At 64.6% G+C, this 115,343-nt stretch carries 95 protein-coding genes (1 of these 95 running past the window's edge); 58 read left to right on the top strand and 37 right to left on the bottom strand.

All coding sequences use genetic code 11. From position 1 onward, the window contains the following. Positions 1-203: 203 nt before the first annotated feature. Together Q0030_RS29745 and Q0030_RS29750 are read right to left on the bottom strand one after the other, a co-directional pair. Positions 204-2,132 carry a long-chain fatty acid--CoA ligase gene (locus Q0030_RS29745; RefSeq protein ID WP_298375327.1) on the bottom strand — a complete coding sequence of 643 codons (1,929 nt, stop codon included), beginning with the start codon at positions 2,130-2,132 and terminating at the stop codon, positions 204-206. Beyond that, positions 2,129-2,950 carry an ABC transporter ATP-binding protein gene (locus Q0030_RS29750; RefSeq protein ID WP_106328397.1) on the bottom strand — a complete coding sequence of 274 codons (822 nt, stop codon included), beginning with the start codon at positions 2,948-2,950 and terminating at the stop codon, positions 2,129-2,131. The genes Q0030_RS29745 and Q0030_RS29750 overlap by 4 nt, the downstream gene beginning before the upstream one ends. Before the next feature lie 409 nt (positions 2,951-3,359). Between Q0030_RS29750 and Q0030_RS29755 the strand changes: the two genes are divergently transcribed. The 3 genes from Q0030_RS29755 (at position 3,360) to Q0030_RS29765 (ending at position 6,198) form a co-directional block, all read left to right on the top strand. Beyond that, entirely contained in the window at positions 3,360-4,034 is a 675-nt protein-coding gene (locus Q0030_RS29755) for a Crp/Fnr family transcriptional regulator (protein WP_092115508.1), read from the top strand. A 141-nt stretch (positions 4,035-4,175) separates the two neighbouring features. Continuing rightward, positions 4,176-5,261, top strand: coding sequence for a GDP-mannose 4,6-dehydratase (gmd, locus tag Q0030_RS29760; protein WP_298375335.1), 1,086 nt, complete (start codon positions 4,176-4,178; stop codon positions 5,259-5,261). Next, positions 5,242-6,198 carry a GDP-L-fucose synthase gene (locus tag Q0030_RS29765; RefSeq protein ID WP_298375337.1) on the top strand — a complete coding sequence of 319 codons (957 nt, stop codon included), beginning with the start codon at positions 5,242-5,244 and terminating at the stop codon, positions 6,196-6,198. The genes gmd and Q0030_RS29765 overlap by 20 nt, the downstream gene beginning before the upstream one ends. 9 nt (positions 6,199-6,207) lie before the next feature. Here the strand turns inward: Q0030_RS29765 and Q0030_RS29770 are convergent, their stop codons facing one another. Continuing rightward, positions 6,208-7,050 carry a uroporphyrinogen-III synthase gene (locus Q0030_RS29770; RefSeq protein ID WP_298375340.1) on the bottom strand — a complete coding sequence of 281 codons (843 nt, stop codon included), beginning with the start codon at positions 7,048-7,050 and terminating at the stop codon, positions 6,208-6,210. Between the two features lie 135 nt (positions 7,051-7,185). On the opposite strand from Q0030_RS29770, the gene purU reads away from it, so the two are divergent. After that, a complete protein-coding gene (gene purU / locus Q0030_RS29775) occupies positions 7,186-8,049 on the top strand; it encodes a formyltetrahydrofolate deformylase (protein ID WP_298375343.1) in 864 nt (287 codons plus the stop codon). A 54-nt stretch (positions 8,050-8,103) separates the two neighbouring features. On the opposite strand, the gene Q0030_RS29780 is transcribed toward purU, so the two are convergent. Next, positions 8,104-8,382, bottom strand: a complete 279-nt coding sequence (locus Q0030_RS29780) for a hypothetical protein (protein ID WP_298375590.1) — start codon at positions 8,380-8,382, stop codon at positions 8,104-8,106. A gap of 369 nt (positions 8,383-8,751) precedes the next feature. Here Q0030_RS29780 and Q0030_RS29785 point away from each other — a divergent pair, with 369 nt between their 5' ends. The 6 genes from Q0030_RS29785 (at position 8,752) to Q0030_RS29810 (ending at position 14,541) form a co-directional block, all read left to right on the top strand. Then, a complete protein-coding gene (locus tag Q0030_RS29785) occupies positions 8,752-9,933 on the top strand; it encodes an ABC transporter substrate-binding protein (RefSeq protein WP_298375346.1) in 1,182 nt (393 codons plus the stop codon). A 103-nt stretch (positions 9,934-10,036) separates the two neighbouring features. Further along, positions 10,037-10,906: a branched-chain amino acid ABC transporter permease gene (locus Q0030_RS29790; RefSeq protein ID WP_298375349.1), complete on the top strand. Its 870-nt coding sequence runs from the start codon at positions 10,037-10,039 to the stop codon at positions 10,904-10,906. Positions 10,907-10,913: 7 nt separating this feature from the next. Then, positions 10,914-11,945, top strand: a complete 1,032-nt coding sequence (locus Q0030_RS29795; RefSeq protein ID WP_298375352.1) for a branched-chain amino acid ABC transporter permease — start codon at positions 10,914-10,916, stop codon at positions 11,943-11,945. After that, positions 11,942-12,694: an ABC transporter ATP-binding protein gene (locus Q0030_RS29800; RefSeq protein ID WP_298375354.1), complete on the top strand. Its 753-nt coding sequence runs from the start codon at positions 11,942-11,944 to the stop codon at positions 12,692-12,694. The genes Q0030_RS29795 and Q0030_RS29800 overlap by 4 nt, the downstream gene beginning before the upstream one ends. Beyond that, the gene (locus Q0030_RS29805) at positions 12,687-13,403 is read left to right on the top strand and encodes an ABC transporter ATP-binding protein (protein ID WP_298375357.1); all 717 of its coding nucleotides are present in this window, start codon (positions 12,687-12,689) and stop codon (positions 13,401-13,403) included. Before Q0030_RS29800 ends, Q0030_RS29805 begins: the two co-directional genes overlap by 8 nt. A gap of 19 nt (positions 13,404-13,422) precedes the next feature. After that, on the top strand, positions 13,423-14,541 hold the full coding sequence (locus Q0030_RS29810) for a cobalamin-independent methionine synthase II family protein (RefSeq protein ID WP_298375360.1): 1,119 nt from the start codon (positions 13,423-13,425) through the stop codon (positions 14,539-14,541). Positions 14,542-14,651: 110 nt separating this feature from the next. Here the strand turns inward: Q0030_RS29810 and Q0030_RS29815 are convergent, their stop codons facing one another. Continuing rightward, complete coding sequence (locus tag Q0030_RS29815; RefSeq protein ID WP_298375363.1) at positions 14,652-16,379, bottom strand: caspase family protein; 1,728 nt, start codon at positions 16,377-16,379, stop codon at positions 14,652-14,654. A gap of 182 nt (positions 16,380-16,561) precedes the next feature. On the opposite strand from Q0030_RS29815, the gene Q0030_RS29820 reads away from it, so the two are divergent. From Q0030_RS29820 to ahcY, 3 genes are all read left to right on the top strand, one after another. Continuing rightward, a complete protein-coding gene (locus Q0030_RS29820; protein ID WP_298375366.1) occupies positions 16,562-17,917 on the top strand; it encodes a hypothetical protein in 1,356 nt (451 codons plus the stop codon). 60 nt (positions 17,918-17,977) lie between these two features. Further along, positions 17,978-19,174, top strand: coding sequence for a methionine adenosyltransferase (gene metK, locus Q0030_RS29825; RefSeq protein ID WP_298375368.1), 1,197 nt, complete (start codon positions 17,978-17,980; stop codon positions 19,172-19,174). A 126-nt stretch (positions 19,175-19,300) separates the two neighbouring features. Then, positions 19,301-20,728 (top strand): adenosylhomocysteinase, encoded by a 1,428-nt coding sequence (gene ahcY / locus Q0030_RS29830; RefSeq protein ID WP_092115494.1) that lies wholly within the window; start codon positions 19,301-19,303, stop codon positions 20,726-20,728. A gap of 472 nt (positions 20,729-21,200) precedes the next feature. Here ahcY and Q0030_RS29835 read toward each other — a convergent pair whose 3' ends face one another. The 4 genes from Q0030_RS29835 to Q0030_RS29850 are packed head-to-tail and all read right to left on the bottom strand — an operon-like array spanning position 21,201 to position 25,714. Further along, positions 21,201-21,995, bottom strand: a complete 795-nt coding sequence (locus tag Q0030_RS29835; protein WP_298375375.1) for an IclR family transcriptional regulator — start codon at positions 21,993-21,995, stop codon at positions 21,201-21,203. Positions 21,996-22,024: 29 nt separating this feature from the next. Then, positions 22,025-22,789 (bottom strand): glucose 1-dehydrogenase, encoded by a 765-nt coding sequence (locus Q0030_RS29840; protein WP_298375377.1) that lies wholly within the window; start codon positions 22,787-22,789, stop codon positions 22,025-22,027. After that, a complete protein-coding gene (locus tag Q0030_RS29845; RefSeq protein WP_298375380.1) occupies positions 22,786-24,504 on the bottom strand; it encodes an FAD-dependent oxidoreductase in 1,719 nt (572 codons plus the stop codon). The genes Q0030_RS29840 and Q0030_RS29845 overlap by 4 nt, the downstream gene beginning before the upstream one ends. A gap of 10 nt (positions 24,505-24,514) precedes the next feature. Continuing rightward, complete coding sequence (locus Q0030_RS29850) at positions 24,515-25,714, bottom strand: ABC transporter substrate-binding protein (RefSeq protein ID WP_298375382.1); 1,200 nt, start codon at positions 25,712-25,714, stop codon at positions 24,515-24,517. A 361-nt stretch (positions 25,715-26,075) separates the two neighbouring features. Between Q0030_RS29850 and Q0030_RS29855 the strand changes: the two genes are divergently transcribed. Then, entirely contained in the window at positions 26,076-27,005 is a 930-nt protein-coding gene (locus Q0030_RS29855; protein WP_298375384.1) for an aspartyl/asparaginyl beta-hydroxylase domain-containing protein, read from the top strand. Positions 27,006-27,098: 93 nt separating this feature from the next. Here Q0030_RS29855 and Q0030_RS29860 read toward each other — a convergent pair whose 3' ends face one another. Beyond that, positions 27,099-27,254: a hypothetical protein gene (locus Q0030_RS29860; protein ID WP_165124580.1), complete on the bottom strand. Its 156-nt coding sequence runs from the start codon at positions 27,252-27,254 to the stop codon at positions 27,099-27,101. 381 nt (positions 27,255-27,635) lie between these two features. On the opposite strand from Q0030_RS29860, the gene Q0030_RS29865 reads away from it, so the two are divergent. The 3 genes from Q0030_RS29865 (at position 27,636) to Q0030_RS29875 (ending at position 31,244) form a co-directional block, all read left to right on the top strand. Continuing rightward, a complete protein-coding gene (locus tag Q0030_RS29865) occupies positions 27,636-29,324 on the top strand; it encodes an NAD-dependent malic enzyme (protein WP_298375391.1) in 1,689 nt (562 codons plus the stop codon). 182 nt (positions 29,325-29,506) lie between these two features. Next, the gene (locus Q0030_RS29870; RefSeq protein ID WP_298375394.1) at positions 29,507-30,841 is read left to right on the top strand and encodes an MFS transporter; all 1,335 of its coding nucleotides are present in this window, start codon (positions 29,507-29,509) and stop codon (positions 30,839-30,841) included. Positions 30,842-30,866: 25 nt separating this feature from the next. Beyond that, entirely contained in the window at positions 30,867-31,244 is a 378-nt protein-coding gene (locus tag Q0030_RS29875) for an SPW repeat protein (RefSeq protein ID WP_298375397.1), read from the top strand. 3 nt (positions 31,245-31,247) lie between these two features. Here Q0030_RS29875 and Q0030_RS29880 read toward each other — a convergent pair whose 3' ends face one another. Further along, positions 31,248-31,682 (bottom strand): hypothetical protein, encoded by a 435-nt coding sequence (locus Q0030_RS29880; RefSeq protein WP_298375398.1) that lies wholly within the window; start codon positions 31,680-31,682, stop codon positions 31,248-31,250. 57 nt (positions 31,683-31,739) lie between these two features. On the opposite strand from Q0030_RS29880, the gene Q0030_RS29885 reads away from it, so the two are divergent. Then, entirely contained in the window at positions 31,740-31,973 is a 234-nt protein-coding gene (locus tag Q0030_RS29885) for a hypothetical protein (protein WP_298375399.1), read from the top strand. A 182-nt stretch (positions 31,974-32,155) separates the two neighbouring features. Further along, a complete protein-coding gene (locus tag Q0030_RS29890; protein WP_298375402.1) occupies positions 32,156-32,422 on the top strand; it encodes a hypothetical protein in 267 nt (88 codons plus the stop codon). A 60-nt stretch (positions 32,423-32,482) separates the two neighbouring features. Here the strand turns inward: Q0030_RS29890 and Q0030_RS29895 are convergent, their stop codons facing one another. Then, positions 32,483-33,184: a fumarylacetoacetate hydrolase family protein gene (locus Q0030_RS29895; RefSeq protein WP_298375404.1), complete on the bottom strand. Its 702-nt coding sequence runs from the start codon at positions 33,182-33,184 to the stop codon at positions 32,483-32,485. A 147-nt stretch (positions 33,185-33,331) separates the two neighbouring features. Between Q0030_RS29895 and Q0030_RS29900 the strand changes: the two genes are divergently transcribed. Beyond that, entirely contained in the window at positions 33,332-34,525 is a 1,194-nt protein-coding gene (locus Q0030_RS29900) for a dipeptidase (protein WP_298375407.1), read from the top strand. A 3-nt stretch (positions 34,526-34,528) separates the two neighbouring features. Here Q0030_RS29900 and Q0030_RS29905 read toward each other — a convergent pair whose 3' ends face one another. Both Q0030_RS29905 and galE read right to left on the bottom strand, forming a co-directional pair. After that, positions 34,529-36,340, bottom strand: coding sequence for an ABC transporter ATP-binding protein (locus tag Q0030_RS29905; protein ID WP_298375410.1), 1,812 nt, complete (start codon positions 36,338-36,340; stop codon positions 34,529-34,531). A 108-nt stretch (positions 36,341-36,448) separates the two neighbouring features. Further along, on the bottom strand, positions 36,449-37,462 hold the full coding sequence (galE, locus tag Q0030_RS29910) for a UDP-glucose 4-epimerase GalE (protein WP_298375413.1): 1,014 nt from the start codon (positions 37,460-37,462) through the stop codon (positions 36,449-36,451). A 137-nt stretch (positions 37,463-37,599) separates the two neighbouring features. Between galE and Q0030_RS29915 the strand changes: the two genes are divergently transcribed. After that, positions 37,600-38,640, top strand: coding sequence for a glycosyltransferase family 4 protein (locus Q0030_RS29915; RefSeq protein ID WP_298375593.1), 1,041 nt, complete (start codon positions 37,600-37,602; stop codon positions 38,638-38,640). Here Q0030_RS29915 and waaF read toward each other — a convergent pair. Beyond that, positions 38,622-39,686, bottom strand: a complete 1,065-nt coding sequence (gene waaF, locus Q0030_RS29920) for a lipopolysaccharide heptosyltransferase II (protein WP_298375416.1) — start codon at positions 39,684-39,686, stop codon at positions 38,622-38,624. The two genes, Q0030_RS29915 and waaF, sit on opposite strands and share 19 nt — an antisense overlap. A 135-nt stretch (positions 39,687-39,821) precedes the next feature. Here waaF and rfaD point away from each other — a divergent pair, with 135 nt between their 5' ends. The 6 genes from rfaD (at position 39,822) to Q0030_RS29950 (ending at position 47,780) form a co-directional block, all read left to right on the top strand. Then, positions 39,822-40,802: an ADP-glyceromanno-heptose 6-epimerase gene (gene rfaD, locus Q0030_RS29925; protein WP_298375419.1), complete on the top strand. Its 981-nt coding sequence runs from the start codon at positions 39,822-39,824 to the stop codon at positions 40,800-40,802. 18 nt (positions 40,803-40,820) lie between these two features. Next, positions 40,821-42,293 carry a D-glycero-beta-D-manno-heptose-7-phosphate kinase gene (rfaE1, locus tag Q0030_RS29930; RefSeq protein ID WP_298375421.1) on the top strand — a complete coding sequence of 491 codons (1,473 nt, stop codon included), beginning with the start codon at positions 40,821-40,823 and terminating at the stop codon, positions 42,291-42,293. After that, positions 42,290-43,582, top strand: coding sequence for an O-antigen ligase family protein (locus tag Q0030_RS29935; RefSeq protein WP_298375425.1), 1,293 nt, complete (start codon positions 42,290-42,292; stop codon positions 43,580-43,582). Before rfaE1 ends, Q0030_RS29935 begins: the two co-directional genes overlap by 4 nt. Positions 43,583-43,665: 83 nt before the next feature. Next, complete coding sequence (locus Q0030_RS29940) at positions 43,666-45,579, top strand: nucleoside-diphosphate sugar epimerase/dehydratase (protein WP_298375428.1); 1,914 nt, start codon at positions 43,666-43,668, stop codon at positions 45,577-45,579. Between the two features lie 48 nt (positions 45,580-45,627). Beyond that, a complete protein-coding gene (locus Q0030_RS29945) occupies positions 45,628-46,842 on the top strand; it encodes a glycosyltransferase family 4 protein (RefSeq protein ID WP_298375431.1) in 1,215 nt (404 codons plus the stop codon). After that, the gene (locus Q0030_RS29950) at positions 46,839-47,780 is read left to right on the top strand and encodes an NAD-dependent epimerase/dehydratase family protein (protein WP_298375433.1); all 942 of its coding nucleotides are present in this window, start codon (positions 46,839-46,841) and stop codon (positions 47,778-47,780) included. The genes Q0030_RS29945 and Q0030_RS29950 overlap by 4 nt, the downstream gene beginning before the upstream one ends. A gap of 67 nt (positions 47,781-47,847) precedes the next feature. Here the strand turns inward: Q0030_RS29950 and Q0030_RS29955 are convergent, their stop codons facing one another. Both Q0030_RS29955 and Q0030_RS29960 read right to left on the bottom strand, forming a co-directional pair. Then, positions 47,848-48,858 carry a glycosyl transferase gene (locus tag Q0030_RS29955; RefSeq protein WP_298375436.1) on the bottom strand — a complete coding sequence of 337 codons (1,011 nt, stop codon included), beginning with the start codon at positions 48,856-48,858 and terminating at the stop codon, positions 47,848-47,850. A 10-nt stretch (positions 48,859-48,868) separates the two neighbouring features. Beyond that, positions 48,869-49,855, bottom strand: a complete 987-nt coding sequence (locus Q0030_RS29960; RefSeq protein ID WP_298375438.1) for a lysylphosphatidylglycerol synthase transmembrane domain-containing protein — start codon at positions 49,853-49,855, stop codon at positions 48,869-48,871. Positions 49,856-50,207: 352 nt separating this feature from the next. Between Q0030_RS29960 and Q0030_RS29965 the strand changes: the two genes are divergently transcribed. The 6 genes from Q0030_RS29965 (at position 50,208) to Q0030_RS29990 (ending at position 58,692) form a co-directional block, all read left to right on the top strand. Next, the gene (locus Q0030_RS29965) at positions 50,208-51,620 is read left to right on the top strand and encodes a mannose-1-phosphate guanylyltransferase/mannose-6-phosphate isomerase (protein WP_298375440.1); all 1,413 of its coding nucleotides are present in this window, start codon (positions 50,208-50,210) and stop codon (positions 51,618-51,620) included. 249 nt (positions 51,621-51,869) lie between these two features. Next, positions 51,870-52,886 (top strand): Gfo/Idh/MocA family oxidoreductase, encoded by a 1,017-nt coding sequence (locus Q0030_RS29970; protein WP_298375443.1) that lies wholly within the window; start codon positions 51,870-51,872, stop codon positions 52,884-52,886. Positions 52,887-52,919: 33 nt separating this feature from the next. Next, on the top strand, positions 52,920-54,071 hold the full coding sequence (locus Q0030_RS29975) for a DegT/DnrJ/EryC1/StrS family aminotransferase (RefSeq protein ID WP_298375445.1): 1,152 nt from the start codon (positions 52,920-52,922) through the stop codon (positions 54,069-54,071). Positions 54,072-54,174: 103 nt separating this feature from the next. Beyond that, positions 54,175-55,704 (top strand): murein biosynthesis integral membrane protein MurJ, encoded by a 1,530-nt coding sequence (murJ, locus tag Q0030_RS29980; protein WP_298375448.1) that lies wholly within the window; start codon positions 54,175-54,177, stop codon positions 55,702-55,704. A gap of 128 nt (positions 55,705-55,832) precedes the next feature. Then, positions 55,833-58,142: a xanthine dehydrogenase family protein molybdopterin-binding subunit gene (locus tag Q0030_RS29985; RefSeq protein WP_298375451.1), complete on the top strand. Its 2,310-nt coding sequence runs from the start codon at positions 55,833-55,835 to the stop codon at positions 58,140-58,142. A gap of 103 nt (positions 58,143-58,245) precedes the next feature. Further along, positions 58,246-58,692, top strand: coding sequence for a cytochrome c (locus Q0030_RS29990; RefSeq protein ID WP_298375454.1), 447 nt, complete (start codon positions 58,246-58,248; stop codon positions 58,690-58,692). Positions 58,693-58,773: 81 nt separating this feature from the next. Here Q0030_RS29990 and Q0030_RS29995 read toward each other — a convergent pair whose 3' ends face one another. Next, complete coding sequence (locus tag Q0030_RS29995; RefSeq protein WP_298375456.1) at positions 58,774-59,196, bottom strand: CHRD domain-containing protein; 423 nt, start codon at positions 59,194-59,196, stop codon at positions 58,774-58,776. Between the two features lie 167 nt (positions 59,197-59,363). Between Q0030_RS29995 and Q0030_RS30000 the strand changes: the two genes are divergently transcribed. Next, positions 59,364-60,293 carry a cytochrome c gene (locus Q0030_RS30000; RefSeq protein ID WP_298375458.1) on the top strand — a complete coding sequence of 310 codons (930 nt, stop codon included), beginning with the start codon at positions 59,364-59,366 and terminating at the stop codon, positions 60,291-60,293. A 58-nt stretch (positions 60,294-60,351) separates the two neighbouring features. On the opposite strand, the gene Q0030_RS30005 is transcribed toward Q0030_RS30000, so the two are convergent. Further along, entirely contained in the window at positions 60,352-60,597 is a 246-nt protein-coding gene (locus tag Q0030_RS30005; RefSeq protein ID WP_016845986.1) for an Lrp/AsnC ligand binding domain-containing protein, read from the bottom strand. 195 nt (positions 60,598-60,792) lie between these two features. Between Q0030_RS30005 and thiD the strand changes: the two genes are divergently transcribed. The 4 genes from thiD to Q0030_RS30025 all read left to right on the top strand — a co-directional run bounded on the left by thiD (position 60,793) and on the right by Q0030_RS30025 (position 64,890). Then, positions 60,793-61,590 carry a bifunctional hydroxymethylpyrimidine kinase/phosphomethylpyrimidine kinase gene (thiD, locus tag Q0030_RS30010; protein WP_298375461.1) on the top strand — a complete coding sequence of 266 codons (798 nt, stop codon included), beginning with the start codon at positions 60,793-60,795 and terminating at the stop codon, positions 61,588-61,590. A gap of 353 nt (positions 61,591-61,943) precedes the next feature. Beyond that, a complete protein-coding gene (locus Q0030_RS30015) occupies positions 61,944-62,756 on the top strand; it encodes a UDP-2,3-diacylglucosamine diphosphatase (protein ID WP_050403538.1) in 813 nt (270 codons plus the stop codon). Next, on the top strand, positions 62,753-63,844 hold the full coding sequence (locus Q0030_RS30020) for a glycosyltransferase family 1 protein (RefSeq protein WP_298375469.1): 1,092 nt from the start codon (positions 62,753-62,755) through the stop codon (positions 63,842-63,844). The genes Q0030_RS30015 and Q0030_RS30020 overlap by 4 nt, the downstream gene beginning before the upstream one ends. A gap of 56 nt (positions 63,845-63,900) precedes the next feature. Continuing rightward, the gene (locus Q0030_RS30025) at positions 63,901-64,890 is read left to right on the top strand and encodes a threonine/serine dehydratase (protein ID WP_298375471.1); all 990 of its coding nucleotides are present in this window, start codon (positions 63,901-63,903) and stop codon (positions 64,888-64,890) included. A gap of 73 nt (positions 64,891-64,963) precedes the next feature. On the opposite strand, the gene Q0030_RS30030 is transcribed toward Q0030_RS30025, so the two are convergent. After that, entirely contained in the window at positions 64,964-66,523 is a 1,560-nt protein-coding gene (locus tag Q0030_RS30030) for a caspase family protein (protein WP_298375474.1), read from the bottom strand. Between the two features lie 138 nt (positions 66,524-66,661). Beyond that, a complete protein-coding gene (locus Q0030_RS30035) occupies positions 66,662-67,945 on the bottom strand; it encodes a hypothetical protein (protein ID WP_298375477.1) in 1,284 nt (427 codons plus the stop codon). Positions 67,946-68,020: 75 nt separating this feature from the next. Between Q0030_RS30035 and Q0030_RS30040 the strand changes: the two genes are divergently transcribed. Further along, complete coding sequence (locus Q0030_RS30040; protein ID WP_298375479.1) at positions 68,021-69,193, top strand: MFS transporter; 1,173 nt, start codon at positions 68,021-68,023, stop codon at positions 69,191-69,193. Here Q0030_RS30040 and dgcA read toward each other — a convergent pair. Beyond that, a complete protein-coding gene (gene dgcA, locus Q0030_RS30045) occupies positions 69,190-70,191 on the bottom strand; it encodes an N-acetyl-D-Glu racemase DgcA (RefSeq protein WP_298375481.1) in 1,002 nt (333 codons plus the stop codon). The two genes, Q0030_RS30040 and dgcA, sit on opposite strands and share 4 nt — an antisense overlap. Positions 70,192-70,332: 141 nt before the next feature. On the opposite strand from dgcA, the gene Q0030_RS30050 reads away from it, so the two are divergent. The 3 genes from Q0030_RS30050 to Q0030_RS30060 all read left to right on the top strand — a co-directional run bounded on the left by Q0030_RS30050 (position 70,333) and on the right by Q0030_RS30060 (position 73,234). Further along, complete coding sequence (locus Q0030_RS30050; RefSeq protein WP_298375483.1) at positions 70,333-71,466, top strand: ABC transporter permease; 1,134 nt, start codon at positions 70,333-70,335, stop codon at positions 71,464-71,466. 2 nt (positions 71,467-71,468) lie between these two features. Continuing rightward, the gene (locus Q0030_RS30055) at positions 71,469-72,239 is read left to right on the top strand and encodes an ABC transporter ATP-binding protein (protein ID WP_298375485.1); all 771 of its coding nucleotides are present in this window, start codon (positions 71,469-71,471) and stop codon (positions 72,237-72,239) included. 119 nt (positions 72,240-72,358) lie between these two features. Continuing rightward, on the top strand, positions 72,359-73,234 hold the full coding sequence (locus Q0030_RS30060) for an MlaD family protein (protein WP_298375488.1): 876 nt from the start codon (positions 72,359-72,361) through the stop codon (positions 73,232-73,234). Between the two features lie 39 nt (positions 73,235-73,273). Here Q0030_RS30060 and Q0030_RS30065 read toward each other — a convergent pair whose 3' ends face one another. Together Q0030_RS30065 and Q0030_RS30070 are read right to left on the bottom strand one after the other, a co-directional pair. After that, complete coding sequence (locus Q0030_RS30065) at positions 73,274-73,636, bottom strand: hypothetical protein (RefSeq protein WP_298375490.1); 363 nt, start codon at positions 73,634-73,636, stop codon at positions 73,274-73,276. A gap of 107 nt (positions 73,637-73,743) precedes the next feature. Beyond that, positions 73,744-79,674: a negative regulator of septation ring formation gene (locus Q0030_RS30070; protein WP_298375493.1), complete on the bottom strand. Its 5,931-nt coding sequence runs from the start codon at positions 79,672-79,674 to the stop codon at positions 73,744-73,746. A 379-nt stretch (positions 79,675-80,053) separates the two neighbouring features. Between Q0030_RS30070 and Q0030_RS30075 the strand changes: the two genes are divergently transcribed. Together Q0030_RS30075 and Q0030_RS30080 are read left to right on the top strand one after the other, a co-directional pair. Then, on the top strand, positions 80,054-80,431 hold the full coding sequence (locus tag Q0030_RS30075; RefSeq protein ID WP_092115455.1) for an Hpt domain-containing protein: 378 nt from the start codon (positions 80,054-80,056) through the stop codon (positions 80,429-80,431). A gap of 164 nt (positions 80,432-80,595) precedes the next feature. Then, positions 80,596-80,916, top strand: coding sequence for a 2Fe-2S iron-sulfur cluster-binding protein (locus tag Q0030_RS30080; protein ID WP_092115454.1), 321 nt, complete (start codon positions 80,596-80,598; stop codon positions 80,914-80,916). Between the two features lie 105 nt (positions 80,917-81,021). Here the strand turns inward: Q0030_RS30080 and Q0030_RS30085 are convergent, their stop codons facing one another. Further along, a complete protein-coding gene (locus tag Q0030_RS30085; RefSeq protein WP_298375500.1) occupies positions 81,022-81,483 on the bottom strand; it encodes a thioesterase family protein in 462 nt (153 codons plus the stop codon). A 163-nt stretch (positions 81,484-81,646) separates the two neighbouring features. Between Q0030_RS30085 and Q0030_RS30090 the strand changes: the two genes are divergently transcribed. Then, positions 81,647-82,675, top strand: coding sequence for an NAD(P)/FAD-dependent oxidoreductase (locus tag Q0030_RS30090; protein ID WP_173637601.1), 1,029 nt, complete (start codon positions 81,647-81,649; stop codon positions 82,673-82,675). A gap of 127 nt (positions 82,676-82,802) precedes the next feature. Further along, positions 82,803-83,378, top strand: a complete 576-nt coding sequence (locus Q0030_RS30095; protein WP_298375503.1) for a DUF2147 domain-containing protein — start codon at positions 82,803-82,805, stop codon at positions 83,376-83,378. Positions 83,379-83,443: 65 nt separating this feature from the next. Here the strand turns inward: Q0030_RS30095 and Q0030_RS30100 are convergent, their stop codons facing one another. Beyond that, positions 83,444-85,402, bottom strand: coding sequence for a hypothetical protein (locus tag Q0030_RS30100; protein ID WP_298375504.1), 1,959 nt, complete (start codon positions 85,400-85,402; stop codon positions 83,444-83,446). A 115-nt stretch (positions 85,403-85,517) separates the two neighbouring features. After that, positions 85,518-86,594, bottom strand: a complete 1,077-nt coding sequence (locus Q0030_RS30105; RefSeq protein ID WP_298375507.1) for a YbhN family protein — start codon at positions 86,592-86,594, stop codon at positions 85,518-85,520. A 616-nt stretch (positions 86,595-87,210) separates the two neighbouring features. On the opposite strand from Q0030_RS30105, the gene Q0030_RS30110 reads away from it, so the two are divergent. Next, positions 87,211-88,626: an MFS transporter gene (locus tag Q0030_RS30110; protein ID WP_298375509.1), complete on the top strand. Its 1,416-nt coding sequence runs from the start codon at positions 87,211-87,213 to the stop codon at positions 88,624-88,626. A 186-nt stretch (positions 88,627-88,812) separates the two neighbouring features. Next, entirely contained in the window at positions 88,813-91,215 is a 2,403-nt protein-coding gene (locus tag Q0030_RS30115; protein WP_298375512.1) for an EAL domain-containing protein, read from the top strand. A 21-nt stretch (positions 91,216-91,236) separates the two neighbouring features. Here Q0030_RS30115 and Q0030_RS30120 read toward each other — a convergent pair whose 3' ends face one another. Then, on the bottom strand, positions 91,237-91,671 hold the full coding sequence (locus Q0030_RS30120; RefSeq protein WP_298375515.1) for a hypothetical protein: 435 nt from the start codon (positions 91,669-91,671) through the stop codon (positions 91,237-91,239). A 71-nt stretch (positions 91,672-91,742) separates the two neighbouring features. Here Q0030_RS30120 and Q0030_RS30125 point away from each other — a divergent pair, with 71 nt between their 5' ends. The 3 genes from Q0030_RS30125 to Q0030_RS30135 all read left to right on the top strand — a co-directional run bounded on the left by Q0030_RS30125 (position 91,743) and on the right by Q0030_RS30135 (position 93,554). Further along, complete coding sequence (locus Q0030_RS30125; RefSeq protein WP_298375517.1) at positions 91,743-92,369, top strand: hypothetical protein; 627 nt, start codon at positions 91,743-91,745, stop codon at positions 92,367-92,369. 72 nt (positions 92,370-92,441) lie between these two features. Continuing rightward, a complete protein-coding gene (locus Q0030_RS30130) occupies positions 92,442-93,035 on the top strand; it encodes a YdcF family protein (RefSeq protein WP_298375520.1) in 594 nt (197 codons plus the stop codon). A gap of 162 nt (positions 93,036-93,197) precedes the next feature. Continuing rightward, entirely contained in the window at positions 93,198-93,554 is a 357-nt protein-coding gene (locus Q0030_RS30135; protein ID WP_298375522.1) for a hypothetical protein, read from the top strand. A 110-nt stretch (positions 93,555-93,664) separates the two neighbouring features. Here Q0030_RS30135 and Q0030_RS30140 read toward each other — a convergent pair whose 3' ends face one another. After that, complete coding sequence (locus tag Q0030_RS30140) at positions 93,665-95,008, bottom strand: PLP-dependent aminotransferase family protein (protein ID WP_298375524.1); 1,344 nt, start codon at positions 95,006-95,008, stop codon at positions 93,665-93,667. 181 nt (positions 95,009-95,189) lie between these two features. Here Q0030_RS30140 and Q0030_RS30145 point away from each other — a divergent pair, with 181 nt between their 5' ends. Beyond that, positions 95,190-95,426 (top strand): DUF1127 domain-containing protein, encoded by a 237-nt coding sequence (locus Q0030_RS30145; protein ID WP_298375527.1) that lies wholly within the window; start codon positions 95,190-95,192, stop codon positions 95,424-95,426. 270 nt (positions 95,427-95,696) lie between these two features. Then, entirely contained in the window at positions 95,697-98,240 is a 2,544-nt protein-coding gene (locus Q0030_RS30150) for an EAL domain-containing protein (protein WP_298375529.1), read from the top strand. A gap of 163 nt (positions 98,241-98,403) precedes the next feature. On the opposite strand, the gene Q0030_RS30155 is transcribed toward Q0030_RS30150, so the two are convergent. Next, positions 98,404-99,969 (bottom strand): winged helix-turn-helix domain-containing tetratricopeptide repeat protein, encoded by a 1,566-nt coding sequence (locus Q0030_RS30155; RefSeq protein WP_298375531.1) that lies wholly within the window; start codon positions 99,967-99,969, stop codon positions 98,404-98,406. Positions 99,970-100,286: 317 nt separating this feature from the next. Here Q0030_RS30155 and Q0030_RS30160 point away from each other — a divergent pair, with 317 nt between their 5' ends. Continuing rightward, positions 100,287-100,586: a hypothetical protein gene (locus Q0030_RS30160; RefSeq protein WP_298375532.1), complete on the top strand. Its 300-nt coding sequence runs from the start codon at positions 100,287-100,289 to the stop codon at positions 100,584-100,586. A 347-nt stretch (positions 100,587-100,933) separates the two neighbouring features. Here the strand turns inward: Q0030_RS30160 and Q0030_RS30165 are convergent, their stop codons facing one another. Beyond that, on the bottom strand, positions 100,934-102,484 hold the full coding sequence (locus Q0030_RS30165; RefSeq protein ID WP_298375533.1) for a winged helix-turn-helix domain-containing tetratricopeptide repeat protein: 1,551 nt from the start codon (positions 102,482-102,484) through the stop codon (positions 100,934-100,936). 169 nt (positions 102,485-102,653) lie between these two features. On the opposite strand from Q0030_RS30165, the gene Q0030_RS30170 reads away from it, so the two are divergent. Further along, positions 102,654-102,950: a DUF1127 domain-containing protein gene (locus Q0030_RS30170; protein ID WP_298375537.1), complete on the top strand. Its 297-nt coding sequence runs from the start codon at positions 102,654-102,656 to the stop codon at positions 102,948-102,950. A gap of 106 nt (positions 102,951-103,056) precedes the next feature. Here the strand turns inward: Q0030_RS30170 and Q0030_RS30175 are convergent, their stop codons facing one another. From Q0030_RS30175 to Q0030_RS30185, 3 genes are all read right to left on the bottom strand, one after another. Next, positions 103,057-103,851, bottom strand: coding sequence for a methyltransferase domain-containing protein (locus tag Q0030_RS30175; RefSeq protein ID WP_298375539.1), 795 nt, complete (start codon positions 103,849-103,851; stop codon positions 103,057-103,059). Positions 103,852-104,156: 305 nt separating this feature from the next. After that, the gene (locus tag Q0030_RS30180; protein ID WP_298375542.1) at positions 104,157-104,969 is read right to left on the bottom strand and encodes a class I SAM-dependent methyltransferase; all 813 of its coding nucleotides are present in this window, start codon (positions 104,967-104,969) and stop codon (positions 104,157-104,159) included. 419 nt (positions 104,970-105,388) lie between these two features. Continuing rightward, positions 105,389-105,982 carry a hypothetical protein gene (locus Q0030_RS30185; RefSeq protein WP_298375545.1) on the bottom strand — a complete coding sequence of 198 codons (594 nt, stop codon included), beginning with the start codon at positions 105,980-105,982 and terminating at the stop codon, positions 105,389-105,391. A 454-nt stretch (positions 105,983-106,436) separates the two neighbouring features. Between Q0030_RS30185 and Q0030_RS30190 the strand changes: the two genes are divergently transcribed. Further along, positions 106,437-107,249 carry an aminoglycoside phosphotransferase family protein gene (locus Q0030_RS30190; protein WP_298375548.1) on the top strand — a complete coding sequence of 271 codons (813 nt, stop codon included), beginning with the start codon at positions 106,437-106,439 and terminating at the stop codon, positions 107,247-107,249. A 208-nt stretch (positions 107,250-107,457) separates the two neighbouring features. On the opposite strand, the gene Q0030_RS30195 is transcribed toward Q0030_RS30190, so the two are convergent. Further along, positions 107,458-109,230 (bottom strand): adenylate/guanylate cyclase domain-containing protein, encoded by a 1,773-nt coding sequence (locus tag Q0030_RS30195; protein WP_298375549.1) that lies wholly within the window; start codon positions 109,228-109,230, stop codon positions 107,458-107,460. A gap of 205 nt (positions 109,231-109,435) precedes the next feature. Then, the gene (locus tag Q0030_RS30200; RefSeq protein WP_298375551.1) at positions 109,436-110,359 is read right to left on the bottom strand and encodes a dienelactone hydrolase family protein; all 924 of its coding nucleotides are present in this window, start codon (positions 110,357-110,359) and stop codon (positions 109,436-109,438) included. A 411-nt stretch (positions 110,360-110,770) separates the two neighbouring features. Here Q0030_RS30200 and Q0030_RS30205 point away from each other — a divergent pair, with 411 nt between their 5' ends. After that, positions 110,771-112,354, top strand: a complete 1,584-nt coding sequence (locus tag Q0030_RS30205) for a winged helix-turn-helix domain-containing protein (protein ID WP_298375553.1) — start codon at positions 110,771-110,773, stop codon at positions 112,352-112,354. 505 nt (positions 112,355-112,859) lie between these two features. Here Q0030_RS30205 and Q0030_RS30210 read toward each other — a convergent pair. After that, positions 112,860-113,717, bottom strand: a complete 858-nt coding sequence (locus Q0030_RS30210; protein ID WP_298375555.1) for an ABC transporter substrate-binding protein — start codon at positions 113,715-113,717, stop codon at positions 112,860-112,862. A gap of 785 nt (positions 113,718-114,502) precedes the next feature. On the opposite strand from Q0030_RS30210, the gene Q0030_RS30215 reads away from it, so the two are divergent. Beyond that, positions 114,503-115,343: the 5' portion of an alpha/beta fold hydrolase gene (locus Q0030_RS30215; RefSeq protein WP_298375556.1), read on the top strand. Its footprint extends 515 nt past the window's final position; 841 of the gene's 1,356 nt are visible here — the first part of the coding sequence; it begins with the start codon at positions 114,503-114,505; its stop codon lies beyond the right edge, outside the window.

Raw genomic sequence — 115,343 nt, forward strand, 5'->3', positions numbered from 1 at the left:
GCTCCGAACAGCGGCGCCAGCACCCTCTCCCCTTGTGGGAGAGGGTGGCTTCGCGAAGCGAAGCCGGGTGAGGGGTTGTCTCCGCATCGGGATCGTGGAGAGGGTACCCCTCACCCAAGCGAGTTGCTGTCGACTAGCGGTGTAGCCCTCTCCCACAAGGGGAGAGGGCACATTAACTTCCATCGCGTTGCCCTGAGCGCGTCTCATTCCGCGGCCTCCGCGATCGCGGCGCGGCCGAGATCGACGACCTCGAGCGTGGTGCGGACGCGCTGCGTCGTGCCGTCCTGGAAGCGGATCACGGTGTCGACCGGGATGTCGGCCTTGCCGCGGTAGATCGCATCGATGATGTCGGCGTATTTCTCGTTGATCACGCTGCGGCGGACCTTTCGGGTCCGCGTCAGTTCTCCGTCATCGGCATCGAGCTCCTTGTAGAGCAGCAGGAAGCGTGAGATGCGTTGCGCGGGCGGCAAGGTGCCGTTGACCGTCTCGACCTCTTTCTTCAACAGCGCGTAAACCTCGGGCCGTGAGGACAGGTCGGTATAGGTCGTGAACGAGATCCGGTTCCTCTCCGCCCATTTCGAGATGATCGAGTAGCGGATGCAGATCATCGCGGCGAGCGCGTCGCGGCCGGCGCCGAGCACGACAGCCTCGGCGACATAGGGCGAGAATTTCAGCTTGTTCTCGATATATTGCGGCGAGAAGCGCTCGCCGCGCGATGTCTCGGCGAGGTCCTTGATGCGGTCGATCACCACGAGCTGCCGGTTGTCGTTGTAGTAGCCGGCATCGCCCGAGTGCATCCAGCCGTCCTTGATCTCGGCGACCGATGCTTCGGGGTTCTTGTAATAGCCGTGGAACATGTTCGGGTGCCGCACCACGATCTCGCCGACGCCGTTGACGTCGGCATTGTCGATGCGGATCTCGATGTTGTCGGCCATCGGAATGCCCGTGGTATCGGGATCGACCTTGCCTTCGGGATGCAGCGTGTAGGCGCCGAGTAGCTCGGTCTGGCCGTACAGCGTGCGCAGCGGCACGCCCATCGCCTGGAAGAACTTGAAGGTATCCGGCCCGAGCGCCGCGCCGCCGGTTGCCGCGGAGCGCAGCCGCGTGAAGCCGAGCCGGTCGCGCAGCGCACGGAACAAGACCTTGTCGGCGAACATCGAGTGCTTGCCTTCGGCGAGCGCCGCAAGCCCGGTCTTCATGCCGAGATCGTAGAGCCGCTGCTTGAACGGAGAGGCATCCATCACCCCGGCGCGGACGTCGGCCGCGATCGATTCCCAGACCCGCGGCGCGAACAGCACGAAGGTCGGCGCGATCTCGCGGAAGTCGTTCATCATCGTGTCGGGCTCTTCGACGAAGTTGACCTTCATCCGGGAGAGCAGCGCTTTGCCCAGCGCGTAGATCTGTTCCATGATCCAGGGCAGCGGCAGCACCGAGACATATTCGTCGTCCGGCCCCTTCGGATCGAAGGCGAGATAGGTCGCGCAGTGCCGCAGCACGCGCCCGGCCGAGAGCATCGCAAGCTTCGGATTGGCTGTCGTGCCCGAGGTCGTGCAGAGGATCGCGACGTCCTCGCCCTTCGTGGCGTCGACCAGCCGGTCGTACAGCCCTGGCTCGCGCGCGGCGCGGTCGCGGCCCAGCGCGACGAGCTTGCTCGCCTCCATCAGCCGCGGATCGTCGTATTTGCGCATGCCGCGCGGATCGGAATAGACGATGTGCTTGAGATTGGGCACGCGGTCGGCAAGGCCGAGCAGCTTGTCGACCTGCTCCTCGTCCTCGGCGAAGACCAGCTTGGCCTCGCCATAGGTCAGGAGATAGGAAGCTTCCTCGTCCAGCACGTCGCGGTAGAGGCCGAGGCTCATCGCGCCGATCGCGTGGCTCGCGATCTCGGCCGCGACCCAGTCTGGCCGGTTGTCGCCGATGATGCCGATCACGTCGCCGCGGCCGAGCCCGAGCTCGACCATGCCGAGCGCGAAATCATGGGTGCGGGTCTGGTAGTCGTTCCAGGTGAATTCGCGCCACAGCCCGAAATCCTTCTCGCGCAGCGCGATCTCGCTGCCGTGCTCCCTGGCGTTGAGGCGCAGCATCTTGGGAAAGGTGTCGGCCTGCGCGGCGCGACCGGCATAGTCCATCATGCCGCGCTCTCCCGCACCGCCGGCTTGTCGTCGGGGTCGACCAGCACCTCGTCCTCTTCGCCGAGATAGGCGCGCTTGACGTGGGGATCGGCGAGCACGGCGGCCGGATCGCCCTCGGCGATCTTGCGGCCGAAATCGAGCACCATGACGCGGTGGGAGATGTCCATCACGACGCCCATGTCGTGCTCGATCATCATCACCGTCATGCCGAACTCTTCGTTGAGATCGACGATGTAGCGCGCCATGTCCTCTTTCTCTTCGAAGTTCATGCCGGCCATCGGCTCGTCGAGCAGGATCAGCTGCGGCTCGAGCGCCATCGCACGCGCGAGTTCGACGCGCTTGCGCAGGCCGTAGGGCAGGGTGCCGGCGGTCGCCTTGCGCACCGATTGCAGATCGAGGAAGTCGATGATCTCCTCGACCTTGCGGCGGTGCTCCAGCTCCTCGCGGCGCGCACCGGTCAGCCAGTACAGCGATCCCGTGATGAAGTTGTTCTTCAAGAGGTGATGGCGCCCGACCATGATGTTGTCGAGCACGCTCATATGGTGGAACAGCGCGAGATTCTGGAAGGTTCGTCCGATGCCGAGACGGGGCCGTGCGTTCGGGGTGAGGCCGGTGATGTCCTGGCCGCGATAGAACAGCTGGCCTTCGGTCGGCCGGTAGCGGCCGGAAATGCAGTTGACGATCGAGGTCTTGCCGGCGCCGTTCGGGCCGATGATGGAGAACAGCTCGCCCTCGTTGACGCCGAAGCTGACTTCGGTCAGCGCGCGGACGCCGCCAAAGCGCAATGAGACTCCGCGCACCTCGAGACTGTTGGCCACCCTGTTCCCTCCAGATAGGGGCGCTTTGGCGCGCTCTTTATCTTCGCTTCGATCCTGCTTCGATCTTACATGGGCCACCGGAGGGAGACCATCCGACTAATGAAGCCGGCGTTCGGGAGCGTCGCTCGCTCCGATCGCCTGCGTCATGCGCGGTAACGCCGCACCCCGCCTGCAAGTCCGGTCTCGCGTCGTCCGCGGTCAGCGATCCATCAAGGAGCCGCACGCGTTACGCGAGGTGGCTCTGAATACGAGAAAGCGATAGGTTGAATTGTCATGTGCCCGACAATTGGTCAGGAATTTTCGTTGGCATTCCAGGAAGCGGGTTCCTGGCTTCGCGCACGGCGTTGCTGCGGTGCAATATCGTGTCAGTATCTTGGTCAGTATCTTGGGGTGGGATGCCGTCGCTAGAATGATTGCTGCTGATTACCTGAAGCGCATCGCGGCCTGGTCGCGCGAACTGAGCGAGCAAGAGATCGAAATCGCGCGCGCCGGCATTTCCGAGAAGTCCTACCGCGCCAACGAATTCATCTTCATGCGCGGCGACAATTTCCAGTACTGGACCGGCATCGTCACGGGGCTGGCGCGGATGGGCATCGTCTCCCGCGGCGGCAAGGCCGCGAGCTTCGCAGGCCTCACCGCCGGCGCCTGGTTCGGCGAGGGCACCGTGCTCAAGAACGAGCTGCGACGCTACGACGTGGTCGCGCTGCGCGATACGCGCCTCGCGATGATGGATCGCCGGACCTTCGTCTGGCTGTTCGAGAACAGCGTCGGCTTCAACCGCTTCCTGGTCGGACAGCTCAACGAGCGGCTCGGCCAGTTCATCGCGCTGCTCGAATATGGCCGCACGCTGGACGCGACCGCGCGGCTGGCGCGCTCGATCGCCTCGCTGTTCAATCCAATTCTGTACCCCGAGCTCACCTTGCACCTGGAGATCACCCAGGAGGAGATCGGGGCGCTGTCGGGTATCTCCCGGCAGAACGCCAACCAGTGCCTGAAGCGGCTCGAGCGCGAGGGCCTGCTGCGGCTCGAATATGGCGGGGTGACGATCATCGAGCTCGACCGGCTGCGCCACTACGGGGAGTGACCGGCTCCGTGCCGAACGACGCCACTTTTCGAGGCCCTAAAGTCCTGATTTCAAACGATTATGCCATTAGACTTGGAGGTGGCCGGGTGCTACAGACCGGCCTCGTCGGGATCGCGCGGCATCGCGCTCTCTGGAGATGATATGACGGCTCAGGACTCAAAGCGGCGCGTTGCGCTGATCACCGGCGTCACCGGGCAGGACGGCGCGTACCTCGCCGAATATCTGCTTGGCCTCGGCTATACCGTGCACGGCATCAAGCGCCGCTCGTCCTCGTTCAACACCGCGCGGGTCGACCATCTCTACCAGGATCCACACGCCGGTAACGTGCCGTTCCTGATGCACTATGGCGACATGACCGATTCGACCAATCTGATCCGGCTGGTACAGCAGATCCGGCCGACCGAGATCTACAACCTCGCCGCCCAGAGCCACGTCCAGGTCAGTTTCGAGAGCCCGGAATACACCGCCAACGCCGACGCCATCGGCGTGCTGCGCCTGCTGGAGGCGATCCGCATCCTCGGCATGGAAAAGGAGACCCGGTTCTACCAGGCCTCGACCTCGGAGCTGTACGGGCTCGTGCAGGAGGTGCCGCAGAAGGAGACCACGCCGTTCTATCCGCGTTCGCCCTATGGCGTCGCCAAGCTCTACGGCTACTGGATCACGGTCAACTACCGTGAGGCCTACGGCATGTTCGCCAGCAACGGCATCCTGTTCAACCACGAAAGCCCGATCCGCGGCGAGACCTTCGTGACGCGCAAGATCACCCGCGCCGTTGCCCGCATCGAGGTCGGCCTGGAGAGCAAGCTCTATCTCGGCAACCTCGATGCCAAGCGCGACTGGGGCCACGCCCGCGACTATGTCGAGGGCATGCACAGAATCCTGCAAGCGGACGAGCCCGACGACTTCGTGCTCGCGACCGGCGAGACGCGCTCGGTCCGCGAATTCGTCGAGCTGGCATTCGCCGAGGTCGGCCGCAGCATCGAATGGCGCGGCAAGGGCGTCGAGGAGATCGGCGTCGACAAGGCGACCGGCAACACCCTGGTGCAGATCGACCCGGTCTATTTCCGTCCGACCGAGGTCGATCTTCTGATCGGCGACGCCAGCAAGGCGCGCGCCAAGCTCGGCTGGGCGCCGAAGACGCCGTTCGCACAACTGGTGAAGGAAATGGTCGCCAGCGATCTCGTCGAGGCCAGGCAGGATGCGGCCAATGGCAAGCACGGCGTTTGAACTGAAGGGCAAGACGGTTTTCGTCGCCGGCCATCGCGGCATGGTCGGCTCGGCGCTGATGCGCCGGCTGGCGCGCGAACAGGCCGAGCTGCTGACGGTGTCGCGCGGCGAGGTCGATCTGCGCGATCAGGCCGCGGTCAGCGCCTGGTTTGCCGCGAAGCGGCCCCAGGCCGTTTTCCTCGCCGCCGCCAAGGTCGGCGGCATCGTCGCCAACAACACGCTGCGCGCGGAATTCCTCTACGACAATCTGGCGATCTCGACCAACGTGATCCAGGCGGCCCATGCCAATGGATGCGAGAAGCTGATGTTCTTCGGCTCGTCCTGCATCTATCCGCGCCTGGCGCCGCAGCCGCTGCGCGAGGATTCGATGCTGACAGGCCCGCTGGAGCCGACCAACGAGCCCTATGCCATCGCCAAGATCGCCGGCATCAAGATGGCCGAGGCCTATCGCAGCCAGTATGGCGCTGATTTCATCAGCGTGATGCCGACCAACCTCTACGGTCCCGGCGACAATTATCATCCCGAATACAGCCACGTCGTCGCCGCGCTGATCCGCCGTTTCCACGAGGCCAAGGTCTCCGGTGCAGGCAGTGTCGTGGTGTGGGGCACCGGGACGCCGCGCCGCGAATTCCTCTATGTCGACGATCTCGCCGACGCCTGCATCCATCTGATGAAGACCTATTCCTCGCCGGAGCTGGTCAATATCGGCACCGGTGAAGACATCACCATCGCCGAATTCGCCCGCGTGGTCGCCGCCACCGTCGGCTATCGCGGCGAGATCAGTTTTGACACTTCGCGCCCCGACGGCACGCCGCGCAAGCTGCTCGACGTTAGCCGGCTGGCCAAGCTGGGCTGGCGCGCCGCGACCTCGCTTGAGGATGGCATCAAGCTCGCCTATCAGGCCTATCTGAACGAGACCAAGCAGGCGGCGGAGTAGCGCCGAGCGCTACTTCGCCGTCGCGCGCGGCGGAGCCTTCGACAGCGCCGTTGCCATCGCCGAGATCAGCGGCTTCATGAAGAACGCATCGTTCGCCGGGTAGATGTCGGTGGATAGTCCGTAGGCCTTCAATTCGTCCGACACCACGGGCCCGACGGAGGCGATCGGCGTCTGCTGCAAGCCCTCGCGCAGTTGCGACTCGCATTTGTGCGCCTGCGCCACCTCGATCAGGCGGCGAACCTGCCCGGAGCTTGTCAGCGCGATCGCGTCGATGCGGCCCTGCGCCATCTCGTCGATCGCGGTCACGATGTTGGCGTCGGCGGCTTGCGCGTCATAGACATAGGGCAGCACCGTATCGACTTCGGCCCCCTGCGCCTTGATCGCGCCGATCAGCGTGGCGTGATCCTTGTCCGGATAGAGCTGCAGGCCGAGCCGATGGCCGCTCAGGTCGAGCTTCGACAACATCTCGGCGACGCCTTCCGAGGTCGGCTTCTCGGTCGTCATTTGCGGCTCCAGGGCGATCTCGCGCAGTGCCCGGCCGGGCTTTGGGCCGCGGGCGAATTTGCGCGCCTCGCCGAGGCTCGCGACAAACTCCGCCTCGACCCCGATCCGGCGCACGACCTTCATCAGCCGGCGCAGGCCTTCGCCGGTCATCAGCACGAGGTCGTCGAGCGGCCGCTCGATGGCGCGGCGAATCCAGGCCTCGATCGGCGCCGGATCCGGCGCGTCGTGGATGGTGAACATCGGGCACTGCACTACGTCGGCGCCCTGCTCGGCGAGCAGGCGTGAAAACTGCGCCTCCTCGCGCGTCTCGAGGATCAGGATGCGGTAGCCGTTCAGCCGTTCAGCCATGATGGTCCCTAACAAACATTGTCGTCATTTGTTCGATTTGACCCCCGTGCCGGGATTGGCGCAAGGCCGCCTGCGGTGTAGACGAGGGCCGAAAATGAACGTTCCACGCATCTGCTCAAGCTTTGGTCAATTGGCATGCCCGACCATCAATTCGTTCTGACCCTGTCCTGTCCGGATCGACCGGGGATCGTCTCCGCGGTCTCGACGTTTCTGGCGCATAATGGGCAGAACATCCTGGACGCCCAGCAATTCGACGACATCGAGACCGGCAAGTTCTTCATGCGCGTGGTGTTCACCGCGGCCGATCTCGCGGTCGGGCTGCCGGCGCTGCAGACCGGCTTCGCCGCGATCGCGGAGCGCTTCGGCATGGAATGGCAGATGCGCGATCGCGCCAGCCGCCGTCGGGTGATGCTGCTGGTGTCCAAGTCCGATCACTGCCTGGTCGACATCCTCTATCGCTGGCGCACCGGCGAGCTCGAGATGATCCCGACCGCTATTGTCTCCAACCATCCGCGCGAGAGCTACGGTTCGCTCGATTTCGGCGATATCCCGTTCCATCATCTGCCGGTGAGCAAAGAGACCAAGCGGCAGCAGGAAGACGTGGTCTGGAAGCTCGCCCAGGACACCAATACCGACCTCGTGGTGCTCGCCCGCTACATGCAGATCCTGTCCGACGAGATGTCGGCGCGGCTGTCGGGCCGCTGCATCAACATCCATCATTCCTTCCTGCCTGGCTTCAAGGGCGCCAAGCCCTACCACCAGGCGCATGAGCGCGGCGTCAAGTTGATCGGCGCCACCGCGCATTATGTCACCAGCGATCTCGACGAGGGGCCGATCATCGATCAGGACGTCGAGCGCATCAGCCATCGCGACACGCCCGAGGATCTTGTGCGCAAGGGCCGCGACATCGAGCGGCGCGTGCTGGCGCGGGCGATCCGCTACCATCTCGCCGACCGCGTCATCCTCAACGGGCGCAAGACCGTGGTGTTCGTGGACTGATCCGCAAGTTCACGCGTCCCGCACAACGCGATGCAGACCCTACGGGCCCGATGCTCAATGGGTCGCGTTCTGCGCCGGCGCCGCCGGCTTGGCGTCGTCGCCACGCTCCGCCGCCGGCATCAGGCGCTTGCGTTCCCGCTCCTGCATGAACTTGTCGTATTCGGGGGTGCCCGGCCGCGGCGGCGCGTCTGCCGGCAGACCGCCGGCCCAGGCCGGAATGTAGTCGGCCATGCCGGCCGAGACCTTTTGGTTCACCGTGCCGCATCCCCCGAGCGCGCAGGCCGCGAGCGCGAGGGCGGTCAGGACAGGGATGTGGCGTGCGAGGATCGGCATTGGCGGCAGCATACAGCCCTGGTCTTTATGGATGATGATCTTGGGCGCGACCGTTCGGCTGCAATTGTGCTTGTTTGTTGACATTGGCGCTTGATTTGTACGTTCGTACAAATGAATCGAGCCGCCGGAGCGGGCGAGAGCGGTTCTTATGGGGGCGTTGAGTTTCGGGGAATGATTCTGGTATCCTGATACTTGTTTCTGCGGCTTTGCCAAATCGCGGCGCGCGACACACGTCCATCGTCCGATTGACAGAGGGCGCGGGGAAACGCCTTGTCGCGTTGCGGCTCGGCTGTGACATGCTTGGGTTAAGGTAAGGCAAGGGCCGGGCACTCGGCTCGACGCAGAACAATGGAAGGGGGAGGGACGTCGATGTTTAATCGTCGCAAGATATTGCTGTGGGGCGCCGCTTCGGCCGTGCTTCCGGGTTTGTGCGCCAGCACGCCGGCGCGGGCGGACGACGCCGTCAAGATTGGCTTGATCCTGCCGATGACCGGCGGTCAGGCTTCGACCGGCAAGCAGATCGATAACGCCATCAAGCTCTACATGCAGCAGAAGGGCGACACCGTCGCCGGCAAGAAGATCGAGATCATCCTGAAGGATGACGCCGCGGTGCCCGACAACACCAAGCGGCTCGCGCAGGAACTGATCGTCAACGACAAGGTCAACTTCATCGCCGGCTTCGGCGTGACGCCCGCGGCGCTGGCCGCGGCGCCGCTGGCGACGCAGGCCAAGATCCCGGAAGTCGTGATGGCCGCCGGCACCTCGATCATCACCGAGCGTTCGCCCTATATCGTGCGCACCAGCTTCACGCTGGCGCAGTCCTCCACCATCATCGGCGACTGGGCGGTCAAGAACGGTATCAAGAAGGTCGCAACGCTGACCTCCGACTACGCGCCGGGCAATGACGCGCTGACCTTCTTCAAGCAGCACTTCACCGCCGGCGGCGGCGAGATCGTGGAAGAGGTCAAGGTCCCGCTCGCCAATCCCGACTTCGCGCCATTCCTGCAACGTATGAAGGATGCCAAGCCCGACGCGATGTTCGTGTTCGTGCCGGCCGGGCAGGGCGGCAACTTCATGAAGCAATATGCCGAGCGCGGGCTCGACAAGAGCGGCATCAAGGTGATCGGCCCCGGCGACGTGATGGACGACGACCTGCTCAACAACATGGGCGATGCCGCGCTCGGCGCGGTGACCGCGCATCTCTATTCGGCGGCGCATCCGTCCGCGATGAACAAGGATTTCGTCGCCGCCTACAAGAAGGCGTTCGGCAACCGTCCGGGCTTCATGGCGGTCAGCGGCTATGACGGCATCCACCTGATCTACGAGGCGCTGAAGAAGACCAATGGTGCGACCGATGGCGACAAGCTGATCGAGGCGATGAAGGGCATGAAGTGGGAGAGCCCGCGCGGCCTGATATCGATCGATCCGGAAACCCGCGACATCGTGCAGAACATCTATATCCGCAAGGTCGAGAAGGTCGACGGCGAGCTCTACAATGTCGAGTTCGCGACCTTCGAGGCCGTCAAGGATTCCGGCAAGACCAGGAAGTGACGCGCGAAAGCTCCGCTCGCTGCACGTCATGGCCGGGACGAGCCCGGCCATGACGATCCTGTTGACGTGGTGTCGTTTGCGCCCTCTCGCTTAAGCTGACTTCATGGCCTCAATCCTCACCAATTTGTTCGACGGCGTCGCCTACGGCATGCTGCTGTTCGTGCTGGCCTGCGGGCTTGCGGTGACGCTCGGGCTGATGAACTTCGTCAACCTCGCGCATGGCGCCTTCGCGATGGCCGGCGGCTATATCTGCGCCGTGCTGGTGAACAACTCCGGCTGGCCGTTCTTCGCCGCGCTGCCGCTCGCCTTTGTCGGGAGTGCTGCGATCGGCATTGCGCTGGAGCGCACGCTGTACCGCCATCTCTATAGCCGCAGTCATCTCGACCAGGTGCTGTTCTCGATCGGCTTGGTGTTCATGTCGGTCGCGGCGGTCGACTACATCATGGGATCGTCGCGGGTCTTCATCAAATTGCCGGCGGCGCTGGAGGGGCAGATCGACCTGTTCGGCGTCGGAATCGGGCGGTACCGGCTGATGATCGTCGTGATCTGCGGCCTGCTCACGTTGGCGCTGCAGCTGATCCTGGCGAAGACGCGGTTCGGCAGCCGCCTGCGCGCCGCGGTCGACGATCCGCGCGCCGCGATCGGGCTCGGCATCAACGTGCCGCAGGTGTTCGCCTTCACCTTTGCCTTCGGCTGCGGCCTCGCCGGCCTCGGCGGCGCGCTGAGCGCGGAGATCCTCGGGCTCGATCCGTACTTCCCGCTGAAATTCATGATCTACTTCCTGATCGTGGTGACTGTCGGCGGTTCTTCCTCGATCACCGGGCCGTTCCTGGCATCGCTGCTGCTCGGTATCGCCGACGTCGCCGGCAAATATTACGTGCCCAAGGTCGGCCCCTTCGTGATCTATACTGTCATGATCGTGATCCTGCTCTGGCGCCCGAACGGCCTGTTCGGCCGCACCGCGGCGCGGTGAGGCGGGCATGACCGCGCTGTCCGACGTCTCCACTCACGCGATGGCCAGCGCGCGCTGGCGCATCAGCGAGGTCGCCTTCTGGGTCCTGGCGCTCGCCTGCGCCTTCCTGTTCCCGTCGCGCTATCTGATCATGACCGACATCGTGCGGCTCGGCCTGTTCGCGCTCTCGCTCGACCTGATCCTCGGCTATGCCGGCATCGTCTCGCTCGGCCATGCGGCGTTCTTTGGCGTCGGCGCCTATTCGGCCGGCTTGCTGGCGCTGCACGGCATCATCAACGAGCCTGTCATTGCGCTGGTCGCCGCCGGCCTCGTTGCGGCGGTGCTCGGCTTCCTGACCAGCTTCCTCGTCATCCGCGGCGTCGACCTGACGCGGCTGATGGTGACGCTCGGCATCGCGTTGCTGCTGGAAGCGCTCGCCGAACGCTTCTCTGACGTCACCGGCGGTACCGACGGCCTGCAGGGTATCGAAATGCAGCCGATCCTCGGGCTGTTTGGCTTCGACATGTTCGGCAAGACCGGGCTCTTCTACTCGCTGATCGTGCTGTTCATCCTGTTCCTGCTTGCCCGTCGCGTGGTGCATTCGCCATTCGGCCTCTCGCTGCGCGCGATCAGGAACAATCCGCTGCGTGCGGCCGCGATCGGCATACCGGTCAACCGCCGCCTGATCGCGGTCTATACGCTCGCCGCCTTCTATGCCGGGATCGCCGGCGCGCTGTTTACCCAGACCACGGCGCTGGCCTCGCTCGACGTGTTTTCCTTCGAGCGCTCCGCCGACCTGATGCTGGTACTGGTGATCGGCGGCACCGGTTATCTCTATGGCGGCCTGATCGGCGCGGTCGTGTTCAAGATGCTGCAGGAGCTGTTTCAGAGCATCACCCCGCAATACTGGCTGTTCTGGATCGGCCTCGTGCTGGTCGTGATCGTGATGGTCGGCCGCGCGCGGATCCACCGCTGGGTGTTGTTCGTGCCGAACCTGATCATCCGCCAGTTCGCCGGCCGCAAGGCCACAGCCGCCGTGCCTGAGGGCGACGCGCCATGACGATCGCGCTCGAAACCCGCGGCCTCGAAAAGTCCTTCGGCGGCCTTCGCGTCACCCGCGACCTCTCGCTGAAGGTGATGCAGGGCGCCCGCCACGCACTGATCGGACCGAACGGCGCCGGCAAGACCACGGTCATCAACCAGCTGACCGGCGTGCTGACGCCGAACGGCGGGCGCATCCTGCTCGAAGGCAGCGACATCACTGGCCTCTCCGTGCACAAGCGGGTGCTGCGCGGGCTGTCGCGCACCTTCCAGATCAATCAGCTCTATGCCGATTTGACCCCGCTCGAAACCATCGGGCTTGCGGTCTCCGAACGGATGGGCCGCGGCGGCGACTGGTGGCGGCGGATGGGAACGCGAGGCGATGTCAATGCCGAGATCGCGGAGATCCTGTCGCGCTTCCATCTGCTCGACGTGATGACCGAGCTCACCGCGACATTGCCCTACGGCAAGCAGCGCCTGCTCGAGATCGCGGTCGCGATCGCCGCCAAGCCGCGGGTGCTGCTGCTCGACGAGCCAGCGGCCGGCGTGCCCGAAAGCGAGCGCCACGATATCCTGGCGGCGGTCGCGGCATTGCCGCGCGACGTCACGGTGCTGCTGATCGAGCACGACATGGACCTCGTGTTCTCCTTCGCCGATCGCATCTCGGTGCTGGTCAATGGTGGCTTGCTCACCGAGGGCGCACCCGACGAGGTCGCGCGCGATCCGCAGGTGAGGGCGGTCTATCTCGGCGAGGCGGCCGATGTCTGACCTGCTCTCCATCAATGGTTTGCGCGCCGGATATGGCGAGGCGGTGGTGCTGCCCGACATGTCGCTGGCGCTTGCCGAGGGCCAGGTGCTCGCGCTGCTCGGTCGCAACGGCACCGGCAAGACCACGCTGATCAATTCGATCGTCGGCATCGTCAGGCGCCTCAGTGGCACCGTCGAGCTTGCGGGCGAGGACATCACGGCACTGCGGCCCGACCAGCGCGCCCGCGCCGGGATCGGCTGGGTGCCGCAGGAGCGCAACATCTTCCGCTCGCTGACGGTGGAAGAGAACATGACCGCGGTGGCGCAGCCCGGGCCATGGACGGTCGAGCGGGTGTACCGGATGTTTCCGCGGCTGAAGGAGCGGCGCGGCAATTTCGGCAACCAGCTGTCGGGCGGCGAGCAGCAGATGCTGGCGATCGGCCGCGCGCTGACGTTGAACCCGAAAGTGCTGCTGCTCGACGAGCCGACCGAAGGCCTCGCGCCGATCATCGTTGAGGAATTGTTAAAGGCGATCGGAACCATCACGCGCTCGGGTGGCATCTGCTCGATCATCGTCGAGCAGAATGCACAAAAGATTCTCGGGCTCGCCGACCGCGTTGTGATATTGGAACGCGGGACGATCGTGCACGATGCCGCAAGCAGCGCGCTGAAGGCCGATCCCTCCGTCCTCGAGCGCCATCTCGGCGTCGCCGGGACCAAAAAACACTGACGCCCTCAGGGAGTTGACCATGCAGCGAACCAAGCCACCGTTCCGCGCCGACGAGGTCGGCAGCCTGTTGCGTCCGCCGAAGATCAAGGAGGCGCGCGCCAGGCTGGAGAAGGGCGAGATCTCGGCCGATGAGCTGCGCAAGATCGAGGACATGGAGATCGAGAAGGTCGTGCACAAGCAGGCCTCGGTCGGCCTGAAGCTTGCGACCGACGGCGAGTTCCGCCGCTCTTGGTGGCACTTCGATTTCCTTAGTCACCTGACCGGCTGCGAGCTGTTCCACCCCGACATGGGCATCCAGTTCGCGGGCGTGCAGACCCGGCACGACGCCATCCGGGTGATCGGCAAACTGGATTTTTCCGATCATCACCCGATGCTTGATCACTTCAGGTTCCTGAAGAAGTACGCGGACCAGGCGCATGTCACCCCGAAGATGACGATCCCGTCGCCGGCGGTGCTGCACTTCCGCGGCGGCCGCAAGCTGATCTCGAAGGAGGTCTATCCGGACCTTGAGGAGTTCTACCAGGACCTCGGCAAGACCTATCGCAAGGCGGTGAAGGCATTCTACGACGCCGGTTGCCGCTACCTGCAATTCGACGACACGGTGTGGGCCTATCTGTGCTCGCAGGAGGAATTGCAGAAGTCGCGCGACCGCGGCGACAATCCGGACGGCCTGCAGGAGATCTATGCCCGCGTCATCAATTACGCGATTGCCGATCGTCCGTCCGACATGGTGATCACGACGCATGTCTGCCGCGGCAATTTCCGTTCGACCTGGATTTCCTCCGGTGGCTACGAGCCGGTCGCCGAGGCCATGCTGGCCGGCACCAATTACGACGGCTATTTCCTCGAATATGATTCCGATCGTGCCGGAGGCTTCGAGCCGCTGCGCTTTCTGCCGAAGGGCAACAAGGTCGTGGTGGTCGGCGTCATCACCTCGAAGTTCGGCGAGCTCGAGAAGAAGGACGACATCAAGCGGCGGCTGGAAGAGGCATCGAAGTTCGCCCCGATCGAGCAGCTCGCGGTGTCTCCCCAATGCGGCTTTGCCTCGACCGAGGAGGGCAACATCCTCTCCGAGGAAGAGCAGTGGGCCAAGCTGCGGCTCGCGGTCGAGGTCGCGAACGAGGTGTGGGGGAAGTAGGCTTAGCTGTTTCGTCATTGCGAGCGAAGCGAAGCAATCCACGTCCCCGCGAGGACAGGATGGATTGCTTCGTCGCTTCGCTCCTCGCAATGACGGGTGAGGGGGCCTCTTCACTGCTCCGCCAGATAGACCTCGCCGAGCAGCGAGGAGTTCGACCACGGCACCTGCTTGCCCTTGGTCGCGGCGACGACCTCGGCGCGAACCCGCGTCAGCATCTGCTGCACCTCGAGGCCGGGTGTGCCGACATGGCGCGACAACGCCGCCGAGAACGGGCTGTTGGCGCCTTCGCCGTCGAGTGCGACCTGGCCCGGCGCGGTCGCGAACGCGATCAGCGTGCCGGCGCCGAGCGTCGAGCCCGATCCGAGCGAAGCGGGTGCGGCGAGGCCGGTGCCTGCCTCGATGCCGCGGCTCGGGCCTGCGGATGCTACCTGCGGCGCCATCGGATTGTTGCGGCAGGCATCGAGGATCAGGATGTTAGTGCGGATCTGGTCGTCGAGGCCGGCCATGATGGTGTCCATGTCGACCATCGCGTCGGTCATGCGGGCTCCCGCCTTGAACTCGATATCGACCGGCACGAGGTAGTTGCGGCCGTCGACCTGCACGCCGTGACCGGCGTAATAGACCACGGCGATCTGCGACCGCGCCGCCTCGCGCAGGAAGTCATGGATCGTCCGCTGCATCGTGTCGCGACCGAGATCGAGACCTTCCGAGACGGTGAAGCCGATGTCGCGCAGGCTCCTGGCGATGGCACGGGCATCGTTCGGTGGATTGGGCAGAGCCTTCACATGCGCATAGGCGCCGTTGCCGATCACCAGCGCGACGCGCCGGCCGGTTGCTGCGGCCTGCACACGTGCCGCAGGTGCGGCCGATGCCGCCGCAGGCGCCGGCGGTGCGGGCGCAGGGCTGCTCTCGGCGGCAGGCGCCGCCGCGGTCTTGCGCGGCGCTGCGTCGGCTTCCCTCAGCAGCGCGAGCCGCACTTTTGCGGTGGCCTGGTTGGCCTTGCTGCCGGCATCGGAGGCAACGCCCTCGAGTACCGAGGCGAAATCTTCCTTGGCGTGCGCCGCATCGCCCTTCGCCTCATAGGCGAGGCCGCGCTGGGTGTAGGCCGAGATCAAGACGCTGCCGGGCGGCGTCATGATGTTGGCGGGCGCCTTCGCCTTCGCCAGCCGGATCGCTTCCGTCGTATCCGCAATCGCGCGCGCGATGTCGCCCTTGGCGCGCCAGATCACGGCGCGGCTGATCAGCGGCTGCGGCAGCGACGGATCGATCCTGACGGCCTCGTTGATGTCGGTGAGCGCGCCGTCGAGATCGCCGAGCGCCTGCTTCGAGGCGCCGCGGTTCTGATAGGAGAAGGCCGACTTCGGACCGGCCTTGATCGCGGCGTCATAGTCGGCGATCGCCTTGGCGTAGTCGCCCTTGCCACGATAGGCATTGCCGCGGTTGTGATAGATGATGCCGCTCGGCGGCCCCATGCGCAGCGCGTCGTTGAAGTCGGCAATCGCGATGTCGTACTCGCCCTTGTCGTAATAGGCCGAGCCGCGCAGGTTGTAGACGGCAGTGCTGGGCTTGAGACGCAGCGCCTCGGTGGCGTCAGCGATCACCTGCGCGTAGTTGCCTTTCTTGTTCCAGCCCACCGCGCGCCAGAAATAGATCGTCGCGAGCTTCTCGCCGGAAAACACCTTCAACGCGATGATCTTGGTGCAGGCGTCGATCATCTGGTCGGCCGGTGTGGTGTCGGTCGTGCAGAGTGGGCCGAGCTGGGCGCGCGCCTGGGCGAAGCAGGGCGCCGACCACAGCATGGTCGCGAGCAGGCAGGGGATCAGGAGCAGGCGGTGCATCGGTCATCCAGCGGTAAGGCCGTCACGGTGGTCGGCGGCGGGGCGGTCCAGGAGGCTATCCATGACTGTTTGGTGATCGGCTGTGGAGGGGGGTTCAACTGGTGGGAAAATGGTGATAAGACCTCGCAACACACTATCTCTGCCCACTGTTGTCCCACTGGCCGCTGCCCACTCCAGGCACCATGAAGAACGACGAAATCCTCAGTCAGATCACGGATTTCTGCCGTCACTCCGACATGGCGGAGACGACGTTCGGCCGCCGTGCCGTCAACGACGGCAAGCTGGTGCACCGGCTGCGCGAGGGCAAGCGCATCACCATCGATACGCTCGACCGCATCAATGCGTTCATCGCGACCTCGACGCCGGGCGGCGTGGCGCCGCCGCGCGGGCTCGTGGTGCCCCCGGAAAAGCGCGATCCGAGAGGCAATTTCCGCTTCTTCGAGAACCGGCAGCGCTATCTGCTGTTCGTGCACACCTGCAGCGAGAAGCGGGTGATCGCCGATCGGGTCGCGCTGGAACTGGCCGCAATCCACCCGCGGCCGCCGGCGCTGCGGGTGTTCGATGCCGGCATGGGCGACGGCACCGTGCTGGCGCGGGTCCTGCGTGCCATGCATGGCCGCTTCCCACATATGCCGTTCTATGTTGCCGGCAAGGAACTGAGCCTGGAGGACGTCCGCCTCACCCTCGACAAGGTGCCCGACCGCCTGTTCGAGCACCCGGCGAGCGTCTTCGTGTTCACCAACATGTATTACGCCGAGGCGCCCTGGCTGACGCCCAAGAACTCCGCGGCGGCCGCCAGCATGATCTGGCACGAGGTGGCCCTGCGGGGCGCTTCCTCCGGCGAATTCGAGACCCAGATCGCGGAACTCGGTCCATTCCTAGAGCAGAACTGGCGCGCCAACCTCAGCCCCGGCAATGCGATGCCGATCTATGAGCGGCCGGTGGCGCTGGTGCTGTACCGGGACGATCACCGGTTCCTGCTCGATTCCATCATTCCCCGCGCCGGCCGGACCGAGGCCAATTTCGACCTGGTGATCGCCTCGCAGCCCTATCGCGCCAAATCCTCGGTGAATTTCCGCGCCAAGCGGATCATCGCGCCGCTGGCCCGCGCGCTGCGCGGCGGTGGACGACTGATAGGAATCCACTCCCACGGAAGCGATCCCGCGCTTGAAATCATTCAAGCCGTCTGGCCCGGAGAAAATCCTTTCGCCGTCAGCCGTCATGAGATACTGCGCGCGGTGAAATACGAGTTGGGGTCGGCCGGCCGCGAGCTGAATTTCAACGCCTATGCCGATAACCGTTCGATCTTCCGATATGATATGGAAGCGCTGCCTAATGAGGTGACCGGCTCGATCGGAACCTCGACCGCCTTCGCCGCGTGGAACGCAGCAGTGTATGTCGCGCAGATCGAAGACGAGCGGTTGACTGAAACGACCGAAAACGGACGAGCTCTCGAGGCCACACGCGAGGTCCTCCGTAAACACAACGGGCTGTGGTTTTACGACGAATCCTACGTCATCTCGCGGCGACGAGACTGACATTCCGGGGACATATTCACCAACCAACGTCGGACTTCGACGAAACAAGGGGTTTGCTTGATGCGCGCGTCTTATCTCTTCACCAGCGAGTCGGTCTCGGAAGGCCATCCGGACAAGGTCTGCGATCGCATCTCGGATGAGATCGTCGATCTGTTCTATCGCGAGGGGCCGAAGGCGGGCATCGACCCGTGGCAGATCCGCGCGGCGTGCGAAACGCTCGCGACCACCAACAAGGTAGTGATCGCCGGCGAAACCCGCGGACCGGCCTCGGTCACCAACGAGCAGATCGAGGGCGTGGTTCGCTCTGCGATCAAGGACATCGGCTACGAGCAGGACGGCTTCCACTGGAACACCTGCGACATCGAGATCCTGCTGCATCCGCAGTCGGCCGATATCGCGCAGGGCGTCGATGCGCTGCAGCCGGGCGAGGTCAAGGAAGAGGGTGCCGGCGACCAGGGCATCATGTTCGGTTACGCCACCAACGAGACGCCGGATCTGATGCCGGCGCCGATCTTCTACGCCCACAAGATCCTGCGGCTGATCTCCGAAGCGCGCCACTCCGGCAAGGAGAAGGTGCTCGGTCCGGACTCCAAGAGCCAGGTCACCGTGCAGTACGAGAACGGCAAGCCGGTCAGCGTCCGCGAGATCGTGGTGTCGCATCAGCATCTGGTCGAGGACCTCACGTCCAGCCAGATCCGCGACATCGTCGAGCCGTATGTGCGCGAGGCACTGCCGAAGGAGTGGATCAACGGCAAGACGATCTGGCACATCAATCCGACCGGCAAGTTCTTCATCGGCGGTCCCGATGGCGACTCCGGCCTGACCGGCCGCAAGATCATCGTCGACACCTATGGCGGCGCGGCCCCGCATGGCGGCGGCGCGTTCTCCGGCAAGGATCCGACCAAGGTCGACCGCTCGGCCGCCTACGCCGCGCGCTATGTCGCCAAGAACATCGTCGCGGCCGGTCTCGCCGATCGCTGCACGTTGCAGCTCGCCTACGCGATCGGCGTGGCGCGTCCGCTGTCGATCTACATCGACACCCACGGCACCGGTAAGGTGTCGGAGGACGAGCTCGAGAAGGCGGCAGCCAAGGCGATGGATCTGACGCCGCGCGGCATCCGCACCCATCTTGACCTCAACCGCCCGATCTACGCGCGCACCTCGGCCTACGGCCATTTCGGCCGCACGCCGGACAATGAGGGCGGCTTCTCCTGGGAGAAGACCGATCTCGTCGAGCCGCTGAAGCGCGCGCTCTGACGCTTGCGACATTCCGGGACGCTCGCGACTGCGAGCGAACCGGAGACCTTCCTTCATCCCATCGAGATTCCGGGTTCGCCGCTGCGCGGCGCCCCGGAATGACCAGTTCAACAACAGGACGCTCAAATGAACGCCCCCACGAAGCCCGGCTTCACCGACTACATCGTCAAGGACATTGCGCTCGCCGATTTCGGCCGCAAGGAAATCTCGCTGGCCGAGACCGAGATGCCCGGCCTGATGGCCACCCGCGAGGAGTTCGGCCCCAAGCAGCCGCTGAAGGGCGCGCGCATCGCCGGCTCGCTGCACATGACGATCCAGACCGCCGTGCTGATCGAGACGCTGGCTGCGCTCGGCGCCGACATCCGCTGGGTCTCCTGCAACATCTACTCGACCCAGGATCACGCCGCCGCCGCGATCGCCGCGGCCGGCATTCCGGTGTTCGCCGTGAAGGGCGAGACGCTGACCGAGTACTGGGACTACACCGCAAAACTGTTCGACTGGCATGGCGGCGGCACGCCGAACATGATCCTCGATGACGGCGGCGACGCCACCATGCTGGTGCATGCCGGCTACCGCGCCGAGCAGGGCGACACCGCCTTCCTCGACAAGCCGACCTCCGAGGAAGAAGAGATCTTCTACGCGCTGGTCAAGCGCCTCTTGAAGGAGAAGCCGAAGGGCTACTTCGCCGAGATCGCCAAGAACATCCAGGGCGTCTCGGAGGAGACCACCACGGGCGTGCATCGCCTGTACGAGATGGCCAACAAGGGCACCCTGCTGTTCCCGGCGATCAACGTCAACGACAGCGTCACCAAGTCGAAGTTCGACAACCTCTATGGCTGCCGCGAGTCGCTGGTCGACGGCATCCGCCGCGGCACCGACGTGATGTTGTCGGGCAAGGTGGCGATGGTCGCGGGCTTCGGCGACGTCGGCAAGGGCTCGGCCGCTTCGCTGCGCCAGGCCGGCTGCCGCGTCATGGTCTCCGAGGTCGATCCGATCTGCGCGCTGCAGGCGGCGATGGAAGGCTATGAGGTCGTGACCATGGAAGACGCGGCGCCGCGCGCCGACATCTTCGTCACCGCCACCGGCAACAAGGACATCATCACCATCGAGCACATGCGCGCGATGAAGGATCGCGCCATCGTCTGCAACATCGGTCACTTCGACAACGAGATCCAGATCGCGAGCTTGCGCAATCTGAAGTGGACCAACATCAAGCCGCAGGTCGACGAGATCGAATTCCCCGACAAGCACCGCATCATCATGCTGTCGGAAGGTCGCCTCGTGAACCTCGGCAATGCGATGGGCCACCCGTCCTTCGTGATGTCGGCGTCGTTCACCAACCAGACGCTGGCGCAGATCGAGCTGTTCGCCAACAACAAGGACGGCAAGTACGCCAAGAAGGTCTACGTGCTGCCGAAGACGCTCGACGAGAAGGTCGCGCGCCTGCACCTCGCCAAGATCGGCGTCAAGTTGACCGAGCTGCGCAAGGACCAGGCCGACTACATCGGCGTCAAGCAGGAAGGTCCGTACAAGTCGGATCACTACCGCTACTGATCTGCGCTCGCAGCCATCGATCACGTGAAGAGCCCCGGCATCGTCCGGGGCTTTTTGCTGAGGTGGTGTGGGTGACAGATTGGCTGTCGTCCTCGCGGAATACGGTGACCTCGCCAAGCCCACTGTCGTCGTCCCTGCGAAAGCAGGGACCCATAACCACAGGGTTGTGTTGTTGAAGAGGGCGGCGGCCCCAGCGTCGCGCAACAACTGCCACTTGTGGTTATGGGTCCCGGCCTTCGCCGGGACGACGATGAAGATGGTTCTCGCGCGATGCGATGCACGGTCATTGCGTACTTCATCTCGGTGTCATCGCCCGGCTTGACCGGGTGATCCAGTATTCCAGAGACGCCAGTGTTCGAGCCGAGAGGCCGCAGCGTACTGGATCGCCCGGTCAAGCCGGGCGATGACAGATGTGGGGCTGGGACGCAGCTTCGCATTCGCACCGGGGAATGACGGCGGAAAAGCTGGAGCATCACCCCGACGCCCGCACCGTGCCATGCCCGAGCTGCCGCGAGATGTCGTTCGCACAGCTGCGCAGCGCGGCTGCGATCGCGCTGTCCCAGTTGGCGTCGAAGGTGCCCTCCGGTCCCATCGCGGTGATGACCAGCGCGACATGGCCGGCGTGATCGAACACCGGGGCGGCGAAGGCGTTGACGCCGGGGAGGGGATCGCCGATCGCGCGCGCGAGACCGCGGCTCTGAACCTCGGCAAGCATCTCCGTGGTCTTCGCGGTGATGGTTTCGCGTTTCGGATTGTAGCCGACGCCGAGGCGATCGAGGCCACTCTCGAGCGCCGTCTTGACGGCGTTCGGCGGCATGAAGGCAGCGAAGGCGCGGCCGGTCGCGGTCTCGAGCAAGGCCACCACCGATCCGACGCGCATCGCGATATGCACGGGATGGCTCGGCTCCTCGAGCCGCACCACGGTCGCGCCGTGGGTGCCCCAGACCGACAGCGACACCGCATGATTGATGCTTTCGGCGAGCGCGGCGATCCGCGGCGTCGCGATCCTCACCGCGGATTGCCGGCGTAGGCTGATCAGGCCGAGCTCGAGCGCCAGCGCTCCGATCTCATAGCGGCCGGTGGTCTCGTCCTGCTCGATCAGGCCGATGCGGGAGAAACTGACGAGGTAGGGATGCGCCTTGGCCGGCGGCATGCCGGCTTCGCGGGCGAGATCGCGCAGCATCATCGGCTCACCGCTGCGGGCGAGCGCGCGGAGCAATTCTCCGCCGACCTCGATCGACTGTATGCCGCGGCTTTCTCTCGTCATGTCGCCCTGTCAGTTCTTTGACAACGTGCTTATACGGCGAGAAACCCTCCGTCGACCGGCAGGGTCACGCCGTTCACATAAGATGCCAGCTCCGACGCCAGGAACACCACCGGGCCGACCAGCTCCTCCGGCTGCCCGACGCGGCCGAGCGGCGTGCGGCCCAGAAAGCCGGCGAGCCGGCCAGGGTCGTTGCGGGTCGCTTCGGTCATCGCTGTTTCGATCACGCCGGGCGCGATCGCATTGACGCGAATGCCGTCGGCGGCAAGCTCGCGGGCGAGCGCCTGGGTGAGGAGCTTCACGCCGCCCTTGGACGGCGCGTAGCCCAGCGTATCGGCAACGCCGAGGAAGGAAGCGATCGAGCCGAGATTGATGATCGTGCCCCGTGTCTCGCGCAGCGCCGACAGGAACGCATGGGTGACGTTGAACGTGCCGGTCAGGTTGACGTCGAGCACCCGCCGCCAATTCTCCTGCGCGCGGGGCGAAGAGATGCCCTCACGGATGATAATGCCGGCATTGTTGACCAGGATCGCGATCGGCCCGACCTCGCGCGCCACGCTCTGCGCTAGGGCGGCGCAGGCCTCGGCATCGGTCACGTCGAGTTCGAGCGGCCACGCCGCGCGGCCGCGCTGGCGAATATCGGCCGCGGTTTGCTCGGCGCCGTCGCGATCGATGTCGGTCACAACAACGTCGGCGCCATGCGCTGCGAGGCCAAGCGCGATGGCGCGTCCGTTACCGTGCGCGGCGCCGGTTACCAGCGCACGCTTGCCAGCGAGCAGGGTCGCCATCGCGGTCATGCCGCGCTTCTTTCTGCGGCTGCACCGGCGATGTGCTTGCCCGCGATGTAGCCGAAGGTCAGCGCAGGCCCGAGCGTGATGCCGGCGCCGGGATAGTTGCCGCCCATGATGCTCGCCATGTCGTTACCGGCGGCATAGAGGCCGGCAATCGGCTGCCCGTCGGCGTCGAGCGCGCGGGCATTGGCATCAGTCCGGATGCCGGCATAGGTGCCGAGATCGCCGACCACCATCTTGATGGCGTAGAACGGCCCGTGCTGGATCGGCGCGATGCACGGATTGGGTCCGTGCAGCGCATCGCCCTGGTAGCGGTTATAGGCGCGCGAGCCCTTGCCGAAGGCGGGATCGCGGCCCTCTGCGGCGGTTGCGTTGAACGCCGCGACGGTCGCTTCGAGCGCTTTCGCGTCAATGCCGGCCTGCGCGGCAAGCTCCGACAGCGTCGCGCCACGCTTGAGATAGCCGGTCTTCAGATGATGGCCGAGCGGCATCGGGCGCGGCGGCACGCAGCCGAGGCCATATTTGCGCAACGTCTCGTGATCGCAAAGCAGAAAGGCCGCGATCTCCTCGCCGGGCTTCGCCGCCTTGATCATCTCCTGCACGAAGTCGTGGTAGGAATTGCCTTCATTGGCAAAGCGCTTGCCATCGCGCATCACCGCGATCACGCCGGGCTTGGCGCGGTCGATGAAATGCGGCATCACGCCCTTCGAGCCGTCCTTGCGCGTGGTGACCGAGACCGGCACCCAGGCCGCGGCATTCGGCAGCGAGTCCTCGACGCGGCCGCCGGCCGATTCCGCGAGCCGCAAGCCGTCGCCGGTGTTGCCGACAGGTCCCGGCGAGTAATGCTCCTTCCCGGTCGGCGCATGCGGAAACATCTTCTGCCGCCGCGCGACGTCATGCGGGAAGCCACCGCAGGCGAGCACGACGCCGCGCTTCGCGTTGACGCGGATGGTGCGGCCTTCGCGCTCGATCACCGCGCCGCGCACCACGCCGTTCTCGACGATCAACTCGCGCACCGGCGAGTTGAGCCAGAGCGGGATCTTCAGGTCGAAAGCGGATTTCGCCAGCCGGCCGGCCAGCGCATTGCCGTTGGTCAGCGTCATGCCGCGGCCGTTGCGCATCACGTCTATCGCATGCTTCGACAGCCGCTTGGCGACATAAGCCGCCGAAGTCAGCGACCGCGTCGCGCGCATGAAGTGGACGATCTCCTTGCCGGAGCCGAGCATCATGCCGAACACGGTGAGCTCGGGCAGGGGGCTACCGAGGTCCTTGATGGCATCGCCCAATTCGTGGCCGTCGAACGGCCGCGTCACCATCGAGCGGCCGCCCTGCGCGCCGCCGGGCGCTTCCGCATGATAGTCGGGGAAAGTCAGCGGCATGTCGAAACGAACGGCGGTCTTCGTCGTGAAGAAGTCGACCGCCTTCGGCCCCTCGGTCAGGAACGCATCGACGCGCGCGGCGTCAAAGCTGTTGCCGGCCTCATGGCGCAGATAGGTTTTGGCCTGATCGGGGCTCTCCTCGATGCCCCAGGCCTTCGCCAGCGAGGTGCCGGGAATCCACAGCCAGCCGCCGGAGCGCGCGGTGGTGCCGCCGAAGCGCGGCTCCTTCTCGACCACCAGGACCTTGAGGCCGTGATGGCCGGCGGTGATCGCCGCCGACAGCCCGGCGCAGCCGGAGCCGACGACGAGCGCGTCGCATTGATAAGTTTCTTCGTTGGCCACGCGATCGATCCTATTTCTTGAGCAGCGGGCACTTGGACTCGGACACCGGGCGGAAGGCGTCCTCGCCCTTCACCGTCTTGATGATGTCGAGATAATCCCACGGCTCCTTGGATTCCGAGGGCTTCTTCACCTTCGCCAGATACATGTCGCGGATGACGCGGCCGTCCTCGCGCAGTTTGCCGCCATGCACGAAGGTGTCCTCGATCGGCAGCTCGCGCATCTTGGCCATCACCTTCTGCGGATCGTCGGTGCCGGCGGCCTGGATCGCCTTGAGATAATGCAGCACCGAGCCGTAGACGCCGGTCTGGATCATGGTCGGCATCACGTTGGTGCGGGCGTAGAATTTCTTCGACCAGGCGCGGGTCTTCTCGTCCATGTTCCAGTACGACGCCGTCGTCATGTAGGTGCCTTGCGCGGCGTTGAGCCCGATCGCATGCACGTCGGTATCGAACATCAACAGGCCGACCAGCTTCTGGCCGCCCTGCACGAGGCCGAACTCGCCGGACTGCTTGATCGAATTGTCGGTGTCCTGGCCGGCATTGGCGAACGCCACCACATCCGCCTTGGAGCTCTGCGCCTGCAGCGCAAACGAGGAGAAGTCGGCGGTGTTGGTCGGATGGCGCACGCTGCCGAGCACCTTGCCGCCCATCTCGTTGATGAAGCGCGTGGCGTCCTTCTCGAGCTGCTGGCCGAAGGCGTAGTCCGCGGTGATGAAGTACCAGGACTTGCCGCCCTCCGCGATCACCGCCGAGGCCGTCACCTTCGACAGCGCGTAGGTGTCGTAGGTGAAGTGCACGGTGTTGGGGCTGCACAGCTCATCGGTCAGCGAGCTCGCGCCGGGGCCGGACAGCAGCGCGATCTTGTTGCGCTCGCGCACCATGTTGTGCACGGCGATCGCAATGCCGGAGTTGGGGATGTCGACGACGGCATCGACCTTGCCGTTGTCGAACCAGCCGCGCACGATCTGGACGCCGACATCGGTCTTCATCTGGTGGTCGGCGGAGATGATCTCGATCGGCTTGCCGAGCACGGTGGGGCCGAATTCCTCGACCGCCATCTTGGCCGCCTCGACCGAGCCTGGGCCGGAATTGTCGCGTCCCCAGCTCGATAGGTCGGTCAGCACCCCGATGCGCACGACGTCATCGGAAATCTGGGCGTGCGCGGCCGTGGTCATTGCCGCGAGAATGGCTGCCGCCAAAAAATGTCTCATCATTCCTCCCTCTGGATGTCCGCGTTTCTTGGGCGGAGCGTCCTGCGATTAGGAATTATCTAATTCATTTGTCAATGGCGAATTAGGTGTGTGGGAATGCTGCCACACAATTGCCCCACCGAATGTGGCGGTGCTTCACATTCGGTGAGTAAGCGCTTACATGGCTCATCCGGGATGGCACCGCGGTTGGGCTTCGGGCTCGCGCCAGAATTCAGCAGCAGTGCCAAGTCACTATGAAACAGGGGAATTTTCGCGGACGGCGTTGCGTTTCGCCGCCCGGGGCTAAGCCGCCCATCGAGGGTCTAGGCTGCTACGGGGCGGTGCATGGAGAGCATCGGCGAGCCGCGATCATAGACGGATCATGTTGAGACAACTCTTCGCGCCGCAGCTCGTCATTCTCTACGTGCTGGCGGCCTCCACGCTCTACGTTCACTTCCGCGGCAAGCACCGCCTGCGGTTCGCCCGCCAGCTCGGCGATCACTCGACCTACCTCGCGCCCTACAATGTGCTGATGTATGCGGGCTCCGCGGTGCCCAACACGCCGGTGATCCCGGTCGAGCAGTTTCCCGAGCTCAAGAAGCTCTCCGACAATTGGGAGACGATCCGCGACGAGGCGACGCGCCTGTTCGACGAGGGCTTCATCCGCGCCGCCGCCAAGAACAACGATTGGGGCTTCCATTCGTTCTTCAAGAGCGGCTGGAAGCGCTTCTATCTGAAATGGTACGACGACTTCCTGCCGTCGGCGCGCACGCTGTGCCCGCAGACGGTGGAGCTGCTCAACTCGATTCCGAACGTGCACGGCGCGATGTTCGCGATGCTGCCACCCGGCGGCAAGCTCGGGGCGCATCGCGATCCCTTCGCGGGCTCCTTGCGCTATCACCTTGGCCTGGTGACGCCGAACTCGAATGAATGCCGCATCCTGGTCGACGGCGTCGAATGCGTCTGGCGTGACGGCGAAGCCTTCATGTTCGACGAGACCTTCATCCACAGCGCCGAGAACAAGACCGACGTCAACCGCATCATACTGTTCTGCGACGTCGAGCGCCCGATGAAGTACGGCTTCATGACCAGGATGAATCGCTGGGTCAGCCACAACATCGTCAAGGCGTCTGCCACCCAGAACGTTGACGGCGAGCATGTCGGCGCGCTGAACAAGGTGTTCGGCAAGCTCTACGAGATCCATCTCGCCAGCCGCAAGGTCAAGGAGTGGAACCGGAACGTGTACTACACGCTGAAGTATTCCGTGACCGCGCTGATCCTCGGCCTGATCGTGGTGTCGGCGCTGCGGTGAAGGCAGCGGCATTGCCCACGCTGAAAGCAAAAAAACTCCGGAGCATGCTCCCGGGCTTTTTGTCTGCGGCTTGAACTGTGAGGTGCAACAGTATCAGTCGCGTTCGAAGACCTTGGCGCCGGGGTAGACGCGCCTGGCGTAGGCGACGACCGACTCCCGGTCCTGGGTCTCCAGGAACGGAGTTCGGATCTTGCACGACCCGACGATGAGGTGCCACAGGCCGTTCAGCTTCTGAATGTTGACGATCATCTGAGTGTTCCTCGAGAATCCGCGTTCCAGTCGGCACTTGCCTCGCATGATGGTCTTGCGCTTCACTCCTCGGAGCCGTGATCCCGATCACAGATTTTGGAACGCACTCGCGCCCGCCGAGAATTGCTGTCGTTGCTCGCGCCAGTGGAGAGACGTTGTGAGCCGTGCATCCGTTGGCGTAGCCGCGAGCATAAGAATCGCTCGCCATCGCTCAACTGTACGAGCGTAAGCAGAGGGCATCACAAGGAATCGGGGAGGCTATACCAAGGTATGTTGATGGACACCGTTCAACTTTTGCGCGGCGCGGTGCCTTCGCGCTCCGATCCGTTACATGGGCGTGATAGGGTTCCATCAGGCATTTCGCATTGAGGGGACCTTGTCATGTCGGAGACTTTCGCCACCACCGCGCTGAGCGGCTATGAGCTGTTGGCCGATCCGCAGTTCAACAAGGGCACCGCGTTCTCCGAGGCCGAGCGCGAGGCGTTCGACCTGCACGGCCTGCTGCCGCCCAATATCCTGACACTGGACGAGCAGGTCTCGCGCCGCCTCGAGGCGTTGCGCGGCTACGAGACCGACATCGAGCGCTATGCCTTTCTGCGCGAATTGCAGGACACCAACGAGACGCTGTTCTACGCGCTCCTGGTCGGCAACCTGGAAGAGCTGTTGCCGATCGTTTACACGCCGACGGTCGGCGAGGGCTGCCAAAAATTCAGTCGGCTGTTTCGCAAGCCGCGCGGGCTGTTCCTCAGCATTCCGCACCAGCACCGGATCGACCGCATTTTCGCTCATCCGCGCTTCGATCACGTCGAGGCCATTGTGGTGACTGACGGCGAGCGCATCCTCGGCCTCGGCGACCAGGGCGCCGGCGGCATGGGCATCCCGATCGGCAAGCTCGCGCTCTACACCGGCTGCGGCGGCCTGCACCCGGCGACGACCCTGCCGATCCTGCTCGATGTCGGCACCGACAATCCCGATTGCCTGGCCGATCCGCTCTATGTCGGCTGGCGCAACGAGCGCGTCCGCGGTCAGGCCTATGACGACTTCATCGAGGCGTTCGTCGCGGCGGTGGTGAAGCGCTGGCCGCGCGTGCTGCTGCAATGGGAGGACTTCGCCAAGAACAACGCGACGCGCATGCTCGAGCGCTATCGCGACCGGCTGCTGACCTTCAACGACGACATCCAGGGCACTGCGGCGGTCGCGACCGGCGCCTTGCTCTCGGCGATCAACGTCACCGGCGTGCCGCTGACCGAGCAGCGCGTCGCTGTATTCGGCGCGGGCTCTGCGGGCTGCGGCATCGCCAGCCTGATCCGCGCTGCAATGATCGATGCCGGCCTGTCCGAGAGCGAGGCGGCGAAGCGATTCTTCATGGTCGACCGCGACGGGCTGCTGCTCGATGGCATGAGCGGGCTCGCCTCGTTCCAGCTGCCTTTCGTCCAGAGCAGGCAGGCGATCGCGGGCTGGCAGCTCAGCCATCCCGACAAGATCGCGCTGCTCGACGTGGTGCGCAACGCCAGGCCGACCGTGCTGATCGGCGTCTCCGGGCAGGCTGGCGCGTTCTCCGAACCGATCGTGCGCGCGATGGCCGAGTGCAACCAGCGGCCGGTGATTTTCCCGCTGTCCAATCCGACCTCGCGCGAGGAGGCGACGCCTTCCGATATCGAAGCGTGGACCGAGGGACGGGCGCTGATCGGCGTCGGCAGCCCGTTCCCGCCGATCATGCGCGACGGCGCGCGCTTCAAGGTCGACCAGACCAACAACTCCTACATCTTTCCCGGCGTCGGTGTCGGCGCGCTCGCGGTTGGCGCGAGCCGGGTCAGCGACGGGATGTTCATGGCTGCCGCCAAGGCGCTGGCCAGCGTCTCGCCGGCCCGCAACAACCCGAAGCACAATCTGCTGCCGCCGGTCAGCGCGCTGCGCGATGTGTCGCTGACGGTTGCGCTGGCGGTCGCGCTGCAGGCGCACAAGGAAGGGCTCGCCAAGGATATCCCGATCGACCAGGTCGAGGCGCGCATCCAGGCCAAGGTCTGGACGCCGCGCTACGTACCGTATCGGCGCGGCAATCGGGCCTAGTCGGCGCGACCCTTCTGCGCCGCCGCAGGGCAGGCGATGGCCTTGGTCGTCGCCACGGCCGACTAAAGTTCTAGGCGCTCCGTTCCATTCTGATGGAACCTTCCTTGCCGCCATATCGTTCGTACTCAAACGACCTAAACGGTCAAAATCCATCCGGGGGGCTTGTCCGAGGAGACGCTCCCATGACGACACTGGGCCTCGACGCCAACCAACTCTCGCCAGCTGAGCATCAGCTCCAGATGCGCCGCGCGGTCATCGCCTCCACGATCGGGACCGCGATCGAATGGTATGATTTCTTCCTCTACAGCACCGTCACCGGCCTGGTGTTCGCAAAGCTGTTCTTTCCGCATTCCGATCCCTGGGTCGGCACGCTGGAAGCCTTCGCCATCTATGCGGTCGGCTTCATCGCGCGGCCGATCGGCGCCGCGATCTTCGGCCATTATGGCGACCGCATCGGCCGCAAGTCGACGCTGATCGCGACGCTGCTGTTGATGGGACTGGCGACCGCGGCGGTCGCGTTGGTGCCGACCTATTCCAGCATCGGTATCTGGGGCGCGGTGATCCTCACTGTGCTGCGCTTCATCCAGGGCGTCGGGGTTGGCGGCGAATGGGGCGGCTCGGTGCTGATGTCGATGGAATGGGCGCGCAACGATCGCTCCCGCGGCCTGATCGCGTCATGGCCGCAATTCGGCGTGCCGTGCGGGCTGTTCCTCGCCAACCTTGCCGTGCTGGCGTTCAGCCAGATGTCGGGCGACCAGTTCCTGGCATGGGGCTGGCGCATTCCATTTGCGCTCAGCATCATCCTGGTCGGCGTCGGCCTCTACATCCGGCTCGGCATTCTGGAGACGCCGGTGTTCGCCAAGCTGGTGGCCGAGCGTCAGCTCGACCGCACGCCGATGCTGACGGTGATCCGGGACCATCCGAAGGAGATCCTGCTGTCGGCTTTCGCGCGGATGTCCGAGCAGGCGCCGTTCTACATCTTCACCGCCTTCGTGTTCTCCTATGGCATCGGCACGCTGCACATGTCGCGCGACTTCCTGCTGACCGCGGTGCTTTCGGCCTCGGTGCTGTCATTCGTCTCGATCCCGGTGTTCGGGCATCTGTCCGACCAGATCGGCCGCAAGAACATGTACATGATCGGCGCGTTGGTGACCGGCATCTTCGGCTTCATCTACTTCGCGATGCTCAATACCGGATCGGAGTCGATCATCTTCCTCGCGATCATTCTCTCGCTCATTCCGCACGACATGCAGTACGGGCCGCAGGCCGCCCTGATCGCCGAAAGCTTCACCGGCCGCCTGCGCTACAGCGGCGCCTCGCTCGGCTACCAGCTCGCATCGGTGATCGCCGGCGGTCCGGCGCCGCTGATCGCCGCCTGGCTGTTCGGTACCTATCATTCGTCGATTGCGATCGCGCTCTACATCGCGCTCTGCGCCGTCATCACCCTGGTCGCAACCGCACTGATGACTGACTACACCGGCAAGGACATCAATGCCGCGGCCGCACATCAGCGGTGAGCTCGAGACAGCATGGGAGAAGCAGATGGTAAAATGGCGAAAGGAATCCGCGCTCGATCTCTATAACCTCGTCGCAGCGATCTTCCTGCTCGCTGCGCCGTGGTTGTTTGCGCACGTTAACCCGACGGCGGCGATCGATCTCAGGATCAGCGGTGCCGCGATCGCGATCATGTCGCTGGCAGCGATCGTCGCGTTCTCGATCTGGGAGGAATGGATCAACCTGTTCGTCGGATGCTGGCTGATCGCCTCGCCCTGGCTGCTCGGCTTCACGCACACCCGCGCGATGCATTTTGCCATCGCCGCGGGTGCGGTGGTCGCATTCATGGCACTGCTCGAGCTGTGGCTGGAGTACGAGAAGACGCATCTCGGTCCGGCCGCGCCGCAGGCCGCAGCAAAGCATTAGAAGCTAGCAGCCGCGGCAAATGCCCTTGATCTTGCGGTCGACGATCGCGTCTTCCTGATCGATGATCTGTTGCGATGACGCCGCCGCTGCCGGAATGTCGGCGGCGCGCGGCTGGCGATGACCGACCGGCGCCGACCAGGGCCGGGTCGCGGTTTCGTTTGAGGCAAATGCACTGGGCGCCTGGACCGTCGCCTGTGCGAAGCAAGAGGTCGCCATGGTTGCGGACAGGATTGCAGCCAGGCCAAGTCCTCTGCCAAGTCCTCTGCCAAGTCGTCGAAGATCGCTCATGAGAATCTCCATACCGTCATCGCCGCGTTTGTGCGCGGCCTTGATGAAATGGAGTGCCTCTCGCGTTCCCGTATTCCCCGGTCCGTCTGATGTGATCAGGCGCTCGCGGTTCGGTGATCGCGCGTGATGAAATAATTTCCCGGCATTCACGCTCCTTGATCACAGGAGCCGAGCTTGGTCGGCTTCATCCACGTGCGGAGAAACCCAATGACCAAATTGACCTTCGTGACGCTTGCCCTGGTTGCGGCAGCTGCGTTCTCGGCTCAGGCCTCCGCCGCCAGCAACAATGCTGCGGTGCGGCGCGCCCATGCTTCGATGACGACGACAACGACGACACCGGTCAGCAGCAAGACGACTGATTGCGTGCGCGCGCCGAACGTCGGATCGTTCGCGACCGCGCCCTTCACCGAGCCGCCCTGCATGCCCGGCACGATCCGCTGACCACGCGCGTAGCGGAAAGCCCCGGACCTCTGGTCCGGGGTTTCCCGGGCGATGCGATGTCGCCGGGAAGTGGCCGCGGAATGGGCGTGACCCACCTCACAGCCAAGCCAGTGCGATCGTGCGAAGCGTGCGGCGTCGGAGCTGGCGCATGGTGCCCCGGCCCGAGTTCAAGGAGACGTCGCATGACACGCAATTTGCTTGTTGCCTTCGCTGCCGTTGTCGCGTTCGGCGTGACCGCGCTGAGCTCTGCGCAGGCCGGCGGACTTCACATGGCGCCGCCAAAGAATGTCGGCGCGAAACTGCCCCCGGGCGGTTCGGGCGGCCCGCATCGTCAGCCGGTCGATCCGCCGCCCTATCTCGGAACGGGTTACAGCGGTGACAGTGCGGGTGGCAGCGGAGGTGGCGGATATCTCGGCGACCCCAATCATCCCGGCCACGAGCAATTCTGAAAAAACAACGGCCCCGAATTTGTTTCGGGGCCGCGGTCTGCTGGTGGATCGGATCCGGAGTTACTCCGGCTTGCCGATCGATACTTTCAGCGTGCCGACGCCGTCGACGCCGCATTCGAGCTTGTCGCCCACTTGCAGCTGCGAGACGCCGGCGGGCGTGCCGGTCATGATGATGTCGCCGGCGGCGAGCTTCACCTGCTGCGAGAGCTGCCAGATGATCTCAGGCACGTTCCAGATCAGTTCGGTGAGGTCGCCCTTCTGCGCTTCCTTGCCGTTGACGGTGAGCCAGATCTTGCCGCTGGAGGGGTGGCCGATCTTCGAGGCCGGCTGGATCGCGGAGCAGGGCGCCGAATAGTCGAACGACTTGCCGATCTCCCAGGGCCGCTCCTTCTTGCGCGAGGCGATCTGTAGGTCGCGGCGGGTCAGGTCGATGCCGACCGCATAGCCGTAGACATGCTCGAGCGCCTTGTCGGCGGGAATGTTGAGCCCGCCGCTCTTCATCGCCACCACCAGCTCGACCTCGTGATGCAGGTCCTTGGTCAGCGGCGGATAGGGGATCGTCGCACCATCGGGCACCAGCATGTCGGCATGCTTGCCGAAGAAGAACGGCGGCGCACGCTCGTCATTGCCCATCTCCCTGATATGCTCGAGGTAGTTGCGGCCGACGCACCAGATGCGGCGGACCGGATAGGTGCCGGATTCGCCGATGACGGGGAGCGAGGGCTGCGGGGGAAGCGGAATGACGGTGGAGGCGGCGTTCATGAACGGGTCCCGGAGGGTTGAAGGAGGGAGCGCGGGCCGTATTTACGCGGTTACGGCGCTGGGGGCTAGGGGCTGCGGCTGCACCCGGCGCAGAGGTGAGGCCAGCTTTCCGCCGAGCGCGGCCGCCCTTGGCCGGCGAGAGCGGTGATGCCGATGCGCAGATGGCTTTCGGTCGGCCTTGCGCTGGTTGTCGCGGTCTTGTTCGCCTCCGCTGTCCGCTTCTTTGTGGTCACCCCGGAACGGATCGACCGGGGCCAGAACAAGGTCCAGCGCGTGGTGCTGGATATCACGCCCGCCGCGCAGGCCTTGCAGGCGACGCTCGATGTGGCGGACATGCACGCGGACAGCCTGTTGTGGAAGCGCGACCTGATCGCGCGGTCCGATCGCGGGCATATCGACCTGCCCCGGCTGATCGAGGGCCGCTACGCATTGCAGGTGTTCTCGTCGGTGACCAAGTCGCCCAAGGGCCAGAATTATGATGCCAACGCCGGCGACACCGACACGATCACGAGCCTCGCCATCGTCGATCTGCAGCCGATGCGGACATGGTTCTCGTTGCTGCAGCGCTCGCTATGGCACGCCGAGAAACTGCACAGCTTCGCCGACAAGTCCACTGGGCGGCTTCGCGTGATCACCACACCGGCCGACATCGATCGCCTGCTCGCGGATCGCAAGAACGGCACGACGGTGGTCGGCGCAATGCTGTCGATCGAGGGCCTGCAGGATCTCGAGGGCAACATCGACAATCTCGACGTGCTCTACGCCGCCGGATTCAGGATGGCCGGTCTCGCGCACTTCTTCGACAATGACGTCGCAGGCTCGATGCATGGCGTTGCGAAAGGCGGACTGACGCCGCTCGGTCGGCAGGTCGTGCAGCGGATGGAGGCGAAGGGGATGATCGTCGATCTCGCCCACGCAAGCCACGCGGCGGTCGCCGATGTGCTGGCGATGGCGACACGCCCGGTGGTCTCGAGCCATGGCGGCGTTCAGGCGACCTGCAAGGTCAACCGCAATCTCACCGATGATGAGGTCCGAGGTGTCGCGCGGACCGGAGGCGTCGTCGGCATCGGCTTCTGGCAGGGCGCGGTCTGTTCGCTCGATCCGAACAATGTCGCGCGGGCGATTGCCCATGTCCGCGACCTGGTCGGGATCGACCATGTCGGGCTCGGCTCGGATTTCGACGGCTCGACCACCACGGGCTTCGACGCGAGCGGGATTGCCGCCGTGACCCAGGCGCTGATGTCGAGCGGGTTCTCCGAGGACGACATCCGCAAGGTCATGGGCGGCAATGTCCTGCGCGTGCTGCGCGCAGGCATTGTCGCCAAGGACGAGAAGGGATGAACCTCAGCCGGTGGCGCTGATCGGCGCCAAGGCCAGCGGTGACGGGTCGTGGTGGTGCTGCAGGCGGAAGAACGAGGCGTAGCGGCCGCCGCGGCGCAGCAGCTCCTCGTGACGCCCGCGCTCGACGATCTCGCCGCCCTCGACCACCAGGATCGCATCGGCATGCATGATGGTGTGCAGGCGGTGCGCGATCACGATGGTGGTGCGGCCCTGGCAGAGATGCTCGATCGCCTCCTGCACCTGCTTCTCGGACTCCGAGTCGAGCGCGGCGGTGGCCTCGTCGAGCAGGATGATCGGCGCGTTCTTGATCAGCGCGCGGGCGACCGCGATGCGCTGGCGCTGTCCGCCGGACAGTTGCGCGCCGTGCTCGCCGACCGGCGTGTCGTAGCCGAGCGGGAAGCTCATGATGAAGTCGTGCGCGCAGGCGGCCTTGGCGGCGTCGACGATCTCGGCCTCGGTGGCGCCTGGCTTGCCGAAGGCGATGTTGGCGCGGATGGTGTCGCGGAACAGATAGACGTCCTGGCCGACATAGGCGGTCTGCTGGCGCAGCGACTTGCGCGAGACCGACAGGATCGACTGCCCATCGATCAGGATGTCGCCCTCGCGCGTCTCGTAGAAACGCAGCAGCAGGGCGAGCACCGTCGATTTGCCGCCGCCGGAGGGACCGACCAGCGCGGTGACCTTGCCGGGCTCGGCCATGAAGCTCAAGTGGTTCAGCACCGGCTCACCGGGGCGATAGGCAAAGTTGACGTCGCGCAGTTCGATCCGCGCATCGGAGAGTTTGAGCGCCGGCTTGTCGTCGTCGGCCTGCTCGCTTGCGGGACTGTCGACGACCTCGAGCAGCATCCGCGCGCCGACCAGCTGGCTGTTGAGGTCGATGTTGAGCCGCGCCAGGCGCTTGGCCGGCTCGGTCGCCATCAGGAAGGCGGTCAGGAACGTGAAAAACTGGCCCGGCGTGGAACCGAGCGCCACCACACTGTAGCCGCCATACATCAGGCAGCCGGCGACCGCGAAGCCGCCGAGCATCTCCATCAGCGGGTTGGAGCGGTTGGCGACATGCGCCATCTTGTTGGCGTTGCGCTCGACGATCGCGATGTTCTCGTCGATCCGCTGCTGCATGGTGCCTTCCAGCGTGAACGCCTTCACGGTGCGGATGCCCTGCAGCGATTCCTGCATCGTCTCCATGATGTCGGCGGTGCCGGTGAACTGGTTGTAGGCGAGACCCTTGATCCGCTTCACCAGCTTGCGCAGCACCAGCATCGCCGGCGGCACCGCCACGAGCCCGATGAACGACATCAGCGGATCCTGCCACACCATGACGGCGACCATGCTGATCAGCATCAGGAAGTCGCGGCCGATCGCATTGACCAGCATGTTGAGCACATCGGTGATCGACTTGGCGCCGGCGGTGAGCCGCGCCAGGAATTCCGAGGAGTGCCGCTGCGAGAAGAAGCCGATGCTTTCGCTCATCAGCTTGGCGAACAATTGCCGCTGGTTCCGCGCCAGGATGGCGTTGCTGATCTTCGACAGGATCACCATGTGGCCATAGGTCGCCACGCCCTTGATGAAGAGCAGCACCACCGTGACCCCGGCAAACATCGCGATGCCGGGGATGTTCTTGTCGACATAGGCCTGGTTGATCACCTGGCCGAGCACGTAAGTGGCGCCGGCCGTCGAGCCGGCCGCAACGGCCATCAGGGCGAACGCCGTCAGATAGCGCCGCCAGTAGGTGATCCCCTGTTCCGTGACCAGACGGCGAATCAGGATCGCCGCGCCATAGGGATCGTCGGTAATTTTCTTTGGAAACTGAGCCATCCGCGTTCCATTGACGGCGGGCAGCGCCGGCCGTCAGGGTTGCGGACCTCCTTGCCCGCTTGGCGGGGCTTTTTCAAGCACAATAACTGCTTGATAACGGCTTGATTTTTAGGCCGATTCTGCCTGTCGCGCGGCGCCCCCGCGCTCCCGGAACAGCTTCTCCTCCCAGGCCAGCGCATGGCTCGCGATGGTCTCGAGATCGTCGTAGCGCGGGGTCCAGTCGAGCAGCGAGCGGATCCGGGTGGTATCGGCCACCATGGTCATGATGTCGCCCGGCCGGCGCGCGGCATAGGCGACCGCGAAATTGCGCATCGAGACCCGGCGCATCGCCTCGATGGTCTCGAGCACGGAATAGCCGCGGCCGTAACCGCAGTTCATCGTCACCGATTGCCCGCCGGCGCGCAGATAGGACAGCGCCGAGCGATGAGCCTCGACGAGGTCGCTGACATGGATGAAGTCGCGCACGCAGCTGCCGTCCTGGGTTGGATAGTCGGTGCCGAATACGTCGATCTTGGCGCGCTGGCCGGTCGCGGCCTCGACTGCGATCTTGAGCAGATGGGTGGCGCCGATGGTGGCAAGACCGACGCGGCCCTTCGGGTCGGCGCCGGCGACGTTGAAGTAGCGCAGCACGACGTAGCTCATGCCATGGGCGGAGGCGACATCGTGCAGCATGATCTCGGTCATCAGCTTCGACGAGCCGTAGGGCGACAGCGGACGCGTCGGTGCGATCTCCGGCACCGGCACCTGGTCCGGATTGCCGTAGACCGCCGCGGTCGAGGAGAAGATGAAGCGGTTGACGCCGCCCTTCACCGCCGCGTTGAGCAGGCTGCGCGTCGTCATGGTGTTGTTGCGGTAGTAGCCGAGCGGATCGCGCATCGAATCCGGCACCACGACCGAGCCGGCGAAATGGATGATGCTGTCGATGCCGTGCTGTGCGATCACGCCCTCGACGAGGTTCTCGTCGCCGGCGTCACCGATGAACAGCGGAACAGCTTCGGGCAGGAACGCGGAGAAGCCGGTGGAAAGATTGTCGACGACGACGACGCTCTGGCCGGCATCGACCAGCGCATGAACCATGTGACTTCCGATATAGCCGGCACCGCCGGTCACAAGCACGGTCATGGATAGAGCTCTCCCGATATCTTTAACGGGTGATGCTAGCGGGAGTGCGGTGAAGAGGGGGTTTCGCCGCGGCCGAACTGGCCACTATGCTTAATGTTGCGTATAGGAACTGGCACGAAACGGAGACTTGCGTGCCGATCGAGAACACACCTGCCGGCGAGCTCGTGCTCATCGTGCCCAATCTGCACCGACGCTATTCGGGTGTCACCGCGACCAACCGCATGGTCGCGCCGAAGCTTGCCAAGATGTTTCGCGCAGGCTGGCTCGGCTCGCATCGGCCGGACGGCATCGACGCGATGGGATTTGCCGATCTGATGCGGCTGTGGCGGCGCGCGCGGCCTTTGATCTGGCACGCCCGGCGCAATGACGAGATGATCGTTGGGCTCGCGCTGCGCGCACTCGGCTGGCCGCTGAAGCTGCTGTTCACGTCAGCCGCGCAGCGCCATCACACTTGGCTGACGCGCTGGCTGATCCGCAACATGGATGCGATCATCGCCACCAGCCCGCTGTCGGCCTCCTATCTCAAGCGCGACGCCACCGTGGTGATGCATGGCGTCGACACCGACCGCTATGCGCCGCCGGCCGATCGCGCGAACGCCTTTGCCGAGAGCGGATTGCCCGGGCGCTATGCGATCGGCTGCTTCGGGCGGGTGCGTGCGCAGAAGGGCAGTGACGTGTTCGTCGAAGCGATGTGCAGGCTGCTGCCGCGCTATCCCGATTTCACCGCTGTCATCGTCGGCGCGGTGGTGCCGGAACAACTGGCCTTTGCCAATGAGCTGAAGCGGAAGATCGAGGCCGCGGGCCTGCAATCGCGCATCATTATCACGGGAGAGCTGCCGATCGAGGATGTCGTGCGCTGGTACCAGCGGCTGACGATCTACGCCTTCACCTCGCGCAATGAAGGTTTTGGCCTGACCTTGATCGAGGCGATGTCGGCAGGTGCGGCGCTGGTGGCCGCGCGCGCGGGCGCCGCCGAGTTCGTGGTCGAGGATGGCGTCACCGGCGTGCTGACGCCGCCCGGCGATGCCGACGCGCTGGCGGCGGCGCTCGAACCCTTGATGCGCGATCCGGCGTCGGCCGCTGCGATGGCGGCGCGGGCGCGCCAACGAGTTGTGGATAAGTTCAGCCTCGATGCGGAAGCCGGCGCGATCGCGGCGGTCTATCGCGCGCTGATCTGAGCCAGCACGCGCTCGGCGATGCCGACGACGTCTTCGGCCGCGATGTCGCGCATGCAGCGATGGTCGTTCATGGTGCAGACCGTGCGCTGGCACGGCTGGCACGGCAGCTTGCTTTTGGTCTGCCGCACCGTGGCGGCGAGGCCGTTGAGGGGCGCCCAGAGATAGGGGTCGGTCGGGCCGAAGATGCCCATGGTCGGGGTGCCGATCGCGGCCGCGATGTGCATCAGCCCGGAGTCGTTGGTCACAGCGACGCTGGCCGCAGCCATCGCCAGCGCCCCGTTGCGCAGATCGGTGCCGGTGAGATCGCGGACCCGCGCGCCGCCGACAGCCGCGATCTCCTGCGCCAGCGCCTTCTCGCCGGGGCCGCCGACCACCCAGACGTCGAAGCCGTGTTCGGAGAACAGCCGCGCTGCCTCCGGATAATTGGTCCAGCGTTTCGAGACCCCGACCGAGCCGGGTCCGAGTGCGATGGCCGGGCCCGTGCCGAGGCCGTTGGCCTGCCGCCATCGGCCGACCTCGTCGGCGGGAACCCGCAGCTGCGGCACCGGCCATTCCGGTGGCCGGGAGGCGCCGTCGGGCAGCGCCAGGATGGCGTTCTTATCGATGAAGCGCGGCTGCTTCTTTTCGCCCCAACGCATCGCGTTGATCAGGCCGAACCGCGCCTCGCCAAAGAAGCCCACCCGCTCCGGGATGCCCGCCAGGGCCGGCGCGATGGCCGCCTTCCAGGTGCGCGGCAGCACCAGCGCGGTGGCGTAGTTCCGCTTCCGAAACTCGGCCGCCAGCGCCCGCTGCCGGGCCAGCGCCAGCCGGCTACGCGGCAGGTCGAACACGACACCGGCGCGAACGCCCGGCATATAATCGACCAAAGGGGCGCAAAGCCTAGATGTCAGGAGGTCGACCGGCCGGTTGGGCCAGCGCTTGCGGAGCACCCTGACCACGGTGTGGCCGCGCACAAAATCGCCGATCCAAACATAGGGCACGACGAGGATCGGTCTGGTATCCTCGGTATCCTGTGTTTCGATGTCAGATACTGAATCAATATTCATTTCTAAACGGGCCAAAGCCGGATCGGCGCGGCCAAGTCGGTAACCGGTTCGCGATGTGAGGTAAAGCCGTCGTTGCCTGTGGCGCAGGAGTGGGGCAAAGCTGGCGGCTGCAAAGGAATCTGGCGGGATTTCATCATGTTTCTGGTAACCGGGGGCGCCGGTTTTATCGGATCGAACGTCGTGGCCGCGTTGAATGACGCCGGGCGCAGCGACGTCGCGGTCTGCGACATCCTTGGCGGCGACGGCAAGTGGCGGAACCTGGCCAAGCGCCAGATCGCCGACTTCGTGCCGCCGGCCGAGTTGCTGGCTTGGCTGCAGGGCCGTCGGCTGGATGCCGTCCTCCATCTCGGTGCCATCTCGGAGACCACCGCGACCGACGGCGATCTGGTGATCGAGACCAATTTCCGTCTCTCGATGCGGCTGCTCGACTGGTGTACCGCCACCGGAACCCCGCTGATCTATGCCTCGTCGGCCGCCACCTATGGCGACGGCGACCAGGGCTTCGACGACGATGGTTCGGTGGAGGCGCTCAAGCGTCTGCGGCCGATGAACCTGTATGGCTGGAGCAAGAACCTGTTCGACCTCGCCGTCGCCGAGCGCGCGGCGAAAGGCGAACCCCTGCCGCCGCAATGGGCGGGGCTGAAATTCTTCAACGTGTTCGGCCCGAATGAATATCACAAGGGCCCAATGATGAGCGTGCTGGCGCGCCGCTTCGACGACATCAAAGCGGGCCGCGTCGTGCAGCTGTTCAAGTCGCATCGCGAGGGCATCGCCGACGGCGATCAGCGCCGCGACTTCATCTATGTCGATGATGTCGTGCGGGTGATGACGTGGCTGATCGCGACGCCGAGGGTCTCCGGCCTCTTCAATGTCGGCACCGGCAAGGCGCGCAGCTTCAAGGACCTGATCGTCTCGGCCTATGGCGCGCTCGGCCTGCAGCCGAACATCCAGTATGTCGACATGCCCGAGCAGATTCGCGGCAGTTACCAATATTTCACCCAGGGCGTCGTCGATCGTCTCGGGCGCGCCGGATACAATGGTGGTTTTACGCAGTTGGAAGACGCGGTCGGGGCCTATGTGAACGGCTTTCTCGATCGCGCGGATCGCTATCGCTAGAGCGGATGACGGTGACTGATGTTCGATTTTGAAGCGATCTCGCGTGCAATGTCCGGCCAGACCGTGCTCTGCGTCGGCGACCTCATGCTCGACGAGTTCGTCTATGGCGAGGTGTCGCGGATCTCGCCGGAGGCGCCGGCGCCGGTGATCGCGGTGAGGCGCAGCGAGATCAATATCGGCGGCGCCGGCAACGTCGCGCGCAATATCGCCGCGCTCGGCGGCCGCTGCATCTTCGTCGGCCTGATCGGCGAGGATGCCGCCGGCACGGTGCTGACCGAGGCGCTGGCGAAAGAGGCGGGCATCGAGACCGTGCTGGTGCGCGACGCCGCCCGCCCGACCACGCGCAAGGTGCGCTTCGTCTCCGAACAGTTCTCGACCCACATGCTGCGCTCCGATTGGGAACTGGCCGCACCGGCCGCGCCGGCCATCGAACAGCGGCTGATCGATGCGATCCTGCCGCGCCTTGCGCGCGCCGACATCGTGCTGCTGTCCGACTATGCCAAAGGCGTGCTGACCGCGCGCGTGATCCGCAATGTGATCGACGCCGCGCGCCAGGCGGGCAAGCGCGTGATCGTCGATCCGAAGAGCGCCAATCTTGCAATCTATCGCGGCGCGACCGTATTGACGCCGAACCGGAAGGAATTCGCCGAGGCCACCCGCAGCCGTGCCGACAACCAGGACAGCATCGCGCAGGCCGCACCCGATGCGATGGTCCTCGCCGATTGCGAGGCGATGCTGGTGACGCAGGGCGAGCGCGGCATGACGCTGGTGACGCGGGACGGCGGTTCGATCCACGTGCCGGCGCTGCCGGTCAAGGTGCGCGACGTCTCCGGCGCCGGCGATACCGTTGCTGCGGCGCTGGCGCTGGCACTGGCTGCTGGTGCCGACTGGGACGGCGCGCTGCGGATCGCGAGTGCGGCAGGTGCGGTCGCGGTCGGCAAGACCGGTACCGCGATCGTCAGGTCCGCCGAGTTGCGGCGAAAGATCCTGCCGCACGCGTCGCTGGCGGCCGAGGAGAAGATCGTCACGGCCGGGGGCGATATCGACGCATATCTCGAGGAGTGGCGCAGGCAGGATCTGCGGATCGGCTTCACCAATGGCTGTTTCGACATCCTGCACCCCGGCCACGTCAAGGTGCTGACCGGCGCGCGCAGCGCCTGTGACCGCCTGATCGTCGGATTGAACAGCGACGCCTCGGTGAAGCGGCTGAAGGGCGAGGGGCGTCCGGTGCAGAACGAGCGCGCCCGGGCCGAGGTGCTGGCGGCGCTGGAAGCGGTCGACCTCGTCGCGATCTTCGAGGAGGACACGCCGATCAACCTGATCACGAAGGTGCGGCCGAGCGTGCTGGTCAAGGGCGGTGACTATACCCGTGAGCAGGTGGTCGGCCACGAGATCGTCGAGGCCGCCGGCGGCGAGGTGGTGCTGGTCGAAGTCCTCCAGGGCCACAGCACGACGTCGCTGGTTGCCCGGGCCCGTGAGGGCAAGGCGTGAGCGCGAGCATCGCATCCCCGGCAGGCGCCGCGGCGTGCCCGGCCTGGCGCGATCCGGCGCGCTGGCAGACCACGACCGATGTGGTCGCGGTCCTGATTGCGGTGTCGCTGCCGTGGTCGACCTCGCTGGTCGGCATCTTCGGCGTGGTGCTGCTGATCTCGATTGCGCCGACCGTCGACCTGCGGGCGTTCTGGACGCTGCTGAAGCGGCCAATCTGCGTGGCGCCGATCGCGCTGTTTTGCCTCGCGCTCACCGGCACGCTCTGGTCGGACGCCGCCTGGGGCGCGCGATTGTACGCGGTCGGGCCGACCGCAAAGCTGCTGGTGCTTCCCGTCCTGCTCTATCACTTCCAGCGCTCGAGCCGCGGGACATGGGTGTTCGTGGCTTTCCTCGTCTCCTGCACGCTGCTGATGCTGATGTCGTGGCTGGTGCTTGCCTATCCCCACCTCGCGCTGAGGGCGCCGGCCCCCGGCGAGCAGGGCGTCTTCGTCAAGAACTACATCGACCAGAGCCAGGAGTTCACGCTGTGCGCGGTCGCGCTGGCCTATCCGATCGTGATGCTGTTGCGGGCCAATCGCGTCCTGCCGGCCGTGTTGCTGACTGGGATTGCGCTCAGCCTGCTTGCCAATATGGCGCTCGTGGTGGTGTCGCGGACCGCGCTGGTGACCATTCCGATCATGTTCGCGGCGTTTGCGCTGCTGCATTTGCGCTGGCGCAGCATTGTCCTGATTGCGTGTGCGGCCGGTGCGTTGTCCGTGGCGGCGTGGTACACCTCGCCGCAACTGCGCGCGACGGCCGATTCATTCCAGCGCGACTACAAGCTCTACATGGAGCGCAACGAGCCGACGTCGCTTGGTTTGCGGCTCGAATTCTGGCGCAAATCGCTCGGCTTCTTTGCCGAGGCTCCGGTCATCGGCCATGGCACCGGCTCGACGCGGGGCCTGTTCGAGCGCGTCGCGGCCGGCGGCGTGAACCAGGCTTCCAGTGAGGTGATCGGAAACCCCCACAATCAAACGTTGAACGTCGCCGTGCAGTGGGGCATTGTGGGTGTAGCGATACTCTACGCGATGTGGCTGCTGCACCTGTTGCTGTTCCGCGGCGACGGTCTCGTCAACTGGATCGGGCTTCTCGTCGTGGTACAGAATATTTCAAGTTCATTGTTTAATTCACACATCTTCGACTTTCATGAAGGCTGGATGTATGTGCTGGGCGTCGGGGTTGCGGGCGGCATGGCGTTGAAGGGGCGATTGGGGACGGATATGGAACCCGAGCCTCCGATCCGTCCATGATCGCTGGCATGGGCTCCGCAGATACGCTACAGCCTGCCAATGTCCCGTCGCGAACTCCCAGTTGCCAGCAACCCGTCCGTTAGATGACGCGCCTTTCACAATTCACCACGCGCAACTTCCTGATTCTGGCACATGACGCGCTCGCGACGACGTTTGCGTTGCTGGCGAGCTTTTATCTGCGCTTCGAGGGCAGCCTGCTTACCGATCGGCTGCCGCATTTGCTGCGCATTCTGCCCTGGTTCGTGCTGTTCAGCGTCGTGGTCAGCTATTTCTCCAATCTGACCACGGCGAAATGGCGCTTCACCTCGCTGCCGGACGCGGTGAACATCCTGCGGGTCGCCGCGGTGCTGACGCTGGCACTGGTCGTGGTGGACTACGTCTACTTCTTCACCGGGGCGAATTCGCCAAGTCCAGTGTTCCTCGGCCGCGTCACGATCATTCTGTTCTTCTTCCTCGAGGTGTTCGCGCTGAGCGCGCTGCGCCTCGGCTATCGCTACTTCCGCTATTCGCGCACGCGACTTCATGCCCGATCCGACAATGCCGCGTCGGCGCTGCTGGTCGGACGCACGGCCGACGCGGAAGTCGTGCTGCGCGGCATCGAGAACGGCGCCATCAAGCGGCTCTGGCCGGTCGGCGTGCTCTCGCCGTCGGCCGCGGACCGCGGCCAGATGATCCGCAACATTCCCGTGGTCGGCGGCGTCGATGATATCGAAGCCGTGATTCGGGATTTCGAAAGCCGCCAGCGGCCGATCAAGCGCGTGGTCATGACGCCCTCGGCCTTCGAGCCGGATGCGCATCCGGAAAGCGTGCTGATGCGCGCCAAGCGGCTTGGTCTGATGGTCAGCCGCCTGCCGTCGCTGGAGGGCGGCGATACGCCACGGCTCACCAATGTCGCGGTCGAAGACCTGCTGCTGCGCCCGAGCCAGAAGATAGACTATGCACGGCTCGAGACGCTGGTGAAGGGCAAATCCGTCATCGTGACCGGCGGCGGCGGCTCGATCGGCGCGGAGATCTGCGAGAGGGTCGCGACCTTCGGCGCGGCGCGCCTCTTGGTCGTCGAGAACTCGGAGCCGGCGCTCTATGCGGTCACCGAGGCGCTGTCCGCGCGCGATGCCGGCCCCGAGATCGAGGGCCGGATCGCGGACATTAGGGATCGCGAGCGCATCACGCGCCTGATGAGCGAGTTCAAGCCCGACATCGTGTTCCATGCCGCGGCGCTCAAGCATGTGCCGATCCTGGAGCGCGACTGGAGCGAAGGGGTCAAGACCAACATCTTCGGGTCGGTGAACGTCGCCGATGCGGCGCGTGCCGCGGGCGCGAGCGCCATGGTGATGATCTCGACCGACAAGGCGATCGAGCCGGTGTCGATGCTCGGCCTGACCAAGCGGTTCGCCGAGATGTACTGTCAGGCGATGGATCATGACCTGATGGCCGAGGCCAGAGGCAAGTCGCACATGCGGCTGATCTCGGTGCGGTTCGGCAACGTGCTGGCGTCCAACGGATCCGTGGTGCCGAAGTTCAAGGCCCAGATCGAGGCCGGCGGACCGATCACGGTGACCCATCCGGACATGGTCCGGTATTTCATGACGATCCGCGAAGCCTGCGATCTCGTGATCACCGCCGCGACGCACGCGATGACGCCGGCGCGGCCTGACGTCTCGGTCTATGTGCTGAACATGGGGCAGCCGGTGAAGATCGTCGATCTCGCCGAGCGGATGATCCGCCTGTCGGGCCTGCAACCGGGCGTCGACGTCGAGATCGTGTTCAGCGGCATCCGTCCCGGCGAGCGGCTGAACGAGATCCTGTTCGCAAGCCAGGAGCCGACGCTCGAGATCGGCGTCGCCGGCGTCATGGCCGCCAAGCCGAACCAGCCTCCGATGTCGACGCTGCGCAAGTGGCTCGCGGCGCTGGAAGATGCGATCGAGAGAGATGACCGCGTGACCATCCGTGCCGTCCTTCAGGACGCCGTGCCCGAGTTCGGATCGAATGCCGCCTGACCGCGCCGTCCTGCGGGCGATCAGGCAGGACCGTTTCGAAAGCCATTGATGCCCAGTTCTCGAAAAGTCGTGGTCGCCAGCCAGCATTATCCGCCGGACCACAGCACGACCGCCGCGATCATGTCCGCGATCGCCGAACGGATCGCGCAGGAGGCGGAGGTGGTGGTGGTGTCCGGGATGCCGGGCTCGGCGCGGGCGCCGGCGCCGGGGCGGCCTGTCGTCGTCGAGATCAGGAACTGGCTGCCGGGAAAGTCGGCGCTGATCAAGCGCGCACTGGCCGAGGCGCTGTTCACGGTGCGTATGTTCTTTGCGTTGTTGTCGCGACTGCAGCGGGGCGACGTGGCGCTGACGGTGACGGCTCCTTTCGCGCTTCCTTATGCGGTTGCTGCCGCGGCGAGGTTGAAGGGGGCCAAGTCGGCGTTGATCCTGCACGACCTTTTTCCGGATGTTCTGGTGATGGCCGGGCTGCTGCGGCCGTCCTCGCTGGTTGCGCGGGCGATGCGCGCGGTCAACGCGCTGATGTTTCGTGCCTTGAACGCTGTCATCGTGATCGGCCGCGACGCCGAGAGGCTGCTGCTGCGCTATCACGGAATGACACCGGACAAGATCAGGTTCATCCCGAACTGGGCCACGCTCGACCCCGGCAATCGTCCCGTCAGCCCCGATAATCCGTTTCGCAAGGCGATCGCCGCCCGCTTCGTCGTCGGCCTGTCCGGCAATCTCGGCTTCACCCACGATCCGGACATCGTCTTCGAGGCCGCACGGCTGTTGCGCGACGAGCGCGATATCCATTTCCTGCTGTCGGGATGGGGCATGGGCTTTGCGCGGCTGAAGGAGATGCAGGCAGAGGCGCAGCTCGCCAACGTCACGCTGGTCGAGCGCGTCGCGGATGGCGAACTCGATGCGCTGCTCTCCAGCGCGGACGTCTGGCTCATTCCCTATCGCAAGAACGTTGCTGGTGTATCGGTCCCGAGCCGGTTCTATAATCTGCTCGCAGCCGGCCGGCCCGTCATCCTGGTCTCCGAACCCGAAGCCGAGGCCGCGCTGACCGTCAGCGAAAACCGGCTGGGCTGGGTCGTCACGCCGGGACGGCCCGACCAACTCGCAGATGCGATCAGGATGGCGTCGCAATCGCAGGACGCCGCGATGGCCGAGCGCGCCGTCGCGACCGCGCGGACCTTCAGCCCCGAGCGGGCCCTGTCGAGCTACGCCGCGCTGGTCGCGGAGCTGTTATCCAATCACGATGCGGAGCGGACAGCATGAATGATCGGCGCCCGACGGTTCTGGTGACGGGTGCGAGCGGCTTTGTCGGTCGCCACGTGGTGCCGGAGCTGGAGCAGAACGGCTGGTTGGTGCGCCGCGCGGTGCGCACCCCGCTGCAAGATGAAAACGACGTGGCGATCGGCTCGCTCAGTCCCGCCACCGATTGGCGCGCCGCGCTCGATGGCGTGGATGCCGTTGTTCACCTTGCGGCTCGCGTTCACCAGCAGTCCGATGAACAGGCGATCGAGCTCTACCGCAACGTCAATATCGAGGGCACGCTGCACCTGGCGCGTTCCGCTGTTGCGGCGGGCGTTCGGGATTTCATTTTTGTCAGCACGATCCTGGTGCATGGGCGCAGCAATTACGGCCGCCCGCCGTTTCGCGAGGACGATGTCCTGACACCGCGCGGCCTCTACGGAAACTCGAAGGCGGCCGCCGAAGTTGGTCTGAAGGGGATTGTGCCGGGCAGCGGCATGAGGGTGACCGTGATCAGGCCGCCGCTGATCTACGGCGCCGGCGCGAAAGGAAATTTCGCCCTGCTCAAGCGTGCAGTGATCAATCGCATGCCGCTTCCGCTCGCTTTTGTGAAGAATCGCCGTGCGTTCCTGTCGGCGGAAAACCTGGCGTCGTTTATCCTGCACCGGCTGTCGCACCCGGGGAGTGAATACGACGTGTTTCTGGTGGCCGACCGCGAGCAGGTCTCGACGCGGGAGTTCGTCGAGCGGCTTGCCCGCGCCGCAGAAACCTCGCCGCGTCTGTTCTGGCTGCCGTCGCCGCTCCTGAAGGTGTCGCTCACGGTGGGCGGCCGCAAGGAAGCCTATGACAGCCTGTTCGCCTCGCTGGAACTCGATCTGTCCAAGGTCGCGAGCACCGGATGGCAGCAGCCGATCAGCCTCGATGAGGGGCTGAGGCGCGCGCTGCGCCGAACGGATATCTAGATCTTATTTTGACGCGTTTTCTTCACGCGAACCGGTATCCACTTCGCTGGAAAACGCTCTGGCCCGATCAGAACGGTCGCGAGAACCTGCGCAGTTGCCATGCGACGGCGAGCGCGCCTGCCAGCAGCACGACGATGTCTGCTGCGAGCGAATTGAGGGCGACCGAGGCGAAGGCGAGCAGCGCCAGCACCACATTGAGTGCAAAGACCTCGCCGACGACGCGCCACACCACAAATCCGTTGTCGGTCGCGCGCTGATAGAAGTGCGAGCGGTGCGCGGACCAGAACGGCTCGCGCCGCGCGATGCGGCGAAACAGCGTGACCGTCGCATCGGCCAGATAATACAACGGCAGCAACAGGGCGGCGGCGAATTGCTGATGCAGGGCAAGCTCGAGCAGGCACCAGCCCAGCAGCAAGCCGATCGGCAGGCTGCCGACATCGCCAAGGAATATCTTTGCCACCGGCCGGTTGAACGGCGCGAAGCCGAGCAGCGCGCCGCACAGCGCTGCCGCGACCAGCGCGCAAGCAGCGGGAACATGGCCGAAGCTGCCGAGCAGGGCGACGGCCACCGTGATCGGCACGGCCTCGGCCGCCGTCATCAGGTCGAGCCCGTCCATGAAGTTGACGAGGTTCACGAACCAGAGGCCGGCGATCAGCAGCAGGCCGCGTTCGAGCCAGGCCGGGCAGGCCGCAACGAGCCTGAGATCGGCCGGCGCCGAAAACACCACGGCCGCAACCGCGGCCGCCTGCAGCACCAGCCGCGGGACGACGGGCAGCGACCGGATGTCGTCGGCAAAGCCCACCACCGCGATGAACAGGCAGGCCGCGAACACCGCGATCGGTATCGTAAGGTCCGGCGATCCGGCCAGCATCATGACGATCCCGCCCGCCAGCAGCGTGGCTGCGATGACCGCGATGCCGGCGCCCTGCGGCGTTGGAATGCGGTGCGACGAGCGCGCGTTGGGCTTCGCCAGCGCCACGCGCAGCAGCAGAGGCCGCGTCGCCCGGATCAGGACGGCCGAGATCGATGCGGCCAGCACCGCTGCGATCAATGACAGGAGGGTCTCGAAACTGCTCATTCTGGTCCGGTCACTGCGATCCCGGGATTCGCGATGGCGATCCCGGGACTTCGATCGGCTCGGCGCCTTTGGCGGCCTTTTCCGGGCTCAGGATCCACACCAGGCCGCCGAACACACCGACCACGAACGACACCGCGCCGAACAGCAGCGAGATGTTGACGCCCTCATTCGCGATCAGGCCGGCATAGCCGAAGGCGAGCGCCATCGTGGCCTCGCGCACGCCCCAGCCCGCGATCGAGATCGGCATCATCGTGATCAGCATGACCGGGGGTAACAATTGGAAGATCTGGCCGAAGGTGACGGGGGCCGCGATCGACTTCACCACGCACCAGCCGATCACGACGGTCACCACGTGAATGGCGATCGAAAGGGTCGCGACCCGCAATCCGTGCTGGCGGCTGAACAACACCCGGTTCGCGATGACCGCGCAGGCGTGGATGTGGTGCGTTGCCCACCACTGCTTCAGCCAGGGCCACGGCAACAGGCCGATCACGAGGAAACCAAATCCGGCCGCAAGCGCGGCGAGGTCGAGCAGCAGCAACGCCATCCAGCCGTTTGTATCGGCGATCAGCCGATAGCTCCAGGGCAGGGTGGCCGCGATGACGACGGCCAGGGCGATCAGTCCGACCGCGCGATCGACGAAGATCGAATAGGTGGCTGCGCGCCAGCCCGCACCGGCGCGCGCGACAAGCCAGAGCCGCACGGCGTCGCCGCCGATCGAGGACGGCAGTGTCTGGTTGAAGAATGTGCCGATCACGTTGAAGCGCATCGCCTGCGCGGTTTCCAGCGGTGCGCCGCACTCCACGCTGATCTCGCGCCAGCGCAACACCCCGAGAAAGATCTGCAGGAAGGTGACCGCGATCGCGAGGCCGAGCCAGCCCAGGCTCTCGACCTGGATGCGGGAGGCGAGGTCATACAGGTTGACCTTGCGCAGCGAGAAATAGAGCAGCGCAGCCGAGATCAGGATCTTGACGGTCGAAAGCAGGATTCGGCGCATTTCCGTTCGCGCTGCCAGGTTTTCAGGATGTGTCAAAAACAGCGCAAAACGCTTTCGCGCGCCCAAATTCGCCGCCTTGGTATGGTTTCCGCAGCGATCTGGCAATACCCGTACTGGACCCTATTGCGGCAGGCGCGAAGGGGCGGCTAAAGATGCCGGACCGGGGGACGGCCAGCCGTTCACCGGGAGTTTACAAGACCGGTAAGATCCGACCAGACGCGTGGGGGCGCGTGACTGCCCGGATCGTGCTTCCCAGGTAACAGGGCTGCCGGCCACGGCCGCCCCGGGCCAATTTGGTGTGCCGTCCGCGGATGGATACGACAGGACTGGCACGACAGGACTTGAGGCATCGATGGATCGACGAATTATTCCCCTGATCATGTGCGGCGGCGCAGGCACGCGGCTTTGGCCGGCGTCGCGCGAGGTGCATCCGAAGCAGTTCCTGTCGCTGTTCGGGGCGCGCTCGACCTTCCAGGAGACGCTGCTGCGGGTCTCCGACGCCGGCCTGTTTGAGCGGCCGATCGTGATCACCAATGAGGCCTATCGCTTCATGGTGCTGGAGCAGCTGGCCGAGATCGGCCGCGAGGCCGATGTGCTGCTGGAGCCGATGCGCCGCGACTCCGGGCCCGCGATCGCGGCCGGTGCGGCATTCGCGCAGAGCCGTGACAGCGAGGCGATCGTGCTGGCGCTCGCCGCCGACCATCTGGTGCGGGATACGGCGGCCTTCGTCGCCGCGTGCCGCGGCGGATTGGTGGCTGCCGAAGCCGGCCGCATCGTGACCTTCGGCGTCAAGCCGGAACGGCCCGCCACCGAATACGGCTACATCAGCCCGGGTGAGGTGGTCGCCGGCGAGGTGCGCGCGGTGGCAAAATTCGTCGAGAAGCCGGATGCCGCGACGGCGGCAGGCTATATCGATGCGGGCTATCTCTGGAACAGCGGCAACTTCATGTTCCGCGCCGGCGTGCTGCTCGACGAGTATCGCAATGTCGATGCCGACAGTATTGCGTCGGTGGAGCAGTCGGTCATTACTGCGACGCGCGATCTCGGCTTCGTCAAGCTCGATGCGTCGGCGTTCGGCGCGGCAAAGGCGATCTCGATCGATTATGCCGTGATGGAGAAGACCGCTCATGCCGCGGTGGTGCCGGTGGCGTGCGGCTGGTCCGACATCGGCTCGTGGCGCCAGGTCTGGGAGCTCTCCGACAAAGACAGCCTCGGCAACGCGGCGCGCGGCGCGGCGGTGTTCGAGGACTCCCGCAATTGCAACGTCTCGACCGACCGGGCGCTGGTCGCGCTCGAAGGCGTCGACGACCTCGTCGTGGTCGCGACCCAGGACGCCGTGCTGGTGTCACGCCAGAAGGACGCCAACGGGCTGAAGCGGCTGGTCGCGAAATTGAAAGTGGCGGCGCCCGAGGTGACCGAGAACCACATCAAGGTGCATCGGCCCTGGGGCTCCTATCAGTCGGTCGACAATGGCGACCGCCACCAGGTCAAGCGCATCATCGTCAAGCCGGGCGGGCGGCTGTCGCTGCAGAAGCACCATCACCGCTCCGAGCACTGGATCGTGGTGCGCGGCACAGCCCAGGTCACCGTCAACGAGCTCATCAAGACGGTGCACGAGAACGAGTCGATCTACATCCCGATCGGCGCCGTGCACCGGCTGGAGAATCCTGGCAAGATCCAGCTCGAGCTGATCGAGGTGCAGACCGGCAGCTATCTCGGCGAGGACGACATCATCCGCATCGAGGACGACTACCGGCGCAGCTGAGGCGAGCTGGTTCCCGCGCCGATCGCCGGGCGCGGGACGATGTAACTCTTTGAATCAAAACGTGTCCGGATTTCGCCGTTGGCATTCGCCACATTTGTGACGCCGTGCTATAGCGGCTGCCAACGAAGCGGGGTGATTTGCGCCAGAGGCGCAGATCGGGACGAGGGGCCTTGGTCTGATTCCCTCGGAGCCGGGATGGCTCCCTGAGGAGCCGGGACAACCGCCAGAACGCTACTTGGGGTCTACGATATGAATGCAAAAGTGTCCGCAGCCGGCGCGAGGGCCGATATCGGCCGCGCATTGCGCGTCGGCGTGATCGGCGCCGGCGTGATGGGCAGCAACCATGCCCGCGTGCTGGCCGGACTGCCCGGCGTGGTGCTGATCGGCATCGTCGATCCGCTGCCGGAACACCGCACACGCGCCATCGACCTGGTCGGTTGCCGCGCCTTCGAGAGCCTCGATCAGCTGCTTGCCGAAGGCATCGATGCGGTGACGATCGCAGCTCCCACCCACCTGCATCACGAGATCGCGCTCGCCTGCATCGCGCGCAACATCCACATCTTGGTCGAGAAGCCGGTCGCATCCACGGTCGAAGAGGGCCGCGAGATCGTCGCGGCCGCCGAGCGGGCCGGCGTCACGCTGATGGTCGGCCATGTCGAGCGTTTCAATCCGGCGGTCGCCGCGATCAAGCAGGCGATCTCCGGCGAGGATATCCTGTCGATCGGCATCACCCGGGTCGGCCCGTTCCCGCCGCGGATGTCCAATGTCGGCGTCGTGATCGATCTTGCCGTGCACGACATCGACCTGATCCGCTGGTTCACCGAGTCCGACATCGTCGAGGTGCAGCCGCAGCTCTCGAGCGCGGTCGCCGAGCGCGAGGACATCGCGCTGCTGCAGTTCCGCACGGCGTCCGGCGTGCTCGCCCACATCAACACCAACTGGCTGACGCCGTTCAAGGCGCGCAACGTGACGGTCGCAACCCGCGGCAAATACGTGATGGGCGACCTGCTCACGCGCCAGGTCACCGAATGCTTCGGCTTCAAGCCGGACGGCAGCTATTCGATGCGTCATCTGCCGGTCGGTCACGACGAGCCGTTGCGCGCCGAGCTGATCGCCTTCCTCGATGCCGTGCGCAGCGGCAAGCTGCCGGCGGTGTCCGGCGACGAAGGCGTGGCGAGCCTCGAGATCGCGATCCGCTGCCTGGAATCGCCGGCGCGGCCCGCTGCGGCGACGATGCGCAAGGGACCGCGCCGCATCGCCGGCTGATCGTCATTCATTCAACACGTGCAAAGAGCTTCCATGAACCAGCATATGCAGCTTGAGCCCATTCCCTTCATCGATATCGCCGCGCAGCGCCGGCGGCTCGGCAAGTCGATCGATGACGCGGTCGCGCGCGTGCTCGACCATTGCCAGTTCATCAATGGCCCGGAAGTCACCGCGCTGGAGAAGGCGCTGGCGGACTATAGCGGCGCCAAGCACGTGGTGAGCTGCGCCAGCGGCACCGACGCGCTGCTGATGGTCCTGATGGCCAAGAATGTCGGGCCGGGCGATGCGGTGCTGTGCCCGACCTTCACCTTCTGCGCGACCGGCGAAGTCGTGACGCTGACCGGTGCGACGCCGGTTTTCGTCGACGTCGATGAGGAGACCTTCAACATCGACGTCAATTCGCTGAAGCGCGGCATTGCGACGGCGCGGGCGCGCGGGCTGAAGCCGGTTGCCGTGATCCCGGTCGATCTGTTTGGCCAGAGCGCCGATCACGACGCGATCGGCGCGGTCGCCGAGGCCGAGGGCCTGTTCGTGCTCGACGATGCCGCGCAGGGCTTTGGCGCAACCTACAAGAACCGCAAGCTCGGCACCTTCGGGCTCGCGACCGGAACCAGCTTCTTCCCGGCCAAGCCGCTCGGCTGTTTCGGCGACGGCGGCGCGATCTTCACCGACGACGAGGAACTGGCGCGCACGCTGCGCAGCATCCGCGTCCACGGCCAGGGCTCGGACAAGTACGACAACGTGCGGCTCGGCCTCACGGCGCGGCTCGACACCATGCAGGCGGCGATCCTGCTCGAGAAGCTGAAGATCTTCGATGACGAGATCGCCGCGCGCAACAAGGTGGCGGAACGCTATTCGCGCGCGCTCGGCAACCTGGTCTCGGTGCCGCGCCTTGCTCCCGGCTGCACCTCGGTGTGGGCGCAGTACACCATCCGTCTGACCAACGGCATCGATCGTGACGCCTTCGCGGCCGCCTTGAAGGCGCAGGGCGTGCCGACCATGATCTACTATCCGAAGTCGGTCCATCAGCAGACGGCCTACAGCCACTATCCGGTTGCCGACGGCGGCCTGCCGGTCAGCGAGCGCCTGTCGAAGGACGTCATCGCCCTGCCAATGCACCCCTATCTCGACGAGGCGGCGCAGGACCGCGTCATCGCGGCTGTGCGCAGCGCGCTACAGGCATGATCCCGAAAAGTGGCTACCGGTTTTCGGGCTGGATCATGCCTAGATCGTTAACGTTCTGAATACGTCATTTTGACGTAGGGTGATGATGCGCTAGAAGCAGCCCATGCTTGGGCGCATCTTCACCGTCGGCGGCTATACCCTGCTATCGCGGGTCACCGGGTTCGCGCGCGACATCATGCTCGCGGCGATCCTCGGTGCCGGGCCGGTCGCCGACGCCTTCTTCGTGGCGCTGCGGCTGCCCAATCATTTCCGCGCGATTTTTGCCGAAGGCGCCTTCAATGCCGCCTTCGTACCGGCCTATGCCCATGTCCATGGCGAGCGCGGCGAGGCGTCGGCGCGGCTGTTCGCCGACCGCATCTTCACGCTGCTGTTCGCCTCGCAGGTGATCCTGCTTGTCTTGGCGATGGCGTTCATGCCGCAGGCGATGAGCATTCTCGCGCCGGGCTTCACCGAGGACGCAGCGCAGCGCAAGCTCGCGATCGAGCTGACGCGGATCACTTTCCCCTATCTGCTGCTGATCACGCTGGTGACGCTCTATGGCGGCATGCTCAACGTGATGCATCGCTTCGCCAGCGCCGCCGCGGCGCCGATCTTCCTCAACCTCGCCATGATGATGACGCTGGCGCTCGCGGCGTTCTTCCCCAGCGCCGGCCACGCCGCGGCCTGGGGCGTCCTGATCTCGGGTTTCCTGCAGTTCTTCCTGCTCGCCGGCGACCTCGGCCGCCACGGCGGCCTGCCGCGATTCGCGCCGCTCAAGCTCGACGAGGACGTCCGCGCCTTCTTCCGCGCGCTGGGGCCGGCGACCTTGGGCTCGATGGGCACACAGTTGGCGCTGTTCGCCGACACCATCATCGCGACCTTCCTCCCTGCCGGTGCGCTGTCAGCGCTGTATTACGCCGACCGTCTCAATCAATTGCCGATCGGCGTGATCGGGATCGCGATCGGCACCGTGCTGCTGCCGGAGATGTCGCGGCGCCTGACCGCCGACGATCACACAGGCGCCATGGCCGCGCAGCGCCGCGCCTTCGATTTCACGCTGCTGTTCTCGGTGCCGTTCGTGGCGGCGTTCCTGACGGTTGCCGATCCGATCATGCGCGCGATGTTCGCCCGCGGCGCCTTCTCGAAGGCCGATGCTGCCAGCGCAGGTGCCACGCTTGCGGCCTATGCGGTCGGGCTCATTCCCTTTGTGATGATCCGCAGCGCGGTCGCGACCTTCTACGCCCGCAAGGATACCGCAACCCCGGTGAAGGCGGCGCTGACGGGGGTCGCGGTCAACGTCGCGCTGAAGATCGCGCTGGTCGGCACGCTGGCGCAGGTCGGGCTCGCGCTCGCGACTGCGGTCGGGGCCTGGGTCAATCTGCTGCTGGTGCTGCTGTTCGCGGTGCGCCGCGGCTATCTCGCGTTCGATCGCGCGCTGATCCGCTCGTTCGGCACTTTCGCGATTTGCGGCCTGCTGCTCGCGCTCGCGCTGTGGCTGACCTCGCATTTCGCCTATGTGTGGTTCGCGCCGATGCAGATCTTTCGCGACGAGATGATCCTGCTGTTGCTGGTCACGGTCGGCGCCTTCGTCTACGCCTTGCTGATCCTCACGCTGTTCGGCCGCGGCTGGCTATTCGCGCTGCGGCGTGTATAGTTTTACCTGTCAAATCAAATGCATAGGAGCCGACCGTGGGATAGCGTCGCGTGCGGCGGAAAGCGGTTTGCGCTTCGCTGACAACCACGCCAATATGCATGCAAACAACCAAGGCAATTGGAGAGACGATGGCAGCTCCCATCAAGTTCGGCGTCGGACAAAGTGTACGGCGCAAGGAGGATGACGCTCTGATTCGCGGCAAGGGCCGCTATACCGACGACGTCGCCCCGTCTCCCGCATTGCACGCGCTGATGCTGCGTTCGCCGCATGCGCACGCGACCTACACGATCGATGCCGGCAAGGCCCGCGGCATGCCCGGCGTGGCGCTGATCCTGACCGCGGCCGATGTCGCCGAGCTCGGCGGCCTGCCGTGCCTGTTCAATCTCGAAACCGATCCGTTCACCGCACCGCCTTATCCGATCCTCGCCAAGGATGAAGTGCGCCATGTCGGCGACGCGATCGCCTTTGTGGTCGCCGATACCGTCGATCATGCCCGCGACGCGATCGAGGCCATCGACGTCAAGTGGACGCCGCTGCCGGCGGTGGCCGGCCTCGTCAATGCGGTGAAGAAGGGCGCGCCGCAGGTGTGGCCGGACAAGCCCGGCAATCTGCTGTTCGACGTCTCGATCGGCGACAAGGGCGCCGCCGAGGCGGCCTTCGCCAAGGCCCATGCGGTGGCCGAGATCACCATCGTCAATCCGCGGGTCATCACCAATTTCATGGAGACGCGCGCCGCGGTCGCTGAATACGACGCCAAGAAGGATCACCTGACGCTGACGATCGGCAGCCAGGGCAGCCACCGCCTGCGCGAGATCCTCTGCGACATGATCCTGAAGATGCCGAAGGAGAACATGCGGGTGATCTGCCCGGATGTCGGCGGCGGCTTCGGCACCAAGCTGTTTCCCTATCGTGAATATGCGCTGATTTCGGTCGCAGCGCGCAAGCTCAAGAAGTCCGTCAAATGGACCGCCGAGCGCTCCGACCACTTCATGGGCGACGCGCAGGGCCGCGACAACCTCACCACCGCGAAGATGGCGCTCGCCGAGGACGGCAAATTCCTCGGCATGGATGTCGACCTGATGGGCGACATGGGTGCTTATCTGTCGACCTTTGCCCCCTACATCCCGCATGGCGGCGCCGGCATGTTGCCGGGCCTCTATGACATCAAGGCCTTCCATTGCCGCGTCCGCACCGTGTTCACCAACACGGTGCCGGTCGATGCCTATCGCGGCGCCGGCCGCCCGGAGGCGGCCTATGTGATCGAGCGGCTCGTGGATGCCGCCGCGCGAAAACTCGGCATGACGCCGGACGCGATCCGGCGGAAGAATTTCATTCCGCCGAAGTCGCTGCCCTACACGACGGCGACCGGCAAGGTCTACGACTCCGGCGATTTCGTCGCGCATATGAAGCGCGCGATGGAGATCGCCAACTGGAAGGAGTTTGGCAAGCGCGCCAAGGCGGCCAAGAAGGACGGCCTGGTGCGGGGCATCGGCATGGCGAGCTATGTCGAGGTCTGCGGCACCATGGGCGAGGAGACCGCCAACGTGGCGCTCGATCCCAACGGCGATATCTCGATCCTGATCGGCACGCAGTCGAGCGGGCAGGGCCACCAGACCGCTTATGCGCAGATCGTCGCCGAGCAGTTCGGCGTGCCGCCCGAGCGCGTCCATGTGCTGCAGGGCGACACCGACAAGATCGCGACCGGTCTCGGCACCGGCGGCTCGGCCTCGATCCCGTCCGGTGGCGTCAGCGTGCAGCGGGCGACGCACGAGCTCGGCAACAAGCTGAAGGAGCTTGCGGCGCAGGCGCTGGAAGCCGGCGCCGGCGACCTCGAAATCGCCGACGGCCGCGTCCGCATTGCCGGCACCGACCGCTCGGTCGGCTTTGCCGATCTCGCCAAACGTCCCGGCGGCGATACGTCGAAGATGAACGCGAGCGCGACCTTCGCCAGCGCCGACGGCACCTATCCGAACGGCACGCATCTTGCCGAGGTCGAGATCGATCCCGCCACCGGCATCATCAAGATCGTCAGCTACGTCATCGTCGACGATTTCGGCGTTACGCTCAATCCGCTGATGCTCGCGGGCCAGGTTCATGGCGGGGCGATGCAGGGCATCGGGCAGGCGCTGATGGAGCAGGCGGTGTACAGCCCGACCGACGGTCAGCTCGTCACCGGCACCTTCATGGACTATGCGATGCCGCGCGCCGCCGACGGGCCGTCCTTCGTGTTCGAGACCCACAACGTGCCGTGCACGACCAACCCGCTCGGCGTGAAGGGCGCAGGCGAGGCCGGCGCGATCGGCTCGTGTCCGGCGGTCGTCAACGCGATCGTCGAGGGGCTGCATCGCGAGTTCGGGATCGACCACGTCGACATGCCGGCCACGCCGGAACGGATCTGGATCGCGATCCGCGAGGCGCAGCGCCGCCATAATCTCTGATAAATTGTCGCAGGCGGAATGAAGATTCCGCCTGCGGTGTTTGCAAATCAGGCCGGCCGCGCACCTGCGGACCGGGACAGAGCACGATTGAGGGGTTTTGCCGATGAAGCGGATTGTCGTCGTTGCAGCGATGCTTGCGTTGAGTGCGGGGGCGGTGGTGGCCGACCAAAATCAGGTCAAGCAGACCCAGGCCCAGATGAAAGAAACCGGCAAGAACGCCGGTGCGCTCGGGGCCATCATCAAGGGCGAGAAGCCCTACGACCAGGCAACGGTCGACGCCGCGCTGGCGAAGTTCGAGGACACCGCCAAGAAGCTGCCGACGCTCTTCCCTGATAGCAGCAAGGGTCTCAAGACGGATGGCGATTACTCCGCTGGGCCGAAGATCTGGGAAGACAAGGCCGGCTTCGAGCAGCACATCGCGAGCTTTGCCAAATCCGTCGCTGACGCCAAGGGCAAGATCAAGGATGTCGACACGCTGAAGGCCGAGCTGACCGTGATCGGCAAGCAGTGCGGCGGCTGTCACGAGACCTATCGCCTCAAGAAGGGCTGATTGCCATTCGGTCAACGAGAAGGGCGGACGCTGTGAGGCGTCCGCCCTTTTTTGTGCCGGCCGTTTCTTGTTGGTGTGCCTCTACTTGGTGACCTGGCCGCGGATTTCGCCGCCCGGGTTGGCCGCGGTGTGAACGTTGACGTAGTACTTGCCGGCGAGGAGATCGGCGGCCTGCGCGTCGGTCAACGTCGCGCTGCCCTCGACCGGGCTCGACGTCGCGTTCGGGATGGCGACCGCGACACCGGAATTCTTGCCGGCCTCGGCGGGGCCGTGGAAATGCGCGGCGGTCGCAGGGCCCGACAGGCCGGAATAGGTCAGCTTCCAGCTCAGCTTCTTGGTGGCCGCGTCGTAGTCGATGTCGGCAGTGCCGGTGCCGGCGCTGGTATTCGCAGGCACTTCGGCCTTGCCGTCCAGCTTGGCGTGCAGCTTCTCGGCAAAGGCCGGACCGGCGAGGGCGATTGCGGCGCCCAATGTCAGCGTGGCAAGCAAGGTCTTGTTTGGCATGGTTCTCTCCCCTTTTTGACGTCACAAGATGGTTGCAATCTTCAAACCGCGGCGCTCCGGATTTATTCCCAAAATGATCGTGAGTGCGGCAAATTTGATGCGAGCTTGTGCGAACGGTTGCCATCATACTGGTTGATGAACTGACGCGACCAATGACGGATCGGTGAATGTTGCGACGAATTCTCCTCCTGGCCGCTTTGGCCGGCTTGATCGGCTTCGGCGTGTTCTGGTGGCTGACGATCCCCGCGACCGTCGCCGCGAGCGCGCTGCCCGCCTACCAGCCCAACCTGGCCAACGGGCTCACAACGTTCAATGCGGGAGGATGTTCCTCCTGCCATGCCGTGCCGAAGCAGGACGACCGCACCCGGCTCGGCGGCGGGCTCGCGATACCGTCGCCGTTCGGTACCTTCTATGCGCCGAATATCTCGCCTGATCCGAACGACGGTATCGGCCGCTGGAGTGAGGCTGATTTCGTCACTGCGGTCATGAAGGGCACCTCGCCGTCGGGGACGCACTATTTTCCGGCGTTTCCCTACACGTCCTATCAGCACGCCAGGGTCAATGACGTCCGCGACCTGTTCGCCTATCTGAAGACCTTGCCGCCGGTCGCCGGCAAGGTGCGCGACCACGATGTGCCGTTTCCTTTCAACATCAGGCGCAATGTCGGTGTCTGGAAATTCCTGTTCATGGACGGCAAGCCGTTCGTCGCGGATGCGAGCCGCTCGGCGCATTGGTATCGCGGCGCCTATCTCGTCAACAGCTTCGGCCATTGCGCCGAGTGTCACAGCCCGCGCAATTTCCTCGGCGGCATCATCAGCTCGCAGCGCTTCGCGGGTGGACCGAATCCGGAGGGCGAAGGCTGGGTACCCAACATCACGCCGCGGGGGATCGCGGACTGGAGCGCGAAGGACATCGTCTATTTCCTCGAGAGCGGCCAGACGCCGGACGGCGATAGCGCCGGCGGGTCGATGGTGCGCGTGATCCGCAACACCTCGCAGCTCTCGCCGGCCGATCGCGACGCGATCGCCGAATACATCAAGTCGCTGCCGCCGGTCGAGGGACCGCCGAAACCGGTGAAGAAGGAGAAGGAATCCTGAGACCTCGCATCAAGATGCGCTTCTGCCCGGCCATGACAAAAGTGAGCTCGCAGCGGGTCTACTTCGCGCCGAACGCCTTGAAGGTGATGATGGTGAGGGTGTCCTGGATGCCCGGGATCACCTGAACCTTCTCGTTGATGAAATGGCCGATGTCGGTGTCGTGGTCGACGTAGAACTTGACCAGCAGATCGTAATTGCCCGCGGTGGAATAGATCTCGGACGCAATCTCGGCTTCCGCCAGCGCATTGGCGACGGTGTAGGACTGGCCGAGCTTGCATTTGATCTGGACGAAGAAAGGAACCATCAAAGTCGTCTCCGGGGATTTCCGCGACTATAGGCCAAAAACGGGCGGCCAAAGCAAGGGGCCAAGGCAAGCCGTCAAGGCAAGGCCAACTCGTGGTAAAGTCAGGCGAACTTGCTGCCGATGGCCGGCCGGGCTAGGACAGGCCATGATCTCGTTCGTAATGGTCTCATTCGTCGCAACCGCCGGTGCCGCACGATGACGCCGGTCGCGCTCACCATTGCCGGCTCGGATTCCTCGGGCGGGGCGGGCATCCAGGCCGACCTCAAGAGCTTTGCCGCGCTCGGGGTCTATGGCGCCTCCGCGATCACGGCACTGACCGCGCAGAACACCACGGGGGTCAGCGGCATCCATCCGGTGCCCGCGGCGTTCGTCACGGCCCAGATCGATGCGGTGTTCTCCGACCTCAATGTCGGCGCGGTCAAGATCGGCATGGTGGCGCAGGCCGAGACCATTGCGGCGATTGCCGATGGGCTGCAGCGCTGGGCGCCGCGCCATGTCGTGCTCGATCCGGTGATGGTCGCAACTTCGGGCGATCGGCTGCTGGCGGCAGAGGCGGTCGATGCGTTGAAGACCATGCTGTTTCCACTGGCCTCGCTGATCACGCCGAACCTGCCGGAAGCGGCAGCGCTGCTGAACGAGCCGGTCGCTGCGAGCGAGGCCGACGTCGAGCGACAGGGCAGGCAATTGCTGGCGATGGGATGTCGCGCGGTGCTGGTCAAGGGCGGCCATGGGCATGGCGCCAAGAGCATCGACTATCTGATCGATGGCGCGGGCAGCATCGCGCTCGCGGCGCCACGCATTGCCACATCGAACACGCACGGCACCGGCTGCTCGCTGTCATCGGCGATCGCGGCAGGGCTCGCGAAGGGCGAAGGCATGGAGACCGCTGTGCGCAACGCCAAGGCCTGGATCACGGATGCGATTGCAGAAGCCGATCGCTTCGCCGTCGGACACGGCCACGGGCCGGTGCATCACTTCCACAAATATTATTGACGCTCGGTAGCCCGGGTGAAGTTTGTAGCCCAGCTGCAGCCAAAGGGTCGCGCGAATGCGCGCCCGATGACAGGCTCCGCGAAATCCGGGACCAGTTTATCCGCGGACGTGGTCCCCGGATTGCGCTTCGCTGCATCCGGGCTACGTATTCAATCGCTTGCTGTTCCGCCGCGATATGCAGGCAACACAACGCCTGTTCCGCACAGCTGCGTCCACCCATGTCGCCAGATTGTCGCACGCCGCTGTTATCCGCAGGGAAGGGGCGTGCTGCTGATTCTCGTTAACTGTTAGTGAGGCCTTGGGTCGCGGGGATCGTCATCGCCTTGTCACAGGAAGCTGTTAGGTGCACAGGCATGGGAAGTGACTCCTTGAGTGAAGAAAGCCCCGAGCGGCGCTTTCGCACTTTGTTTATCTCCGATGTCCATCTCGGAGCCCGCGGTTCGCAAGCCGACCGCCTGCTGGACTTCCTCCGCTCCCACGACGCCGACACGATCTACCTCGTTGGTGATATCGTCGACGGCTGGGCGCTGAAGTCGAACTGGTACTGGCCGCAGACCCACAACGATTTCGTGCAGAAGATGCTGCGCAAGGCGCGCAAGGGCGCCAAGGTGATCTACGTCCCGGGCAACCACGACGAGTTCCTGCGCAAATATTACGGCACGCATTTCGGCGGCATCGACGTGGTGGAGAACACCGTTCACACCGGCGCCGACGGCAAGCGCTACCTCGTGATCCACGGCGACATCTTCGATCTCGTAGTGCAGAACGCGCGCTGGCTCGCCCATCTCGGCGACAAGGCCTACGACTTCGCGATCCAGATGAATCGCTTCGTCAACTTCTTCCGCAAGATGTTCGGCGTGCCGTACTGGTCGCTGTCGCAATGGGCCAAGCTGAAGGTCAAGAAGGCGGTGAACTATATCGGCGCGTTCGAGGCGACACTTGCCGGCGAGGCGCGGCGTCACGGCTGCGACGGCGTGATCTGCGGCCACATCCACTACGCGACGATTCATGACGAGCACGGCATCCGCTACATGAATTGCGGCGACTGGGTGGAGAGCTGCACGGCGCTCGCCGAGCACGAGGACGGCCATTTCGAGATCATCACCTGGACCGACCCGGTGCGCCGGATCGCGCCAGTTCCGCGAGTGACGGCACGCGCTGCATGACGCATATCCTGGTCGCGACCGATGCGTGGCATCCCCAAGTCAACGGGGTTGTCCGCACGCTGACCATGATGGCACAGGCGGCGAAATCGCTCGGCGTCGAGGTCAGCTTCCTGACGCCGGACGAGTTCCGCACCTTCGCGATGCCGAGCTATCGCGATCTGAGGCTGGCACTTCCCTACCAGGCCAAGGTCGCAAGCCTGATCGAGGCGGCAAAGCCCGACAGCATCCACATCGCGACCGAAGGCCCGATCGGGCTGTCGGTCCGCCGCTATTGCCGCAAGCACGGCCTGCCGTTCACGACGAGCTTCCACACCCGCTTTCCCGAGTACGTCTCGGCACGGACGCCGGTTCCGGAAGCCTGGGTGTGGCGCGCGCTGCGCTGGTTCCACCGGCCGAGCCGGGCGGTGATGGCCGCGACCCCGGCGCTGGCCGCCGAGCTGCGTCAGCGCGGCTTCCGCAACGTGGTGCTGTGGTCGCGCGGGGTCGATACCGCGCTGTTCCACCCGCGCGATGTCGATCTCTGCCTGCCGCAGCCGGTCTATCTCAGCGTCGGCCGGGTGGCGGTGGAGAAGAACCTCGAGGCGTTCCTCGATCTCGATCTGCCCGGCACCAAGGTCGTGGTCGGCGACGGCCCGGCGCGGGCGGCGCTGGAGCGGAAATATCCCGAAGCCGTCTTCCTCGGCGCCCGCCATGGGGAAGAATTGGCCGAAATCTATGCCGCGGCCGATGTGTTCGTTTTCCCCAGCCGCACCGATACGTTCGGTTTGGTGCTCCTTGAAGCATTAGCCAGCGGCCTGCCGGTTGCCGCTTTTCCGGTCACCGGTCCCCGCGACGTGATCGGCGCGGCGCCGGTCGGCGTGCTTGACGAGGATCTGCGCCACGCCTGCCTGGAGGCGCTCAGCATCCCGCGGCAGGCCTGCGTCGATTTCGCCGCGCTCCACACCTGGCAGGCGTCGGCGCGGGTGTTCATCGACCGCTGCATGAACGTCCGCCCCGCGGCGCCCGACGGGGAAGGGGAGGCGTTCGAATTCGGCGCCGAAGAGCATCATTTCGCGGCGCTGCCGGCGCCGCATTCCACCTCACGCTAGACGAGTCACGCTAAAGCGTCTTGCCGGGCTGCCCGCTACCGCGATACAAATCGTGGATGACGGACATCACTCTCAATCCACCCGTTGCTGCCGCGGACATCGATGCCGCCGCAAGGGTGGTCGCGCCGTTCGCGGTGCGCACGCCGCTCCTGACTTTCCCCGTTCTCAACGAACGCGTCGGCACCCAGGTCTTCCTCAAGCCCGAGATGTTGCAGCGAACCGGATCGTTCAAGTTCCGCGGCGCCTTCAACAAGCTCGCCTCTATCCCGCAGGACAAGCGGAGCGGGGGCGTCGTCGCGTTCTCCTCGGGCAACCACGCCCAGGGCGTTGCCGCGGCGGCAAAGATCCTCAACATGCAGGCGACCATCGTGATGCCTGCGGACTCCCCGATCACCAAGCGCGAGCGGACGAAGTCCTATGGCGCCGAGGTTGTGCTGTACGACCGCGATCGCGACGACCGCGAGGCGATTGCCAATGGCATCGCCGGCAAGCGCGGCGCGACGTTGGTGCGTCCCTATGACGATCCCTTCGTGATCGCGGGCCAGGGCACCGCCGGCCGCGAGATCGCCGAGGACATGGCCGCGCTCGGGCTCGTGCCCGACATCGTGGTGGCGCCGGCTTCGGGCGGCGGCCTGATCGCGGGTGTTGCGACCGCGGTGAAGGCGAAATATCCGCAGGCCCAGGTGATCGTCGCCGAGCCCGCGGGCTATGACGATCACGCTTTGTCGCTCAAGGTCGGCCATCGCGAGGCGCATCCGGTCGCGGCGCGCACCATCTGCGATGCGCTGATGGCGATGATGCCGGGCGAACTCACCTTTGCCATCAACAGCAAGCTGCTCGCAAATGGCGTCAGCGTCTCCGACGACGAGGTCGGCGCCGCCGTCGCCTTCGCCTATCGCGAGCTGAAGCTCGTGGTCGAGCCCGGCGGCGCGGTCGGGCTCGCGGCGCTGCTCGCGGGACGGATCGACGCCAAGGGCAAGAACGTCGTCATCGTACTCTCGGGTGGCAATGTCGACGCAGACCTGTTCGCGAAGCTTGTCGCCTGAGACCAGCATCTTGAAAGGAACGGGGGCAGGGCAGTGCGCGCTCTGCCCCCGTTTCGTTGCGTGGTGCGGCCGATCAGTGCCTGAAGCTGCCACGATGGCTGCCGCCAATCCCGCCGACGTGCGAGACGGACGGACTTGAGTGGAACGCGGCATGGCCGCCGCCTGAACCCGTCCGGTTGACTTGCATGCTCTGCCGCTCGGCGCGGAAGTGCTGCCTGCTGTTGTTTTTCATGATCGCGTTCGACGTGGCCTTGCCGGCATTCGCGGCAGGCAGGCTAGCAACCTTGCCCTTGCCGATTGAGCTCGGCATGCCGACCGGCTTCGCTCCAGGTGCGGGCAGGGTCACGATCTTGCCGACGGTGCCTTGCTCGCCGGCATTGATCGGCCGGAAGGCCGGACGGTTTGACAGCCGCGTGAACTGCATCAGCGGGACTGCCTTCGGCTGCGCCTGCAGCTTCAACGCCGATTGCGCATAGGGGCTGCTGCCGAAATTGTCGTGGAAGGTCTTGTAGGCGAAAGGCGTGTTGGCAAGCACCGCCTTGTGCCAGGCCGCGACCTGCAGCCAGTTCGTCAGCAGGAAGCGAATGCGATCGCACAGCGGATCGCGCGGATAAAGCCGGATGAATTCCTCATAGTATTCCGGACGGCCCTCGGACAGCACGAAGTCATAGGCCTGGCGCACCGAGCGGTTCGGCAGGTTCGATGCCATCTGCACGACCGGGCCATTCGCCGGCGCTCGCGCCGACGCCACGGCAGTGTCGCCGAAGAAATAGAAATCGGAGGTCAGCGACGAGCTTTCCCAGGGCGTCTGCCGGCCGTCGGTCGTCGAGTTGACGTCGAGACGAATGCGCTTGAACAGCTGCTCGATCGGCAGATTGGGCTCGCGCGCCAGGCGCAGGAAGGCGTTGGTGTAGGGGCTGTGGCCGTTGCTGCCGTCCTGCGCTTCCATGCCCGGCGCCGTCGAATAGCCGACAATCGAGCCGTTCGGTGCATCGACGACGGCAAGGCCGCGGCCGGCGTCGTTTACGTTGGGAAACGGGTTGTTGCGGCAGGCATCGAGCACCACGATGCGCATCCGGCTCGGGATGTTCTCCAACGTGCCCATCACGTCGACGAGGCGCACCGCATTGCCGTCGAGGTCGGACGGCGTTGCGATCCTGGCATCGACCGGAATCAGATAGTTCTCGCCGGCGAGCTGCACGCCGTGGCCGGCGTAATAGATCATCGCGACCGTACCGGGACCGCGCGCCGAGACCTTGTCGGAGAAATCCCGCAACACCTTCACCATGTCGCCCTGCCTGAGGTCTGTCGCGGCGATCACCTCGAAGCCGGCCGCGTTCAGCAGCTCGGCCATCGACTGCGCGTCATTGCCTGGATTGGCAAGCTTCGGCGCATTCTCATAGTTGGCATTGCCGATCACGAGCGCGACGCGCTGCTCGGGGCCGCGCAATGCGGCCGGCGCCGCTGCGGTAGGCGTCGCCGGCGAAGCGGCTTGATCGATGGATTGTGCCGACGCCTGCGTGGCATTGCCGACGGTCATGCCGCCGGTCTCGGCAGATGCTGCGCCTGATCCACCGAGGCTCAGCAGACCAAGCAATGCGGCCGATATCATGATGGATGTCAGGCGGACCATCGTGCGCTCCCAAAAGCTGGTCCCGGTGCGGGACCGGTCGCGGCGAGGCTAGGCGCGGACGCGCCCGTCGTACGTGAGCTGGGTCACGCTGCGCGGGTGGTCAATGGGAGGTGGAGGCGTAGCGCGCGCACGTCGCGCTTACGAGAAGAACGCGATTCTCTCGACCTGGCTCATACGGCGGATCGGCGCGAGCGGATCATTGGCTGCGACGCTCGGCTTCTTCAAAAGGCCGCTCGCGATGATTGTCGAGCCGAGTGAGACTTCGGCTGCGGGAGCCGCGGCAGCCTCGACGGCGGGCGGGAGAGGCGGCGGCACGGCTGCCGGAGCCGCGGCAACCGGTGCTGCAGCCATCGGCGCTGCGGCCATCGGCGGCGGCTCGACCTTGACCTCGATCGGCTCGGGCGCCGGCGCGGGCTGAATGGCCGGTGCGACCATCTCGGGCTCGGCGGCCATTGCCTCGGCGACGCGCATCTCCTCGGCAAGGTGCATCTCTTCGGCGATCGCTTCTTCGTCGATCGGATCGGGCGCGCCCATCTCCATCGCGATGAGGTCGAGCACCGCTTCGTCCTGCGCGTCAGCGGCGGCCTCGGTGACGCGGGCGAGTTCTGCCGCTTCGGCTTCGGCCAGCGCGGCCTCCGCCTTGAGCCATGCTTCGTTTGGCTCCGGCATGGCGGCTGTGGCAGCCTCAATGCTCGGCGTTGCAACGGCCTCCTGGGGCGGCGCCGGCGGCGTGGCGGCGATAGTGGCTTCAGGCGCAGCGCTCTCGGTGGCAGTGCTTTCGACTACCGATTGCGGCGAGGGGGCAGCAGCGGGCGGTTCCGGAACCGGCGCTTCGGCCACGGCCGCTGGCTCAGCCGTGGGCGTCGCCGCCTGGTCCGGATCGAATTCGCTGAGCCGGCGGGCCAGCGCCGCGAAAGCAGCATCCAGCACGGCCTTGGCGTCGTCCATCGAAACCTCGGCCGCACCGGCCTCGATCGCACTGGCCTGCGAATCGATGATGTCGCAGATCCGGCCGTCATTGCCGATCTCGCGCAGCCGCCAGGAGATCTCCCTGATCACCCGTACGCCCTTGCGCACAGGCGCGAGGTTCGGCTCGAAGCTGATGCCGTCGAGTGCAGCGATGGCCGAGGCCTGGGCGGCCTCGATCGCGCCGCGCAGGGCGGCCAGCGCCTGTGCCAGCTGCTCGTCCCTGATGGCCGCTGCGGCGGCTTGCCGCTGCGCGCTGAGGCTGTCCTCGATCCGCGCCACGGCATCGAGCACCATGCGGGTATCGGCATTGCGGTTGCGCTTGGCGTATTCGCCGAGGAACCAGCGGCCCCGCGAGGTCTCCATGAAGGCCGCGCTGATTGCAGCATAGTCCTCCTCGCTCGGCAGGGCCGCGCGGGCGGATATCGGAGACAGGGCGAATGCTTCTTCGGCCATCACAATCTCTCCGCGCAAATCACTGCGCGTTACGCTAACGATCACCACGATATCGCGCGAATCGCAATTGAATTGATGTCTTCCGAATCACAAATCCCCATCGCAGCCAAGGTTGCGCCGCGGCGATTCGCGCGCAGCCTCGCGGCATTCTATGCCACGACGTTCGGGATGACCGGGGTCCACCTGCCGTTTTTCACGGTGTGGCTGAAGGCGATCGGGATCGACGCCACGTGGATCGGCCTCATCACGGCGGTGCCGCCGGTGACGCGCTTCACCGTGCTGCCACTGGTCACCGCGGCGGCGGAGCGTCGCCAGATGCTGCGCGGTGCGATGATCGTCACGGGATTCGCCACCGCGGTGGGCTTTGCCGTGATCGGCACCCAGCACCAGCCGTTGGTGTTGCTCGCGGTCTATGCGCTGACCTGCTGCGTGTGGACGCCGATGGTGCCACTCACCGACGCCTATGCGCTGCGCGGTGTCAGGCAATTCGGCCTGAGCTACGGGCCGTTGCGGCTCTGGGGTTCGGCCGCCTTCGCGGTCTGCGCGCTGATCAGCGGGTTCCTGCTTCGCTATGTCGCCGAGGTCGATCTGATCTGGATCATCACGGCCGTGACCGTGCTCGGCGCGCTGGTCGGGCTGACGCTGCGGCCGCTCGGCCGCCCGGTGGCCACAGTCGCGCACGCGGCCGGCGTGCCGAGGCTGCTGCGTAATCCGACGTTCCTCGCCATCATCGTGTCCTCGGCGCTGATCCAGGGCAGCCACGGCGCCTATTACATCTTCGCATCGATTGCCTGGCAGCAGGCCGGTTTCAGCGGCCTGACGATCGCGGCCCTCTGGGTGCTCGGCGTGATCGCCGAGATCGTGCTGTTTGCGGCCTCGCCGCGCTTCACGCTGCCGTCGGCTGTGCTGGTGATGATCGCGGCCGCCAGCGCCGTGGCGCGCTGGGCGATCACCGCGCAGGATCCGCCGCTTGCGGTGCTGGCCGTGGTCCAGCTCGGCCACGGGCTGAGCTTCGGCCTGACCCAGGTCGGCATCATGGGGCTGATGGTGCATCACGTGCCGGTCCATGTGATGGCACGCGCGCAGGGCTATCTCACCGCCTGCGGCGGCATTGTCGCAAGCACCACGGCGATCGTCAGCGGCATGGTCTATGCGCGCTTCGGGCTCGGCGTCTACGACATGATGGCGGCGATGGCGGCGACGGGCGGGCTGGTGATGTGGTTGGCGCGCAAACGACTAACCCACTAGCCCCAGAGTGCGGCGTCGGGCGGATAGACCAGGCTGCCCTCGTAGCGCAGGCCGTTGTCGCGGTCCCTGGCCAGCAGCAGCGGGCCGTCGAGATCGACGAAGCGCGCAGCTTGCGCGATCAGCATCGCCGGCGCCATCGCGAGCGAGGTCGCGACCATGCAGCCGATCATGATCTCGAAGCCGAGCGCGCGGGCGGCGTCCGCCATCGCAAGCGCTTCGGTCAGCCCGCCGGTCTTGTCGAGCTTGATGTTGACGGCGTCATAGCGGCCGCGCAGGCCTTCGAGCGAGGCGCGGTCATGCACGCTCTCGTCGGCGCAGACCGCAACCGGGCGCTTGATCCGCAGCAGCGCCTCGTCCTTGCCCGCCGGCAGCGGCTGCTCGATCAGCGTGACGCCGGCATTGGCGCAGGCCGCGAGATTGGCGGCGAGGTTGTCCTCGGTCCAGGCTTCATTGGCGTCGACGATCAGTTCGGATGCCGGTGCCGCCTTGCGCACGGCGGCGATCCGCGCGGCGTCGCCATCGCCGCCGAGCTTGATCTTGAGCAGCGCGCGATGCGCGGCCTTGGCGGTGGCCTCCGCCATCGCCTCTGATGTCCCGAGCGAGATCGTGTAGGCGGTGGTGCGCGGCTCCGGCGCAGGCCGGCCGCGCAGGTTCCAGATCCGCCTGCCGGCGCGTTTGGCCTCGAGGTCCGCCAGCGCGCAATCCAGCGCGTTGCGGGCGGCGCCGGCGGGCATCCTGGCCTGCAAGGCGATGCGGTCCATGCCGCCGGCGAGTGGCTCCTGCATCGCCTGGATCGCCTGCAGCGTCGCCTCGGGGGTTTCGCCATAGCGCGGGTAGGGCACGCATTCGCCGCGGCCGGTGAGGCCGCCCTGGCTCACCTCGGCCACCACCACGACAGCCTCGGTCTTTGCGCCACGGCTGATCGTGAAGGTTCCGGCGATCGGCCAGCGCTCGATCCGCCCGGTCAGGGAAATCGCTCCTTGTGGGGTGGAAGTCATTTTAAAGTCTACTATTTCCTGAACCGTAGCTTGCGACGCGCAACCAACTATGGCTGGTTAGTGACAGATTCGACAAGCCGATCCGGCATCGCCGGAGATCTGCGTGAGCGGCGGCCAGCCGGCTTGAGGGGTAGGCAAAAGGTGAGCGGCGACCCGACACTGGAGCGGATAGCCCAAGGCGAAGGACTGGCGTTGTGCGCGGCGGGCAACTGGACGGCCCGCTTTGCGCCCGCGCTCGAGCGGATCGTCTCCGACGCCGAGAAACTGCGCGGCAGCCGTCCCCACATCTTCATCGACGTGTCGCAGGTCGCGAGCCTCGACACGTTCGGCGCGTGGCTGATCGAGCGGCTGCGCCGCAGCCTCAGCGATGCCAGCGCCGAAGCCGAGATCGCGGGCCTCTCGGCCAATTATTCCAGCCTGGTCGACGAGGTCCGGCGCGTCGGCCCCGCGCCCAAGGCCGCGAGCGAACCGCTGCTGATATCGGGCATGCTCGAGCAGATCGGGCGCACCGTGGCCGGGATCGGCGGCACGATCATCGGCCTGGTCGATATGCTCGGTGCGGTGCTGGCCGCGGCCGCCAAGGTGCTGATCCATCCGCGCAGCTTCCGCTTCACCTCGACGGTGCATCACCTCGAGCAGGTCTGCTTGCGCGCGGTGCCGATCGTAGTGCTGATCACCTTCCTGATCGGCTGCATCATCTCGCAGCAGGGCATCTTCCATTTCCGCAGGTTCGGCGCCGACATCTTCGTGGTCGACATGCTCGGCGTGCTCGTGTTGCGCGAGATCGGCGTGCTGCTGGTCGCGATCATGGTCGCGGGCCGTTCCGGCTCGGCCTATACCGCCGAGCTCGGCTCGATGAAGATGCGCGAGGAGATCGACGCGCTGCGCACCATGGGCTTCGATCCGATCGAGGTCCTGATCCTGCCGCGCATGCTGGCACTGGTGCTGGCGCTGCCGATCCTGGCCTTTCTCGGCGCGATGGCCGCGCTCTATGGCGGCGGCCTGGTGGCCTGGCTCTATGGCGGCGTCGATCCGGAGGCCTTCCTGCTCCGCCTTCGTGATGCCATATCGATCGACCATTTCATCGTCGGCATGGTCAAGGCGCCTGTCATGGCCGCGGTGATCGGCATCGTCGCCTGCGTCGAGGGGCTGGCAGTGCAGGGCTCGGCGGAGTCGCTCGGACAGCACACCACCGCGTCGGTGGTGAAAGGGATCTTCTTCGTGATCGTGATGGACGGCGTGTTCGCGATCTTCTTCGCCTCGATCGGGATGTGATCATGGCCGAGCAGGAGATCGACGCCATTATCCGGGTCCGCGACATCACGGTTCAGTTCGGCAGCACGCGCGTGCTCGACGGCCTCAACCTCGACGTCAAGCGCGGCGAGATCCTCGGCTTCGTCGGCCCGTCGGGCGCCGGCAAGTCGGTGCTGACGCGCACCATCATCGGCCTCGTGCCGAAGGTCTCCGGCCGCATCGAAGTGTTCGGCGTCGATCTCGATGCCGCGAGCTCGTCGCAGCGCCGCGCCGTCGAGCGGCGCTGGGGCATCCTGTTCCAGCAGGGCGCGCTGTTCTCCTCGCTTACCGTGCGGCAGAACATCCAGTTTCCGGCGCGCGAATATCTGCGGGTCTCGCAGCGGCTGCTCGACGAGATCATGGTGGCAAAGCTCGTGATGGTCGGGCTCAAGCCCGAGGTCGCCGATCGCTATCCGTCGGAACTGTCCGGCGGCATGATCAAGCGCGTCGCTTTGGCGCGCGCACTCGCGCTCGATCCCGAGCTCGTGTTCCTCGACGAGCCGACGTCGGGTCTCGATCCGATCGGCGCCGGCGATTTCGACGAGCTGGTGCGCACCCTGCAGCGCACTTTGGGGCTGACCGTTTTCATGGTAACCCACGATCTCGACAGCCTTTACACGGCGTGCGACCGTATCGCCGTTTTAGGGAACGGTAAGATCATTGCTGCAGGATCGATCGCCGACATGAAGGCATCGCAGCATCCGTGGCTGCAGCAATATTTCAACGGCAAGCGCGCCCGCGCCGTTGTGGCCTAGCCCATGATCCCGAAACGAAAAGACCGGTTTTCGGACGAGATCATGCGCCAACAGGAATTCGACGGCTCGAACGCAGGCAGACTGCGCGAGCGCCCAAGAGTGATGAACGCGAGCAATTGATGGAAACGCGGGCGAACTACGTCTTGATCGGGGCTTTCACGCTGGCGGTAATCGCCGCGGCGTTCGGCTTCGTGCTGTGGTTCCAGAGCCTGCACACCACCAAGCAGCGCAGCCCGTTGCGGGTGATTTTCGAGGGGCCGGCGTCGGGCCTGCGCAATGGCGGCAACGTCAATTTTAACGGTATCCGGATAGGGGAGGTGGTCTCGGTCAAGCTCGACAACCCCAGGCGCGTGGTCGCGCTTGCGATGATCGAGAACAACGCACCGCTGCGGAAGGACACCCTGGTCGGCCTCGAATTCCAGGGCCTGACCGGCGTCGCCGCGATCTCGCTGAAGGGCGGCGAAGAGGCTGCCCCGCCGGTGCCGCTGGATGAGGACGGCATCCCGGTTCTGACCGCCGACCCGAACGCGCTGCAGGACGTCACCGAGGCGATCCGCGCCACCCTACAGAACGTCAACCGCATCGTCGCCGACAATCAGCAGTCGGTGAAGAACTCGCTGAAGAATCTCGAGGTCTTCACCCAGGCGCTCGCGCGCAATTCCGAGAAGATCGACAACGTCATGCTCAAGGTCGACGGCGTGATGGGTAAGGCCGACAATCTGATGCTGGGCCTCAACGCGATCGCGGGCGGCAACAACGGCAGCGAGCTGAACCTGATGGTGAAGTCGATCCGCGAGCTCGCCGACAACATCGACAAACGGTCCAATCTGCTGATCAACGATGGCCGCCGCACGCTGTCCGACATCAGCCGCGCCGTGAACAATTTCGACCGCAACCCGAGCCGGGTGATCTTCGGCGGCAGCAACAACGCCGCACCCGAGCCCGCGCCGGCTCCGGCCGCAGCACCTGCCGGGCCGCGGCGGCGGCAGCAATAGGCTACGCGCCCTCCGTTCGTCCCGACGATCGTCGCAGTCCTACCGGGGCGCCGCCGCAGATGGCTCGGCTGCTTCAGGAACGAAGCGGCGATAGCGGTCGTCCGGATACGTCTGCTCGGAGCGAATCCTCAGGCTGCGTACGCGGTGGGGATCGGATGCCGCATCGACGACGCCGTTGGTTGCCGGCCATTCGCGACCGGACGCATCGCGGATCGCGCCGCCGGCCGGCCGGACGGGCGTCGTTCGAACGACGGGCGTGTCGGCTGCCGGCTTGTTCGGCTCCTGTATTTTGATGGTCCGGATCTTGGATGGCTGGATCGGATCCGCCGTCGCGGTCGCGGCCGTCCCGATTGTCCCGAGCACCGTCAGCGCGGCGATGGGGCGCCAGCATGCGAGCAACATCTGAACCCTCTCAGCTCGTTCATCCGCAATTCCAGTCTTGCGTCGACGAAAAGCAAAACGGAGGCATCGCTGCCTCCGTTTGCTGTATCGTGATCGGTTCGAACACTTTACCCCAGCCGTCCCGCCGCATGGGCGAGCAGGGTGTAGACCAGCCCGGTCTCCGAGGTCAGGTGGCTGCTCAGCTCCTGCTGGCCGCGGCCTTCGCGGGCGACTTCGTCGAGCAGGCGCTCGAACTCCGCGATGTAGCGGTCGACCGTCTGCTTGAAGCCGCGGTCGGCGCGGTACTTGCGGGCCACCTCATCGAAGGCCTTCTGGCCGGCCGGCGTGTAGAGGCGCTTGGAGAACGCCTTGTTCTCGCCGCGCTGGTAGCGATCCCACATCTCGGCGGCGAGCGTGCGGTCCATCAGCCGGCCGATGTCGAGCGACAGCGACTCCAGCGGATTGGCGGCCGGCTGCTGCTGCGGGCGCGGGCGCTGCTGGGCGTCGCGGCCCTGCGGGGCAGGCGGCGGCGCGTCGCTGCGGTTAAGCAGGTCGGACAGCCAGCCATCGCCGTTGTTGGGGCTGGCCGGGCTGACCGACGGGGCCTCGGTGCGTCGCGAGGTCGACATGCCGAGATCCGGCGGCGGCAGCGTCGAGGCGCTGTTGCCATTGTCGCGCACGCTGTCCCGCATGCGCACGTCGGCGCGGCCGCCGGCGGCAGCCATCACCGGCTCCTCGTGGCGAACGCTGGCGCGGTTGGTCGAGACCACGTCGAGCCCGCGGCCGTGATGGGCGACGATGCGGTTCAGCTCGGCCAGGGCCTCGATCTGGTCGACGATCACCTTGCGCATCTGCGCAGTGTTTTCGGCGGCCTCCTGCGGCATCTCCAGCACGCCGCGGCGCAGCTCGTTGCGGGTGGCCTCGAGCTCGCTGTGCATCTCGCTCGCCATCTGCTTCATCGCCGTGACCATCGCGGAGAACTTCTCCGTCGATTCCTTGAACATCGCATCGGTCTCGGCGTTGCTCTGCTGGTAGAGGTCGTTCATGGCGTCGACGGTCTGCTGACGCTCGTTCTCGGCGGCCATGCGCACCGCCTCGAACTGCTTGCTGATCGCAGCCGAACCGGCGCCTGCGGTCTCCGCCACCACGCGCGCGATGTCGCGGGCGCGTTCCTCGGCCGCGCCGAGCGATTCATCGAGCAGACCGGTGAAGCGCGACAGCCGCTGATCGAGATCGGTGGTGCGCAGGTCGATGGTCGTGACCAGCGATTCCAGCGCCGACTTGCGCTCGCTGACGGAGGCCGTCGTCGAGCGGTTGGCCTGTTCGACCACGGCAGCCGCCTCGATCAGCGCCTTGCCATGGGTCTCGAACTGGCTCGACAGCGCGCCGAGATCTTCCAGCGCCTTGCCGGTCTTGCTGTTGAACACCGTGAGCTGGTCTTCCAGCGTCTGGGTCGCCACGCCGTTGCGCGAGGTGACGTCGTTCATGGCGGACACGAAGTCGGCCACGCGGGTCACCAGCGCGCGCTCCAGCGAGTTGAGGTTGTCGTGGGCGCCGGTCAACACTTCCTGCAGCAGGATGTTGCCCTCGCGCAGCCGCTCGAACAGCGCCACCGTATCGGTGCGCAGGATCTTGCTGGTCTCCTGCATTTCCGTGACGGCCGAGATCGAGACCTGGCGCGACTGGTCGATCGCCGCGCGCGAGGCCTGCTCGAGCTCCTTGAGCGACTTCGCCACCGCACCGGTCGCCTGATCGCCGGCCGAGGTGATGTTGCGCGCGACGTCGCCGCCGTGCGCCGCCATCGACTGCGAGAAGGCGAGGCCGCGGGTTTCGATCGCCTTCAGCGCGTCCGCGGTGGCGCGATCCATGTCGTTCGACAGCTGCGTGGTCTTGGCGGTCAGCGCCTCGACCAGCGAGCCGCGGCGGCCGTCGACCATCTGCGACAGCCGCTCGGTCTGCTGCTGCACATAGGTGACGATCTCGTCGGTCTTGCCGGTCATCGCCGAGCCGAATGCGCTGGAAGCGGACAGCACCGAACGTTCGATGTCGGCGGAGGTCGTCTTGACCTTAGTCGAGACCTCGTTGGACATGGTGATCAGGGCGGCCTGTGCGTTCTGCGCAGAGGTCTGGATGTTGTCGGTGGTCTTGGCCGTGACCGAACCCAGCGCGCGCTCGATATCGGTCGAGAGCGTGCGGATCTGGGCGGCGGCATCGGCGGAGGTCGCCGCAAACGAGCTCTGGGCCTCGCGGGCGCTGCCCAGGATGGTCTGTGCGGTCTCGGCGCTAGCCGCGGTCAGCGAGCGCTCGATCTCGACAGAGATCGCGCGCATCTGGCTTGCAGCCTCGCTGGACGTTGCCACGAATGAGTTCTGGGCATCGCGGGCACTGCCGACGATCGTCTGGGCGGTGTTGGTGCCGACCGACGTCAGGGTGCGCTCGACATCGGCTGCCAGCGACTTGACGTGGTTGGCTGCATCCGTCGACGCGGTGACGAGGGTGTTCTGCGCCTCGCGAGCGCCGGCCGTCAGCACCTCGATGGTGCCGGAACCGGCCATCGACAGCGCACGCTGGATATCGGCGGCAAGCGCCGTCACCTTTGTCGCAGACTCGGTCGATGCATTGACCAGCATGCTCTGGGCTTCACGCGCGCCGGCGGTGATCGATTCCGCGGTGGCGGAGCCGGCCATCGAGAGCGAGCGCTCCATGTCGGCCGCCAGGGTGCGGACCAGATCGGTGGCCTCGGTGGATGCACCGGCCAGCGTGCTCTGGGCCTCGCGGGCCGAGGCGACGATGGCTTCCGCGGTGGCGGAGCCTGCCATCGACAGCGAACGCTCGATGTCGGCCGACAGGGTGCGGACCAGATTGGTGGCGTCGGTCGACGCGCCGGCCAGCGTGTTCTGGGCCTCGCGGGCCGAGGCGACGACGGCTTCCGCGGTCGCGGTGCCGGCGGTCGAGAGCGAGTGCTGCATGTCGGCCGCGAGCGTGCGGACCAGATTGGTGGCTTCGGTCGACGCGCCGGCCAGCGTGCTCTGGGCCTCGCGGGCGGAGGCGACGACGGCTTCCGCGGTCGCGGAACCGGCCATCGACAGCGAACGCTCGACGTCGCTGGCGAGCGACTTGACCTGGCCGGTGACGTCGGCCGACGTTGCGATCAGCGTGGTCTGGGCCTCGCGGGCGCCGGTCATGATCGCTTCGGCGGCGGCAGAGCCGGACATCGACAGCGATTGCTCGACATCGGAAGCCAGCGACTTGACCTGGCTTGCGGCTTCGGCCGAGGCGGAGACCAGCGTGGTCTGCGCGTCGCGGGCGCCCGACAGCACCGAGGCTGCGGTGGCGCTACCGGCCGCCTGCAGCGTGCGCTCGACGTCCTCCGACAGCGCCTTGATCTGCGAGGCGACGTCGCCGGATGCGGAGACCAGCGACACCTGGGCGTCGCGGGCACTGGTGAGGATCGAGTTGGCGGCGCTGGTGCCGACGGCGGTCAGCACGCCCTCGACCTCGGCCGAGCTCAGCTTGAGCTGGTTGCCGACATCCGCGGACACGGTGAGCAGCGCCTGCTGCGCGGTGCGCGCACCGGTCTGGATGGTTTCGCTGGTGTTGACCACGAGGTTGGTCAGCGAGCGCTCGGCGTCCTCGACATGGGACTTGATGCTCGACGACAACATTTCGGCGCGGGACATCAGGTCCTCGCTCGCTTGGCGGCCGCTGCTCTCGATGCGGCCGGCGACGGCCTCGACGCGCGAGCCGAGCAGGTCCTCGAACTGCGCGACGCGGGTGTCGATGTCACCGGCGATGACGCCGACGCGGCTCTCGATGCCCTGCTGGATGTCGGCGAAGCGCGCCGAGATGGTGTCGGTCAGGTTCGAGCTATGACCACTGATGGTCTCGACGAGGCGGCTGTTGTGACCATTGATGGTATCGGCGAGGCGGGTGCTGTGGCCGTTGATGGTGTCGACGAGACGGTTGCTGTGGCCGTCGATGGTCTCGGTGACGCCGTTGATGCGATGGTCGACCGCGGCGATCGCCTGCACGGTGCCCTCGGTCAGGGTCGTGGTCAGCAGGCCGAGGCGCGAGTCGATCGAGTGGATCGCCTGGGTGGCGCCTTCGGTCAGCTGGGTCGCGAGCGTCCCGAGATGGCCGTCGATGGTGTCGGTGACCGACTTGGCGCGGCTCTCGAAGGTGACTTCGAGCGTCCGCATGCGGCCGTCGATCGCGTCATCCAGCGACTGCAGGCGGCCGTCGAACGAGCCGATCTTGGTGGCGAGCGAACTGTCGAAGGACGACAGCTTGTCGGTCAGCGAGGCGTCGAGGTTGGTGACGCGGCTGCCGAGCGTGGTCTCGAACTGCAGCAGGCGCTGGTCGAGCGAAGCGGTGATCTCGCCGCTATTGGTGGTGACGCGATTGTCGAAGGTGTCGACATAGGTCTTGAGGCTGTCGGCGATGTCCTGGGTCCGCTGGCCCATGCGCTCGACGATGTCGCCGCCGAACGTCTTCACGGTGCGGTCGAATTCCGAGATGTGGCGGGTGATCAGCGCGCCGAGCGTGCCGGAGTCGCGGGCGAATTTCTCGGCGAGCTCGCTGCCGTGGTTCTTCACCAGGTCGTCGAACGCGCTCATCTGCAGCGACAGCGAGTCGTGCGCGGTCTCGGTCTGGCCCACCACCTTGGCCACCAGCGAGTTGACGGTGACGTCGAGCGCCTCGCTCGCCCTGTCGCCGGAGGTCATGATCTGGCCGGCGAGGCGGTTGCCGGCGTCGTCGATCTTGCTGACGAGGTCGTTGCTGCGCAGCTCGAGCTCGAGCAGCAGCGAGTCCGCGGAGTTCTTCAGGGAGTCGTGGACCTCTTCGGTGCGGTCGGAGATGCCGTCGACGATCGCGGACGAACGCTGCTCGAACTCGCCGGTGATGCGATCGACGCGCTCGTTCAGCATCTCGTGGACGCGATCGGCCAGATCGACGAACTCGTCATGGACGTGGCCGGTCTTGAAGTTGAGGCTGGTGGTGAGCCGCTCGGAGGCGTCCATCACCGCGCGCGTGGTCTCGGCGCTGGCTTCCTCGAGGCGGTCGAGCAGGTCGCCGCCGCGCTCGCCGAGCGCGAGGATCATGTTGTCGCCGGCATGGCCCAACGCGGTCGTGATGTGCTGGCCGCGCTCTTCCAGCGCGCTGGTGATGCTCTTGGCGACCTCGTCGACGCGCGAGGCAATCGCGTCCGAGATCAGCGCGATGTCGTGGCGCAGGTCGATCTGCACGCCGGAGATCGCGCTGCGCACCTGCTCGGCCTGGCCGACCAGATTGTCGCGCTGGTGGGCGATGTCCTGCAGCAGCGCGCGGATGCGCACTTCATTGTCGGAATAGGCGCGCTCCAGCGCCGCCACCTCGTTGGCAACCAGCGTCTCGAGTTCGCCGGCGCGCGCGATCGCGCGTTCGACGCCATCGCCCATCGCCGCGACCTCGCGGCGGATCGCCTGGCCGACCGTCACCATGGAATCGGCGGCGGCGTTTTCCGGCTCGGAGAATCGCATTGCGACCTGGGCCATCGATTGCGCGATCATCTGCATGCGCTGACCGTGCGCGGCGAGGCTGGCGAGATAATAGAACAGCAGCACCGGAACGGCGAACAGCGCGGCGAGGCCGGCGAGCACCAGGACGCCGGTGCCCTGGGCCATCGAAGCCTGCAGGGCCGGCCAGAACGCGATGGTGAGGATGACGCCGCCGAGCAGCCAGGCGCCGGAGCAGACGAAGAACAGCGTGAAGGCGTTGCGGGCGCGCCCTCCCTGCAGCGTCTGCAGCATCTGGCCGATGGTCTCGCGATCATCATTGGCGGCGCGGCGCGGCGCGCGCGGCTCCTCGATCGGCTCGAACACCGAACGATCGGCATTCGGACGGGACTCGAACGATGCGGCTGAAAAATCCGGAGCTGACAGCGGCAGGCTCGGCGGCGCGGCGCCTTCGTTGAGGGGGCTGCGGCTCTCCGCGCCCTGTTCGCTGATGTTGAGGGCTTCCTGGATGGCAGAAAGCGCGACTTCGGTGGGATCTTTGACCTTCTTGGGAGTGTTCGCCATGTTCAGTCTGAGCCCTCTCACTATTTTACGCGTCGGCGAGCTTGCGATCGTCCCCGCGCAAGCTCGAAGCCGGTGCCCACAAGCGGAGCGCAAGCGCCCCCTCGGCGGCTTGTCCGCTACATCCGCAAACATCCTATTGGGAGAGCGATGCGAATGAAATGCTTGCGATTAATACTTTCTTAATCATCGTTAACAGCTTTGCGCCATAAGGCCTTATCGGTACTCGAAATTCCTGCCGCAGAGGGCCGATTGTGTCCGGAAATTGTCCAGAATCGGGCGGTTTTGCCGATCATCCCGACAACAATTCGTTAACCAGTTTCGTGATTGGCTGGGCGAACGGTCCGCCGGTGAAGCCCGGCAGAGACGACAGGGACAGGCCATGCCGCTTCATCTCGAACGGGTTGAATGGACGCAATCGCCGCCGCTCGCGCCGGGCGACGGGCCGATCGACGTCGATCACCTCCGGCGGATGACGCTGGGCGACCCGGGGCTGGAGCGGGAAGTGCTGGCGATGTTCTCGACCCAGTCGGCCCGGATCCTTGGCGAGCTGGCTGCCTTGCCGCCCGAGGCTCCGACCCACGCCCATACCCTGAAAGGATCGGCGCGGGCGATTGGCGCCTTCGGTGTCGCCGAGGCTGCCGCCAACCTGGAAACCGCGCTGACCGCCGGTTCCGACCCGGCCCAGCCGCTCGCCGCGCTCGGGGCCGCGATTGCCGAGGCGCGCACGGCGATCGAGCTGATTCTGGGCCGCTCCTAGGCCTTCCGGCATCTCCACCACGGCCTGCGGCAACGGTCTGGGCGCCGTCCTGGCCGGCCGGCAGGTTTTCGGTCTCCGCGCTAGCGCTGTGAAGATCGACCCGTTATACGACTGCCGGGACCTTTCCAACCATCGTCCGGCGCATTCCGGCAGCACGAGCAATCATGGCCAAAATCCACTTTATCGACCATTCCGGAGAGAAACGCTCCATTGATATCGAGAACGGCGCGACGGTGATGGAAGGCGCGATCCGCAACGCCATTCCCGGCATTGAAGCCGAATGCGGCGGCGCCTGCGCCTGTGCGACCTGCCATGTCTATGTCGATGACGCGTGGCGCGAGAAGGTCGGCGCGCCGTCGCCGATGGAAGAGGACATGCTGGATTTCGGCTTCGACGTGCGTCCGAATTCGCGGCTGTCCTGCCAGATCAAGGTGACCGACGATCTCGACGGACTGGTCGTGTCGACGCCGGAGCGGCAGGCCTAGAGCCCTTCGTTCCGATTGAATCGGAACGGGGCTCTAGATTTTGTTTTGACGCGTTTTCTTCACGCGAACCGGTACCCACTTCGCTCGAAAACGCTCTGTCGTCTCCTATTCGCCGTCCGGGTTCACACCGCGACGGACCCAGCGGCGGAAGTTCTCCTTGACCTCCGCCGGCAGCGGCGTCGGTCTGCGCGTGGCCTCATCGATCATCACGGTGACCGCCTTCGCCGACGCCACACATCTCCCTTCCGAAAATACCACCTGATCGAAGGTGGTCGACGTCCGTCCGAACTTGACGAGACCAAGCCCGAGCTCGATCTGGCCCGGCCAGTGCAGCTCGGCACGGAAATGGATGTCGAGCCGCACCATGATCCAGCCAAGCCCGGCCGGCATCAGCCCCATGCTGCGATCCTTCACCAGCGTGACGCGGCCGGTTTCAAAATAGCTCGCATAGACGGCGTTGTTGACGTGCCCGTTCGGGTCGAGATCGGCAAAGCGCACATTGTCGGACAGGCGATAGGGAAAGTCTTCCAGGCGCAGTGCATCGTCGGCGCGGACAGGGGCGTTCACGAGGGGGATCTCCGGCGGTTTCCCGCCCATACAGCCGAGTTACGCAGGCTCGGCAAGGGGTTGCCGCGCCAGCCACTGTCCCTATTATGCATGTCCCGATCCGGCCATACTTGGCTGGACAGGCGAAAGCCGTCCAGCCAATCTCAACTGAAAAGAAGCGGATATGAGCGAAGCGATCAAAACGGATGTGCTGATAATTGGCGCGGGTCCCTGCGGACTGTTCGCCGTGTTCGAACTGGGCCTGCTCGACATGAAGGTGCATCTCGTCGACATCCTCGACAAGATCGGCGGGCAGTGCGCCGAGCTTTATCCGGAGAAGCCGATCTACGACATTCCCGGCATTCCCTTTGTCACCGGCCAGGGCCTGACCGAGCAGCTGCTGGAGCAGATCAAGCCGTTCGGCCCGACCTTCCATCTCAACGAGATGGTGGAGAGCATCGAGAAGATCGGCGATCCCCTGTTTCGGGTGAAGACCGATGCCGGCAAGGAGTTCGAGGCCAAGGTCGTGGTGATCTCTGCGGGCGGCGGTTCGTTCCAGCCGAAGCGTCCGCCGGTGCCGGGCATCGAGGCCTATGAAGGCACGTCGGTCTTCTATGCCGTGCGCAAGATGGAGCAGTTCCGCGACAAGAACATCCTGATCGTCGGCGGCGGCGACTCCGCGCTCGACTGGACGCTCAATCTGCATCCGATCGCCAAGCGCATCACGCTGCTGCACCGGCGCGACGATTTCCGCGCAGCGCCGCACAGCGTCGAGCAGATGCGTTCGCTGGTTGCCGACGGCAAGATGGACCTGAAAATCGGCCAGGTCACCGGGCTCGAAGGCGCCAACGGTCAACTCTCGGGCGCCGCGCTGAAGGGCAACGACAATGCGATGTCGACGATCGCCTGCGATACGATGCTGCCGTTCTTCGGGCTCACCATGAAGCTCGGTCCGGTCGCGAACTGGGGCGTGGCGCTGGAGAACAATCTGGTGCCGGTCGACACCGCAGCATTCGAGACCAACGTTTCAGGCATCTTCGCGATCGGCGACATCAACACCTATCCGGGCAAGCTGAAGCTCATTCTCTCCGGCTTCCACGAGGGCGCGCTGATGGCGCAGAAGGCGCACCGCTACGTGTATCCCGACAAGCGGCTGGTGTTCCAGTACACAACCTCGTCATCAAGTTTGCAGAAGAAGCTTGGAGTGAACTGATTCCACTCCGACAGCGACAAATGCCGGGGGCATGGGCCATTGCCCGTGCGGCGCGGGTACTGGAACACTCCGCGAAATGGCCGTAGTCTGCTCGTAATCGAGTTTGTCGATTGATCAGGTGATGATGATGCGGAACACGCTATCCAGACTTCGGCTGATCCTGGCGATCGCCACGGCCTTTGCGCTGGCTGCTCCGCTTGCGGCTTCGGCGGCCGAGCTATCGGCGGCCGGTCTCTGGCAGAAGATCGAGGACGGCAAGACCGAGGGCTGGTTCCTGGTGATCGAGCGCAACGGCCTGTTCGAAGGCATGATCGCAAAGATGTTCTCAGCGCCCGGCGATGCGCCCAATCCGGTCTGCTCCAAATGCACCGACGATCGCAAGGACATGCCGTGGCTTGGCATTCCCCTCATCCGCGACATGAAGCGCAACGGGCTCGCCTATGAAGGCGGCAACGTGCTCGATCCACGCAACGGCAAGGTCTACAAGGCGAAGATGACGCTGAGCGCCGATGGACAGACGCTGACCATGCGCGGCTATCTCGGCATCTCGCTGTTCGGCAAGGACGAGGTCTGGACCCGGCTGCCGGATACGGCGCTCGCGCAGCTCGATCCTACAATCGTCGCCAAATATCTGCCGGCGCAAGCCGCAGCGATGAAGCCGCCGCCTCCGCCGGCGCCTTTGCCCGCGACGAAGCGGCACTAGGACTCTCTCACTCCGATCGGGATCAGGTTCAGGTTCGCTCGCGGCTGCACGCGAGCGTGCGGCGTTCAGCGTTGCTCCGGTGCCGTCGCCAATGGCGCGACCGGCTCGGAGATCACCTCAGGCACCGTGGTGTTCAATCGCAGCACGGCGGCGGCTGCGGGGACCGCAGCATCGGCCATTGCAGCATGACCTTCGGCGCTCGGATGCACCGCGCCGCCATACACCGCCGACAGGATGCCCCAAGTCGCATCGTGGATGTCGGTCGGCTGCATCGAGGACGGCAGGCCCTGGGGGTAGGTCATCGCCGCGAAATAGCTGTCATTGGCGTCGCGGATCCAGCGCGCGCGCGGCAGATAGGCGCGGTATTCGCCGGCGCTGCGGCCGCATTTGAGCGGCTGGCTGGCCGCGGCGACGATGTCGGAGACGAAGCTGTCGCCGTTGGCGGCGAAGCAGTCGCGGTCGAACTCCGGATCGGTCGACGCGCGTGCGCAGAAGCCGTGGCTTGCAAACGCATCCTGATGCGCATCGACGAAGGTCATGCGGTCGGCCTGCGGATTGCGGCAGATGATGCCGGACTGGCACTGCGCGATCGCCTTGAGCTGCGGCAGGAACTCGTTCTGCACGAACCCCGAGACCGCCGCGAGCCGCTTGGGATCGGCGTTGAACGAGGGATGGATCTCGAAGCCGGCGCGGCCGCCGGGGCAGGGCGCGCCGCCATTGGCCAGGGCCGGATTGGCGTAGGCCGTGTAGACCACGTGCGAGAGGTCGCCGCCGACCAAAGGCTTCAGCGCGTCGCGCAGCTTGGCGAAATCGGCCGGCAGATCGCGCGCCAATGCCGAACGGGCATCGTCGACGCTGGCCATCGAGCCGCCCTGGCTGAACAGCGTACGTTCGGTCGGCGTGTCGACGATTACGTTGGCGACGAGGCCGGAGAAGTAGATGTCGTTGGCGCCGACCGACAGCAGCACGAGATCGAGCGTGCGGTCCGGCTGCCGGCGCTTGGCGGCTGCGAGTGCCGTGCGCAGCTCCGCGATCTGGCCGTTGACGGTGCCCGCGCAGGTGTTGGCGGTTTTCGTCGGCAGACATTCCCGCGCCTGCTGCGAGCCGAGCAGGCCGTCGGCGATGGTGGCGCCGGTGCAGGCCAGCGGCAGATAGGTCACCGCGACGTGGGGATATTGCACGGCGAGCGCAAGCGCGGTGCGGGTCTGGTAGCTGTACAGCGAACGGTGACAGGCCGAGTTGAGCCACAGCGCGCTCTGGCGCTGCCAGTTGGTCAGGGTGTCGGGTGCTTCGCAGGCGCGGCCGCCTTTGAAGCCGGCGCGGCTCGGCCGGTAGTATTGTGCCCCGCCGAGATAGGAGCGGAAGCAGAACCCCTCGTCGGAGAGTGCGATCGCGCGATCGGGATTGCCTTCGCCGGATGCGATGCTGTCGCCGAGGCCGGCGATCAGCAGATCGCGCACCGCGATCTGGGTCGTCACGCGCTGGTTGGCGTCCGAGCCGCTGGCGACGTCGACGGTCGCGACCGTGGTGCGGCCGAAGCGGACGCGCAGATTGACCGGCTCGGCGCAATCGAATGTCGAGGATTGCGGCCCATCGCCGTCGTCGAACGACCAGGCGCAGGTCGCGCCGACCGGAACCGGACCCGTGAGCCGCACCACGATCGGGTGATCGATCGGCGTCAGATAGCTTTCCTTGACGTTGTCGCGGGTGCAGGGCTCGCTGACGCGGCCCTGCAGGTCGATGCAGAGCCGGTTGACCGTGTTGCGCGCCCAGCCGCGGCCGTCGCTCTGCAGTTCCAGCGCCTGCTCCGAGGCCAGCACGCTGCGGCCGAGCCCGCTTTCGACATGCAGGCGGAAGTCGCGTTCCTCGCGGAACAGGCGGAAGCGGTTGCGGACCTCCCATGAGATCGAGAGCTGGGTATCCTGCGCGTCCGCGGCTGAAGCCAATACCGCCGCGAGCGCGCTGCCGAGCAGCACGCTGCAGACCGTGACACGAAACGGAAATCGAACCAGAAAGCCAATCATGGCGCGGTTTGACGCGAGTGGTACGGCGAAAATAAGAGAAGCGGCTGCAGAGACCAACAATCCGGGATCGAAATACCGGGGCAGCAGGGGACCTTGGGGCCGATAACGTTCGCTGTTACCGTCTCAGCCGCCTGATCTGCTGCTGCCGGCTTTCGATCGGTTGCCGCACGGTCGCCGAAGCCGTGCAGGCTTGGCTGAGTCTTTTTCGTTCTTGCCAGGGCCGCACCACGTTGAGCCACAGCTCCCGCATGCCCATGATCGAGATCGAGATCCCGAACGGGATCAGGAAGTAGAGGATACGGAACACGACCAGCGTCGCCAGCAATTGCTCCTTGCTGAACTCCGGCAGCGCCACCAGCATCGCAGCGTCGAACACGCCGATCGAGCCGGGGGCGTGGCTCGCGAAGCCGAGCAGCGTCGCCAGGATGAACACCACCGCCAGCGAGACGAAGTCGATATGCGGCTCGGTCGGCATCAGCAGATACATCGCGAGCGCGCAGAAGCCGAGATCGACCACGCCGATGATAATCTGCAGCAGCGTCAGCTTGGCCGAGGGCAGCACCACCTTCCAGCCGTTCTGGCCGAGCTCGCGGCGCTTCTCGCCGGTCAGGAGCCAGACGAAATAGGAGCCGATGCCGGCGAGGCAGCCGAGCGCGATCAGCCGGTTCATCGCCGGCGGCAGCAGGTCCATCGCCGATGCCGCCGCGGGGTGCCAGGCCATGCCGAAGCCGAGCACGAACAGATTGCCGAGCCAGAAGGTCAGGCCGGAGAGAAAGCAGATCTTGGCGACGTCGATCGCGGAGAGGCCGTAGTCGGAATAGATCCGGAAGCGGATCGCGCCGCCGGTAAAGACGGTGGCGCCGATATTGTGGCCGATCGTGTAGCTGGTGAAGCTCGACAGCGCTGCGATGCGGTAGGGGACGTGCGTCTTGCCGATCGTGCGCAGCGCGAAGAAGTCATAGAAGGTCAGCGTGCAGAACGCTCCGACCACGCAGAGCGCCGCCAGCGCGATCCGGTGCGGCGCGATGTCGGTCAGCGCGGTGAGGATGATACCGGTGTCGACGCCCTTCAGGGTGTGGACCAGCGTCGTGACCGCGAACACGATGATGAGCACGCTCGCAGCGATCCCGAGCCGTTTCCAGCCGATCTTTTCCTTGAAGCCACGCCCAAGCGTGGTCAGCAGCCGAAGCATTCATCCTCCCGGCAGGGACAATTTCAGTGGGACCCGGTCACGGACGGCGACGGGTGACGGGCAATCGCACCGTACGCGATGACCCATAAGGCAAAACCGATGCGTTGTGCAGCCCTTGACAAGCCAACCTTCGGCTCCCGTCCAGCGTTGTTGTCATACTGGCTACATATGTTCTCGCTCTGCGGAATGTGAGTCGCAGCTATGTCGTCGTCCGCGACGGGACCACTGCATGTTCCGCCGTCCTTCAGCCATTCCTGGCGATTTCGTCGGTATTTTTGCCGATTTTGCCGCCGTCGCAGCACCACTGCGGGGCCGTCGGAGCGGAGCGAATAGACGATATGCATCAGCGTGGGGGAGGTCCGGGCCGGCTGCGGCGTTTACCAAAGCGTGAAGTCGATGTGCGCATCTGCGTGATCCAGCTGTGGACCGCTGTTCGGGCCGGAATGAGGCGCCCGGGGGGCCGTCCGTAGGTCTATTGAGGCAAAACGCCGCGCAACATCGCCGCGACCACATGGCCCGGCCGCCATGACGATACCACACTTCGATCCGTAGCGAAGTATCATTGAGAAACGAAGACCTATCTCTCGGATTGGTTGCGCAGAGCGAGGTCAAGACCATGCAACAGACATCCCTGCACCTCCGGCGCGTGCCGGACCAGCGCGCGGCGTCGCATCAGCAGTCGACCGGGCTTGCGGCGACGTTGACGCTCGCGGCGATGAGTCTCGGTTACGGCGTCGTGCAGCTCGACGTCACCATCGTCAACACGGCGCTCAACCCCATGGGCGGCTCGCTCGGCGGCGGCGTTGCCGAACTGCAATGGGTGGTCAGCGCCTACACCATCGCGTTTGCCGCCTTCATCCTGACCGCGGGCGCGCTCGGCGACCGGATCGGCGCCAAGCGCATTTTCATGGCTGGCTTCGCCATCTTCACCGCGGCGTCGGTTGCGTGCGCCGTCGCGCCGGATGCCGTGACGCTGATCGCCGCGCGCTGCGTGCAGGGGCTGGCTGCGGCCATCCTGGTGCCGAACTCGCTCGCGCTGCTCCGCCACGCCTATGCAGACGAGAAGGCGCGGGGACGCGCGGTCGGCGTCTGGGCCGCAGGCGCGAGCCTTGCGCTGACCGCGGGCCCGTTCGTCGGCGGCGGGCTGATCACGCTGGTCGGCTGGCGCGCGATCTTCCTGGTCAATCTGCCGATCGGGCTGGCCGGGCTGTGGCTCGCCTGGCGCTTTGCCGGCGAAACCACGCGCCATCACCAGCACCGGCTCGATCTGCCGGGACAGATTGCGGCGATCGCCACGCTCGGCACGCTGGCCGGCGCGCTCATCGAGGGCGGCGCGCTCGGCTGGGGTAGCCCGTTCGTGGTCGCAGGCTTCGCTCTGGCGGCGGTCTTCTCCGTGCTGTTCGTCTGGCATGAGGCGCGCGCCGCGCAGCCGATGCTGCCGCTCTCGCTGTTCAGCCACAGGATGTTTGCTCTGACCTCGCTGGTCGGCCTGCTGGTGAACGTTGCGTTCTACGGGCTGATCTTCGTGCTCAGCCTCTACTTCCAGCAAGTCAACGGCCTGTCGGCGTTCGCAACCGGCCTCGCGTTCGTGCCGATGCTCGGTGCCGTGCTGCCCGCCAACCTGATCGCGCCGCACGTCGCCGAGCGGATCGGCGCGCCGCGGACGATCGCGCTCGGCGCGGCGATCTCGGCCGCCGGGTGCCTGGCGATGCTGTTCATCGGTCCCGGCACGACCTATCTTGCGATCTGCCTGCAACTGCTGGCGATCAGCGGCGGCCTCGGCCTGCTGGTGCCGCCCCTGACATCGGCGCTGCTCGGCAGTGCCGAGCCGCAGCATGCCGGGATCGCGGCCGGGGTGCTGAATGCGACCCGGCAGACTGGCAGCGTGCTCGGTGTCGCGCTGTTCGGCTCGATGGTTAGCCGCTCCACGGCTTTCATCGCGGGCCTGCATGCCGCCTTGGTGATCTCCGCCGCCGTGCTGCTTGCCGCCGCCGCGCTGATCTGGATCGGCGCATCATCACAAGCCCGGTAAGAGAACTGACGCGAACGCGAAATTGCACAGATTCCTGCGTGAGCAGGTCACATAAGCATCCTGCCCTTCGAGATGATTTCGGCCCGGATTCAAGCCTTTTTCACCATGCGTGGAGCCTTGTTGCGGTGCGGTTACCGTTCGTACACGAATGCGCCTGTTTTTATGGGTCCATAAATGGGGCCTATAATGTATCGCGTTTTGACCTGTCTCACCCTGGAACATGACTGGCGGTTGGTCGTCCTCGGTGGGGTGATCTGCCTGCTCGCCAGCGCCGTCGCGATCAGCCTGTTTCACCGCGCCCGCGCGGCAGAGGGCCGGGCCCGCGAGATCTGGATCGGTCTCGATGCGGCGGTCGGCGGTTGCGGCATCTGGGCCACCCATTTCGTCGCCATGCTGGCGTACGATCCCGGCATCGAGGCCGGATACAACATTCCGATCACGCTGCTGTCGCTGGTGCTCGCGGTTGCGATCCTGGCCGTCGGCCTGGCGGTCGCAACGCTCAACGAACGCTGGTGGACGGTCGCGGCCGGTGGCGCGATTGTCGGCGTCGGTGTCGCGGCGATGCATTACACCGGCATGCTGGGGCTGGAACTGCCGGCGCGCATCGTCTGGTCGCCCGGCATCGTCGCCGCATCGATCGTATTCGGAAGCCTGTTTGGCGCGGTCGCGCTGGTCGTTGCCACGCGCGGCGAACGCCTTGGCACCACGGCGGCTGCGACTGGTCTTCTGACGGTCGCGATCGTCTCGCATCATTTCACCGGGATGGGTGCGGTGACGCTGGTCCCGGATCCGACGATCGTTCCCGACGGACTTTCGGTCTCGCCGCGCGTGCTGTCGTTCATGACCGCGGTGGCTGCCTTTGCGATCCTCGGTCTCTCGCTGATCGCCTCCATCCTCGATCGTCGCGCCAAGACCGAGCTTCACAAGCAGAAGATGGTGCTGGATACCGCGCTCGAGAACATGTCGCAGGGACTGTGCATGTTCGATGTCGATGGCCGCATCATGCTGTTCAACGAGCGCTACAGCGAGATCATGGGGCGCAATCGCGTGCCGCTGCAGGGACGCCTCTTGATCGACGTCCTGCAGGACCTGCATTCCATCGGCGAGTGGGACGGCGATCCCGAGGAATTCTGCAACGCGCTCGTCGCCGAGGCAAAGGCCGGCCACAGCGCGACGCGGATCGTCAGCCGCAACGAGCGCGCGATTCGTGTCGTCGATCAGCCGATGAAGGGTGGCGGCTGGGTCGCGACTTTCGAGGACATCACCGAATGGCAGCAGGCCCAGGAACAGATCTCACACATGGCGCGGCATGACGCGCTGACCAATCTGCCGAACCGGACGCTGTTCCGTGAGCAGCTCGAGAAGGCTTCGAGACTGGCCAAGCGCTCCGACCAGCTGGCGGTGCTCTGCCTCGATCTCGATCATTTCAAGGAGATCAACGACACCCTCGGACATCCGATCGGCGACGCGCTGCTGCGCGAGGTTGCGCGCCGGTTGGGCGAATGCGTGACCGAGCACGACACCGTGGCGCGGCTCGGCGGCGACGAATTCGCCATCGTGCAGTTCTGCAGCAACTGCGAGCCGTCCGTGGTGTCGTCGCTGGCAAGTGCGGTGGTCGAGCGGATCGCCGCGCCCTATGAGATCGGGGGCCATCAGCTCGTGATCGGTGTCAGCATCGGCATCTCGCTTGCGCCCGAGGACGGCAAGGATCCCGACGAGCTGCTGCAAAAGGCGGATCTGGCGCTTTACCGCGCCAAGGCCGACGGCCGCGGCACCTATCGGTTCTTCGAGACCGGGATGGATGCGCGTGCGCAGGCGCGCCGCCTGCTGGAGCGTGACCTCCGGCTCGCGCTCCAGCGCGACGAGTTCGAGGTCTATTATCAACCGATCCGCGATGTCGTGGGCGATCGGGTCGTCGCCTTCGAGGCGCTGGTACGCTGGAATCATTCGCTGCGCGGGCTGATCGCACCGAACAATTTCATTCCGGTCGCCGAAGAAACCGGGCTGATCGTTCCGCTGGGCGAGATCGTGCTGCGCAAGGCCTGCGCGGAGGCCGTGAGATGGCCCGCGGACATCGCGGTCGCCGTCAACCTGTCTCCGGTGCAGTTCAAGAACCCAAATCTGGTGTCGTCGGTGAAGGCGGCGCTGGAAGCATCTGGCCTGTCGCCGGATCGGCTCGAGCTCGAGATCACCGAATCGGTGCTGCTGCAGAACAGCGAGGCGACGCTCGCGGTGCTGCACGAGCTGCGCGGTTTCGGCGTCCGGATCTCGCTGGACGATTTCGGCACCGGCTATTCCTCGCTGAGCTATCTGCGCAGCTTCCCGTTCGACAAGATCAAGATCGACCGTTCCTTCGTGACGGACCTTGCGACGCGCGAGGACTCGATGGCGATCGTGCGCGCCGTCACCGGTCTCGGCAAGAGCCTCGGCATCGTCACCACCGCCGAGGGGGTCGAGACCGATACCCAGTTCGACCTGCTGCGTCAGGAAGGCTGCACGCAGGCGCAGGGCTATCTGTTCAGCCCGCCGCGGCCGGCGGCTGACGTCGCCAAGATGTTGCGCTGGGTACCGGAACGATCGGTCGCCTGATCTGGAAGAAGGCCGGGAGCTCTAGCTCTTGCGCAGGGCAAAATAGGCACCACAAAACGCCATTGCGGCGCCGAGGCACAGGGCGGCAAGACCGGCGAGCACGGCGGAAATGGTCGAAACCGTGCTCGGCGCCGCCGCAGCCTGGCCGGCGCCGGCCAGCATCAGCACGCCGACGACGATCAGGAACTGCCGCATCCGCTGCGGGATCTGGCCGGCCACCGCGCTGTGCATCAGATTGGCGGTGAAGTAGCCGCCCGAAAACCCGACGCTCGCGATCAGCCACCAGGCGATCGCCGCGCCTGCCGGCATGAACTCGTGCGTATCGGAGCGCCACAGGCCGCCGAGATCGAGCCCGTACCGCGCGCCGAGCATGTGCACGGCAAGCGCCAGCAGCACGCCGGATATCATCGCGCCGCCGAGGATGAGGTAACGCGGAAAATAGGTCGTCTCGGGCATGGCTCGCTTGTAGGATAGGCGCGACATCCCATGCAAGCGCGCGGATGTGTCTGAACAGGTGGAACGGCGGATTGCCAACAACGTTGCAGGACCGGCCGGACGCAGGCGAGGGGGCGCCGGTGCGCTATGCCTACAAGGCCTCATTGGTCGGCTCGGCGCACCAGTTCGAGCTGACCGGGGCGGGGTTGTCGTGGCGGATCGCCGGCAGGTCGGGCGTGTGGGATTACGCCGACATCTCCGTTGTCAAACTGTCCTACCGTCCGGTCTCGATGCAGCAGCAGCGGTTTCGCGCCGACATCGACAACGCCAAAGGCGGGCGGATCGCGATCCTGTCGACCACCTGGCAGACCGCGACGCTGGTCGCGCCGCAAGGACATCTCTACCGCGATTTCATCGTCGAGCTGCATCGCCGGATGCAGGCGGCGGGCAGCACAGCCAGGCTGGTCGGAGGCCTCGGGCCGAAGACATACACCGCCGCGCTGGCGCTGCTGGCGTGCCTTGCGGTTGCCATGACCGGATTGCTGGTGATGGCGCTGCTGGCTGCGAACTGGATGGGCGCGCTGTTCCTGGTCGGCTTTGCCGCGCTGTTCACCTGGCAGGTCGGCGGCTTCGTCACCCGCAACCGCCCGCGGCGCTACGGCTTCGATCAATTGCCCGATGCGCTGTTGCCGAAGCCGGTTCGCAATCAAGCGCAATGAAATGTGACTTCGTGCGGGCGTCCGTGCGCGGCATCGTCAGCGCGCGGTGTCGCGGGCGGAGCGAGCAGGGGCATGGACGATCGAAGTTTGCGGATGCCGTCACTTGACGAGATCGCCGCGATCAATGCCCGGCACCCGATCGAGACGCCGCTCAAGCCCGCCGATCTGCTGTTCGTGTTCGGCACGCGCGGAGATGTCGCCGGGCGGGTCGACATGGCGGTCCGGCTCTGGCGCGACGGCTTTGCGCGCTGGTCGATCGTGAGCGGCGGCGTCACGCCGGGCGATGACCGCTCGGAATGCGAGGTCATCAAGGCCGCGATGGTCGCGGGCGGCGTGCCGGCCGAGCGGATCCTCGAGGAGCATCGCGCGCGGAACACCGGCGAGAACGTGATCTTCTCGCTGCCGGTGATCGACGCGGCGCTGGGGCTCGCCAATATCAGGAGCGTGATCTGCCTCGGCAACAGCTGGACCGCGCGGCGCTATCCGATGACGCTGCACCGGCACTGGCCGGAGGTCGAGAAGATGCTGGTGACGGTGGATCATTTTGCAGTGCCGCGTGCGCACTGGCACACCGTCCCCGAGTTTCGCCGCCGCGTTCTGTCCGAATGGGACAAGATCGAGCCGTACAAGGCGAGGGGATTTATTGCGGAGTGGCCGGTTGCCTGAAGGCAAGTCCGCGATGGCACGGGGATACGGACGAGCCGGCCGAGCTGAGGATTGAGTTGGACAAGGCAACTGCGGCGGCCGCTCTCGCGGTCGGGCTGTAAGTGGGCTGTAAGCAACACGCTGTAAACTCAGCAACTGATTTGCTTTTGGCTGGAGGGTCAGATGACAATCCGGGCTCCTTTTTTGGCTCTATGCCTCGTGCTCCTGAGCATCCCACCGGCGCTTTCCAAGGGCAGCGTAGGCAACAAACATGATCCGCTTGATCACAACCACGTCGACAACTTGCCGCCCGATGTGCGGCAATACGTTGCCGGAATTTGCAGGGGAACGCCTGTCGCGCAGCACGACTTTGCGACCTACTCACCGCAAGAAAAGCGCTGGCGGATCAACCTCGAATATCTGCAGTGCGGCGTGATCGGGGAATATCGCAGAGGCAACCAATGCCTGGACGTCGACTTCGTAGCCGACGGCGCGCATTTTCGTCTCGCGAGAAAGACGTATGCTGCCTGTGGCTTTTGATGCTCTCGCGCTCGGATCACCGAGAATAGGCCGCGGCGAGTGCCGCGATCGTGAGTGACATCTGTATCCAATTCTGGACTGCTGCGCCGCTTCGGAGTGAGCGTGCGACGTCATTCCGTCGAGTCAAAATCCTCTTCGGTCGCGCTCAGCATTCCGGCCAAGGTCCGCAGGCCGAGGTCGAGCTGCTCCATCGGCGGCGCGGCTAGCGCGAGCCGCACCGCATTGGGCGCGTGTCCCGGCGTGGCGGCGAAAGTCGTCGACGGCGTCAGCGCGATGTCGCGTCGCGCCGCGGCCGCGACCAGGGTCTGCGAGCGCCAGTGCGGCGGCAAGGTCAGCCACAGATGATAGGATTTCGGATTGGTCTGGATCTCGAAATCGGCCAGATGCTTGGCTGCGATCTGCTGGCGGCGGCCGGCGTCGATCCGCTTCAGCCGTGACAGTTCGGCCGCTGTGCCGTCCGCCATCAGGCGCTGCCCCGCGGCGAAGGCGTAGCCCGACGCGGTCCAGCCGCCCGAGCGCACCGCGGCCATGATGCTTTCGCGCAGCCGCGGCGGCGGCACGATGAAGCCAAGCGCGAGACCGGGCGCGACCTTCTTCGACAGGCTGTCGAGCACGATGCAGCTGTCCGGCGCGAGCGCGGCCAGCGGCATCTCATCGTCGAGGAATCCGTAGACGCCATCCTCGATGACGACGAGGCCGAGCTTCTCCACCACGCGCAACAGCTCGGCGCGGCGCTCGGCCGGCATCGTGATGCTGAGCGGGTTCTGGATCGTGGGCTGGATATAGATCGCGGACAGATGCGCCTCGCGATGCGCCTTCTGCACCGCGTCGGGGCGCACGCCGTGCTCGTCCATCGCAAGCGGCACCAGCGCGATGCCAAGCCGTGCGGCAATACCCTTCACGAACGGATAGGTCAGCGCCTCGACGCCGCAGCGCCCGCCCGGCGGCACGACGGCGGCGAGCGCGGAGGCGATGCATTGCCGGCCATTGGCGGTGAACACGATCTGGTCGGGATTCGGCGCCCAGCTCTTGCGTGTCAGGAATTCCGCAGAGATCGTGCGCGCCGCCCGCGTGCCGAAACTGGTCGCCGGCCGCAGCGCGCCCTCGAGCACCTCGGGTCGCTCCAGCCCTTCGAGGCTCTTGGCGATCATCGTCGCCTGATGCGGCAGCAGCGGATAGTTGAATTCGAGATCGATGCGGGCGCCGCGCGGCTCGGTCGGAGCGGCGATGCCGCGGCGCGCCTCGCCGGATACGAAGGTGCCGCGGCCGACTTCACCGACCACCAAGCCGCGCCGCAACAGCTCGGTGTAGACCCGGCTCGCAGTCGAGACCGCGATGTTGCGGTCATAGGCGAAATGGCGTTGCGGCGGCAGACGGTCGCCCGCCTTCAGCGCGCCGCTGGCGATCTCGGCGGCCACCGCATCCGCCAGCTTCAGATATTCGAACCTCGACATTATTGCACCGAGAGCAATGTTTTACTTGCTCCGAGTAATGTACCGGATCATTTAAGAGGGAACAAGCCCATGATTGCACCGAAGAGCGCGCAAGCGATCCGAGGTTTCGACGGCGCAGGTGCTGAGACGGCATTTGTGTCAACGGCATAGCTTTGTCGCGTGGGCATCGAAGGAGATGACAATGACGACCATATCCTCAGCTGCCGCATCGCCCGCGCGGTCCAGTATGACGGGCGGATTGCTCCGATTGCTCCGAGAGTGGGGCGATGCACTCGCGACCTATTGGGTGCGCCGGGAGGCGATCAAGACGCTGCGCCAGCTCGATGACCGGACGCTGCGCGATATCGGGCTCTCGCGCTGCCAGATCGAGCCCGCCGTCGCCGGCGATCTCGATATGGAGCTGGTGCGGATCCGTTGAGCAGAAGCGTGGTGCGGCGGCTTCGCGTGATCGGAGCCATCGCATCGCAGGCGGCCGTGACGGTTCGTGGTGCGGCTTTGAGCAACCAGCGTTTGAGCGTGGCGAAGAACTGTTCAGGTCACGTCCGGACACTAAGTGCCGGTTGCAGAATTCACCGAAACTACACCAAAGATGCCGAAGAACCCCGGGTTGTCGCCGCCGTCGCTCCAAGGTTGTGGCGCTCTATGCTAGCGTATTAGTTGCGTATGCTAGCGTTGTAGTTGGGGACCGATGGCCGCTCGCAAATTGTCGCAAGGGCAGGCCCCGACCCGGGAAGCGCGTCGCCGCTGGCATGAGGAGCGGTCGCTGCGGTGCGCCATCAGGCTGGCCCGCATGGGCTACTGGGAGTCGCAGAGCGCCGCCGCGACCGATTTCTGGATATCGCCCGAGCTTGCTGCCTTCTACGAATTCGAAACGGTCGACGGCTTCGTCCCCATCGCGACGGTGCGCGAGCGCTATTTGCCTGAAAGCCGGAAGGTCCTGGAGGCGCATTATGCGGCCTGCTGGGTGGAGGGACAGCCCTATGCGGTGCGGACGAGGCTCCGCAGTCCCGATGGCAGCCTGCTCGACTGCGTGGTGCATGGCGAGCCGGAATTCGACGCGCGCGGTCAGGTCCGACGCGTGTCCGGCATTGTCCGCGACGTCACGGAGGAGACCTCCGCGCTGCGGCGCCTGACAGAGAGCGAGCAACGGCTGGCCGATTTTGTCTCGACCGCCTCGGACTGGTGCTGGGAGAGCGACGCTGCCCACCGGCTGCTGCCCTATCCCAAATCGCTTGCCGGCAATGCGGCTTTCCAGACGGTGGCCTCCGGCGGCAAGGCGCGCTGGGAACTGGCCTATGCGCCCGAGGACGGGGAGGCCATGGCGCGGCACCGGGCCGACATGGAGGCCCATCGCCCTTTTCGCGACTTCACCTATACGCTGATCGGCCAGGACGGGTCGCGCGTCAGTATCTGCACCAGCGGCAAGCCCATCTTCGCCGATGATGGCACCTTTCTCGGCTATCGCGGCACGTCCAGCGACATCACCCAGCTCAGGGCGGCCAAGGCTTTGCTCGACCAGCGCACGCGGGCGCTGGAGGAAGCTCACCGGCTCGGCAAGATCGGCACCTGGAGCTACCGCCTGGACACCGGCCGTACGATCTGGGCGCCCGAACTCTACCAGCTTCTCGGCTTCGACCCCGACGCGTTCGAGCCGACCGATGAGAGCATGAGGCCCTATTTCCTGGACGGCGACGCCGACCGCTTCAAGGACCTGCAGCGGAGGGTCGTCCGCACCCGAAGGACCGAGGCCACCGACCTGCGCATCTTGCACGCGGACGGCGCGGCCCGCGATCTGGCTGTCATCTGCAAGGCGGAGGTTGCCCATGACAAGGTCATCGGCATCATCGGTACCGTGCAGGACGTCACCGAGCGCAAGGAGGCTGAGCGCCAACTCGAGCAGCTCGCCTACACCGACCCCTTGACCGGGCTCGCCAATCGCGCGCTGTTCACGCGCCAGCTCGCCGTGCTGATCGAGGGCTGCAGCCGGCAAGACCGACGCGCCGCGCTGCTGCTCATCGACCTCGATCGCTTCAAGGAGGTCAACGATTCCCTCGGCCACGCCGCCGGCGACAAATTGCTGATCCAGGTAGCGGCAGCACTGCGGCAGGAGCTGGGGCCGCGCGCCTTCATCGCCCGGCTCGGTGGCGACGAATTCGCCGTGCTGGCGGAGGGATGCGGCATGTCCGACGCCGCGCTGACCGGACTTGCCGATCGGCTCATCGGCAAGCTGTCCGTCCCCGTCGATCTCGCCGAGGGCGAGGCCTTCGTCGGCGCCACCATCGGCATCGCCCGCCTGCCGGAGCACGGGGCGACGGCGGAGACCGCCGTGCGCAATGCGGACCTGGCGCTCTATATGGCCAAGGAGGCCGGGCGCGGCCGCGCGCAACTGTTCGAGCCGGTCTATGCCCAGGCGGTCGATCAAAGGCTCGATCTCGGCCGGCATCTGCGCCACGCGGTTGAGGCCGGCACACTCGAGGCCCATTACCAGCCGCAGCTGGACCTGAGGACCGGCCGCGTCACCAGCTTCGAGGCGCTGCTGCGCTGGACCCATCCCGAGCGCGGGCCAATCTCGCCGGCGGAGTTCATCCCGATCGCCGAAAGCTCCGGGCTCATCGTCGATCTCGGCCTGTGGGTGCTGCGCGAGGCCTGCCGGCAGGGCCGCGCCTGGCTCGATGCCGGGTTGCCGCCGCGCTCCGTCTCGGTCAACGTCTCACCCGCGCAGATCTGGAACGTGGATTTCGATGCGGCCGTCTCGGCGGTGCTGGCGGAGACCGGCTTTCCGGCGAAGCTGCTCTGCCTGGAGCTGACCGAAAGCCTGTTCGTGGATCATACCGAGCAGCGGATCAGTCGCACGCTGACGGCGCTCTCCGGTCTCGGCGTTCGGCTGGCGCTCGACGATTTTGGCTCAGGCTATTCCTCGCTCGGCTATCTGACGCGCCTGCCGTTCCACTGGCTGAAGGTGGACCGCGCCTTCGTGGACGGCATTTCCACCGCGCCGGAGAAGCGCAAGCTGCTCGGCGGCATCATCGCGCTGTCGCACGGGCTCGGCATGACTGTGGTGGCGGAGGGAGCCGAATTGCCGGCCGAAGTGGACGTGCTCGGCGGGCTCGATTGCGACCTGGTGCAGGGCTTCGTGTTTTCTCCGCCGGTCGCCGCCGACAAGGCGCCGCTGGTGGCCGCCAGCATCGAGCGCGAGGCGCGCCGGATTGAGCCAAAACGGAATCGCCTCTAGGCGAACACCGCTTTGGCAGCATTCTTTTGCCCGTGGCTTTGCCTCGATGGTGGCCGCTGACCAATGAGCTCGCCGGAGGTTCGAGAAGGGCCAGATTCGGACTCATGCATCGCACAAAAACCGGTCTATGTTCGATCACCTCGTCGATGCCCGCGAGCCCAGTTCATTCGGGCAACCCCGCCTTCCGAAGACCCTCCGTCACCGGCTTCCCGTTTGGTGGCCCGCCCCGGGCGATATACGCAGATATGGTAAAGGCGGGATCGAGCTCAAGCACATGCGCCGCCGCCGCACGCGCCTCCGCCTCGCGTCCGAGATGGGCGAAAGCGGATGCGAGACACCGGTAAGCTGTCGAAAAGGAAGGCTTTAGACGAAGGGCTTTCTTCCCCGCGGCGATAGCCTCGTCAAAGCGACCAAGCTCGATAAAAGCATACCCCATCCCGGCAAACGTCATGTGTAGCCTCGGGTCTACCGGGCTCATGCGAATGGCACGTTCAAAGCTCCGGACCGCTTCTTCCGACAGCCCCGAATATCTGTAGACGTGGCCTCTACCGTGCCATACGTCAAATGAATTTGGATTAAGCGTGGCCGCCCGGTCAGCCGTTTCGGTCGCACTTTCACAATCGCCGACCATGAACGCTGAGACTACGGCAGCCCATGCTAACGTGCTTGGATCCCCATCGTCGAGGCTCAATGCCAAGCGAGAAAGCCGAACTGCTTCCTTTCTGTCGAATTGAGGATCAGTGGAATAGCCCCAAAGCACGTTTCGCATGTGACAGTTACCTGCCAGAGCCGCGACTAGGCCGAAACGAGGGTCCAGCTCCAAAGCGCGATGGGTCAGCCTGATCGCCTCGGCCTCCCCTTCGCGGGTCGCTAGGTAAATCTGCGGCAGAGCACGGAGATAAAAATCATAGGCGGTGAGGTTCTCCGGTCGCCGCCGCATTGCTACTGCAATTTCTATTTGAAGCAACTTTGGCTCAATGGCTGAGACAACGGCGACCGTCACTTCGTCCTGGAGAGCGAAAACGTCTGTCAGGTCACGCTCGAACCTGTCCGCCCAAATGTGTGCCCCTGTAATCGCATCAATCAATTGCCCTGTAATGCGAACTTTCCCGGCCGCCTTGCGCACGGACCCCTCAAGGACATAGCGGACACCAAGCCTGCGTCCGACCTCCTTGATATCGACGGATTTGTTTTTGAACGTAAAGCTCGAATTGCGAGCGATCACGAACAGCCATTTGAACCGCGAAAGCGCTGTAGTGATCTCGTCCACCATCCCATCCGCAAAATACTCCTGCTCGGGATCGCCGCTCATGTTCTCGAATGGCAATACGGCGATGGACGGCTTATCGGGAAGGGCGGGTGCGGGATTCGACGATTCCACGTGGCCGTCTGGGGCCAGCACGGCACCAGAAGTCCTTTCCCCTTCGTGCACTGCACCAACGAACCGAAAGCCCCTGCGCGGCAACGTCTTGATCAGGCGCTGTTCCTCCCCGGAATCGCCGATTGCGCTTCGGGCGACATTCAGCCGGGTCGTCAGTGCTGCATCCGAAACGCTGCGCCCGTTCCAGACGGCATTGATGAGGTCGTCCTTGCTGACGACGCGGTCCCTGTTGCGGATCAGGTAATCGAGCAGATCGAACACCTGCGGCGCGACGGAGACGACGTCCGCCCCGCGATGCAGCTCGCGCCGGTCGGTGTCGAATGCGTACCCCTCGAAGAGATAGCGCAAGATGCGAATCTCCTTGGACGCGAGCCCCCCGACAACCGGGCTTTGACCTCGCAGGACATCGCAAGAATAAGCTGCCGGTGAGGAAAATGTAAGCTGGCGGTCAAGCGTGCCCACCGACCCCGCGGCACCTTCGTGCCAGTGGAAAGACACCGTCCCAGGGCGACAACGGAAAATGGCAGACTTGCTGCCGCTTGGTAACCCTGAACCAAGTAATGTCGACGAAGACAAATCTTCATCGAGATTGCTTTGAGGTTCGCGCCCCAAATGTCGCTCGATACATGCCTCTTGGATAATTCACATCACTATGGAGGTAGCCCATGCCGATCGTACAATTTACTCGTTTCAAGACCGACAAGCCCGATGAAATGGTCCAGATTGTCAGGCGGGCGAAGAAAATCTTTGAAAAACACGGCGCCGAATTTCTTCGGCTGTCCCGTTTCCACACTGGCGCGTGGGCAGGAGAGTTGCTGGTTGCGACGCGCTACGCCAGTTGGGAAGTTTACGGCAAAGTGCAGGAGGCCGTGGCAAAGGACCCGGAGTTCGCGCAGGTGCAGGCGGAAGGAATGAAAATCTCCGAACTACAGGGCCGCAACATCGCCGTTGGCATCGATCTCTAGTCGGGGCGCCGCCCAGCGACCCACGTCAAGCGCGGAGGCCGCCGGGCATACCGGCGGCCGTTTCAATTTCGATAGATTGCACTCCTGGCTGCGTTACTCTGCGCCCGGCTCCTTGCCTCACCGCTCCGGAGATCCGATAATCTCGTCATCGACGCAATCACGGTGAATTGGGCTGGTGATGTCGCAGAAGGGGGCAACCGCGTCGTCTTTACGGTCGGCCAGCTACTTCCGGTCTACCCACAATTTCAGACATGTCGCTGCACTGCGCTAACTGACGCGAGGGGCCACTTCCGGACTCATGCAGCGCAGCAAACACGCTCTGTTCGGTCACCTCGTCGGCGCGGGCTCTATTCTGGTAACCCCGCTTTCCGAAGGCCCTCAATTAGCAGCTTCGCATTTGACAGCCCGCCCCGTGCGATCCACGCAGATATCGTAAAGGCGGGATCGACCTCAAGCACACGCGCCGCCGCCTCACGCGCCTTAGCATCTCGCCCGAGATGAGCGAAAGCGGACGCGAGACAGCGGTGAGCTGGTGAGTAGGACGGGTCCTGACGAAGAGCCTTGTTCCCTGCGACGATGGCCTCGTCAAAGCGACCAAGCTCGACCAACGCCGTCCCCATCGCCGCAAACATCAGGTGCAGCCGCGGGTCTACCGGGCTCATGCGCATGGCGCGTTCAAAGCTCCGGACAGCTTCCTCCGGCAGCCCCGCAATTCTGTAGACTTGGCCTCTGCTGTTCCATGCGCCGAATGAATTTGGGTTGAGCGCGACCGCCCGGTCGGCCATTTCGATCTCACTTTCACTATCGCCGACCATGAACGCCGAGGTTATGGCAGCCGTTGCCAATGTGTCCGGATCACCATCGTCGATACTCAATGCCAGGCGACAAAGCCGAATGGCTTCCTTGCGCTCGAATTGCGGATCCATGGCGTAGCCCAAGACGACGTTGAGCATGTGACAGTTGCCCGCCAGCGCTGCGACAAAGCCGAACCGAGGGTCAAGCTCCAAGGCACGGTGAGCCAGCCTTATCGCCTCCGCTACCCGTACGCGGGTCGTTAGGTAAAACTGCTGCCTCGCGCGGAGAGAAAAATCATACGCGCTGAGATTCTCCGGGCGCTGCCGCGTGGCCATTGCAATTTCTGTTTGGAGCAATTTTGGCTGAATGGCTGAGACAACAGCGACCGTGACTTCGTCCTGCAGAGCGAAAATGTCGGTCAAGTCGCGCTCGAACCTGTCCGCCCAAATGTGCGCGCCTGTAACAGCATCGATCAACTGTCCCGTGATGCGAACTTTGCCTGACGCCTTGCGCACCGACCCCTCGAGGACATAGCGCACACCAAGCCTGCGCCCGACTTCCTTGACATCGACGACTTTGCCTTTGAACGTAAAGCTCGAATTACGCGCAATCACGAATAACCATTTGAAACGCGACAGCGCCGTCGTGATCTCCTCGACCATCCCGTCGGCGAAATATTCCTGTTCGCGGTCGCCGCTCATGTTCTCGAACGGCAGCACGGCGATGGAGGGCTTGTCGGGAAGCGCAGGAGCGCTCTCGGGCGGATCGCCGGGATGAGGGCCGGCACCTTCTCGCGCCTCCCGCACCTGTCCGACGAAACGGAATCCCTTGCGCGGCAACGTCTTGATCAGGCGCTGTTCCTCCCCGGAATCGCCGATTGCGCTTCGGGCGACATTCAGCCGGGTCGTCAGTGCTGCATCCGAAACGCTGCGCCCGTTCCAGACGGCATTGATGAGGTCGTCCTTGCTGACGACGCGGTCCCTGTTGCGGATCAGGTAATCGAGCAGATCGAACACCTGCGGCGCGACGGAGACGACGTCCGCCCCGCGATGCAGCTCGCGCCGGTCGGTGTCGAATGCGTACCCCTCGAAGAGATAGCGCAAGATGCGAATCTCCTTGGACGCGAGCCCCCCGACAACCGGGCTTTGACCTCGCAGGACATCGCAAGAATAAGCTGCCGGTGAGGAAAATGTAAGCTGGCGGTCAAGCGTGCCCGCCGACCCCGCGGCACCTTCGTGCCAGTGGAAAGACACCGTCCCAGGAGACACCGCAATGAGCACGACACGCGGCACGGCGTGGCAGGAACAGACATCCGTATCGACCCGGCATATCTCCGGCTTCATTCGGAAATGTTGGGATGCCTTTCTGGAGCGCCGCGAACGCCAGAAATTGCGTACCAACCTGTCCGGCTTGAGTGACCAGGAGCTGATGGATATCGGCACTACACGCGGCGAGATCGACTACGTCGCCTCACACCGGGATATTGACCCACGAGGCATCCGATCCGGGGAATGGCTGCGATACCTGCCAACGGTGGACGGCCAAATTGGACCCATCGACTTCCGATAGGGGGCAAGCGCGTCGTTCTGGGGCACGCCGATCACTTCCGGTTCTATCTTGTGAACAGACGTAGTCAGGGCCGCTCCGCATGTTCAAAAATGCAAGAGCCGTCATTTCAATGAGTGCGCGCAGCAGGTTTCGACGCTTTGAAGACGTATCGGTTGGTACTGAAGAAGTATCTTCCTGCTTCGCTCAGGCGCTCGAACTCGCTATGCCACTCGCTGAGATCATCAGCCGAAACGTCTTTCTTGCGCCCAACAAAATCTCGAATGCCCCTTGCTAGTCCCTTGCTGTAGCTATCATCATCACATTGCAGGTTGAGGATCGGAAAGATGGTTGCTCCGTCAAATCGAAACCCTGCATTGACTAACTTGTGTGCCAAGAATCTTGGGAGATGCGGATGAGCACAATGCTCTTCCCATGACTTCATGACCAAGGCCATACGTTCTGGATTTTCGGAATGCCACACAACGGCGTCCCAATCCGTTGCGACAAAGATCGTTCTGCCGCCCGGCCTCAGAACGCGAAACGTCTCGGACAGAACGCGGTCAACATCAGGAACGTACTCGGCAACTTGCGTACATACAACGGCATCAAGCGACGCGTCTGCCTGACCTAGATTAGTCGCATCGCCGATGGCATATGAAAGCCACGTTGAAGCTTTCCGCCGATTGCAGAGGTCTATTAGATCGGTCGAAATATCGATGCCGATGACAGCACCATGACGCCCAACGATCTCTCCCATGCTTTCGCACAGATAGCCCGGACCACATCCGATATCCAGAACGCGCTCACCACTGGACAAATCGAGTTGCCGAATTGTCTCCAATCGTTGCGCCACCACGTCTCTCGTGAGATAGGTCTTTTCGAGTCCTTTTGCGGCTTCCTTAGTGAATTCGAGCTTGCTCATCGTCGCCTCCACCCGGTAGGGCGCATGGAGAATTAGAGCTCGAAAGATAGGGTAAATCAATGGTCAGCAGGTCACCCGCCGTGTGACCCAAGGCCGGAAGCCGCCGGTGTCTGCGTTGGGTCAAATTGAGAAGAACTCATCATGAGCACATGCCTTCCGGGTTACCCCTGAATGCGGGCATCGCCCGGTGCAGTTGGCATGTCTCGAACAGGCCAGAAGCGGAAATAGTTATGCTGTTAGTTCGCGCCGAAGGCGATCGACGCGCGCGGGCTGGATCAAGGTCGATCAAGTAACATGCGCGCCGCTCACGATTTCCGGCCGCTGCCAAACATGATTTCAACTTCGATCTCAATGGGTCCGCCTTCGTTGCCGACCTCGCGCCTTATCTCTTCGCGAACGACACGACGCGTCTCCTCCGGCAACGCAACAAAGGCCTCGCCCGCCGATCCCCAACCGCGCTCGATGTGCTCGAAATAGACTTCAAAGGACGCGTGCGGAAAACGTTGCGAGTGGATCGTGACCTCTAGGTCGGCAAAACCGGCCTGCTCAAATAGCGCCCGTAACCTGCGTTCATCGCCGAACGAAAAAAGCCGATCGGCGGATGAAACGTACGATGGCACATGCCGCGCGATCGCGAGATGAACGCGCGTGTTGTAGGAACGCTCAGGTACCGTATTGACCGATACGGCAGCTCGCCCGCCGCCTTTCAGGACGCGATGAAACTCGCTGAGACCGCGGAGAGGATCGGGAAAGAACATCAAGCCAAGGCTGCACAGGACTGTATCGAAGGTGTCGCTCCGGAAGCTCAGGGCTTGACCGTCTTCGATGACGACGGTTGCGTTTGACGCGTTGGCAAGGCGTCCCTTCGCTTGTTCGACCATGTCCGGAGAAACGTCGGCTGCTGTGAGGCGACCATCCCGGCCAATGATAGCCAATGCGGCTTCAGCCGCAAGGCCAGTACCGGTCGCAATGTCCAGAACGGTCTGACCGGCTGCAACACGACCGGCCCGGATCAGGAACGGAATAAAATACGACGAGACGTGAGCAAAGCCCTGGTCATAACCGGCGGCGGCCGCGCTGCCGTATTGCTTCATTTTCATGTCGCTGACATCGCTCATGGTTGGCATCCTCGATGTGAAGCCAGGTGCCATCAGATGACGCGACCGTCCGCGCTCCTGCTCCAATCAGGGGCGGGGCACCGACCGGTCAGAGAGTCGCGCGAGATAGTTTGTAAACAGCTCTGTGTACGAACACTCCGCTCGCAGCGTTCGACTGTCAAGCAAAATGTAGACAGGTCTGTGTAGGCGCGTCGAGTAAGTAGATCCGCTACGGCAGCATTGGCATTGGCGCTGCCTTGGCCCAGGGCAATGTCGGCTTGGGGTCAATCGCGTCGTGTTGCAGTCGGCCAGCTACTTTCGGTCTCCCCTCAACTTCGGACATGCCGCTGCACTGCGCCAACTGACGCGATGGGCCAAACTGCGACATTCCCTCGTCACGTCGAGGCGACGATCTCTGGATGTAGCCTCCCATAGTCGGACTAGTTACTGCTGTAGCAATCTTCCTTCCTATATTCGGCGCGAGACATTCTCGGCCAATACTCGTCACGCGACGTACGCATCGGAATGCACTCGGGGTGTTGCGAAGCTGGGAAAAATTGCAGCGCATGGCCGGGACGTCCGAAATCGAACGCGCCGATGTACTTCCAACCAACGCTTGATGCAAACGGCGAGAGTGTTTTTAACTCCAGTGTCCGCAGATCAACAACGTAGTCGTCTTCCCCAGGGCTGAGGACGGCAACTTCATGTTGAGGCGTTTCATAAATGCTGTGCCGGGCGTTGTGCAGCCAGTCGAAGCCGGTGATTTCGCCGCGGACGGAGCCGCGCGGCGTCGAGGCAGTCAGAAAAACGCCGCTCTCCTGCGTCACATCCCAGATCATGTAGAACTCAAGCTTAATAGTCGCGTTCAGTTCAGAAATTGAGATGCTCGACGAATAAGCAGGAGGGCTAAAGACGACTGAAAGGTAAAGGTAGGTGATAGCGCCGTAAGCGAGGGCGAACAAAGCAGATGGGGCGGCCAGCAATGCTAGGACCATTCCAATCAGGATGCGCCTTGCGACGCGCGCGATAGCCATGGGCTGTCCTTCAAGCGACCGAGATATTTCGAGCTTACTTGCGCGTTATCTACTTCAATGTTTTACGCGCCCGAATTACGCAAGCGTCGGTTCCAGGACACTTTGGCCGAGATGGTGCGCCCGTGTGTGGTCTTGTCCGGAGATGTGAGGTTCTGTACGGGGTCTTGGTTCACCGTGCCCGTTTGCTTGCTCGCCAGAACGAGGAAGTCGGCTTTGGGTCACTCTCGGAAGTCGGCGGCCCTTCCGCCGAAGTCCATTAGTCTCCAGTGAGCAGACATCCGCAGACCTCCCGATGAGGTTCGAAAGGGGCCAGAAGCGGACTTGGGACCATTTAGCGGAGTGGACCAAGGCCTCTGCAGGCTAAATGGCGATCATAATGTCCGGCGGCCCTCGCGACGGGAGGGGTTCCTTTTCGCTCGCCGCCGGTGTTTCATCTGCGCGGCGGAGAATGGGCATGCAGGGATCGCTGGGGGAAAAGATCGGTGAGGGCGCCTTCTCCGAAGCCTACGCCTGGGCGCCCGGTCAGGTCGTGAAGCTGTTTAAGGCCGGCGTCTCTCATCTGCTCGGCCGGCACGAGGTACGCATGATCCGCGCCGTGCGCGCCGCCGGCGTCCCGGTGCCGGCGGTGTTCGGCGAGGTGACGCTGGACGGGCGCTTCGGCATCGTGCTGGAGCGCCTCGACGGACCGACCCTGTGGCATCTCTCGCGGACCGGCGCGGTGACGTTCGAACAGGCGGGCGCGATCGTCGCGGCGCTGGCCATGTCTCTTCACAAGATGCCCCCGCCGCCCGAAGTCCCCTCCATGCGCGAGTATATGGAGAGCGAGTTGCGGCACGACGACGGCAAGGTCCCGAAGCACATCGCCACGGATATCCTCGCCCTGATCGATCGCCTGCCGACCGGCGACGGGCTTTGCCATTGCGACCTTAGCCCCGGCAACGTGATCATGACGGCGGAAGGCCCAAAGCTCGTCGACTGGACCTTCGCGATGCGCGGGGCCGCCGCCCTCGATCTTGCGTTCTTGCATGTCATCCTGTCCGAGCTCGCCCCGGAAATAGCGGACAATCCGGAGCGGCCGCGCGCGACCAATGCGGCGGCGCAATCCGAATATGCGCGGCTGGCCGGCATCTCTCTCGCGGAGCTGACGGCGGCAATGGAGCCGTATTTGCCCATCGTCCGCACCTTCGTCGTCTTCGGCAACGTGGTGCCTGCGCTGCGGGAGCGGCTAATCCAGCGCATCGAAGCGGGACTGCGCTCGGAAGACTGAACCGTCTTGGTCACGGCGCGAGCGGAAGTGGCCTGTCGAAGCGAGGCGTCAGTATCTCCTTTGGGTCACTAGCCGCCCATGGCGAGCGAACGGGGGACTTCCGGTTCACCTCGAACAGCCGACGTTCGCGAATCGTCATGCAGACCGTCAGCTATGGGCCACTTCCTGACTCATGCACTGCAACAAGCAGAACGGGTCTGCTTGAACGTCAGCCCTCAGGTGCCCCGGCCAAGCGCATGCCCTTGATCGTGCGCTCGCGCCCCGCGAGGTAGGTCGGATCGGACAATGCCCATACACCAGTGCCATCGATGTATCGGCGCACCGTGAAAGTTGGGTCAACCGCAAGGCCCGCTTGCACCGCCTCTCGCGCGAGGTCCAACTCTCCGAGCCGCGCCAGCGCGGAAGCTAGATGGAAGTGCGCGAGGGAATAATTTCGGTTTGCGTCGATGCCTCGGCGTAGCCAGATAACGGCTTCCTCATCCAAATTGAGCTGTGCTTTGGCCAAGCCGATCCATACCAACCATCTGTGCGACATTGTGTCGTGAGGAGAAAGACGGAATGCTTCGTTGATGTGGGCCTCGGTTTCTGCTCCCCGTCCAAGGAGAAACTTGGCGTACCCGATGAGACCGTGAGCACCCGCCAGATTGGGGTCCAATGCCAAGGCCCGCTCGCACTCATCGATGCCTTGAGCCACACGTCTCGTGTACATGTAGATCAGGCCCAAATATACGTGCGCGGCAGCGTAGTTCGGTGCGAGGGTCAAAGCCTTGGTCAAGCTCGCCTCTGCTGTCTTGCACCGCCCCGACCAGTCGTCACTCGTGAGCACCGCCGCAACTGACGCATCAACCATCCCTAAGCCCACCATTGCCTCGATGTTGCCGGGATCGATGGACATGGCCCGCTCGAAGAAGCTGCGCGCTTGCGGTAGGTTTTCCGCGGTCAATCCCTTGTTCAACCGAGCCCAGCCTTGGAAAACCAAATCCATGCAGTCCGGATGCAACGAACGCTCTGCCCTCAGCGCCTCTACTGCAACGAGTTGAGCCTGCAGCTGGTTTGCCAGCCTGGATACAATTTCGTCCTGCATGTCGAAGAGGTCAGCGACCGGCTTATCAAAACGCTCAGCCCACAGATGTTCTCCATTTTCGGCGTCGATCAATTGCACGTTGACCCGGAGACGATTGCCGCCGCGTTGCACCGAACCTTCAAGCACATAGCGGATGTTCAGCTCACGTCCCAGCTTCTTCACGTCCACAGCTTTGCCCTTGAACGTGAACGCAGTGTTTCGCGCAATCACGAACGCGCCACTGATACGCGACAGGTCCGTAGTCAGGCTCTCGATCACCCCATCGACGAAATATTCCTGCTCGGGACCGCCGCCGATGTTTGCGAACGGCAGCACCACGATGGACAAACGCGGAGCTAAAGACCGCAACGGTGCCGTTTGATGAACACTTGCGCTCGGGCCAACCGAATAGGCGCGGATCGGACAGGCAATGTTTTTGAGAGTTTGCTCGCCAAGGTCAGTGAACTCGACCGGGACCTTGCCGCGAACCTGTTCATAAGCCGACGACGAGATACAGATGCCCCCTGGCTCAGCGATCCCCTCGAGCCGAGCCGCGACATTGACGCCATCGCCAAGAATGTCATCGCCCTCGATCAGAATATCTCCGAGATTGACCCCGATCCGAAAGAGCATTCGCCGGTCCTGCGGGACACCTTCGTTCCTCTGGGCCATCGCGACTTGCACAGCTACTGCGCATTCAACAGCATCGACCACCGAGGGAAACTCTACGAGCAGGCCGTCTCCCGTGGTCTTGACGATGCGGCCACCATGCTTTGCAACTAGCGCATCAGTGACCTTGCGGTGTTCGCGGAGTGTGCGGGCGGTGCCGACCTCGTCGAGCCCCATGAGCCGCGAGTAGCCCGCCACGTCAGCAGCCACTATCGCCGCCAACCTGCGTCCGACCCGGGCTTCGGCCATCCGGTGTGCTCCGGTCCAAGGCAATAACAGCTCAAGTCTATGGGTCAATATCGGGGTGTGTCCATCCCCTCGCAGCAATGACCGCTGTGGGTCAAGAGCGTCGTTTTCGCAGCCAATCGGTTGCTTCCGGTCTGTCCCGACAAGCAGACATCTTCAGAGGCCATCGGCACGTCTCAAACGGGCCAATTCCGGACCTCGAGCCTTATTAGGGATCTCGTTGGAGCCTGAACACTGTCTGCAGGAGTTCCTTCACCGCCTCGCGGGCCGCAGCTGCAGCGGCTTCGTTGTAACCGATGTGAGGATCGGTCTGTACGCAAGGGTCCGCGTACGTAAACGGCTCGCCGGTCTCGGCATTTATGATGATGCCGAGAGGCTCTTCCTTCAACTTACACGCACGTACAGTCTGCGCCTTCAATACGGTCGGTGTCTTCGGTGCGAGCGGGTTATCGAAGACGTGGTGTGCGTCAGGGAATTCGATCAGCCTGGCGTCCTTGCCGGCGGCGCGGAGGCGTTCGAAATAGGAACGGCAAGGAGCTACTGGGTTGTAGTCGTCTGCCGTGCCATGGAACTGTCGGATGGGCGCCGTGCTGACTTCGGTGTCGCCGATGATCGCGATACTGCATGACGCATAAAACGGAATGTACGCCGCAAATTCGATGCCTGGATGCCAAGTCTGCTGGAAGCGCGTAAAGCTGGCAGCCAGCACGGCTTGTCCGCCGCGTGAGAACCCCATCGGTACAATGCGTGTGGCATCGATCTTGGGATGATCGATGAGCACGTCGTAGGCCCGGTACACATCCAGCACCATGTTGAACCGTCCGAGTTGTTCCTGATCGGGATTTACGTCGACCAAACCACGTCCGGAGAAGCTGTCGATCACGAAGGACGCGATCCCCATCTCATTGAAGTACTTCGCCCAGAATTCCTCGCGAGACCCCGTGCCTAACGACCCATGTACGAGGATGACCGCCGGCAAACGGTCCGAAGCGCTTCGCGGCAGCCGCAACTCCCCGGCGAGCGTGACGGCCTTTCCGTCCTTGTCGCCTGTGAGAAACTGTTGATCCGTCAGTGTCAGGCTTTCGAACGGGCGCAATTCCCTGCGTGCCACCAAGTCATTGAGTGCAGGCATAGCCTCCTCCCAGATTGTTTGCCTCAGCTACGCACTTACAACTATGCGTTCGGCGGCTATCAATAAAGACTGGCGGCTCCGGTTGCGTTGTGTGCATGGGGTATTGCGGCTCAGCCTCCATGTTGGGCAGTCGGCGCAAAATGGTGACCGAATGTCTGCTCGGGGTCATTCGCGTTATTTTGTAGTTGGCCATCTACTTCCGATCTACCCCCAGTTTCAGACATACCGCTGCACTGCGCCAACTGAAGCGATGGGCCATAGGCGGACATTCCGATCTCCTCTGACCAGAAGAAACACCGCCGTTCCGGGCAAAACCTCTTTAACCAGCCGCTTACATTTTGCGCACGAGCGGCATAATCTTTCATTTGGCTGTGGCTCTGAGCGTCTCTGAAGGCCAGCGGGGGAGTGGCTGTGCGCTATCTCTTCGAGAATTATACGTTTGACCCGGACCGTCGCGAACTACGCCGCGACGCCGAGATAGTCCCGATCACACCACAGGCGTTCGACCTCCTCGACTACCTGATCCGCAACAGGGAGCGCGTCGTCAGCAAAGACGATCTCATCCGTGCCATCTGGAATGGCCGCGCCGTCTCGGATGCAGCGTTGACGACCCGCCTCAATGCCGCCCGGGACGCGATCGGCGACACCGGCGAGAAGCGCCACCTGATTAAGACATTGCCGCGCAAGGGCTTCCGCTTCGTGGGTACTGTATTCGAGGACCAGCAGCGCGCAGTCGGGTCGGCTAACTTGGCGACGCATGGCGGTGAATTCGGAAAGATGCCGTCTTCAGCGCCCCGTCTTTCCATTGTTGTGCTGCCCTTCGCCAATCTTAGTGGCGACAAGCAGCAGGACGACTTCGTCGATGCGATTACAGAGAATCTTACCACTGACATATCTCGCCTTCCCGATTATTTCGTTATTTCGTGCAAGACGGCTTTCGCATTCAAGGGCAAAATTGTGGATGCTCGACAGATTGGCCGCGAGCTTGGAGTTCGCTACGTGCTGGAAGGCAGCGTCCAGAGCGGGACCGATCGCCTACGCGTGAACGCACAACTCATCGACGCAGAATCAGGCGCACACCTCTGGGCCGAACGCTTCGACAAGCCACGAGCAGCCCCGCTCGACATGCAGGATGAGATCACAGCTCGACTCGCACGGGCTATGGATATCCAACTGATGGCAGCGGAGACGCGGCGTCTAGAGTGCAAGGAACCAAAGGAATTGGATGGAGTCGACCTCGCACTTCGCGGATGGATGGTATTTTTCCAAAAAGTCTCAGTCGCCGGGGCCCGCGAAGCACGTAGTATATTTGAGGAGGCGCTCCGCATCGACAAGACCAACGTCGATGTGCTGATGGGTTTGGTCGAAACCCACCTATGGGAAGTCAACGCCTATATGTCCCAAGCGCGTGCTGAGCAAGTCCGTCTGGCCGAGGCAGCGATGTCTCAAGCGTCGGAACTGACACCACTCACTGCCCGCATGCATTTTTGTCGTGCCGCGTTGTTGGTCGCCCTGCGAGCACCAGAGGGAGCCCTTCGCGAAATTGAACTCGCCATGAGCTTGGATCCCGATTTGCCTTATGTTCACGTGAGAGCAGGGTGGGTTAAGATTTTTCTTGGACGTGGCGAGGAAGCCGAAGGTCATGTGACCACCGCGATGCGCCTCAGCCCGCGCGATCCAATGCTTGGAACCTGGTACGCGGTTCTTGGTCTGGCGGATCTGCACCTCGGTAGGCTTGACAAGGCTGTGGACCGTTTGCGGAAGGCTGTCGATATTGCTCCCAAAAATGAGCTCCCCTACTTCCATCTAGCGGCGGCTCTGGCTCTTCAGGACAGTAAATCGGAAGCGGTCCAGGCCAGCGAAGTCGGAAGGCGGCTGGCTCCCATTTTCCGCATCGGTAAGTGCCGCGTCGAAGTCCAAAGCGACAACCCTGTTTTCTTACGGCAGCGCAATCGAATCTATGAAGGTATGGAAAGGGCCGGCGTCCCAGACTGATGTCATTTCACAAGGGCTAACGGAGAGATGATGTCATCGATCAACGATCACCTACAGCGCGCTTCCACCTTCAAGGCTTCAGTTGATGCATACAATCTTTTCGATAGCCTGCGCACGGCCGGGTTGCTGGAAAAACTGCACGGTGGTCGAGCGAACAGTGTCTTCAGTTCTTCTGTGAAAGTGCCTAGGCCGGTTCGAGAGCTCTGGGGTAATAAGCCGAACGTCCGCTAGGTCCGCTTCGGGTCAAAAACCGCCGTTTTGACCGTCTCGCGATTACTTCCGATCTACCCCGATAAACGGACAATTTCAGCGTCCGTCGGCATGTCTCAAGGGGGCCAGAAGCAGACACCCGATCCCTAACTAGGCCGTGTACCTATAAACCCGGCGGCGTCATTGTGACTGGCAACTACGTCCGCTTTGCTCCTATAGCGACCAAGTTCGTGCGGCAGCGCAGTATGTCGCGATGGGCCACGTCCGGACTCATGCATCGCAGCAAATTGCGCGCCTATTCGATCACCTCATCGGCCAACGCGAGCACTTTCGGCGGAATTTCGAGGCTAAGGACCTTGGCGGTCTTGAGATTGATGACCAACTCGAATTTGGTTGGCTGCTGCACAGGTAGATCCGCGGGTTTGGCGCCCCTGAGAATTCGATCTACGTAAGAGGCTGTCTGTCGGGCCAGATGGGCCAGATTGGCGCCGTAGGACATGAGCCCGCCTAGCTCCACTCCCTCCCTCGCAGCGTAGATCGTCGGCAATCTCTTTTCCGCCGCGATGCCCACGATCCGGCTGTACTCTGCATACAGCATTGGGCTGGGAAACACGCACAGCGCATCAGCACCGTCTCGAGTAGTGGTGGAAAGGGTGCTGGTAATTTCCTCCGGGCTGTTTGCCGGCACAAATTGAAGCTGGATACCCAGCGCGTGCGCCGCATGCTCAGCCTCCTTGACCATCCCCACCATTGTTCGATCATTGTAGGCACGCGGATGCCAGAGGACCGCCACGCGAGAGTGTTGGGGCACGACTTCGCTGAGCAATTGTAGCCGCTTCGTGACCAGCTGCGGGCCGAGGAAACTTGTCCCTGTAATGTTTCCGCCGGGCCGCGGTAGGTTGGCCACCAGTTCATCATCAACGGGATCAGCCATGCCGATCGCGACAATGGGAATGACGCTGGTTGCTTGCTTGGCAGGGCCGGCAGCCGTCGTACTCACGGCAACGATGACATCCACGTTGTGCTTCACCAATTCAGAAGCGGCTTCACGAAGTCGATCGATATCGGCTTCTGAGAGCACACGCTCGATGGCGATGTTTTGCCCGTCCACGTAACCAAGTTCGCGAAGGCCAGCCACGAAAGCTTTCAACATTACGCGGTTTGGACTGGCATCCTCAGAGCGGCTGGGCGAGAGAATACCTATTCGCGGTATCTTTGTTCCTTGCTGTGCACGCACGATGCGTGGCCACGTCGCAGCGGCGCCCGCGAGAAGGATAATGAACTCTCGTCGCAGCACGACTGGTCCCCCTGACGCTTAGGTCCGTAGCCTACCACATGCTGAATGAGAACGCGTTTTGCACTACAGCAAATTGGGTCGCTCGACTTCCGGAATGGGTCACTAGCCGCCCATGGCGAGCGAACGGGGGACTTCCGGTTCACCTCGAACAGCCGCCGTTCGCGAATCGTCATGCAGACCGTCAGCTATGGGCCAACAGGCGACATCGCAAGGCCGCAAACTGAAACGCTAAAAGCAAAAAAGCCCCGCACGATGCCAGGTAGGATGCTGCTGCTCGCCCTCAACGACCACAATGAGGCAGTGTATCTGTCCAAACTCGACAGAAGGGAGAACCCGGGGGGTGAGCTGTGCAACAAATGTTCGGAGGTCGCCAATGTCCGCTAATGGAATGGGTCCCTTGGCAACAACTTTCTGACGTTTGTGCGGCATTGGTCGGGTGCGGTCACGTGTCCGCCCTCTCGGTGCGCGATGCTCGGACGCGCAAAAGCGGGCGTGTTGCCGCTATCGGTCTTTGGTGCTCTATTTGCTAGTGCAGCGCGGATTATCCTTGGCCCGGCTTCCCTGTCTTCCGGAAAGGCTGGAAGCAGGAGAGCTTCTGTAAGGCTCGTGAGCGGTAACGGACGGTTATCGGAGGACGCATCTTGGAGCGCAGGCTTGCAGCAATTCTGGCTGCGGATGTGGCGGGCTACAGCCGTCTCATGGGCATGGACGAGGAAGGCACGCACGCCCAGCTGAAGGGGCATCTGCAGGCGTTGGTCGATCCAAAAATCGAAGAACATCGGGGCCGTATCGTCAAAAACACCGGAGACGGTATGCTGGTCGAGTTCGCGTCCGTGGTTGACGCGGTACGATGCGCCGTTGAAGTGCAACGCGGCATGAGCGAGCGGAACGTCGGGGTAAGTGTCGACAAGCGGATCGAGTTTCGCGTTGGCGTCAACCTCGGCGACATCATGATCGAGGAGAACGATATTTATGGCGATGGCGTGAACATCGCCGCACGGCTTGAGGGGATAGCCGAACCGGGTGGAATCTGCATTTCGCGCCAGGCACGCGATCACCTGGTCGAAAAACTCGCGTTCACCTGCGAGAAGCTGGGGCTTCGGAACCTCAAGAACATCGCCAAGCCCGTCGAAGTCTATTCGGTGAACTTCGATTCCGCCAGCATGACGCAAGAGATCAAATATTGCCGGGCGCCCGATGGGGTGCGCCTTGCCTATGCAACCGTGGGGCAGGGTTTACCCTTCGTCAAGGCGGCGAACTGGATGAACCACCTTGAGTACGATTGGGAGAGCCCGATCTGGCATCATTTGCTGGAGGGATTGGCGCGAAATCACACGCTGGTTCGATACGACGCAAGAGGCAACGGGCTGTCGGATTGGGATGTCGATGAGCTTTCTCTCGAGGCATGGGTCGGCGATTTAGAAACCGTGGTCGATACCATTGGGATCGAGCGCTTTCCCCTTCTTGGCGTCTCCCAAGGGT

The organism is uncultured Bradyrhizobium sp. (assembly GCF_947648125.1).
In the GTDB taxonomy this organism is placed as follows: domain Bacteria; phylum Pseudomonadota; class Alphaproteobacteria; order Rhizobiales; family Xanthobacteraceae; genus Bradyrhizobium.

What these genes read in the sequence shown, in the direction of transcription:
- Q0030_RS29745 (WP_298375327.1), bottom strand. Translation starts at nt 2,132, where the DNA reads ATGATGGACTATGCCGGTCGCGCCGCGCAGGCCGACACCTTTCCCAAG.
- Q0030_RS29755 (WP_092115508.1), top strand. Translation starts at nt 3,360, where the DNA reads ATGATTGCTGCTGATTACCTGAAGCGCATCGCGGCCTGGTCGCGCGAA.
- gmd (WP_298375335.1), top strand. Translation starts at nt 4,176, where the DNA reads ATGACGGCTCAGGACTCAAAGCGGCGCGTTGCGCTGATCACCGGCGTC.
- Q0030_RS29765 (WP_298375337.1), top strand. Translation starts at nt 5,242, where the DNA reads ATGGCAAGCACGGCGTTTGAACTGAAGGGCAAGACGGTTTTCGTCGCC.
- Q0030_RS29770 (WP_298375340.1), bottom strand. Translation starts at nt 7,050, where the DNA reads ATGGCTGAACGGCTGAACGGCTACCGCATCCTGATCCTCGAGACGCGC.
- purU (WP_298375343.1), top strand. Translation starts at nt 7,186, where the DNA reads ATGCCCGACCATCAATTCGTTCTGACCCTGTCCTGTCCGGATCGACCG.
- Q0030_RS29780 (WP_298375590.1), bottom strand. Translation starts at nt 8,382, where the DNA reads ATGCCGATCCTCGCACGCCACATCCCTGTCCTGACCGCCCTCGCGCTC.
- Q0030_RS29785 (WP_298375346.1), top strand. Translation starts at nt 8,752, where the DNA reads ATGTTTAATCGTCGCAAGATATTGCTGTGGGGCGCCGCTTCGGCCGTG.
- Q0030_RS29790 (WP_298375349.1), top strand. Translation starts at nt 10,037, where the DNA reads ATGGCCTCAATCCTCACCAATTTGTTCGACGGCGTCGCCTACGGCATG.
- Q0030_RS29795 (WP_298375352.1), top strand. Translation starts at nt 10,914, where the DNA reads ATGACCGCGCTGTCCGACGTCTCCACTCACGCGATGGCCAGCGCGCGC.
- Q0030_RS29800 (WP_298375354.1), top strand. Translation starts at nt 11,942, where the DNA reads ATGACGATCGCGCTCGAAACCCGCGGCCTCGAAAAGTCCTTCGGCGGC.
- Q0030_RS29805 (WP_298375357.1), top strand. Translation starts at nt 12,687, where the DNA reads ATGTCTGACCTGCTCTCCATCAATGGTTTGCGCGCCGGATATGGCGAG.
- Q0030_RS29810 (WP_298375360.1), top strand. Translation starts at nt 13,423, where the DNA reads ATGCAGCGAACCAAGCCACCGTTCCGCGCCGACGAGGTCGGCAGCCTG.
- Q0030_RS29815 (WP_298375363.1), bottom strand. Translation starts at nt 16,379, where the DNA reads ATGCACCGCCTGCTCCTGATCCCCTGCCTGCTCGCGACCATGCTGTGG.
- Q0030_RS29820 (WP_298375366.1), top strand. Translation starts at nt 16,562, where the DNA reads ATGAAGAACGACGAAATCCTCAGTCAGATCACGGATTTCTGCCGTCAC.
- metK (WP_298375368.1), top strand. Translation starts at nt 17,978, where the DNA reads ATGCGCGCGTCTTATCTCTTCACCAGCGAGTCGGTCTCGGAAGGCCAT.
- ahcY (WP_092115494.1), top strand. Translation starts at nt 19,301, where the DNA reads ATGAACGCCCCCACGAAGCCCGGCTTCACCGACTACATCGTCAAGGAC.
- Q0030_RS29835 (WP_298375375.1), bottom strand. Translation starts at nt 21,995, where the DNA reads ATGACGAGAGAAAGCCGCGGCATACAGTCGATCGAGGTCGGCGGAGAA.
- Q0030_RS29840 (WP_298375377.1), bottom strand. Translation starts at nt 22,789, where the DNA reads ATGACCGCGATGGCGACCCTGCTCGCTGGCAAGCGTGCGCTGGTAACC.
- Q0030_RS29850 (WP_298375382.1), bottom strand. Translation starts at nt 25,714, where the DNA reads ATGAGACATTTTTTGGCGGCAGCCATTCTCGCGGCAATGACCACGGCC.
- Q0030_RS29855 (WP_298375384.1), top strand. Translation starts at nt 26,076, where the DNA reads ATGTTGAGACAACTCTTCGCGCCGCAGCTCGTCATTCTCTACGTGCTG.
- Q0030_RS29860 (WP_165124580.1), bottom strand. Translation starts at nt 27,254, where the DNA reads ATGATCGTCAACATTCAGAAGCTGAACGGCCTGTGGCACCTCATCGTC.
- Q0030_RS29865 (WP_298375391.1), top strand. Translation starts at nt 27,636, where the DNA reads ATGTCGGAGACTTTCGCCACCACCGCGCTGAGCGGCTATGAGCTGTTG.
- Q0030_RS29870 (WP_298375394.1), top strand. Translation starts at nt 29,507, where the DNA reads ATGACGACACTGGGCCTCGACGCCAACCAACTCTCGCCAGCTGAGCAT.
- Q0030_RS29875 (WP_298375397.1), top strand. Translation starts at nt 30,867, where the DNA reads ATGGTAAAATGGCGAAAGGAATCCGCGCTCGATCTCTATAACCTCGTC.
- Q0030_RS29885 (WP_298375399.1), top strand. Translation starts at nt 31,740, where the DNA reads ATGACCAAATTGACCTTCGTGACGCTTGCCCTGGTTGCGGCAGCTGCG.
- Q0030_RS29890 (WP_298375402.1), top strand. Translation starts at nt 32,156, where the DNA reads ATGACACGCAATTTGCTTGTTGCCTTCGCTGCCGTTGTCGCGTTCGGC.
- Q0030_RS29895 (WP_298375404.1), bottom strand. Translation starts at nt 33,184, where the DNA reads ATGAACGCCGCCTCCACCGTCATTCCGCTTCCCCCGCAGCCCTCGCTC.
- Q0030_RS29900 (WP_298375407.1), top strand. Translation starts at nt 33,332, where the DNA reads ATGCCGATGCGCAGATGGCTTTCGGTCGGCCTTGCGCTGGTTGTCGCG.
- Q0030_RS29905 (WP_298375410.1), bottom strand. Translation starts at nt 36,340, where the DNA reads ATGGCTCAGTTTCCAAAGAAAATTACCGACGATCCCTATGGCGCGGCG.
- galE (WP_298375413.1), bottom strand. Translation starts at nt 37,462, where the DNA reads ATGACCGTGCTTGTGACCGGCGGTGCCGGCTATATCGGAAGTCACATG.
- waaF (WP_298375416.1), bottom strand. Translation starts at nt 39,686, where the DNA reads ATGAATATTGATTCAGTATCTGACATCGAAACACAGGATACCGAGGAT.
- rfaD (WP_298375419.1), top strand. Translation starts at nt 39,822, where the DNA reads ATGTTTCTGGTAACCGGGGGCGCCGGTTTTATCGGATCGAACGTCGTG.
- rfaE1 (WP_298375421.1), top strand. Translation starts at nt 40,821, where the DNA reads ATGTTCGATTTTGAAGCGATCTCGCGTGCAATGTCCGGCCAGACCGTG.
- Q0030_RS29940 (WP_298375428.1), top strand. Translation starts at nt 43,666, where the DNA reads ATGACGCGCCTTTCACAATTCACCACGCGCAACTTCCTGATTCTGGCA.
- Q0030_RS29945 (WP_298375431.1), top strand. Translation starts at nt 45,628, where the DNA reads ATGCCCAGTTCTCGAAAAGTCGTGGTCGCCAGCCAGCATTATCCGCCG.
- Q0030_RS29950 (WP_298375433.1), top strand. Translation starts at nt 46,839, where the DNA reads ATGAATGATCGGCGCCCGACGGTTCTGGTGACGGGTGCGAGCGGCTTT.
- Q0030_RS29955 (WP_298375436.1), bottom strand. Translation starts at nt 48,858, where the DNA reads ATGAGCAGTTTCGAGACCCTCCTGTCATTGATCGCAGCGGTGCTGGCC.
- Q0030_RS29960 (WP_298375438.1), bottom strand. Translation starts at nt 49,855, where the DNA reads ATGCGCCGAATCCTGCTTTCGACCGTCAAGATCCTGATCTCGGCTGCG.
- Q0030_RS29965 (WP_298375440.1), top strand. Translation starts at nt 50,208, where the DNA reads ATGGATCGACGAATTATTCCCCTGATCATGTGCGGCGGCGCAGGCACG.
- Q0030_RS29970 (WP_298375443.1), top strand. Translation starts at nt 51,870, where the DNA reads ATGAATGCAAAAGTGTCCGCAGCCGGCGCGAGGGCCGATATCGGCCGC.
- Q0030_RS29975 (WP_298375445.1), top strand. Translation starts at nt 52,920, where the DNA reads ATGAACCAGCATATGCAGCTTGAGCCCATTCCCTTCATCGATATCGCC.
- murJ (WP_298375448.1), top strand. Translation starts at nt 54,175, where the DNA reads ATGCTTGGGCGCATCTTCACCGTCGGCGGCTATACCCTGCTATCGCGG.
- Q0030_RS29985 (WP_298375451.1), top strand. Translation starts at nt 55,833, where the DNA reads ATGGCAGCTCCCATCAAGTTCGGCGTCGGACAAAGTGTACGGCGCAAG.
- Q0030_RS29990 (WP_298375454.1), top strand. Translation starts at nt 58,246, where the DNA reads ATGAAGCGGATTGTCGTCGTTGCAGCGATGCTTGCGTTGAGTGCGGGG.
- Q0030_RS29995 (WP_298375456.1), bottom strand. Translation starts at nt 59,196, where the DNA reads ATGCCAAACAAGACCTTGCTTGCCACGCTGACATTGGGCGCCGCAATC.
- Q0030_RS30000 (WP_298375458.1), top strand. Translation starts at nt 59,364, where the DNA reads ATGTTGCGACGAATTCTCCTCCTGGCCGCTTTGGCCGGCTTGATCGGC.
- Q0030_RS30005 (WP_016845986.1), bottom strand. Translation starts at nt 60,597, where the DNA reads ATGGTTCCTTTCTTCGTCCAGATCAAATGCAAGCTCGGCCAGTCCTAC.
- thiD (WP_298375461.1), top strand. Translation starts at nt 60,793, where the DNA reads ATGACGCCGGTCGCGCTCACCATTGCCGGCTCGGATTCCTCGGGCGGG.
- Q0030_RS30015 (WP_050403538.1), top strand. Translation starts at nt 61,944, where the DNA reads ATGGGAAGTGACTCCTTGAGTGAAGAAAGCCCCGAGCGGCGCTTTCGC.
- Q0030_RS30020 (WP_298375469.1), top strand. Translation starts at nt 62,753, where the DNA reads ATGACGCATATCCTGGTCGCGACCGATGCGTGGCATCCCCAAGTCAAC.
- Q0030_RS30025 (WP_298375471.1), top strand. Translation starts at nt 63,901, where the DNA reads ATGACGGACATCACTCTCAATCCACCCGTTGCTGCCGCGGACATCGAT.
- Q0030_RS30030 (WP_298375474.1), bottom strand. Translation starts at nt 66,523, where the DNA reads ATGGTCCGCCTGACATCCATCATGATATCGGCCGCATTGCTTGGTCTG.
- Q0030_RS30035 (WP_298375477.1), bottom strand. Translation starts at nt 67,945, where the DNA reads ATGGCCGAAGAAGCATTCGCCCTGTCTCCGATATCCGCCCGCGCGGCC.
- Q0030_RS30040 (WP_298375479.1), top strand. Translation starts at nt 68,021, where the DNA reads ATGTCTTCCGAATCACAAATCCCCATCGCAGCCAAGGTTGCGCCGCGG.
- dgcA (WP_298375481.1), bottom strand. Translation starts at nt 70,191, where the DNA reads ATGACTTCCACCCCACAAGGAGCGATTTCCCTGACCGGGCGGATCGAG.
- Q0030_RS30055 (WP_298375485.1), top strand. Translation starts at nt 71,469, where the DNA reads ATGGCCGAGCAGGAGATCGACGCCATTATCCGGGTCCGCGACATCACG.
- Q0030_RS30060 (WP_298375488.1), top strand. Translation starts at nt 72,359, where the DNA reads ATGGAAACGCGGGCGAACTACGTCTTGATCGGGGCTTTCACGCTGGCG.
- Q0030_RS30065 (WP_298375490.1), bottom strand. Translation starts at nt 73,636, where the DNA reads ATGTTGCTCGCATGCTGGCGCCCCATCGCCGCGCTGACGGTGCTCGGG.
- Q0030_RS30070 (WP_298375493.1), bottom strand. Translation starts at nt 79,674, where the DNA reads ATGGCGAACACTCCCAAGAAGGTCAAAGATCCCACCGAAGTCGCGCTT.
- Q0030_RS30075 (WP_092115455.1), top strand. Translation starts at nt 80,054, where the DNA reads ATGCCGCTTCATCTCGAACGGGTTGAATGGACGCAATCGCCGCCGCTC.
- Q0030_RS30080 (WP_092115454.1), top strand. Translation starts at nt 80,596, where the DNA reads ATGGCCAAAATCCACTTTATCGACCATTCCGGAGAGAAACGCTCCATT.
- Q0030_RS30090 (WP_173637601.1), top strand. Translation starts at nt 81,647, where the DNA reads ATGAGCGAAGCGATCAAAACGGATGTGCTGATAATTGGCGCGGGTCCC.
- Q0030_RS30095 (WP_298375503.1), top strand. Translation starts at nt 82,803, where the DNA reads ATGCGGAACACGCTATCCAGACTTCGGCTGATCCTGGCGATCGCCACG.
- Q0030_RS30100 (WP_298375504.1), bottom strand. Translation starts at nt 85,402, where the DNA reads ATGATTGGCTTTCTGGTTCGATTTCCGTTTCGTGTCACGGTCTGCAGC.
- Q0030_RS30105 (WP_298375507.1), bottom strand. Translation starts at nt 86,594, where the DNA reads ATGCTTCGGCTGCTGACCACGCTTGGGCGTGGCTTCAAGGAAAAGATC.
- Q0030_RS30110 (WP_298375509.1), top strand. Translation starts at nt 87,211, where the DNA reads ATGCAACAGACATCCCTGCACCTCCGGCGCGTGCCGGACCAGCGCGCG.
- Q0030_RS30115 (WP_298375512.1), top strand. Translation starts at nt 88,813, where the DNA reads ATGTATCGCGTTTTGACCTGTCTCACCCTGGAACATGACTGGCGGTTG.
- Q0030_RS30120 (WP_298375515.1), bottom strand. Translation starts at nt 91,671, where the DNA reads ATGCCCGAGACGACCTATTTTCCGCGTTACCTCATCCTCGGCGGCGCG.
- Q0030_RS30130 (WP_298375520.1), top strand. Translation starts at nt 92,442, where the DNA reads ATGGACGATCGAAGTTTGCGGATGCCGTCACTTGACGAGATCGCCGCG.
- Q0030_RS30135 (WP_298375522.1), top strand. Translation starts at nt 93,198, where the DNA reads ATGACAATCCGGGCTCCTTTTTTGGCTCTATGCCTCGTGCTCCTGAGC.
- Q0030_RS30140 (WP_298375524.1), bottom strand. Translation starts at nt 95,008, where the DNA reads ATGTCGAGGTTCGAATATCTGAAGCTGGCGGATGCGGTGGCCGCCGAG.
- Q0030_RS30145 (WP_298375527.1), top strand. Translation starts at nt 95,190, where the DNA reads ATGACGACCATATCCTCAGCTGCCGCATCGCCCGCGCGGTCCAGTATG.
- Q0030_RS30150 (WP_298375529.1), top strand. Translation starts at nt 95,697, where the DNA reads ATGGCCGCTCGCAAATTGTCGCAAGGGCAGGCCCCGACCCGGGAAGCG.
- Q0030_RS30160 (WP_298375532.1), top strand. Translation starts at nt 100,287, where the DNA reads ATGCCGATCGTACAATTTACTCGTTTCAAGACCGACAAGCCCGATGAA.
- Q0030_RS30170 (WP_298375537.1), top strand. Translation starts at nt 102,654, where the DNA reads ATGAGCACGACACGCGGCACGGCGTGGCAGGAACAGACATCCGTATCG.
- Q0030_RS30175 (WP_298375539.1), bottom strand. Translation starts at nt 103,851, where the DNA reads ATGAGCAAGCTCGAATTCACTAAGGAAGCCGCAAAAGGACTCGAAAAG.
- Q0030_RS30180 (WP_298375542.1), bottom strand. Translation starts at nt 104,969, where the DNA reads ATGAGCGATGTCAGCGACATGAAAATGAAGCAATACGGCAGCGCGGCC.
- Q0030_RS30185 (WP_298375545.1), bottom strand. Translation starts at nt 105,982, where the DNA reads ATGGCTATCGCGCGCGTCGCAAGGCGCATCCTGATTGGAATGGTCCTA.
- Q0030_RS30190 (WP_298375548.1), top strand. Translation starts at nt 106,437, where the DNA reads ATGCAGGGATCGCTGGGGGAAAAGATCGGTGAGGGCGCCTTCTCCGAA.
- Q0030_RS30195 (WP_298375549.1), bottom strand. Translation starts at nt 109,230, where the DNA reads ATGGCCGAAGCCCGGGTCGGACGCAGGTTGGCGGCGATAGTGGCTGCT.
- Q0030_RS30200 (WP_298375551.1), bottom strand. Translation starts at nt 110,359, where the DNA reads ATGCCTGCACTCAATGACTTGGTGGCACGCAGGGAATTGCGCCCGTTC.
- Q0030_RS30210 (WP_298375555.1), bottom strand. Translation starts at nt 113,717, where the DNA reads ATGTTGAAAGCTTTCGTGGCTGGCCTTCGCGAACTTGGTTACGTGGAC.